Source organism: Streptomyces sp. NPDC096136 (assembly GCF_044763325.1).
Classification (GTDB): domain Bacteria; phylum Actinomycetota; class Actinomycetes; order Streptomycetales; family Streptomycetaceae; genus Streptomyces.
Genome location: NZ_JBIWFZ010000001.1, coordinates 104,662 through 218,068, shown reverse-complemented (window position 1 = coordinate 218,068; position 113,407 = coordinate 104,662). Strand labels below are relative to the sequence as shown.

The window sequence follows — 113,407 nt, the reverse complement described above, 5'->3', positions numbered from 1 at the left end:
GCAAACCACCATCCGCACCGACGTTGCCCTCTACCCCGTTCGGCCCTTTGTGGGCCGGACCCGCGGCCTGATAGCGAGCCCGCCCTGCCAGGCGTGGAGCATGGCCGGCAAACGTCTCGGCCTGGTCGACCAGCCCCTCGTCCACCAGGCCGTGGCGGACCTGGCCGTCGGGCGGGACACCCGCCCCCAACTCCTCGCAGCCTGCCAGGACCCGAGGTCGCTGCTGGCCGCCGAGCCAATGCGCTACCTCCACGCCTTGCACCAGGCCGGCCAGCCGGAATGGGTGCTGATGGAAGAGGTCCCCGACGTCGCACCGCTGTGGAAGCAGTACGCCGCAGTGCTGCGCACCTGGGGGTTCTCTGCCTGGAGCGGCATCCTGAACGCGGCCGACTTCGGCGTGCCGCAGACCCGGCGGCGGGCGATCCTCATCGCCTCCCGTACGCGCCGCGCGGTCCCACCCGAACCGACGCACGCCAGGTTCGTCGAACCGGAGTCGTTGTTCGGGCCGGGCCGGCACAAGTGGGTGTCCATGGCCGAAGCCCTCGGTTGGGGCCGGACCGACGGTCCGGTGCCCACCGTGTGCGCCGGCGGAGGTCCCGGCGGCGGACCGGAGCCCTTCCCCTCCGGATCCCGCAAGACGCTGTCCGATGCCCGCGACCGCGGCGCCTGGCAGAACCCCCCGCACCACCTGATGCCCAGCCGGAGCCCCACGCCATGCCGATGCGGTGCCAAGTCGTCTCCCTCGTCACCGCGCTGCGTGGAAGAGGGCGAGTGGGTCTTGCGCAGCAACAGCCAGATGAATGCGGCGGTCCGCGCCGTCACCGAGCCGGCCGCCACTCTGTTCTTCGGCAATCGGGCCAACGAGTGTGTCTGGACCACCCGGTCCACCATCCTCGCGGGCTCAGCTGCAGAAGGAGCACCGGCGGCGATCCGGATCACCGCCGAGGAGGCCGGGATCCTGCAATCCTTCCCGGCGTCCTACCCGTGGCAAGGCAACAAGGGCCAGCGCTTCTCCCAGATCGGCAACGCGGTACCCCCGCTGCTCGCGGCCCATTTGATCGCGCCCCACGTGGAACGCACGGTCAGGCGCAACGACTTCGTCCTGGCGGCATGATGGCCAACCACCCCCATGCTGAGGCAGAGGCAGAACTCCTCGATGACCCGGCGCCGACACCGGTGGTCCACTACGCCGAGCAGGCGCTGCTCGGCGCCCTGCTCCTGGTCCCCGAGCGGCTGAAGACCATTGGGCCCCTCGAGCCCGAGCACTTCGCCAACACCGCCCACAGCGCACTGTTCGCGGCAATGTGCACCGTGTCCCCGCCCGGCCCCGAGGTCCACCGCACCAGCCCCGTGTGGCCGAACCAGCTCCTTGCCGCCGCACAGCCCCAGGCCCGAGCGCTAACGGCGGCCTACCTTCACCTCCTGATCAGCGTCTGCCCCGTCGATGCCCACGCTCCGGCCTACGCTCAGATGGTCCGCTCCGGACACGCGCGCCGCCGCCTGCGTCAGCACGCCGGCTTCCTCGCCCAGGCCGCCCGTACCCCGGGGCCCGACCCGGCAGGGGTTGTCCTCGCCCGGGCCGACCAGCTAGCCGTCTACATCGACGAGCTGGCCACGACCTTTCCCTCCCATTCCGGTTCTATGCCCCGGACCTCACCTGCTCCCAAACCGGCAGCGGAGATCTCCACAGAGGCGGAAGACCAGGAGCGGATGCTGCTCGCCACGGCCACCGCCCACCCCGAGGAACTGCCCCGGATGCGGTGGCTGCACGAAAGCGACTTCACGGTCCCAGCGCATGCCGCCGTGTTCGCCTGCCTGACCACACTCGCCCGCCGGGGTGCACCGGTGGACCCCATCACCCTGCTGTGGGAAGCCCAACAGCGCGGCCTGCTCCACAAGGGGTTCGGCCCCGCCGAGTTCTTTGACCTCGTCTCTCACCCCGCCGGGACGCCCGAGCACTGGGGCCGGAAGATCCTCCAGCGCGCTCTCCTCAGCCAGGCTGCCTCCGTCGCGGCCCGCATCGAAGCGCTCACCGCGGACCAGGCCACGTCCGTCCACCAACTGGCGACCGGCAGCCGGCGCGCCCTCACCGCTTTCTCGTCCACCCGGGCCCGCTGGCACCAGGCCACCAGCGACTCCGTCGAGAAGACCCCCGTTCCTCATGCCACGCCATCGCGTACCCCATCCGTCCGCAGCCCGACCGCACGAGCCGGCCCCGCCTCGCTCACCCCGGCCCGTCCCGGCCGATGACCAATCACCCAACTCGACCCAGCTTCGATCGGATCCGCGGGGGCACGAGCTCGGCGACCGCCCTCCGACACCACTCGGTCGCGGCCGGGCTCCGGGTCGGCTCGAACACAGCCACTAACGAAGTCTCTGAGAACGGGGCTGAATCAGAACAGCGCCAACCTATCGCCGGCATCCCGAGCTGACTCCGGCACGTCCAGCTCGAGCTCCTCCTGCCATGCGGTCGCGTTCGCAAGAGGGGTAGGAGTTGGGGATGTCAACGATGTGACGGACCGGGCAATCGCGGCTCGCGCCGCGTTCTTCGGATGAAAGCGCTCACCCTTCACTGCTCCGGCTACGGCGTCGGGCTGGACGATACATACCGCACGATCCCCGGTTTCCGAAACCGGGGATCGTGCGGAAGATGGAGAACTCCACCGCCACGTCGAAAGGAGCCCGGCGACAACCCTCACACCAGCCCGTCGTTCACGCACGCACCACTCCAGTGTCCCAAAACGACCTCGGCGTCCAGTCGACCACCCGCTACGCCGCCGCGTAGGACAGCCGGAACAGCTCCAGCGCTCGCTCGACGTCCTCCTCGCAGCGCAGCTGAACCTCTAGGTCCCCGGTGCCGTGGTGCCCCAGCCCGGTCACGTCCCTGGTGAAGCCCGGCACGAGGTCAACCGCCGAGGGGGCGGCTTTGAGGTACACGAGGACCTTGTCCTGCCGTGGCGTCACGCAGGCGAAGTTACGGAGCCGCTGGTAGGCGTCGTACTGCTGGCGCCTGACCTTCTTGACGTCCTCCCCCAGCCCCAGAAGCAGCTCGTCCACCGCCGACGCCACGTACGCGATGGCCGCAGACGACGGCTGGGCGGGGTGCGAAGTGCCGGCAGCATCGATCCGGCGAAGACGCTTGGGCGCTTTGGCCCGGGCGGCGACCGAAGCGGCGACCGTCTCCATCGCGATGTGGTGTTCGCCGTATAGGCGATAGCGGACCAGGTCGATCGACCGGCGATGCTCACGGACCGCGTGAAGATCGTAGCGAGTGAAGTCGCCCGCGATGCAGATCAACCGAGGCGCACTCCACAGCACCTGCGAGGCCGCGGTCGCCCCGAGACGATCACCCACCAGCGTTTGGAACTCAGTCCGGTGGTCCATCAGCCACCCCATATAGAACAGGCCCTGGTTGATAACCCCCGGGTCCGTCGCGCGCTTGTACTCGACGATCACCGGGGCACCGTTCTCATCGAGCCCCAGCGAGTCGATGCGCCCGCCATGGACAGAGCCGGTGCTGTACTCGGAGGCGAGGAATCGAACCCCGAGCATCGCCTCCATCGCTCCCTCAACCAGGCCCTGCACATCAGCCTCAGCCTCAGCCAATCGCGGCGTGACCTCGGTCGCGCCGTTTCTCGTGTAGAACAGCTTCAGGCTTGCCACCCCCCTTGTCGCATGTGCCGAGAGGTAACACCTGCGGACCGAGGGGTATTTCCGCCGGTCAGGGCGGACCAAGATCCGAACCAATCCCGGACCAGACAGCGAGCGACGGCCGATCCCGTGAACAGGACCGTAGGAAGATCGAATTACGGTCCGTGACACGTCAGGAGCCTCCGGGGCTACACCCCCCGCACACGGCCGGCCCGCCCCCTGTGAGGCGGCAACGAGTTGCCGTCGTACGGCTGGTGGGATCCATCGGGGCGGGCGGGCGCAGAGCCGCCCGGATATCCTCTGCCGATGATCATTCCCAGCGCGCGCACCACGGTCTTCGACATAGACGGCACCCTCTGCTTCGACGGGCGGTCCATCGACCGTCGGATCCTCGACGCCATCGAGGCGATCGAGCGCGCCGGGCAGCACCTGGTCTTCGCGTCCGCCCGGCCGGTACGCGACCTCCTGCCCGTCCTCGACGGTGCCTTCCCGTCCGCCACGCTCATCGGGGGGAACGGGAGTCTCGTCTCCGTCGGCGGCGAAGTGCGGGCGCGGGCCGCGTTCGAAGCCGGCGTCCTCGGGGAGCTGCTGGCGGAGGCCGAAGGGTACCGGGCCGGCTACCTCGCCGACGGCCCCTGGGACTACGCCTATACCGGGCCGGCCGACCACCCCATCCTCGGCCGCGTCGACCAGGCAGGACTGGCCCGCAAGGTGCTGCTCGCCGAGCTTCCCGAGGTCGTGAAGTTCCTGGTCGTCGAGGCGACCGACATGGCGGCCGTCGCCGATGCCGGTCGTGCGCTCGGGATGACCGTCAACCACCACCTCGACGAGGCGATCATCGACTTCGCTCCGGGCACCACGACCAAGTGGGAGGCGCTGACCGACTTGGGGATCGACGAGTACAACGCCTTCGGCAACGACATCAACGATCTGGACATGCTGCGCAATGCCCGGCACGCTGTACGGGTCGGCACGCATCCGGGCCTCGACGGCGTCGCGCACGTCACCGTGGCCGCGGAGCCGGGCGCCGTCGCTGCCGAGATCTCCCGGCTGGCCACGGCGATACCCGCGGGGCTCTCGTAGGGCTGACCAGCGCTGGTGTCCGGTCCCGGCCGAGCGCTGGTTGATCGTCCGGTGATGTCGGGCGCCGGCCGCTGTTACGTTCAACGGGCAGGCTGAGGACTCTCCTCCGCTCCTGGCCGGCTCCACATCGCATCCCCGGCTCGGGCCCGTCGCCCGGACGCCGACAGGCCTTGCGGGCCTGGCAGCCGGTGTGACACGAGCAACGACTGACCGCAAGGACGCACGATGGCGACGCTGGACCGGATGGACATACGACTGCGAGCCCTGCACCTGCTGGAAGGCCAGCGCATGGCGCAGCGTCTGTTCGCCCGCGTCATCTCCGCCCGTGTGATCGCGCCGGGGCGCAGCGAGGGGGAGGTCGACGACCGGATCGCTCTGATCGCGCAGGAGGAGTTCGGCCTACGGGCGGGCCTGGTGGGGCGGCGGTTCGTGCGATCGGGGCCGAACACCGTGGTGGGCGGCCGGTGGCCGGACCGGGTGATCGGCGCGCAGGACGTGGTCGTGCTGGACTTCGAGTCGCTGCTGGCCCCGTACGAGACGGGCTTCGCCCGGACCGTTGCGCTCGGGGAGGGCCTGGCGCGCCGTCGTCTCGTGCAGGACCTGGCGGTGGTGGCCGCCGGAGCCCGGGAGGTCTTCCGCGTCAACGAGGCCGTCACCGGGCGGGAACTCCACGCGGAGGTCCTTGCCTTGGCCGCCAAGGCCGAGCGGGCCCTGGGCGCCTGGCATGCCGGACGGCTGACCGGCACCGCGCCCGCCACGCACGCGGATGCGGTACGGCAGGAGGCGTTCATCTGCCCGGAGAACGACCGGCCACTGCGCCGCACACTGGAGGAGGGCTGGAGGGCCCATTGGATCCTGGAGATCCGCCTCGTCGACGAGTTCCTCGGGCACGCCGGAGTCCACACGGAGCTGCTCGACCTCCACTGACCCCGCACCCGCAAGGTCTTCGGGCCCAGTCCTCGGGTCCGCCGAAAGCTTGCTCCGTGCGGGCCACGCCACGCTCCCACGTGGCTATCGGGTGCGCTGACGGGGCACGTGTGGGGCCGTGACAGAACACAGGAACCACCGGTACGCGGTCGCCGTCGTCCACCGCGACGGCCGCCGGCAGTGCACTCGACTGGACCGCACCGCGCTCACGGGCCTCGACGAAGCGATCGCCGCGGTACGCGGCGAGGGGACCTCGGACACGGTGTACGGGTTCCTCAACGCGGACGAGTCGTTCTTCCTGATCCTGCGCTCCACACCGGCCGGGACGGCTCTGCTGCTGTCGGACGCAGGGGCCGCGCTCCGGCACACGCTCGCCGCCCAGGCCCTGGACGCCATGAACGCCGGCCCTCCCGACCAGGACGCACCGAGCGGGGGTCCCGCCGGGGATCTGGGCATCGTCGCCGATCTGGGGCTCACTGCCGACGGCATGGCCGCCATGCTGGCCCGGTCGGGCGGCTTGCCGGACGACAGCTGCGGATGATCGCGGAGCAGTGCGGATTCGCCGACGAGTTCGACCGCGTGAAGACACAGCCGGGAAATGGCCGTCGGCCGATCCGCCGCGAAGGGCATCGGACCGGCCGACGGCGCAGTCATCGGGCGCGGGAGGAACCGCGCCTGATGAAGAGAAGTGGATCAGGCGGCGGCGAGGGAGATCTCGGTCGCCTTGATCAGGGCGACGACGGAGGAACCGGCGGCCAGGCCGAGGTCCTGCACGGCATCGGCGGTGATCGCGGCGGTCAGGCCGCCGCCGTTGACGTCGACCTTCACGGAGGCCATGGCCGGGCCCGCGGCGACGTCGACGACCGTGCCGGGGATCTGGTTGCGGATGGACACACCCTGGACGGCGGCGGTGGCGAGGGAGACCTCCGTGGCCTTCACCAGGGCCTTGACCGCGGTGCCCTCAGCCAGGCCCAGCTCCTTGGCAGCGTCGGTGGTGATCGCTGCGGTGATCTCCTGGCCGCCCTCCAGGCGGACCTTCACCGACGACATGGCCTCGCCGGCCGTGATCGAGGTGACGGTGCCGGCGATCTGGTTACGGATGGACAGGGTCATGAAAACCACGCCTCACTGAAGAAGAAATGGGGGAGGAAATATGCGGGTCCGATGTGACCTGCGTTACGACCGACATTACAGGAGCGGGAAACGTCCCAGGACGCGCCCCGTCTCATTCGCCAGCCGAATAGCCGCATCCCCCTGGCTTATTCGAGAAGGTCCACTGCCCCGACTTTTACAGGCCCCACGCTCCTCCGACCTGGGACTTCTGCCCCCTGTGCCAAACGGGCACCATGTAGCACACGTACCGAGTGAATCAGCAGATGCGGCGGATATGGATACCCTGGCATGGCAAAAACCGCGCCACCTCCCCGGCATTCTCGAAATTGCGGGGATCCCCTCATCTCGCGTCGAAAAGAGAGAATCGGCCATGCCCCTCCGTCCCACCGGCTTCCTCCGCCGCCATCGCGCCGCGACCTCCATCGCAGTCGGCTCTCTGCTCCTGCCCGCCCTCGCCGCCTGCGGCAGCGGCGACACCGGCTCCGCCTCGCCGTCGGCGTCGACTTCGGGGGAGGTACCCGCGGCGAAGCTGACCGTGCTCGCGGCGGCCTCCCTGACGGACGTGTTCAAGCAGGCGGGCGCGGCCTACGAGAAGGAGCACCCCGGGACGAAGGTGACCTTCTCCTTCGCCGGGTCGCAGGAACTGGCCGCCCAGGTCAAGCAGGGCGCCCCCGCCGACGCACTGGTGACCGCCGACACGAAGACGATGGACGGGCTGAAGGACCAGACCAACGATCCGACGGTCATCGCGAAGAACCGCCTCGTGATCGCCACCGCGCCCGGCAACCCGCACAAGATCGGCTCCCTGAAGGACCTGGCCGACACCAAGATCAAGGTGGTCCTGGCGGCTCCCGAGGTGCCGGCCGGCCGCTACAGCAAGGAGGTCCTCGACAAGCAGGGCATCAAGGTCACCCCCGTCTCGCAGGAGCCCAACGTGCGGGCTGCCCTGTCCAAGGTCGAGCTCGGCGAGGCCGATGCCGCCCTCGTCTACAAGACCGACGCCGAAGCCTCCAAGGGCAAGGTCGATGCCGTCGAGATCCCGGACGACCAAAACGCCATCGCCTCCTACCCGGCAGCCACCCTCAAGGCCACGAAGAACACCGCTGCCGCAGACGCCTTCGTGAAGTGGCTCTCCTCAGCCCAGGCCCAGCAGATCCTCCAGCAGGCCGGCTTCCAGCAGCCCTGACCGCGGCGCCCGCCGGCCCTGGGCGGGGCGACCGCACGCCCCGGGCCGCCGGGCGGTGCCCGTCCCCGCTCCGCCCCCTTTCGAAACCCGGACGTGTCGATGACCCGCCGTACCTCCCGGCCCCGCCCGCCCGTAGCGCTGGCCGTGCCCGCGATCCTCGCGGTCGCCTTCCTGATGATCCCGCTCGCTGGGATCCTCGTACGTACCGAATGGGGTGAGCTGGGCGCCCACCTGACCTCGCCCGGCTCGCTGGAGGCACTGCGCCTGTCGCTGGTCGTGTCGTTCTGGGCGTTGGGCATCTCGCTGCTGCTGGGCGTGCCCCTGGCATGGCTGCTGGCCCGCGTCAAGTTCCGGGGGAAGGCCCTCGTCAGGTCGCTGGTGCTGCTGCCGATGGTGCTGCCGCCGACCGTCGGCGGTGTCGCCCTGCTGCTCGGGTTCGGGCGCCGCGGGCTGCTGGGCCCGTTCCTGGACGAGGCGTTCGGGATCACGCTGCCGTTCCACACCTCCGGGGCGGTCGTGGCGGCCACCTTCGTCGCCATGCCCTTCCTCGTCATCAGCCTGGAGGGCGCGCTGGGCGGCCTGCGGCCCGGCTACGAGGAGACCGCCGCCTCGCTGGGAGCATCCCCGTTGCGGGTGTTCCTCACCGTCACCGTGCCCATGGTCGCCCCGGGCCTGATCGCCGGGGCCGCCCTCACCTGGGCGCGGGCCCTGGGCGAGTTCGGCGCCACGATCACCTTCGCCGGGAACCTGCCGGGCGTCACCCAGACCCTGCCGCTCCAGGTCTACCTCCTCCTCCAGGGCTCCCCCGAAGCCGCCACCTCCCTCTCCCTCCTGCTCCTGGCCATCGCCATGGCGGTCCTCATCGCGCTGCGCGGCCGGTGGACGTCCGGGCACTCCGTCCGCGTCGCCCACTACACCGCCCCGACCGAGGATCCCGTGGTCGATGCGCCGGAACCCGAGGCGGGAGTGGTGCGGGCGCCGGAAGGGCGCTGGGCGCTGCACGCCGAGGTCACCGGCTTCAACCAGCTCACCCTCGACGCCGAACCGGGCACCACGATCGCGGTGGTCGGCGAGAACGGCGCCGGCAAGACCACCCTGCTGCGCGCCCTCCTTGGCCTCACCCCGCGCGCCCACGCCGAACTCCGGCTCGGCGACGACGACGTCACGGCCATGCCGCCCCACCGCCGGGGGGTGGCATGGGTGCCGCAGGACGGCGCCCTGTTCCCCCACCTGACGGCCCTGGGCAACACCGCCTACGGGCTGCGCACGCAAGGCATCTCCCGGGCCGAAGCCCGCACCCGCGCGAAGGCCTGGCTGGACCGGCTCGGCGTCGGCCACCTCGCCGGACGCAAGCCCGCTCAGCTCTCCGGCGGCCAGGCCCAACGGGTCGCCCTGGCCCGGGCGCTGGCCGCCCAGCCCCGCCTGCTGCTCCTGGACGAACCCCTCGCCGCCCTCGACCAGACCACCCGCGCCCGCGTACGCCACACCCTGCGCGCCCACCTCGCCTCCTTCGGCGGGGTCTGCCTGATCGTCACCCACGACCCCGTCGAGGCCGTCTCCTTGGCCGACCGGGTCCTCGTACTGGCCCATGGCCGTGCCCTCCAGGACGCCCCGCCGGCGGAGGTCACCCGCAATCCGCGCTCCCCGTGGGTGGCGCGGATGCTGGGCCGCAACGCCTGGCAGGGAACCACCACGCCGGACGGCCTCAAGCTCGCCGAGGGCGGCGCCGTGACGGTCGCCGACCCTGTTCCGGAAGGCGCCGAGGCCCTGGCGATCGTCGCGCCCGAGGCCGTCTCCCTGCACCGCGAGCAGCCGACCGGCAGCCCCCGCAACGTTTGGCCCGGCACGGTCCGCGAGGTCACCGCGGCCGGCAGCCGGCTGCGCGTGCTGGTCACGTCGGCGGCTGCGGCCGACGTGGTCGCGGAGATCACCCCTCAGTCGGCTGCCGAGCTGGGCATCGCGGACGGCACTCCGGTGTGGTGCAGCGTGAAGGCCACCGAGATCACCCTCGTCACACTCTGAACCACGTCCTGCCGAAGCCTGTGCCCATCAGCGGGGGAGGCATCCGGCAGCTCAGTCGTGACGGGCGAGTTTGGCTGCGGAGACGAGCAGGATCACGGCCAGCGCCGGGATGAGCACCAGCTCCGGAAACACGCCGAGGAGCAGTCCTCCGAGCACGGCACCGGCGACCGAGCCGGCGGCCATGACCGCCGTGAAGCCGAGGTTGGTGTTGAGGACGGCGAAGCTGCCGTCGCGGCTGTAGCGGGCGAACGCAACCAGCATGGTCGGCAGGGAGACCAGCAAGGACAGGCTGCCGGCGGCCTTGATGTCCTGGCCGAACAGCAGCACGATCGTCGGGATCAGCAACTCGCCGCCGGCCACTCCCATGATCGCTGCGACGACGCCGATGCCGAACCCGGCGGCGACGCCGGCGGGAATCTGCGCCCAGGGCGGCAGCGTGAGGGTGTCCAGGGTGGTGGTGTGGGTGACCACGAGCGCGGCGGCCATGAGGAGCATCAGGGCGGCCAGCACCTTGTACAGGGTGGTGCTGCGCATGCGCACTGCCCAGGAAGCGCCGGCCCACGCGCCGAAGAGGCTGCCGGCCAGCAGGTTGACCGCGACGGGCCAGCGGGCGGCGACCTCGGCGGCCGGGACCGTGGCCAGCCGGGCGGGCAGCGCCACGAGGACCACGACCAGGCTCATCGCCTTGTTCAGGATGACGGCCGAGAGCGCAGCGAACCCGAAGAGGCCGATCAGCAGCGGCAGGCGGAATTCGGCCCCGCCCAGCCCGATCATCCCGCCCAGAACGCCGATCGCCGCTCCCGCACCGAACGCCGCAGGTGCCGAGCGCTTCGGCTGGAGGGGATGGAGGGGATGGAGGGCCTGGTCCGTGCTCATATCGGGCATCCTCGCCGGTGGGCTGCCTCCGCTGCTACGCCTGGCTCCCACCTTCGGGGCAAGCCACCGGGCGGCCACTTCCGATTCGTTCGGACCTCCGAGAACCGGCCGCCCTACTGCTCCCCCGACGCGAACACATCCTCACGGTGTGCGGACCAGCATCACGGTCAGCACCAGGCACAGCAGGGCGACGTACGCCCGGGCGTGAAGGCGGTCCGCGAGGCCCGGTGGGCTTCGGCGCAGGAGGACCACGACCGGGAGGGCTCCCACGAGAAGCAGGGCGGCGGCGCCGAGGTCGACGGGCCCGACGGCCGACACCAGGGCCCGGGTGTCCGTTCCGTGGGTACCTGCGAGGAAGACCGCGCACGCGGGGGCGCTGATGCAGGCGGTGAGGGGGTTGGCCAGGGCCGCGGCGGCATCCATCGGAAGTCCCGAACGCCGCAGCAGCGGTACGGTCATGACGCTGCCTCCGACGCCGAGGAACGAGGCGACCGCGCCGATGGGGAGCCCGAGCACGGCCGGTACCGCGAACCCCTCGCGTCCGTCGGCGTCCTCGGCGGCGGCGGAAGGGGGGCGTAGGAACCCCGGGCGGGCGAGGACGTCCAAAACCGTGACCGCCAGATAGGCCACGAACCCCCAGTGGATCAGCCCAGCCGATGCGAAGCTCGCGGCGGCGGCGCCGACGAGCCCTCCGGCCCCGAGCAGGAGCAGCAGCGGGGCGGTGCCCCGCAGCCGGCGCAGCACCGGCCGGGGCGTGGCGGCGGTGGCCACGCCCGAGCTCACGACCATGGCCAGCGACGAGGTCGCCACCGCGACGGTCGCCGCCGCCGGGCCCGCGGCGGCGTCCACCCAGACGATGACGGGGACGGTCACGAAACCTCCGCCGAAGCCGAACAGCACGGTCGTCAGTCCGGTCAGGACACCGACGACGACAAGGAGAACCACAACGCTCATGGACCCAGTCCAGTCGAGACAGCGCCGTGCCGACGATCGAATGCCGGTCCGACCCTTTCGAGTTCCAGCCATAGGCTGCCGCCATGCGCAACGTGCCCCTCGCGCGGGTCGACCACCTCCCCGCCGAGGTGCTGCCGATCGCGACCGACTACCCGCCGGACACCCTCCTGGCCTGGCACGAGCACCGCCGGGCGCAGTTCCTGTACGCCGCGACCGGCACGATGCTCGTGGAGACCGACGACGGAGCGTGGACCGTCCCGGGTGAACGGGCGGTCCTCATCCCGCCCCGGGTCCGGCACCAGGTGCGGATGCTGGACACGCAGACGTCCAGCCTCTACGTCGACCCGTCCGCCGTGCCGTGGTGGCCCACCGCCTGCCGGGTCGTGGCAGTACCGCCCCTGCTGCGAGAACTGCTGCTCGCCGCCGCCGACCTGGACGCGGACTACGCGGCGGACCGCCGCGACAGCGCGGTGATCGCGCTGATCCTGCTGGAGACGGCCGCACTGTCCGAGGTGCCGCTGCACGTCGCCCTCCCGCACGAGCAGCCGTTCGCCCGGCTGTGCCGCGGCTACCTCGCCGACCCCGACCTAGCGGTGACCAACACCGACTGGGCACGCGCCGCCGCGATGAGCGAACGCATGTTCACCCGCCGCTTTCGGGACCTGACGGGGACCAGCCCCGCGGCCTGGCGGTCCCGGGCCCGGCTGCTCGCCTCGATCCCGCTGCTGCGCCACCGGAGCGTGACCGAGGTTGCGACGGTGCTCGGATACGCCTCCCCGGCGGCCTTCTCGTACGCGTTCACCCGCGCTTTCGACGTGCCGCCCTCCTCCATGAGGCACCGCTGACGGGCAGCTCGAGGAGTCAGGCGAGGTCGAGGAGCTGCTCGTAGAAGCCGCCGTAGGCGCGGTCGCGGTCCACCAGATGAAGTTCGAGGATCCAGTGGCAGGTCCGGCCTGCACGGTCGGTACGGCGGAGCGGGGTGTGATTGTCGGGTGTGATGTAGGACTCGGCCTTGGAGCCCTCATTCGTCTCGTGTGGGAACTCGCCGACGAGGTGGCCGGCGTGCCAGATCCCGAGGGTCCAGCCCGCTTCGGCAGCCAAGCGTTCGACCTCGGCGTGGAGTTGGCGGCCGGTGATGTCCGGGTGGGCGGCGAAGAAGGCTCTGCCGGCGTCGAAGATGCGGGGCAGGTCCGCCTGAAGACGGTGCTTGTGCGGGTCGTCGCCGAAGACGTAGGTGCGGCCGAAGTCCGCCTCGTACTCCTCGAAGATCGGGCCGAAGTCGGCGAAGGCCACGTCGTCGGTGCCGATGACGCGGTCCGGCGGGTTCTCCCGGTACGGCAGGAGCGTGTTGGCGCCGGAACGGATGATCCGCTTGTGCCAGTGCTTGGTGGTTCCGAACATCTCATTGGCCAGATCTCGGATCAGGTCGCTGACCTCGCGTTCACCCCGGCCCGGTGCCACCAGCCCCAGCTCCTGAACCGCGGCGAACAGCGCGACCGCCTTCTCCTGGGCCGCCACCAGCCCGGCGGTCCGCCGAGCCTCCTGCTCGTCCGGTGCCACTGCAGTCATCAGGCCTTCCCCTCCCACGTAGCAGCGAGTGACCCCAGTTCGCAGCTCACTGAGGGGCATGCGCTCGGACTTGTGACAATCTCCCAATTCCTCCCACTCAGGCACGGCCATATTTGGGCAATAGGCCAAGCATTTGCCAGGAGATTGTCGAATATTAGCCGCAGATGCAGGATGGAGCATCAACCTGTTCCGACCGGGAGGTGTCAGGTGAGCAGCAGAGAGCGGAGCATCAATGACGTCCGCGGGTGGCTCCGTGGCCTGGAGGTCTTCTCGGGGTCGCTCCCCGAGTTCGCACCCGAGGACGCTCCGGAGGATCCGGTCCGCCTGTTCCTGTCCTGGCTGTCGGACGCGGTCGCGGACGGGCTGCGCGATCCGCACGCCATGACGCTGTCCACGGTCGACGAGGCCGGCGACCCGGACGCCCGGGTGCTGATCCTCAAGGGCGTGGACACCTCCGGATGGCAGTTCGCCGGCCACGCTTTCAGCCCCAAGGGCCACCAGCTGTCCGTCCACCCACGGGCCGCGCTCACCTTCTACTGGCCCGAGCATGGTCGGCAGGTCCGCCTCCGCGGGCCCGTCACGCCGGGATCGACGACGGACAATGCCGAGGACTTCCTCGCCCGGTCAGCCACCGCCCGCGCGGAGGCCCTGCTCGGCCGGCAGAGCCAGTACCTGGCCGACACCGCCGAACGCGACCAGGCCCTGGAGAAGGCCCTGGCCATGGTCGGGAAGGAGCCCTCGCTCGTCGACTCCGCCTGGACGCTCTACACCCTCGCGCCGACGGTGGTCGAGTTCTGGCAGGCGGCGGCGAGCCGCGTCCACTCACGTCTGCGCTACGAGCGCACCGCGACCGGCTGGGGACGGTTCCCGCTCTGGTCGTGACATCCCCACCCGGATCACATCCATCCCCTTGCCCGGGCGGCACAACCGCAGGGCGTGCGGGAGTCCACACGTCCCTGCTCACGAAGCGAGGCAACCCCCATGACGACACGCACCCAGGACGGCAGCGCGGGCGACGTCGACTACGGCACGATCGGCTCCGGCTACTCCTCATTCCGCCGCCCGGACGAGAGGATCGCCCGGTTCATCGCCCAGGCGCTGGGGGACGCGCGGACCGTGCTCAATGTCGGCGCCGGCGCCGGATCGTACGAGAGCGCGGCCCGCAGCGTGACGGCCGTCGAGCCGTCCGGAGCGATGCGGGCGCAGCGCCCGGCGCGACTCGCCGACGCCGTGGACGCGGTTGCGGAGAACCTGCCCTTCGCGGACGGGGAGTTCGATGCCTCGATGACGCTGTTCAGCGTGCACCAGTGGTCCGACGTACGGGCCGGGCTGCGCGAGATGCGGCGTGTGACCCGGGGACCTGTCGTCATCCTCACCTGTGACCCCGCGCTGGTCCGCGACTTCTGGCTCTACCGCTATGCGCCGGAGGTCCTCGAAACCGAGGCGCGGCGCTACCCGAGCGTCGAGGAACTGGCCGCCGCGCTGGGCGGCACCGGCACCGTCACGACCGTGCCGATTCCGCTGGATTGCTCCGACGGTTTCAACGAGGCCTACTACGGCCGACCCGAGATACTGCTCGACCCGGCGGCCCGCCAGGCCTGTTCGGCGTGGAGCTTCGTCGACGACCGGGTCCGCGAACACTTCGACGAGACCCTGCGGCACGACCTGCAATCCGGCGCCTGGGACGCGGAGTTCGGGCATTTGCGCAGCCATGACTCGTACGAAGGGTCGCTCGTCATCGTGCGCGCGACCCCGTAGCAACGCAAGACGAGAAAGAGAACGAACGCGATGGCGATACCCGACCGGATGGACGAGCGGCTGCGGGCCCTTGGCCTGGTGGAGGCCCAGCGGAAGGCCGAGGCCCTGTTCGCCGAGGTCGTCCGGCGCGGGCTGATCGCGGCAGGCAGCAGCGAGTACGAGGCCACCGACCGGATCGGGGACCTCGCCAGGGAGCTGCTCGGCACCCGCGTACGGTGGCCCGGGCGGATCGTCCGCTCCGGGCCGCACACGCTGCTGCCGTGCGGTGACGAGCCGCCCGCCGACCGTGTCATCGGCGCCGCCGACACCGTCACCGTGCACTTCGGTCCGCTGTTCGCGGGCCAGGGGACCGACTTCGCCCGCACCGTCGTCCTCGGCGACGACCCGGCACGGCTGAAGCTCTGCGAAGACCTGCCGAGGATCTTCGCCGCGGGCCGGGAGACGTTCCACGCGGACCGGCACATCACCGGCGGCCGGCTGTTTGGCGAACTCCAGGCCCTCGCAGGCAAGGCGGGCTGGACCCTCGGCGGATGGCACGCCGGCCACGTGATCGGTGAGACTCCGGCCGCCAACCCGATGTGCGCGCAGGCGGACGCATACATCGGGCCGGACAACGGCGAGCCGCTGCGCCGTACGACGCCGGGCGGCTGGCAGGCCCACTGGCTCCTCGAGATCCACCTGGTCGACGAGCACACCGGCTTCGGCGGCACGCACAAGGCCCTCCTCGACCTTTTCTGAGGCCGGTCGGCCGCGCACCTCACCCTTCCATGAGCGCCTGAGCCACGTACCCGCCCGGGCGGATGCCCCCGGGTACGGCGAACAGGGCGGAGGTCTCGTGGACCAGGTAGCGGGTGAGCGCGTCGCCCCGCGACAGCCGCTGCTGGACGGGGATGAAGCCGGTGCGCGGGTCGGGCTGCCAGGCCAGGAAGAGGAGTCCGGCGTCCGGGGTGCCGTCGGCGCGCAGGCCGTCGTGGTACGACCAGCTTCGCCGGACCATGGTGGCCCCGTTGTTGGAGGCGGGGGCTGCGAGCCGGATGTGGGCGTTGGTGGCGATGACGGGGACCCCGTCGGCGCGGGCTGCGTTGAGGTCGACGGGTGTGCGTTCGCTGCCGCCGGTCAGCGGGGCGCCGTCGGCGGTGCGCCGGCCGAGGGCCTGTTCGCGGTGGGTGGGCGGCAGGGTGTCCCAGTGGTCGAGGAGCATGCGGATGCGCCGGATCACCACGTACGAGCCGCCCGTGAGCCAGGCCGGGGCGTCCGGCGCCGTGACCAGGGCCTTGGCGGGGTCGGGGTTGTTGGTGCCGTCGACCTGGCCCATCAGGTTGCGCCGGCCGTCGGCGGCCGTGAACCCGGTCATGGTCCAGCGCAGCTTGGCCTCCCCGCGGGCCAGCCGCTGCAGGGCGCGCAGGACGTGGGCGGCGACGAAGGCATCGTCGGCGCCGATCTGGACCAGCAGGTCGCCGTCGCTGCGGGCGGCGTCGAGCTGGTCCTCGCCGAAGGCGGGCAGAGGGGCCAGTGCTTCGGGGCGAGCGGCGGTCAGGCCGGTGCGGTCGAAGAAGGTCGGGCCGAGTCCGAAGGTGAGGGTGAGCCGGGCCGGGGCGGTGCCGGCCAGCGCCCCGGTCTCGGCGGCCCGGGAGCCGGGCGGCTCCAGCTCGGGCGGCACGGCCTCACCCCGTACGAGGTGCTCCGCGGCGGAGGTCCAGCGCAGCAGCAGCGCCGCAGCCCGGCCCCGGTCCGCACGGGCCCCGAAGTCGAAGGCGGCCAGCCGGACGTACTGCTGGCGGGGCGTCAGGATTCCGGCCTGCTGTCGCCCGTGGAACGGGATGAGAGCGGAGGCACCAGTCCCGTCCCCGCCCCGGAGGGCCGCCGCGGTGGCGGCCCCTCCCCCCGCCGTGACCGCGAGACCGCCGGCGGTGAGCAGGGCCCGGCGGGACACCCGCCGACGGGAACCGGCGGCCGGACCGGCCTGCGCCGGCGGCTCTTCGTCAGTGGCCGGCACCGGAGGCTCCGCCGGTCCCGTCGACGGTGGCGTCCACGGTGCCCACCCACAGCTGGTTCAGCTCCGAGACGTACCGGCCGCCCTTCGTGTCCTGCGGGACCACCAGCTTCGGGCCGGCGGCGTCGTCGAAGGGCTTTCCGTCCTCGGAGACGGCGAGCAGGATCTGCGACTTGGCGAAGCCGGGGTCCAGTTCAGCCCAGGCGAAGACCGCACGGTAGTCGCCACCGCCGGTCGCCGCCACCACGCCGCGCAGCTGGCCGTTCTTCTTCGAGGCGTCGAAGCGCGGCTGCGCGTCCTTGAGCACGTCGTGCACCAGGACTCCCTGGTAGGTGTGCTTCTGCTGCCCTTTGGCGCTGGTGTACTCCACCTCGACCGATATCTGCGGGAGACCTCGCAGCGAGACCAGCGTCACGGTGTACGGCTTGTCCACCTGGCCCGCGACCCTCACCTCACCGGGTTTCAGCGCCGGCGCCGGGGCGGCCGCGTTCGAGGAGCCCGCACCGGGGGCGGGCGACGACGGAGCCGGAGAACCGGTGGCCTTCACCGGGGCGTTGCCGCCACAGCCGGCGAGCACCAGAACAGCGACGGCGGCCACAGCGGGCAGCGATGCGCGACGGACCACGACGGGACTCCTCTCTCGGGCTGGGCCGTCCCGACGCGTTTGCGGGCATGATCACCCAACCAGCTGGCAAATGCAGGGAGAAAGATATCGAACAAATCTCAAGTGCCAGCCGTTACGCGAAAGTTCTGCGGAATCTCCAATCCCGATGCGCGGCGGTGGTCCAATCCCACATCCCGACCATGCTCGCTCACCTACGCGCCGCCGTCCTCCTGGTACGAGTGGCGCTGCTCGGTCCACGGGTCGGCGATGGTGTGGTACCCGCGCTCCTCCCAGAAGCCGCGTCGGTCCTGGGTCATGTACTCGATGCCGCGCAGCCACTTCGGCCCCTTGTAGCCGTAGAGGTGCGGGACGACCAGGCGCAACGGGAAGCCGTGCTCGGCGGTGAGCGTCTCGCCGTTGTGGTGTGTTGCCAGGAGCGTCCGGTCGGAGGCGAAGTCCGCGAGGCGGAGGTTGGCGCTGTATCCGTACTCGGCCCACGCCATGACATGGGTGACGTCCGGAGCCGGCGGCGCCAGATCCAGCAGGACGGACGCCGGTACCCCGAAGAACTCGTGGCCGACGGTGGTGGTACCGGAGGCACAGTGCAGATCGGTGGCGATCGTCACCGAGGGAAGGGCCAGGACCTCGTCGAAGACCCAGGCGTACTTCTCGCCCGTCGCGGTGGCGCCGAAAACCTGCAGGTTCCAGCGGTCGGCACGGAACCTGGGGACCGGTCCGTAGTGCGAAACCGGCCAGCCCTTGACCGTGCGCTGCCCAGGAGGAAGGGGGCTGCTGCGCACTGCGCACCTCGTCTCGACTCATACACGCCTAATGGGCAGTGGCGAAGCCGAGTGGGCGATTGACCTCGCAGATGCTGTCCATTCTGGCAGATTCACCTCTTGGATGATTGACCCGAGACACTGAGGTAGCGCAGGCTTGTTTCCGTGTCCGAATCCAGTCGCCCCTCCGGGGTTGGCCTTGATTGACTGACACGCATCGGCCCGGGGCGGAAGAGCGGCTCTCCCCGCCACGGGACCGCCTGCAGGAGACCCTGTGCGCCGATCGCGGTGTTCGGCGCACAGGGGTCCTGCGACCCCCACGAGGGGGACGGCTCACATCTCACAGACGAAGATGGTCTGGCATATGCGGCCTGAATGAGCGCATCCTTGCTTGAATGCCACCTGATGTCGCCAGACCGGCTCGAATGTGAGGAGTGAGAGATGGCGGTCGTCGTCGTACAGCCCGTTCCCGCGGAGACTCCACCCGCGGTGCAGAGGGTGCTCGCCTCGGCGGGCTTGGCCACCCGCACACTCATGATCTCCGACGACGAAGATCCGTTCGCCGACCTCAGCGGGGTCGACGGCCTCCTCATCCTGGGCGGACCGCGATCCGCTCCATCGGACACCGGCCTCTTCGCCGACACCCCTCATTCAGCACTCATTCGGGACGCCCTGGCCGCCGAGGTACCCGTCCTGGCCTTCGGCGCCGGAGCCCGGTTCCTCGCGAAGGACAGGGGGCGAGCAACGCACACCGGCTCCGGAGGCACCCCCGGTGCCGAAGGGACGGTCCGGTTCACGGCGGCCGCCGGCGCCGATCCGGTCTTCGGCGGGACGGCCCGGCCCTCCCCTGGCCTCAGGCCTGCCCTCGACACCCTGGAGCTGCCCGCCGGCGCGGTCGTGCTGGCCTGCAGCGAGGGGTATCCGGAGCAGGCGTTCCGGGTCGGCGCCAGTGCGTGGGGCGTACGGTTCCTCCCGCCGGCCACCACGTGGGCGGAAGAGTCACCATCCGACCTCGCCCTCGACCCGTGGGGCGAGGAGCTCCTGGGCCGATTCGCCGCACTCGTCGTCGCCCGCGCCGAGCACACCGCCACCCGTGCCTTCTTCACGCGCCGGGCCGACGCCTGGGAGGAGCGGTTCGCCTATCAGACCCCGGCCTACGAGGCGGGGGTCAGCCGCATGCGGCTCGCCCCCGGCGGCTTGGCCCTGGACCTCGGCTGCGGTACGGGCCGGGCCATGGCCGCGCTCCGCGCCCAGGTCGGGCCCGAAGGCCGCGTCCTCGGCATCGACGTTACTCCTGCCATGCTCGCGGCCGCCGCACGCCACGGCCGTACCCGTGACGGCCAGCTCCTCGCCGCCGACTGCACGCAGCTCCCCCTGCCCCGCGCATCCGTACGCGGAATCTTCTCCGCCGGCCTCCTCGACCACCTCCCCGACCCGCACGCCGCCCTCGGCGAATGGGCTCGCGTCACCGCGCCTGAGGGCGTCCTGGTCCTGTTCCACCCCTCGGGCCGCGCAGAACGCGCCGCCCGACACGGCCGCACCCTCGACCCCGACGACCTCCTCGCCGAAGACAACCTCCGCACCGCCTTGGAGGCGACGGGCTGGCAACTGGAAGAGTACGAGGACGCCGCCGGCCACTTCCTGGCACGTGCCGTTCCCCGGGCTGCCGTACGACCACACCGCATGACGCTCTGAGAACAGCTCAGACCGCCGCCTTGCCCGGCGCCGCGTGGCGGGCCGTCTTGATCGCTGAGCCACAAGGATGACCGCAAGCGCCGGAATGAGGACCACGTCGGGAACGGCCCCCAGGAGGATCCCGCCCAGAAGGGCGCCCACGGTCGAGCCGGCCACGAGGAGCAGGGCGAAAGGAAGGGTCGCCCGCAACACGGCGAAGCTGCCGTCACGCTGTAGCGGGCGAACGCGACCAGCATGGTCGGCAGCGGCACCAGCAGGGACAGCCTTCCGGCGATCTTGATGTCGACGCCCTACAGCAGCACGAGGGTCGGAATCAACAACTCGCCACCTGCGACGCCCATGATCGCGGCCACCACTCCGATCCGGAAGCCGCCAACGCCCCCGACCGCGGTTCCCGACACGACCTGACTGCCCCGTTCCATCACTCCCCCGGTCGGCTATCCATCAGATGACCCCCAGGTCGTGGGAGATGAAGAGGTAGCTCAGGCCCATCTACTGATGGTTGTTTCCACGCCCCCGCACAACACTTTCTGCGACGACATCAACAGCTCGTACGTGCGGCGCAGTTGTTGTTGCGGGCGGTTGCCCTCGTACGGCGAACCAAGGACGGCGGCCGCAACCCGCCGAGCGCTGGATGATCGACCGGTGATGCCACGCTGCGGACGCTGTTAGGTTCGGCCACGTGGTCAGGGCTCCTCCATCGCCCCAATCGATCACCACCCCCTTTGGGACCGCTCCGGCGCGCCACGGCCGGTTTGGGTGCTGGCCCAAGCGCCGGCCGGCCCGGCAGCAAGCGGCGGGGGTACGGCTGACAGCAAGGACTCACGATGGCGACGTTGGACCGGATGGACATAGGGCTGCGCGGCCTGCACCTGCTGGGAGGCCAGCACATGGCGCAGCGCCTGTTCGCGCAGGTGGCCGGCACTGAGGTGATCAAGCCCGGGCGCAGCGAGGAGGAAGTCGACAACCGGATCGCCCTGATCGCCCGGGACGTGTTCGGCGTCCGAGCGGGCCGGGTCCCCCGTCGGTTCGTGCGGTCCGGCTCGAACACCGTGGTAGGCGGGCGATGGCCGGAACGGGTCATCGGCACGCGGGACCTGGTCGTGCTGGACTTCGAGTCGCTGTTGGCCCCGTACGAGACGGGCTTCGCCCGGACCGTGGCCCTCGGTGACGACCTCGTGCGCCGGCGCCTCGTGCACGACCTGGCCGCCTTGGCCACCGATGCCCGGCATGCCTTTCAGGCCGACGATTCCCTCACTGGTCGCGAGCTCTACGCGCAGGTCCACAGCCTGGCGGTCAAGGCCGGCCGGAGTCTGGGCGCCTGGCATTGCGGTCGGTTGACCGGCACCCCGCCCACGGCGCATGCGCGGGCGGCACGGCCGGAGGCCTACATCAGCCCGGACAACGACCGGCCCCTGCGCCGGACACTGGCGGACGGGTCCCGAGCCCACTGGATCCTTCACATCCACCTCGTCGACGAGCACCGCGGCCACACCGCCGTGCAAACGGAGCTGCTCGACCTCGTCTGACCCGGCCATTGGTCCTCGCGGACCCGCGCACGACCCACATAGGGCGACCCGACCAGGTGCGCCATGCCCGGCCGTGCGCGTCGGTGAAGACGCCGTGCCGAGCATGACGCACTGCTGCTACGTCGCCGATGGTTTGATCGGCTCGATGATCGGTGCACCGTCCACGTCGGTCATGAAGTCACGGCGGACCGGCTTCTTGTCCGTCGGCTTGGGCAGGTTCGGGCACGCGATGCCGTCGCCGTCCCGGTCGAGTCCGTTCGGGTCCAATGCGTTCGCCCGCAGCACCGCTTGCGCGTCCGCCTGGGCCTTGAACGCGCCGCAGTCGACCACGTGCCCCTTGTGCACGTACGGACCGACGTCGAACGTGCGCTCCGGGGCTTCGCTGCCCGCGCACCCGGTCAGTGTGATCGCCGCGATCACACCGACCACCGCGATGGAGGTGACACGACCCGGCCTTGGCCGGTTGTCCCGGCCCTGGTGGATGTTGCGTGACTGGTCTGGCATGGTCCTAGTCCGATCCTGTCCGGAACACCGCGACCTTTTCGTTCACGGGATCGATCGCGTACAGCTTCGCCGTCGTGTCGTTCACGGCCAGCGCGCCGTATTGGAGGGGCGTGCCGAGCGGAGCCTGCGTCAGCAGCGTGGTTCCGTCGACCACCCCGAGGCCGCCCGGCGCCTTGTCGGTCTTCTGTTGTGTGACGAAGAGCCTGTTGAATTTCTTCAGCACGGCGAGCCTGTGCGCGGCGTTCACTGCGGTTCCGCCGGCATTGGACAGTCCGCAGACCGTTACCTGCCGCGTCGCCTTCGTGCCTACGATCTGGTCGATGCGGCCCCCGGAACCACCGCACTGCGCACCACCCGATCCACCGACGGAGTAGACGTAGACCGAGGCTGCCGCGGGGCTGTAGACCGCGGTCTGGGGACCGAACGCCGGTCCCACCGGGTCGTCGATCGCCGTTGACGTACCGTCGGCCGGGTTGACGGCGATCGTCGTCGCGACGGTCTTCCACGTGCCCGGAGCCGCCGGGTCCTGCACGCACCTCCTGGCAAGGAGGTAGACGAGGTTGCGGTTCGGATCGACGACGGTCCTGCCTCGAGCGGAGTTGGCGAGGAGTCCGTCCTCGGTGCCGGTGCTGCAGGCCGCCTTCGTGGAGAAGCGCGCCACGAGCGTGACTCTGTGGGTTTGCGACGAGATGGCGAGGAGACCGGTGTCGGGGCTCACGCCCGCGCCGTTGCCCGCCTTCGTGAGGTACACCGCATGGCGCGCGGGGTCGAACGAAAAGTCCATGCCGAAGCTCGCGCCGGCAGTTCCCACCACGTCCTGTGGGAAGGGAATCGGTGTCGCCGTCGAGCTTCCGGCCGCGATCACGGCGACCCCCGAGATGCTCGGACCACCGGAGCCGACGTAGACCTCACCGTTCTCGGGAGAGACGGCCAGGCCGGCGACGGGCGTCGTGAAGCCGTCGACGCGGGTCACTCGATTGGCGTTGGCCGTGTCGATGACCGCGATGCCGTTCGCACCTCCGACGTAGACCTGCCCCGTGCCGGAGTTGACCGCGATCCGAGTCGGGCTCGACACTGCGCCGGCGACGTCGATCGGAGCACCGATCGGTTTGTCGGTCTTGCCATCGATCACGGTCACGGTGCCGGTTCCGCCGCCTCCGGCCACGACGTACACGCGATCGGCCTTCTCGTCGACCGCAAGGTCGGTCGGAGCCTTACCCACCGTGACCGGGGCCACCGCGCCATCCATTGGAGACGTGTCGTACAGCGTGAACGACGACTTCTCGCCTCGACCACACTTGTTCTCCTCGCCGACCGCCACCATGTTGTAGACCGGTTCGCTGGTCAGCAGCCCGTCGGCTTTGAGATCGTCGACCGTCCCGTAATGCCCGTGCTTCGCGCAGTAGGACTCCTCCGCTGTCCGCAGGGTGGCCGCGTCCGCGGCAACCGCGTTCTTGCGCCCCCTGTCGCCGATGCCCCTGACGGAGAACACCACGATGGCGGAGAGGACGCCCAGGATCACGATCACCACGAGCAGCTCGATGAGCGTGAAGCCGTCCTGGCGTCTGGTGCCCAGGGGGAACAGGCGATGGTCCGGTGTCATGGCAGTCGGGGCTTCTTTCGATCGATGGGTCACGTCCGGCCCAGGCGCACGCGCGGGCCCTTGCCGTGTCACGGCGTTCCCCGTCGCACGGGCTTGGCGTCCTTGGGCGCCGACAGGTCCGGGCATGCGATGCCGTTCCCGTCTGCGTCGAGGTGGTTCGGGTCGGCCGGCGCGAAGCGCAGGACGGCCTGCGCGTCCGCCTGGCTGGCGAAGTCCGGGCAGTCGTAGGCGTCATTGCCGTAGCGCAGGAAGTAGCGGGCGTCGAAGGCCCGGTCCGGCTGCGGGCAGAGCGCGCTGCGGGCGTCGCCGGGACCGCACGGCGCGGGGCGGGGAACCGGTTTGGTGTCGCGGGGTTCCGGCAATCCGCGACACGCGACGCCACCTCCGTCGTCGAGGTGGTTCGGATCGCCGGGATCGGCCCGCAGGACCGCCTGGGCGTCCGCCTGGCTGGCGAACTGGACGCACTCGAAGGCGTCGCCGTGGGTGGCGTATTCCTTCGCATCGAACACCTTGTTGTTCGGGCAGAGGGCGGAGCGCGGGGTGCCCGGCGTGCACCACTCGCGGTCGGGCTTCTTGGCTTGGGCAGCCGTTCCCGACCCACCGCGCGCAAGCACCACGACGACCAGCGCTACCGCCACCACCGCGAGGACAAGCGCACCCCGCTTGATCGCGCGCGAGCCCGACAATCTGCTCAACAGTGCCATACCACGCCTCTGCCCATCATGCCGCCGGCCCCTCCGGTACGTGCCGATGCGGGCCGGCGGCATTCACCCGCCGACCCGCATCGGGCTTGATGCGGGCATTACATCCGCAGCAAGCGCGGTTGTCAACGATTGACTACCGAGTTGACGCGTGAGCACCATCTAGGCAGGTGCGGCACCGCCATGCCGAAAACCTGGCAGATGCCCAGGAGCTCTCGGACATCACCTGATCGCACCCAAAGGGTGCCGGTGCAGCGGCCGTCGCGAACCGGATCACGAGGAGTAGCAGATGCAACAAGAGTTCAGACGCACTCAGAGCGCCCCGACCTCCGTCCGCGCCGCGATGCGCCGGGTACGGAACGTGTTCGCGGCGGGTGCGCTTGCCACGGCGCTGATCGCCGCCGCGGCGCCGGCGGCGTTCGCCACGACGGATTCGCAGGTCGGTGTCGCGAACAACATGTACCCCGCCCTGAAGGACATGAAGGGGCAGATCGCGTCGCTTGAGGGGTTCACCGCGTTCACGGCGAACACCGCCTCGCAGGTCGGCGGGTTCTGGAACAAGCCCGCGATCGACACGTCGACGATGCGGGGGATCACCTCGGGAAATCTGCGCCAGCAGCTGAAGAGCGCCGGACCCTACACGACGTGCAACCCCTCTTCCTCGAACAACTGCCAGGACGGACCGCTGCACATCGACGCGTTCCTGTCGGCGGACGCGACCAACGTGGACGCGGTCATCCCGACAGCGGACGGCGGGACGTGCACGGCGAGCGGGAGCGTGGAGTGCAACGGTGACGCCCTCACCAAGCACGCCGTGGCCATCGGGCGCCTGGCGATCTACAGCTGTAACGGCAGCTGGGCGGGATCGACCAAGGGTGACGACCCGTCCAACGCGGGAAGTCCGCCGCTGGCGTTCGGGGCGGACGCCAATGGCAGCGGCAACGGCAAGGCGCAGTCGCCTCGGTGTGACGCGTCGCCGGTCTCCGGCGGCGCGCCCACGACGATGTCGGGGGTGGTGAGCTGGCTGGGGACGAGCGGGCACCGGATCGCGGTGGCGGACCCGGCCTCCGCGCCCTTCGGTGCAGCGTCCAAGCAGGCGCTGACGCAGAACGGGTTCACCTGGACCGACAGCGGACCGGGGCAGAACGTGTTCCGGGGCAGCGCGTGCGACAGCGCCGGCACGGCCTGCAAGGTGCGCCTGGAATCAGGGATCAGCCAGGTGCGCGGCGCGGTGACGGCGAACGCCGGCGGGAACACCCAGCTGGGTCTCGTCGCGAAGTCAAACGTCGCGAACGTGAGCTGGACGTCGAGTTCGCTGAACGGCACCACGAGCAATGACCCCAACACGTGGACCGAGGTCAACCCGAGCGCGTACTCCGGCTACGGAGCCATCCAGCAGTTCGGCGTCGCCCTGACCGGCGGCAACACCGGCGCGGCGGCTGCCTGGGACGACCTGTTCAACAACCAGTGGGACTTCGACAGCACCATCCAGTCGACCCTCTCCGCCTACGGCTACTAGGCGATCCGGAACACCGGGCAACGGACCGTCGGCCGGGTACCAGCACCGCCCGCCGACGGTCCCGCCACGTGATGCGCACCGACCGCGCCTCCAAGTTGTCACTGACTGACTAGCGGAGTCGATCACCCGTCGTCATGTCGGAGCGCGCCATCCATGCCTATGCATCGGGCCCTGAGGAGGGGCCTCATCCATGAACAGATCATCCCGCCGGCGAATTCCGGCGCTCGTCTTCGCGGTGGCGACCGTCGTGATGGCCGCCACCCCGGTCTCAGCGGCCGGCGCCGACACGACCGGCTTCGGTACCGCGGCGAACCTCGACGACAACGGCCGCGGCAGCGCCGCCGTCGCGATCGGCGATCTCAATGACGACGGCAAGCCGGACCTCGTGACGGCGATCCGCACCGAGGGCCTCGGCGTCTTCCTCGGCTCGGGCGGCGGCTTCGGCGCCGTGACGAAGTACGCGGCACCGCTCACCTCGTCGAGCCTCTTCATCAATTCGGCCCTGATCCAGGACGTCAACGGCGACGGCCACAAGGATGTCGTCAGCCAGGACTCGCGCGGCAACGTCGCCCTGGTCTGGCTCGGCGACGGTTCCGGCGCTCTCGGCGCGGGGGCGGCGGTGGAACTCAACCCGACGCCCGGATGCGACACCACGGGCGACAACCCGTGTGTCGCGCGCTTCCCGGCCAGCGTCGGCGTGGGCGACTTCGACGAGGACGGCAAGCCGGACCTCGCGACGGCCAACACGAACACGAACAACGTCGCGGTGGTGCTCGGCAACGGCGACGGCACGTTCGGTGCGGCGACCCGCTTCGGGCTGGCCGGCGGCACCGGCCCGCAGGGCATCGCGGCCGCGGATCTCAACGGCGACGGCCACCTGGATCTCGTCACGTCGAACTCCTCGACCGGCACCCTTTCCGTGCTGCTGGGCGACGGCGACGGGGGCTTCGGGACGGCGTCGAGCGTCCCGGCGGGCCTGACGCTGCCGTCCAAGCTCACGCTCTCCGACGTCAATGAGGACGGCAAGCAGGACGCCGTCATCGTGGCGCCGGGCACGCCGGGGCACGTCGCCGTCCTGCTCGGCGACGGTGCCGGCGGGTTCGCCGCCGCGAGCGTCCTGTCGGCGGGATCGAACCTCACCTCCGCGTCGGTCTCCGACCTGAACGGCGACGGCCACGCCGACCTGGTCGTCTCCAGCTCCAGCTCGCACCAGGTCATCGTGCTCGAGGGCGACGGTACGGGTGCGTTCGGCAGCCCGCTCGCCTTTGGTCTGAACGGCGCTACCAACCCGCAGGCCGCGGCGGTGGCCGACCTCGACGGCGACGGGCGTCCCGATGTCGTGACGGCCAACAGCAACAGCTCGGCCACGTACGTCAAGGACGCGTCGGTGCTGCTCAACACGACGAACCGGCCGCCGACGGCGGCGAGTGAGTCGTACACCCACGTCGGCGCGGACACCCCGCTCGTCGTCGGCGCTCCCGGCGTCCTCGGCAACGACACGGATCCTGACGGCAACACGCTGACGGCGTCAGTCGTGACCGGCCCGACGCACGGCACCCTCACCCTCAACCCGGACGGCTCGTTCAGCTACCAGTCCGCGAGCGCCTACGTCGGGAGCGACAGCTTCACGTACAAGGCCTCCGACGGCGCGGACGACACCAACGTCGCCACCGTGACGATCAACGTCTCGGCCGGCTGCAACGGTCTCGCCGCAACGATCACCGGCAACGGGATCGTGAACGGGACGAGCGGCGACGACGTGATCGTGACGGGCAACGGGAACGACACCGTCAGCGGGAACGGCGGCAACGACACGATCTGCACGTTCGACGGCAACGACACCGTGTCGGGCGGCAGTGGAAACGACTACGCCGACGGTGGGGACGGCAACGACCTCATCAGCGGCGGCAGCGGCAACGACGTCGTCCGTGGCGGGGCCGGCGATGATGCACTCTCCGGTGGCTCCGGCAACGACACCGTGGTCGGTGGCGCCGACAGCGACAGTCTCTCCGGCGGTAGCGACACGGACGTCTGCGCCGGCGACGCCAACGGCGGCCCGACGCTCTCGGGCACGGATTCGATCGCGGCCGGAGGCTCCTGCGAGACCGTCGTAGAGGTGCCGTAGCCGACCGGCTGATTCCGGCGGCTGCCCATTGGGCCGACGGGCTCGGCGATTGCGAAGACGCGATCGCCGGGCCCGTCCGTCGTGGTCGTTGCCGGCCGGTGCCGGCGGCCGGACCGAGCCGTACGCAAGCCCGCAGCGGTGATGCGGATACCGAGAGGCGGACGCGTACAAGCGTGACGTCAGCCGGTCTTGATGGCCGACCGCGTCGAGTCGACGTCAACGGCGTCGAGAAACCGGCGCGCGGCGCGGACGTCTTCCAGCCGCAAGGCATAGCTCGCGCGGGCGATGTGGTCGCCCGCGGCCTCCTCCTTGGCGCGCAGCGACTCCTCGATCTCGTCCATGACGACCCGTTGACGCTCGACCAGCCGGGCCGGGCTGGTGCCGCGGCGCTGGAGCAGCAGAAGCTTGCACGTGAGCTCGGCGCGGACGTCGAACAGTTCGGTCACGGGCTCGCTGAGCCACCGGGTGACCGTCGCCTTCGCCGAGCGGGTGGCGGCGTAGATGATGCGCTGCGGTCCGCGATTGCCTTCCTCAGCACCGACCGCCGTGATCAGCTCGCGTTCGACCAGCCGCGTGATCGACCGGTAGACCATGGGTCGCGAGATGTACCAGAACTCACCGATCTCTGCGCCCTCCGCGGTCAGGGCCGCGATGGCGAAGCCGTGGCTGGATCGTTCGGCCACGAGCGCAAGTACGATCCACTCGGCGAGTGGCAGATCAGGTTGCTCCATGGTGACCAGAGTAACTGCTAGGTAACCTCGGTAAGGGGCGTCAATGGTGCTCTGTGATGTCGACCGAGCCTGGAGCCGGTGACCGGCCCGGCGCCTGACGTCCTAGCCCGGGTGTTCGTGTCAGGGGCGGCCCGTTGTCAGCGGCGCACCCGTCGCGTTCAGGTCACTCACGGTCTCGTACCAATGGACGACAGGAGCGCCGATGAGGGTCGCGGCGATGGCGCCGGCCACGAGGAACACGCCGAAGGGGAGGCGGGTGTGGCGGGTCGCCCGCCCCATGGCCATGAGAGCGGTGCCCACCAGCAACCCGGCGCCGCTGCCGGCCAGCACCGCGAAGACGACGTACGACGGACCGAGCCAGCCGAGCCCGGTGCCGAGCAGGCCGGCCAGGCGCACGTCGCCGAATCCGAGCCAGGTCGGCCGGACCCAGTGCAGGGCGAAGAAAGCAGCGAATCCGCCCACTCCGCAGGCCGCGGTCACGCCGAGCCGATGCCACTGGCCGGTGGCCGCCGCGGCTACGAGCAGACAAGCGGCGGTAAGCGCGAGGGTCGGGTAGATCAGCCGCCTGGGGAGCAGGAACTGTTCGGCGTCACAGGCAGCGAGAGCCAGCAGCCCTGCGGTGAAGACCAGGGCGGCCGGTAGCGTTTCCGACCTGCCGAAGCGCAGCGCCATGGCGACGAACAGGAGCGCGGTGAGCGCTTCGATGAGCGGGTAACGCGCGGGGATCGGAACCCGGCAGGCCCGGCAGCGTCGGCCCAGCAGGAACCAGGACACGATGGGGATGTTGTCCCGGAGCGCGATCGGCGTGGCGCATCGCGGACAGGCGGAGCGGGGCCGCGCGACCGAAAGGCCGGCGGGCACTCGCGATACGGCGACGTTGAGGAACGACCCCACCGCGAGTCCCAGCAGACCAATGACCACAAAAAGTGCAATTCGCATGGGCGCAATGGTGCCTTAGCGGGCGTAGCGGCCGCTATGGGCACGATGAGAGCGGTCCATGCCGGCGCTCCATGCGCCCGTGAATCTCGCTGCGGCCGACCTCACCAGCCGCACGCTGGTCCATGCCCACGGCGATTCCGGCGATTCCGCTACCGCGGGCCGCTGAACACGGTTCGCCAGGCGGCACTTCCGATGCCACCTGGCGAACCCGACCGTCGGGCGCCGCCGACAGCCGACGTATCGGGCCAGAACTCCCCTGTCAGGTGCAGGGGCTCGGGTTCTTCGGCGTGATCTCGTACGTGGCGTTAGGTGCGGCTGAAGTGGCGTCGTACCAGGCGGAGGCGCTGGACAGGAATCCACCGTCCACCAGCTGTTGCATGGAGCCGTACTTGCCGCTGTTGGCGAAGAGCGCCTCTTCCGCGGTCTGGATCGTGGACTTGTCGGTCTTACACGCCGAACCCTGCCCCTTGTCGTTGATGCCGCGGACGGAGAAGACGACGATGGCGGACAGGATGCCGAGGATCACGATGACCACGAGAAGCTCGATGAGCGTGAAGCCGGCTTCCGTCGTCTCGCTCTGTGCACGCATTCGCCGGCGCAACTTGCCTTGCAGGTTTGTGAACATCTCTCTCCATCTACAGCGACCGGCACAAGCACGCCGAGCACTAGTAACGACGTGAATAATCAGCGGCAGACTACTGAGCGAGCGATGGGCCCACAAGGGTCGCCTCGGCAGGCATCGGCACATCCGGAGGCTTGAATGGCCGTGGAGTGGCATGCTGTAGTCTGCCGCTGACTAATCAGTAGCTGACAGTTATGCGGATGTGCCCGCGCCGGATGATCGGCCGCTGCTCTGGGTGCGCGAAGGGGTGGGTTTCCTTGGAGAATCGCCGGTTTCTCCGGCGCCGCGCGGCGCCGACAAGCCCTGCGGTCGAGGACGTCACCCCGCCCGGCGGAATGCGGGACCCGGCGCCGTCTGCGGTCCCGGCGGGCGAACCGATCCGGGAGGCAACGGCCGACGCGGCGCACTCGTCGCCCGCGGGGCAGAAGAGTCCGCGCATCGGTGAACTGTTGGTGCAGCGCGGACTACTCACCCCGGCGCAGGTGGACGAGACGCTTCTGCAGCAGTCGGCCTCGGGCAAGCGACTCGGCGTGCTGCTGGTCGAACTCGGCATGGTCGAGGAGCGGTCGCTGATCGAGGCGCTCTCGGTCCAGTTGGAGGTCCCCGTCGCCGACCTGCGCCAGAGCGAACCCGATCCCGAGGCCGCCGCTCGTGTGCCGGAGGCGCTGGCCCGCTCCCTCGGCGTCGTCGCGGTGCGGCGGTCCGAGGGCACGCTGCTGATCGCGGCGGGCGACCCGGGAGACCCGCGCGTGCTCGACGAGGTCGGCCGGGCCGTCGCACCGGACCGGGTGCAGGTGGCGATCGCAGCTCCCTCTGACATCCGGCGCTCGATCGACAGCGCCTACCGGGCGCTGGCCGGCGTCAGCAGCCTGGTCGAGGCTTTCGAGGCGACCGAGACCGGCCGCAGCGCCGCTTCCGGGGCCAGGGTGGTGAGCGAGGACGCGCCGGTCGTTCACCTGGTCAACCTCATGCTGACCCAGGGCCTGCGCGACCGGGCGTCGGACATCCACGTCGAACCGCACGGCGACCGGGTCCGGGTCCGGTACCGCATCGATGGGGCACTGCACGACGTGCTGAGCCTTCCGGAGAACATGGGCCCGGCCGTGGTCAGCCGGATCAAGATCATGGCCAACATGAACATCGTCGACCGGCGGCGCCCACAGGACGGGCAGATCGCCACCGAGATCGACGGCAGGTCGGTCGACATCCGGGTCGCGACCACCCCCACCATCTGGGGTGAGAAGGCGGTGCTGCGGCTGCTCGACAGCAACCGCGTACTGCTCCGCCTGGCCGACCTCGGCATGCCCGCAGCGACCTACGAACGGTTCTCGTCCCTGCTGCGCTCCCCCCACGGCATGGTCGCCTGCGGCGGGCCGACCGGCAGCGGCAAGACGACGACCCTGTACGCCACGCTCGGTGAGCTGAACCAGAGCGAGCGCAACATCACCACCATCGAAGACCCGGTGGAGTACGTGTTCCCGTCGGTCAACCAGATCCAGATCAACGACCAGGCGGGCATCACGTTCGCGACCGGGCTGCGCTCGATCCTCCGGCAGGACCCCGACGTCATCCTGGTCGGCGAGATCCGGGACGCCGAGACGGCACGGATCGCGGTCGAGTCCGCCCTCACCGGCCACTTCGTACTGTCCTCCATCCACGCCGCCGACGCCTGCTCCGCGCTGCACCGGTTCACCGACATGGGCATCGAGCCGTTCCTCATCACCTCGACCGTCTCCGGCGTGGTCAGCCAGCGCCTGGTGCGGCGGATCTGCGACCAGTGCCGCGAGCCGTACCAACCGGGCGTGGACGAACTGGCCTTCTTCGCAAAGGCCGGCGGGTCGACCGACACCGAGTTCTGGCAGGGCCGGGGCTGCAACTTCTGCTCCCGGACCGGCTACCAGGAGCGGATCGGCGTCTTCGAACTGCTCGTGATGAGCGACGCGGTCAAGCGGCTGCTCGTCGAGAAGGCGTCGATCGGAAGCCTCCGCAAGGCCGCCCGCGAGCAGGGCATGGACAGCCTCCTGGACGGAGGCGTCCGTCTCGTGGAAGAGGGGACCACGACCATCGCCGAGATCATGTCCAGCGTGTACGTGGTCTAGTGCCCGGCCCGCTGCACGCGGCACCCACACCCTCACGACGCGAAACCCCGACACCAGAAACCAGGAAGGTACAGGCATGGCCAGCTTCAAGTACGTCGCGGTCGGCCCCGACGGGAAGCAGGTCACCGGCGTACTCACCGGCTCCAGTGTCGACGGCGTGACCGACAGCCTGTCCCGGCAGGGCTACGACGTGCAGTCGGTGAAGGACGCGGGCCGCAACCTGCTCCAGCTCGAACTGACCGCGGAGAAGGTGAACCTGGTCGAGCTGAGCAACTTCTCCCGCCAGATGGCCGCCTTCATCAAGGCTGGAGTGCCCATCCTGGACGCCCTGGAGATCATCCGCGCCGAGACCAAGGACAAGAAGCTGGCCAAGGTGCTCGTCGACGTCATGGACTCGCTGCGGTTCGGCGAGAGCTTCGCGGGCGCGATGGCCGTCCACACCAAGGCGCTCCCCCCGTTCTACATCTCCGTCCTCCGCTCGGCGGAGGCGACCGGTGAGCTCGACGTCGTCATGGCCCAGTTGGGCCGCTACATCGAGCGCGACGTCGAGGCCCGGCGCAATATCCGCTCCTCCCTGACGTATCCGAGCCTGGTGATGGTCCTGGCTATCGCCGTCGTCCTCGTCCTCGTCATCTTCGTGCTGCCCCGCTTCAAGCTGTTCTTCGAGTCCTTCAACGCGGAGCTGCCGCTGCCGACCCGGATCCTGCTGGGCTTCACGGACTTCGTCACAGCCTGGTATCCGGTCATCGCCGGTGTGCTCGTCGCACTCGTCGTGGCACTGATCGCCGGTTTGCGAACCGAGCGGGGACGGGCACTGCGCGACCGCTTCCTGCTGGCGATGCCGGTGCTCGGCGACGTGGTCCGCTTCATGGTCATCGAACGGTTCTGCCGCATCCTCACCTCGATGATCAAGGCCGGTGTGCCCATCCCGGAGGCGCTCAGCCTGGCCTCCTCGGGTGCCAACAACCTGGTGTACGAACGGTCCATCGGGACGGCCCAGAAGGAGATGCTTGAAGGCGGCGGCATCTCCGGGCCCATGGCCCGCACCAAGCTGTTCCCCGGGGCGGTCACCCAGATGATGCGTGTCGGGGAAGAGACCGGGACCCTCGACGACCAGCTCGACAACGTGTCGGAGTTCTACGAGAAGGAGCTGCAGCACAAGCTCAAGCGGCTGACCAGCTTGTTCGAACCGGCCGTGGTGGTCATGGTCGGGGTCGTCGTGGGATTCGTGGCCGTCGCCCTCCTCTCGGCGATCTACGGCGTCTACAACCAGGTCGACGTCCCGTGACCGGCCCGGTCCGTCGCCCGCGGCGCCGGCGCGGCGAAGAGGGCGAGACCCTGGTCGAGGTCCTCGTGGCCGTGGTGCTCATCGGCGTCGCCTTCGTGGCCATCCTCGGGGGCATGGGCACCGCGATCATCAGCTCGGCCAAGCAACAGCAGGTGACCGGCGCCGACGCGGTCATCCGCAGCGCCGCCGAGAAGGTCGTCAGTGCCCCGTACGTGTCCTGCGCCCGTGGTTACGAGACTCCGACGCCGCCGACCGGGTACACCGTGGCCGTCGAGATCGAGTACTGGGACGGGGTGGGCGCGTTCGGCCGGTCCTGCCCGACGGCCGATACCGGAGTGCAGAAGGTGACGCTCACCGTGCGCTCGACCGGCCCACGCCCTGTCAGGGACGCGACGCTCGAGGTGGTCAAGCGGGAGTCGATGCTGTCATGACGAAACGACGGCCGACCGCGGGCTCGGAGTCGGGGTTCACCCTGACCGAGATGCTGGTCACGATCGTCATCGTGGGCATCATCGCGACCCTGCTGCCCACGGCGATCATTCTCGGACTGCGGTTCACGGCCGACACCGAGAAGCGGGTGTCCGCCACCAGCGCGGTCGGCACGCTGGGCCGCTACTTCTCCGGCGATGTGCAGAGCGCGTTCCGGGTCACAACCGATCCCGCATGCGGCGTGACCGGCGTGATCGTCCACCTGAGCGGATCCGGCACCGACGTCGTCTACACCTACGACCAGCCGACCGGTGCCCTCACCCGCGTGAAGTGTACGGACGGAGACACCGTCACCACCTTGCTGGGCCGCTTCGACCACGCCGCGCCGACCCGTCCAGTGACTCTGACCTGCGGTGCCGAGAACCCGTGCACCTCGTCCATGGAGGTAACGCTGACCGTGCGGAGCGACCCCGCCGCGCCCCCGACTACCCTGACCGCCGTCCGACGATCGAGTGCCTCATGACCGGCCGCCTGGATCCACGTCGCCTGCGCGACGACGAAGAGGGCGGGACGCTGATCCTCGCACTGGCCTTCGTCGTCGTCTTCAGCCTGGTCACCGTGTCGGTCCTGTCCTTCGTCGGTACGGGACTGAAGACGGCGAGCGTGTACGTCGACCAGGGCAAGCGGAGCTACAGCGCGGACGGTGCCACGCAGCTCGCGATCAAGAACTTCTCGCAGGGCAACCCGTGCGCCCCCTACACCGCCCCGCCGATCAACGGCCGTCAGATGATCGTCCACTGCGACCCCCTCAACGCGTCTCCTATAGCCTCGCGCTCGACCCAACCGCAGGACGCGCTACGCAGCCTGGGCCAGACTCCCAGCGACGGCATCAACGTGACCACGCCCGGCCTGCGCGTGCAGGGCAGCGTCTTCTCCCACTCGAACGTCACCACCGGCGCAGGCGCCTCAATGGTGGTGTCGGGCGATGTCTCCGCCGTCGGTGACTGCTCCAGGGCCGTGTCACAGCCCCAGCTGGCCGCGAACCAGGCGCCATACACGCACGGCTGCGCCAACGACACTCCGTCGGCCCCCGCCGACAGGGTCGTGGGCGCCGACCCGGACTACACTCCGCCCGCAACGGCCGTCCCCGTCCGGCAGACGGTGCCGGCCTGCCCCGGCCCCGGTGCCTGGCTGGTGAGGTTGCAGCCGGGCTACTACGACGACGCCCGCGCCCTCACGCGCCTCACCGGTGGTGACTGCCCGGGGGTCGTCGTGTGGCTACAGCCGGGTGTCTACTACTTCGACTTCACCTTCACCGGCGGCACCGCGGTCTGGACGGTCAACGACCCGACGGTCAGCGTGGTCGGCGGCACGCAGGCGGGCTGGGATCCCGGGGCGTCCACCCGCCCGGCCATTCCCGTCCCCGGCGGTTGCGACACGACGCGGCGCGAAGGCGTCGAGGTCATGATGGGCGGCGGCAGCCAGTTCCAGGTCGACCGCGGGCACGCCGAACTGTGCGCCCCGGTGCCCCCGGACACCCAGCAGGTGGCGGTGTTCGGGGTCCAGCCGCCGAGGCCGTCACACATGCTGAAGCCGACAGCGGTGCTCACGAACACCGGCTTCACCAACCCGGCCCATGCCCTGACCAGTGGCGAACGGCCGACCCTGCCGGGATGTGCGCAGCCGACGGGCCCCGCGAGCTGCACGGCCGACGCCGCCCTCGACCCGACCAATCGCCGGTCGGCCTCGATGCAGCTCGCCGGCTTCACCCCCCAGGTGCCGCCGGGCTCGGTCATCACCAGCGCGACGCTGCATGTCAGGCACGAGGACGCCGGCAACCTGACCGGCCCCGGCGCGGTGGCAGTCACCGCCGCGGTCGGCGGGGACATCTGCCGCACCGACAACCTGCCCCGGCACGCGACGCTCGCCGAAGATCCCCCGATCGACCTCCTGGGCGCATGCGGGCTCACCGACCCGGCCCGGCTCAACGGCCTGGAGGTGACCTACGCCGCCACCCTGGACCCCGACGGCACCACCGCCACGGAACGCCTGGACGGCATCTGGATGGAGGTCGCCTACCGCACGCCGACCACGTTCAAGCCGACCGCCGTGACCGCATCGACCGGGTTCGCCGCCAAGGGCACCGCTCCCGACAACGCCTTGGAGATCGGCGAACAGCCGACAGCTCTGGTGGCCGGCGCCGATCTGACCACGGCGGCCCCGTCCGCGTCGATCACCCTGGCCGGGTTCGGCCAGCCTCCCGTGCCGCCGGGGTCGACGATCGACTCTGCCGTGCTGCGGGTGGCCCATCAGGAGACCGGCGACGCGGCGGCGCCCGGCATCAACGTGACTCCCGCGGGTGGCGGCGGCCGTTGTGCCAACCTGCCGCTCACCGCGCGGGCCGGCCTGGGCGACGACCGCATCGACCTGAAGGCGTGCGGCATCACCGACCCAGCACAGCTGACCGGTCTGGCCGCGACCTACACCGTCGGGCTGAAGGCGGACGGTACCGCAGGCGGCAGCACTCTGGACGGCATCTGGCTCGAAGTCGTGTACGACCCGCCACCGCCACGGCCGGCGATGAGCGCGGAGTCGACGACGTTCATCCGCGCGACCAACGCCCAGGCGATCGACGGCGCCAACACGGCCCACGCCACACTCGACTCGGTCACGACACCGACCGCCACCATCGACCTCGGTGGTTACGACACCCCTGCGGTGGCTTCCGGCTCCGTCCTGGACAGGGCCCTGCTGCACGTCGCGCACCGCGAGGATCCCGGAGCGACCGGAGGACAGCCGCCTGCGGCCTCGGTCACCCTGACCGGGCCCGGCGTACCCCCGTCCTGCACCGCCCCGCAGAAGCTCGCCGCGCGCCAGGGCGCCCTGGCCACCGACACCCTGGACCTGGTCGCCCTCTGCAGGCTGACCGACCCGGCCCAGCTGACCGGCCTGGTCGTGACCTACTCCGCCACCCTCGGCGACGGCAGCACCACCGCCACTGATCAGCTCGATGGCATCACCCTGGAACTGGCCTACCGCCCCCCAGTCTCGGTACGGCCCACTCAGGCGACCAGCACCGCGACGCCCACCTCAGCGGCATTCCTCAGTCCGAAGAACGCGGAGGCGATCGACACCACCAGCTCGACGGCGACGCTCGCCACGGCCACCCCGTCGGCGTCGATCCGTCTCGGCGCGTTCGCGATGCTCCCGCTGCCGGCGGGAGCGGTGATCGACAAGGTCGTGCTGCGCGTATCGCACCAGGACGACGACACCACCACGGCACCACCCTCGCCGACGGAGCCCCCCACGACCGCGCTGACCGTCTCCGGCACCGGTACCGCCTGCGACGCGAACCACGCCCTTCCTGCCCATAAGGGAACGCTCGGTGTCGACATAGTCGACCTCGGCGCCTGCGGGGTCACGAAGGCCGACCAGTTGTCCAAGCTCGCTGTCGACTACGCGGCGAGGTTGGGCGCGGGCAGTACCGGCGCCACCGTCCAGCTGGACGGCGTCGCATTGGACACCGTGTTCCGAGCCCCGTCCATCCGGCCCGTGTCAGGCTGCCTCACCGAGGGCAACCGCTGCGCGGTGCTGAAGTCGACCGATGCCGCCGACACGACCACCGCTCACACGCGCCTGGTGATCAATGGCACCGTCTACGCACCGACCGCTGCTGTGGACCTGTCGATGAGCCAGGTCAGCTCGCAGGTCGTCGCCCGCGGCATCATCGCCCGGACGATCGGCCTCGGCATCAGGCCGGCCGCCGGATACCTCCGCCCGGTCATCGGGATCCCACCGGAGCCGGTGCTGTTCACGACCTATCCGGCCGTGATCGCGAAACCGGCGTCGGTCACCGCGATCACCGGGTTCACGCCCCCTGCTCCCGGCGCGCCCGTCGACGTCACGGACGCCACCATCCCTGGCGGTGGCCAGGCCTCGGTCACGTTCCGCGGCTACGCCCAGCCAGCACCGGCCACGTCCGGACCACTCGACCACGCCGTCCTGCAGGTGGCGCACCACGAGGACGGCGACGTGACGTCAGTGGAGATGTCGGTCGACTTCCCTGGCAGCACCTGCACCGGTGCCGGCAACTCACTCGACGTGCCGGTCCGTCTCGGCTCCGGCGGCCCAGTAACCGACCAGATCGACCTGGCGCGGTGCGGCCTGACCAGGGCCTCCCAGCTTGCGAGCCTGACCGTCACCCGCACCGTCACCGCCGGGAGCGGCGGTGCGACCGAGCGCCTCGCCGGCATCCGGATCGCCCTGCTGTCCGGCCCGCTCGTCCAGGCCGCCGTGTCCTTCGACGGCCACACCAGCACCGTCAAGCAGTGGAAGGTCCTGCCATGAGCAAGCACGCCACCTTGGAGTCCTCCGTGTCCGGGCCAAGCTCCGCGATCATTGACCGCCTTCTCGACGAGCTGTGGGAGCGAGGCGGCAGCGACCTGCTGCTCACCTCCGGCTCTGCGCCGTTTCTCCGCGTCGACGGCGCCCTGCGACCGGTTGAGGGGGCCGCGCTGACCGAGCCGGAGGTCGACCGCCTCGTGACCGGGGTGCTGGGTGAGGAGCTCACGGAACGGTTCCGCCGGGAGAAGCAGGTCGATTTCGCGTTCAGCTGGGGGGAGAAGGCCCGGTTGCGCGGAAACGCATTCGTGCAGCGCGGCGCGTCGGCGCTGGCGCTGCGGATCATCCCCTTCAACGTGCCGTCGTCCGAGCAGCTCGGCCTTCCCCCGGCCGTCCTGGGGTGGGCGGGCATGCCACGCGGGTTTGTGCTGGTCACCGGGCCGACCGGGTCGGGGAAGTCGACGAGCCTGGCGGCGCTGGTCGACCACGTCAACACGCACCGGTCAGTGCACATCCTCACCATCGAGGACCCGATCGAGTACCTTCACCAGCACAAGCGCTCGGCGGTCAGCCAGCGCGAGGTCGGCACCGACACGGACTCGTTCCCCGCCGCGCTGCGTGCGGCCCTGCGCGAGGATCCCGACGTCCTGCTCCTCGGCGAGATGCGCGACCCGGAGAGCATCTCCGCGGCCCTGACCATCGCCGAGACCGGCCACCTGGTGTTCGCCACCCTGCACACCAACGACACGTCACAGACGCTGGACCGCATCGTCGACGTGTTCCCGGCCGAGCAGCAGCCACAGATCCGGCTGCAACTGGCGCACACCCTGGTCGGCATCCTCAACCAGACCCTCATCCCCCGGCTCGGCGGGGGCCGGGCGGCCGCCTTCGAGGTGCTGGTCGGAACGTCGGCGATCCGCAACCTGATCCGCGAGGGCAAGACCCGCCAGATCCGCAACATGATCTCGACCGGCCACCGGGAGGGCATGCAGACCCTGGAGACCGGCATCAACGCCCTCGTCGCGGCCGGCACCATCGCCTACGAGGAAGCTGTGCGGCACACGGCCCACCCGGAAGACATCCAACGCCCCGTCGCCCCGGTCGCCCGCATTTGACGCCCCATGGGTCCCCCCGGTGCCGCGGTGTCGGCGACACGTCCCGCTGGTAGTCGTCGAGCTATCAGGGACGATCAAGCTGTGAATCGTGGTGTCAAGCAAGCCACTTTGGCTGGATGATTGCTCTCCGCCCGCGACTCTTAGTCGCCGATGGACCAGGAGTGCATGATGGCCGGAACGAACCATCGGTTCTCGTTGTCGTTCGCCTTGATCGAATGCCGTACGTGCAACGCCCAGCGAATACGTGGTGTGCGCTGCCCTGACTGTGGCGAGTCTCCGGCGCACTGGGAGGTCGACCAGCGCACCGCCGCACGCAGTCGAGCGGTCCAAGCCGCACAACGGGCCCTCAACGACCCCGCGCACCCGGCGCCGGCTTCACCCTTCGCTCTCGACGAAGCCCAGCAGCTTCTTCTCCGTCTCGAAGGCTGGTTGCCTTCGTTTTTTGATGCGCTCAGAGCAGTGAGCAAGGGTTCGGAGGACTCAGCGGAGCTGCTTCGACGGGCGGTCACGGCAATCCTCAACGAAGGTGCTCGCGCGACTGCAGTGCCTCGGCGGCGCCCGTGGATTCCCGTCATCGATGGCCTCGTGGTGTGCATCCAGCAGATGAAAGACATGGTCCGTTCCTACCTGTGCGCCATGGCAGCGGAGACACCGCTCGCGGCACAAGAACGGGCAGCAGAAGCGCAGGTCCACTTGGATGCCGCTGGCCGCACTCTGCTGGAACTCAGCGAGACCCTGGAAGCGGCAACGCGTTTGCTGGGAGCGGCAACCGCCAAGGAACAACTGCAGGTGCTGCTCTACCAGGCGATACAGCGGCATGGCGCCAACGACATTATGCAGTTGGACAACGCAGCGGGAGGTGTTCTGGGGCGATTGACAGGTACGGAACCAGCACCTGGTCATGGAGCAGGGCTCCAATTCGCGGTCCAGGACACCGGAGTCCGCGCCTGGGGCGATGTCATCCGCTTCCGCCGCATCGTCGCCGACAGCTTTCGGGTGTTCGGCGCGGACCCCGGCCTCCTCGCGGCTCTGGCGGCGGCGCCCGACTTCCTGCCTGATGTCCAGGCAAGCCTTCTCGATCTCTTCGACTCGTCCACCCAGGCATTCCAAGCCGTGCAGACGTCGACGATCACGCGGCAGGTGGGGCGCGCCCTTCTCGACCTCACTGCAAGCCAGGTCGAAGGAACTGGTCGAGTCATTGCCACCGCGCTCCTCGTGGCAGCCGGCCACAAATCACGCCCGTACGACAAACTGCGGCAGGACAACGCCACTGACCTGATCCGGAACGCACGGGGCCATGACGCGTTGGCGCCACTGCTCGACGGGTTCGACGTGAACCTACGCACGGCCCAGGCACACCGCATGGCGCGCATTGACGACGAGGGTGTCGCATACGAGACGAGGAACGGTGCAGGGCATCAGGGCTGGGCGGAACTCGCGGACGGCATCCTGACGGCTTGCGAAAGCTCGATGGGGTGCCTCGTTGGCATGCTGCATGCGCTGGCCCTGCTCGATGTGGGATTCGGTGACACCAACGACTACCAGGCTCTCGGTATCAGCCCTGCTGAGATGACGGCTGCCTGGCTGACACTCCAGGGATGCGAGGACGTCGTCATCTCTGAACGCGACGACTCGTGGGAGATATCGCTCGCGGCAACTCCGTCCCAGCAGCTGACAGACCTCCTCACCGCACCGGCCGTCTTGATGCCGGACACGGTCGAATCACTCACCTTGCGAGCGATGAGGGAACAGACACTCCACGTCCTGTCAGGACCGACGTCCTGCCTCAAGCCTTTCGCCCAGGGCGACGTCAATGGCGATGGACACGGTATGACGAGCATCCGCATGCAGCGGTTCTGGACCCACAACGGAGTCCCCTGTATCGACGAAGCCGTGATGCGAAAGTGGTTCGCGGACCAGGTGACCCGGGCGGAACGCGAAGCCCCCAGCAACCCCATTCCACGGCTACGGGCCCTGAGGTCCCTCGCGCTAGAGCTCGGCGATGCACAACTGGCTGCGGTACTCACTGCCGCTATGCGATGCGCACGGCTTGGAGAGGAAGTCGACCGACAAACCGTCGAATGCCTGAGCCTCCTGCCTGTATGGGGCGTCGCGCCGGTTACCTACGCACCGGTGTGACGTGCGACCTGCCGCCCGATCCTGCAGCCAGGGATGACGTGCTCCGATCTACTTGCCGAGGCGAAAGCGCCGACGCGTCCGAAACCGTCATGGTGGTCTCGGCAACCGAGCGAGTTGTCGCCTATCCACAAGTCCGCCGGGTACCAGCGCAGACCTTTCAGTGACGGATCACGCGCCTCGGCCGGATCTCCGTCGAAGCCGTGGGACCTGGCGGCGTGACGGCTGCCAGTGCCGGCGTTTGCCAGCGAGCCGACTCCGCCGCGACCCTGGACGACTCCAGGCCCGATCTAACTACTCGTCAGTAAAGTCAGCAAAAGGTCAGCATGCGTCCGACCACAGTTGGTCACAGCCTGCCACAGGTGAGACTCGACCACCGGCTCCGGACGTCGCCACGCCATGCCCCACAGGTTCTCCAGCGAAGGAAGAAACGGAGGGCTGGATGCAAGCGCTGCACCCAGCCAGGCCCACCGCGAACCAGCAGGTCAGCGGACCCTTCCCCTGGGCTTCAGGTGGGTGGGAGGCAGCTCCGGGGCAGGAATCGGAGGGCCGTCGTAGCCTTTCACCTCACCGAATCGCGACCCGTTCATCCAGTCCTCGCGGGCCTCTGCGATATCATTGTGTGACCGTCCGATCCAGTTCCAGAACATGACGATCTCCTCCTCGAACGGCTCGCCGCCCAGCAGCATCAGGCCCGCGTCCGAGGACGCGCGCAGCGGGAGTTCGGTGCGACCGCAGCCCAGGTAGAGCATCGAGCCCGGGAGGAGGGGGACGCCGTCGGCGTGGGCCTCGCCGGACATGGAGAGGACCGCGTACTCGAAGTCCGGGTCGAGCGGGAGGCGGGTCTCGGTGCCGGCGGCCAGGGCGAGGTCGGCGCCGACGATGGGGGTGTACGCCGTGCCCGGGGAGGTCGCGGTGTCCAGGGTGCCGAGGATGACCGTCGCGTTCAGCCCGGGGGCCGTGACCTGCGGGAGGTCCGCGTGGTGCTGGAAGTGCGGGGCGACGTCGCGGTGGGCGTCGGGCAGGGCCACCCACAGCTGCGCGCCGTGCAGGAAGCGGGCGTGGGGGCGCGGGCTCTCCTCGGAGTGGCTGATGCCCCGGCCGGAGGTCATCAGGCCCAGCTCGCGCGGGCGGATCGTGGCGAGGCTGCCGACGCTGTCGCGGTGCAGCACCTCGCCCTCGTGCAGCCAGCTCACGGTCTGCAGGCCGGCGTGGGGGTGGGGCGCGACCTGCATGCCGGGCTCGTCGGCGATGTCGTCGGGGCCGTAGTGGTCGACGAAGCACCAGGCGCCCACCATGCGGCGGCCCAGGTTCGGCAGGAGTCGGCGGACCTCGGTGGACTCCCCCAGCCTGACCGTGCGCGGGCTGAGGAGCTCCCGTACCGGTTCGGCGACGACGAAGCCGCGGCCGCCGCAGGAGGAGAGCGCGGGCTGGCGATCGAGATTGCTCATACGGGACAAGGTAGTCCCGCGGGGTGCCGTTGCCCCGTTCCTTTCCGCGGAATGACGCGGCGTGCGGGGGCCGGCGGCCGCCTCGGCTAGCCTGGGTCCGATATGAACCGCCTGACCACGCCTTTCGGCTCCTACGAACTCACCCGCTTCCCCGCCGACCCGCGCGACCGGCTCCGCGCCTGGGACGCAGCCGACGAGTACCTGCTGCGCCACCTCGACGCCGGTACCGGCGAGCGCGGCCCGGTGGACCTGGCCGGCGCCGGGCAGATCACCGTCGTCGGCGACCGCTGGGGTGCGCTGACGACGGCCCTGGCCGCCCACCACCCGGCCCAGATCACCGACTCCGCGCTGGCCCGGGCGGCCACCGAGGCCAACCTGGACCGGGCCGGCATCGGCACGGCCAAGTCCACGGTGACCCTGCTGACCACGCGGGACGAGCCGCCCGCACGGATCGACGTCCTGCTCGTCCGGGTACCCAAGAGCCTGGCGCTGCTGGAGGACCAGCTCCTGCGCCTGGCCCCGCACCTGCACGAGGGCACGGTGGTCGTGGGCGCCGGCATGGTCAAGGAGATCCACACCTCCACGCTGGACCTCTTCGAGCGCATCGTCGGGCCGACGCGCACCTCCCTCGCGGAGAAGAAGGCCCGGCTGATCTTCTGCACCCCGGACCCCGCGCTCCTGGCCGCCGCCGGCGCCTCGCCGTGGCCGCTGACGTACACGGTGGACCAGGACGGGGGCTCGGGCGCCGGGCTGACCGTGGTCAACCACGCCGGGATCTTCTGCGCCGACCGGCTGGACGTCGGCACCCGCTTCTTCCTCCAGAGCATCCCCACCAACACCGACGGGGCCCGGGTCGTGGACCTCGGCTGCGGCAACGGGGTCGTCGGCACCGCCGTCCAGGTGGCCGACCCCGACGCCGAGGTCGTGTTCACGGACGAGTCGTACCAGGCCGTCGCCTCCGCGCGGGCCACCTACGAGGCCAACGTCCGCCCGGGCCGGCGGACGGCGGAGTTCCTCGTCGGCGACGGGGTGGCCATGCTGCCGCCCTCCTCGGTGGACCTGATCCTCAACAACCCGCCCTTCCACTCGCACCAGGCGACCACGGACGCGACGGCGCTGCGCATGTTCGCGCAGTCGCGCAAGGCGCTGCGCCCGGGCGGGGAGCTGTGGGTGGTCGCCAACCGGCACATGGGCTACCACACCCACCTGCGCCGGCTCTTCGGCAACAGCGAGGTCGTGGCGAGCGAGCCGCGGTTCGTGGTGCTGCGGGCCGTCAAGCGCGAGGCGCGGCAGCACGGCAGGTGACGCACCGGCGGCCCGCCCCGTGCCCCGGCCGCCGTCCCGCCGTGTGACGCCGTCCCGCCATGTGACCTGCCGGTACACCCGCCGGTAGGTCCTACACTCGGCCGCGTGAGCACTGGGGCGGGGACGTACGGCGGGGACGGGCGGCGGCGCTGGCGCCGGGAGGAGGTGGCCCGGGAGGCCGGGGTCAAGGTGCGCAACCTGCGCTACTACCAGGAGCGCGGGCTGCTGCCCCCGCCGCGCCGGGAGGGCCGGATCGGCTGGTACTCCGACGACCACCTGACCCGGCTGCGGCTGATCAGCGACCTGCTGGGGCGCGGCTACACGGTCAACGGCATCGGCGAGCTGCTGGCCGCCTGGGAGCAGGGCGGCGGGCTCTCCCAGCTCCTGGGCCTGGAGCGGGAGATGACCCGGGACTGGGTGCGCGAGGAGCCGGTGACGATGACCCGGGCCGAGCTGCGCGAGCTGTTCGGGCCGGGGGCGACGGCCGAGCACACCCGGCGGGCGGCCGAGCTGGGGTACGTACGGGTCGACGGGGACCGGGTGACGTATCCGAGCCGGCAGCTGCTGGAGGCAACGGTGGCGCTGGTGCGGCAGGGGATGCCGCCGGCGGAGATCCTGGACGCCGGGGAGTTCGTGCAGGACCAGGCGGCCGCGCTGGCGGACCGGTTCGTCGGCCTGTTCCGCAGGCATGTGATCGGCCCGGAGGGGCTGGGTCGACTTTCGGCCACCCAGCTGGATCACGTCCGGGAGGCGGTGGCGGCGCTGCGGCCGGTGGCCGGCGAGGTGGTGGCCACGGAGTTCGCCCGGGCGATGGGGCGGCGGGTGGAGGCGGAGGTCGCCGAACTGCTGCGTACGGAGCAGTAGGAGTCGGCCTAAAGGGTGCGCTCGCACAACCTTGCCAACCACCATTGGCACTCTTACATTCAACTCGTCGGTAACAAAGGTGCACAGCCGAGATAAGGGACGATCTCATGGCAGATTCACCGTCCTTACCCGTTTTCGATTCCGATGACGAGTCCGCCGGCAGAGTGGAGGGCCGGGTCCGCTGGCGCAAGTTCGCGCTGCTGACCGTGCCGGCCGTGGCGGTGACCGCGGGACTGGGCATCGCCCTCGCGCAGGGCGCGCTCGCCGCCTCCTTCGCGGTGTCGGGCCAGCAGTTCAAGGTGTCGGCGACGAGCCTGGAGGGCGAGGGCTTCGCCCAGTACGGCAGCGTCGACGTCAACGCCCGCCAGGAGCTGATCCCGGTGGCGGTCACCGCCATCAAGGAGGCCAAGCTGCACAGCCTCTGCCAGTCGGTGGTCACCACTCTCCCGGTCATCGGGGACATCTCCCTGAACCTGACCGCCGGTCAAAAGGCCCCGGTCGAGGCCTCCAACCTGTTCGTGGACGCCACCCAGCTCGCCGGCGACGCGGAGTTCACGAACATCGAGATCGGGCGCGACGCCTCCACCCTGGACAAGGGCCCGGCCGAGGCGCAGGGCATGCAGGACCTGTTCGCCCAGCAGGCGGACAAGGTCAGCATCAGCAGCCTCCAGCAGACGGCGTGGGCGACCAACGCGGGCACCTTCAAGCTCTCCGGGCTGAGCATGGACATCAGCAAGGGCAAGAAGGAATGCTTCTGAGCCGCTGGCGGCGGTGGCGGCGCGGCCGGCCCTTCTGGGGCGGCCTCTTCGCCGTCCTGGCCGGGGCGTGGATCTGCGTCCTTCCGCTGGCACCACTGAAGATCATGCTCCAGCAGGGCATCGCGGGGATCCCGTCCGTCCTGATGGGCATCATCATGATCGTCCTCGGTCTCACCGCCTGGCTCTCGCCCCGCCAGCGCGCCCTCGCCGGGGTCCTCACCACCCTGATCGCCACCGCCGCGCTGGTCCTGTCGAACCTCGGCGGGTTCCTGATCGGCACCCTGCTCGGCATCCTCGGCGGCGGGCTGATGTTCGCCTGGCAGCCGTACGCCGCCCCACGCGCCGGGGGCTCCGCCGCCCCCGCCCGGCCCTCCCCCGCCGGGAGCTCCCCCACTCCGCACCCCGATCCCCAAGGAGCACAGCCATGAGCCGTACGCGTACCGCGCTCGCCCTCGGCATGGCGGCCGCGGCCGCCCTGACGGTGGCCTCCGCCACCGCCACCGCCGCTCCCTTACCGGCGGCCGGGTCGACCACCGTCACTCCGGCCGGGCACGCCTTCAAGGCGGCCCTCAGCGGGAAGGCCACCCTGAAGGCCGGTTCGGTCACGGTGACCTGCTCGGTCTCCGTCTCCACCGGCTCGGTGCCCGCCGCCCCCGGCAACCAGAACCCCTCGGGGGCGGTGTCCTCGCCCATCTCCCCGCCCACGTACAGCTCCTGCACGTCCAGCATGCCGGGCGTGACGCCGACGGTGACCACGACCGGCGCCTGGTCGGTGTCCATGCAGAACGGCTCGCCGATCACGGCCACCATGACGGTGCCCACCGGCGGCCTGGTCGTGCACACCACGGGCCTGGCCACCTGTACGGTCACCGCGGCCCCCGCCGGCCCGGCGAGCGTCCCGGGCACCTGGGCCAACGGCGCCCCGTCGAGCCTGACCTTCTCGGGCGCGTCCGTCCCGGTGACGGTGTCCGGCGGCTTCGGCTGCCCGACCAGCGCGACCTCGTCCACCTTCAACGCGGTCTACCTGGTCTCCGACACCACGAACCCCGCCCAGCAGATCACCGTCACGCCCTGACGGCGGTCCGGTCCGCCGCCGCCTCCCGGTCCGGGGGGCGGCGGCGGATATTGCGTTGCCCGGGGCCGCCGGGCCGGGCGAAGCTCGGGGGATGTCACAGAGCACCGACCGGCAGACCACCGATCAGCGGGGCGCCGACGCGCGCGAGCCGTCCGTCCCCCAGGGCCCGCGCGGGGTGTCCGACCTGTTCTCCGGCGGCCGCCTCGTCGCCGTCCCGCGCAAGGCCGCGCGCCGCGAGCAGCTGCTCGCGCACCTCGCCGAGACCCTCTTCGCCCCGGATCGCGCCTACTCCGAGCCCGAGGTCAACGACGCGCTGCGGACCGTGCACGAGGACTGCTCCGCGCTGCGGCGCTACCTGATCACCTCGGGGCACCTCACCCGGACCCGGGACGGCGCCAGCTACCGGCGGTCGACGACCACCCGGTAGTGGGTCGTCAGCCGGCCGTCCCCACCGATGACGTGGAAGGCGACGGCCGGCGGCTCGTCGAGGTGCACGTGCGGGTCGCCCGTCGGCTCCTCCCAGGGCAGCCGCAGGGTGGAGACCACCCCGGGCGCGACGAGCAGGGGCCGGCCCGCGAAGGTGGTCGCCGCCGCCGTGTGCGCGTGGCCGCACAGGAAGGCGAGCAGGTGGGGGTGGCGGGCGGCCAGCGCCGCGAGCCGCTCCTCGCCGAACTGCCGGATCTCGTCCACGTACGGGGTGTGCAGCGGGACCGGCGGGTGGTGGAAGGCGACCAGGACCGGCACGTCGTGCGGGGTCCCGGCGAGGATCCCGTCGAGCCAGTCGAGGGTGGACTCCTCCAGGCGGCCGTGGTGCTCGCCGGGGACGGAGGAGTCGCACACCGCGAGGACGAAGCCCTCGCCGCGCAGCACCCGGTCGACCGGCCCGGCGGACGGCTCCTCCTCGCCCAGCAGGACGCGCCGGAAGGCGGTGCGCTCGTCGTGGTTGCCGGGGCAGACGACCAGCGGGTGCCGCGACACGAGCCCCTTGCGGGCCTGCTCGTACTCGGCCGGGGTCCCGTTGTCGGCGACGTCCCCGCTGACCAGGACCGCGTCCAGGTCGTACGGGAGGCCGTCCAGGTACTCCATGACGACGCGGGTGCGCTCGGCGGCCCGGGGGCCCCCGTCGAAGTGGACGTCACTGAGCTGCGCTATCACGATCACGGACGGTGGCTCCTTCGTCGCCGATGGGGGCACGCCCCCGGCCCGGTTCCCGACGACCGGTCAGTTGCCGTCCAGGGGGCAGGGGTTCGACCTGATCGTTCAACCTACCCGACCGGGTCGGCGGCCGGCGGGGGGCGCCCGGGGCCCCGCCCCCGGGTCCCCGGGTTGCGGAAACGCCCCGGACGGTGTTCGTTCGAAGGGGGTACCCGGGACGGGGGTGAGCCGTCATGTCCTCCACCGGCCGGTTCTTCACCGACCGCGCGGACGCGGGGCGCGCGCTGGCCGACGCACTGCGTCACCTGGCGGGAGCGGACGCCGTCGTCCTCGGGCTGCCCCGGGGCGGCGTGCCCGTGGCGTACGAGGTGGCGCGGGCGCTCGGTGCCCCGCTCGACGTGATCGTGGTCCGCAAGCTCGGCGTCCCCGGCCACCGGGAGCTGGGGTTCGGGGCCATCGGCGAGGGCGGGGTGCGGATCGTCAACGAGGACGTCGTCCGCGGCAGCCGGGCCTCCCGGGAGGACCTCGCATCCGTCGAGCGCGCCGAGGAGGCGGAGCTCGAACGTCGGGCCCGGCGCTACCGGGAGGGCCGGGCCCGGGTGCCGCTCGCCGACCGGACGGTGGTCGTCGTGGACGACGGGATCGCGACCGGGGCCACGGCCGCGGCCGCCTGCGAGATCGCCCGCGCCTCGGGGGCGGCGCGGGTGGTGCTGGCCGCCCCGGTGGCGCCGCCGGAGGCGGTCGACCGGCTGCGCGGGGCGGCCGACGAGGTGGTCTGCCTCTCCGCGCCGCCCGCGTTCCGCGCCGTCGGCGAGTGGTACCGGGACTTCTCCCAGACCCCGGACGAGGAGGTCGTGGCGGTACTGGCGCGGGCGGCGGGCGGGCCGGGCGCCGGCCCGTGACCGTGCCCGGCCGGAATCCGGGTGGGATCCGGGGCCCGTTCATGATCAGATGGCCGGGTCAGCCGACCGCCGGCCCGTCCCGGGCCGGCCACCGGGCCGTCCACCGAAGGAGTCCCGATGCCCGAGCCCGCTATCCCCTCCGCCCCGACGGCCGCCGCCGCGGCCCCGGAGCGTGCCGCATGAGCCGGGGCGTCCTGGTCACCGGCGCCTCCCGCGGCATCGGCCGGGCCGTCGCCGCCGCGTTCGCCCGCCAGGGCGACCGGGTCGCCGTCCACGCCTCCGCGCCGCACTCCGACGCCCGGGAGACCCTGGCCGCCCTGGAGGGGGAGGGCCACGCCCTGGTCACCGGCGACCTCGGGGATCCGGCGCGCGTCGAGGAGCTGGTCGCCGAGGCCGCCGACGCGCTCGGCGGGGTGGACGTGCTGGTGAACAACGCCGCCGCGATGGTCGCGCACCCGCTGCCCACGACCTCGTACGCGGACTGGCAGGAGGCCTGGCAGCGTACGGCGTCGGTGAACCTCTTCGGGGCGGTCAACGCCGGCTACTGCGTGGCCCGGCGGATGATCGACGAGGGCCGGCCGGGGCACATCGTCAACGTCGGATCGCGCGGCGCGTTCCGGGGCGAGCCCGACCATCCCGCGTACGGGGCCACCAAGGCGGCCCTGCACGCCTTCGGCCAGTCCCTGGCCGTCTCCCTGGCGCCCCACGGCATCACGGTGGCCTCGGTGGCCCCGGGCTTCGTCGCCACCGAGCGGGTCTCCGGCCGGCTCCGGGGCGAGGAGGGCGAGCGGATCCGCGCGCAGAGCCCCTTCGGCCGGGTGGCCGAGCCCGAGGAGATCGCCTCCGCCGTGCTGTACCTCGCCTCGCCCGCGGCCAGGTGGAGCTCGGGCGCGGTGCTGGACGTCAACGGCGCTTCGTACCTGCGGACCTGAGGGTCAGCCCCGGTAGGCCTCCAGCAGCCGCAGCCAGACCTCGCTGATGGTCGGGAAGGCCGGCACCGCGTGCCACAGCCGGCCGACCGGGACCTCCCCGACGACGGCGATCGTCGCCGCGTGCAGCAGCTCGGCGGCGCCGGGTCCCACGAAGGTGGCACCGAGGAGCACCTCGCGGTCGAGGTCGACGACCATCCGGGCCCGGCCCCGGTAGCCGTCGGCGTACAGGCCCGCGCCGGAGACCTTGCCGAGGTCGTGGTCGACGGCGCGCACCCGGCGCCCGGACCGCTCGGCCTCCGCCAGGGTCAGGCCGACGGACGCGGCCTCGGGGTCGGTGAAGACGGCCTGCGGGACGGCCCCGGTGTCGGCGGTGGCGGCGTACGGGCTCCAGGGGCCGGTGTCGGGGGCCGGGGCGCCGTTGCCCCGGGCCGCGCGGGCGGCGATGGCGGCCCCGGCGATCCGGGCCTGGTACTTGCCCTGGTGGGTCAGGAGCGCCCGGTGGTTGACGTCCCCGACGGCGTACAGCCAGTCGTGGCCCTCGACCCGGCAGCTCTCGTCGACGCCGATCCAGTCGCCGGGGGTCAGGCCGACCGTGTCGAGCCCGATGTCCTCGGTGCGGGGCGCGCGGCCGGTGGCCATCAGCAGCTCGTCGCCCTCCAGTAGCTCGCCGCCCTCCAGGACCACGGTGACGGGGCCCGTCGGCCCGTCCCGGACGACCGCCTCGACGGCCACCCCGGTGCGGACGACCGCGCCGGCGGCGGTCAGGGCCTCGGCGACCAGCTCCCCGGCGAAGGGCTCCATCCTCGGGAGCAGCCCGGAGCCGCGGGCCAGGACGGTCACCCGCGCGCCCAGCGCCTGCCAGGCGGTGGCCATCTCGCAGGCCACGACGGAGCCGCCGACGATCAGCAGCCGGCCGGGGACCTGCCGGGCGGAGGTGGCTTCGCGGCTGGTCCACGCCCCGGCCCCGTGCAGCCCGGGGAGGTTCGGGACGACGGGCCTGGTGCCGGTGGCGACGACCACGGCGTGCCGGGCGGAGAGGACGTGGTGCACGCCTTCGGGGCTGGTCACGGCGACCTTGCGGATGCCGTAGAGCCTGCCGTGGCCCCGGTAGAGGTGCGCGCCGATGGAGTCGAGCCAGTCGACCTGGCCGCCGTCCTTCCAGTCACCCGTCCAGTAGTCGCGGTGCGCGAACACCGCCTCGGCGTCGAGCGGCCCGGAGGCGGCCGCGGCCAGGCCGGGCACCCGGCGGGCGTCGGCGCGGGCCAGCGCGGGGCGCAGCAGGGCCTTGCTGGGGACGCAGGCCCAGTACGAGCACTCCCCGCCCACGAGTTCGCTCTCCACCAGGGCCGTGCTCAGCCCGGCGGCACGGGTCCGGTCGACGATGTTCTCGCCTGCCGGGCCCCCGCCGAGCACCACGACGTCGTACTCCACCGCTTCGGTCATGGCGCCCAGTCTCCCCGCGGGACGGGGGCCGCGTCCGGCAACCTCAGCCCTCCGGCGTGCCGGGGGCCTCTCCGGGCGCCGCCTTCTGCTGCGCGGCGATCTTCTCGCGGACCTCGTCCATGTCCAGGGCGCGGGCCTGCCCGATGAGATCGGTGAGCGCGGCCTCCGGCAGGGCGCCGGGCTGGGCGAAGATGGCCACCTGGTCCCGGACGATCATCAGTGTGGGGATCGAGGTGATCTGGAAGGCCGCCGCCAGCTCCTGCTGGGCCTCGGTGTCCACCTTGGCGAACACCAGGTCCGGGTTGGCCTCCGAGGCCTTCTCGTAGACCGGGGCGAACTGGAGGCAGGGGCGGCACCAGCCCGCCCAGAAGTCGATCAGCACGAACGGGTTCTCGCTGACCGTCCGGTCGAAGTTCTCCTTGGTGAGCTCGACTGTAGCCACGGTTTCCTGACCTCCTGATCGCTGCGTCGCCGCGTGTCCTGCGCGTGTCGCCTGTCCTGTGCGTGTCCTGCGCGCGTTGTGCGCGCGTTGTGCGCGTGTCCTGCTTGAACGAACGGCCGCCCCATGGCATTCCGCCCCGCGCCGGACGTCCCTAGAACGGGTGACCGGGCGGGGTCCGGCGGACCGTGGTCCAGCGCAGTTCGGTGAAGGCGTCGAGGTTGGCCTCGCCGCCGAAGCGGGCGCCCGTGCCGGAGACCCCGACGCCGCCGAAGGGGGCCACCGCCTCGTCGTTGACGGTCTGGTCGTTGACGTGCGCGATCCCGGTCGGTATGCGCCCGGCCAGCTCCAGGCCGCGGGCCGCGTCGCGGGTGACGATGCCCAGGGAGAGCCCGTACGGGCCGGCGGCGGCCAGCTCGACGGCCTCGTCCTCAGTCGCGAAGGAGCGGACGGGCGCCACCGGGCCGAAGACCTCCTCGGTGTAGGCGGGGGTGTCGTCGGAGACCGCCGCGAGTACGGTCGGCCGGTAGAACAGCCCCTCGTGGGTGCCCCCGGCGACCAGCTTGGCGCCCCGCTCCACGCTCTCCTCGACCAGGCCGTGGACGCGTTCCAGCTGCGCCCCGTCGAGCAGCGGGCCCAGGTGGACGCGCTCGCGGTACGGGTCCCCGACGGCGAGCGCCTCGGCGCGGGCGGCGAGCCGCTCCACGTACTCGTCGTAGAGCGAGGCGTGGACGAGGTGGCGCCCCGCGGTCATGCAGATCTGGCCCTGGTGGAAGAAGGAGCCCCAGGAGGCCTGCGCGACGGCGGCCTCGACGTCGGCGTCGGCGAGCACGACGAGCGCCGAGTTCCCGCCCAGCTCCAGGTGGGCGCGCTTGAGGTGGCGCCCCGCCAGTTCGCCGACGGCCCGGCCGGCGGTGGTGGACCCGGTGAAGGAGACGACGCGGACGAGGGGGTCGGCCACCACCGCGGCGCCCGTCCCGGCGCCGCCGGGCAGGACCTGGAGCAGCCCGGCCGGGAGTCCGGCGGCGGCGAACACGGCGGCCGGCGCCAGGCCTCCGCAGACGGCGGTCCGGCGGTCCGGCTTGAGGAGGACCGCGTTGCCGAGGGCGAGGGCGGGCGCGACGGAGCGGATGGAGAGGATCAGCGGGGCGTTGAAGGGCGCCACCACCCCGACCACCCCCGCCGGGACGCGGCGGGTGTACGAGAGCCGGGGCGCCTCGCTGGGCAGGACCTGCCCGGCCGGGCGGGAGGCCAGCGCGGCGGCCTCGTAGCACTCCTGGGCGGCGACGTGCAGCTCGAAGTCGGCCTTGCCGGGGATGGAGCCCGACTCCCGGACCAGCCAGTCCCGCAGTTCGTCGGCGTGCGCCGCGAAGAGGTCCCCGGCCCGGCGCAGTACGGCCGCCCGCTCCGGGTGGGTGGCCCGCGCCCAGTCGCGCTGCGCGGCCCGCGCCCGTACGGCCGCCTCCGACACGTCGGCGGGGGCGGCCAGGTCGAGCGTGGCGAGGGTACGGCCGGTCGCGGGTTCGACGACCGGGGCCGTACCGCCGGTGAGGGTGGGTCCGTCCTGCCAGAGTGTCGGGTCGAGCAGCGGCATGGCGCGGGGCCTCCGGAGGGGTGGGCGGGGCGGGGGGCGGCGGTGGCAGGCGCCATCGTGCCAGACCCCGGTCTCCGGATTCTGTTCAGTTATTGGGCAGTTGACCCGCGGCCCTGTCCGGAAACGATCGCCGTCCGGTCGGCGCGCGCTCCGGCGGGGCGGCCGGTCAGCGTTCCAGGACCAGGGCGATCCCCTGGCCGACGCCGATGCACAGCGCCGCCATGCCGGTACCGGAGCCCGCCGCCGCCAGCTGGTGCGCGACGGAGCCCGCGAGCCGCGCCCCCGAGGCGCCCAGGGGGTGCCCGATCGCGATGGCGCCGCCGCGCGGGTTGACCACGGCGGGGTCCAGCTCCGGCCAGGCCGCCAGACAGCCCAGCGCCTGCGCCGCGAACGCCTCGTTGAGCTCGAAGGCGGCCAGGTCGGAGAGGTCGCGGCCGGCCTTGGCGAGGGCCCGTTGGACGGCGTCGACCGGGCCGAGGCCGAAGAGCTGCGGCTCGATGCCGGTGACGGCGGAGGCGCTGATCCGGGCGAGCGGTTCGCGGCCGGTGGCGGCCAGGCCCGCCTCGTCGGTGAGGAGGAGGGCGGCGGCGCCGTCGTTGAGGGGGGAGGCGTTGCCGGCCGTGACGGTGCCGGAACCGTCCGTCCGGAAGGCCGGCTTGAGCCGGGCCAGCGCCTCGGGGGTGGAGCCCTCGCGGATGCACTCGTCCCGCAGCAGGTCCACGCCGGGGTACGGGACGACCTCGTCGTCGTACAGGCCGGCCGTCCACGCCGCGGCGGCCTTGCGGTGGCTGTCGAGGGCGAAGGCGTCCTGGGCCTCGCGGGTGATGCCGTGCTTCTCGGCGATGAGCTCGGCGCCCTCGCCGAGCGAGCCGGTCCACTCCGCGGGCATGCGGGGGTTGGTCATCCGCCAGCCGAGGGTGGTCGACCACATCTGCTGGTGCCCGGCGGGGTGCGCGCGCTCGGGCTTCTGCACCACCCAGGGGGCGCGGGTCATCGACTCGACGCCGCCGGCGATGGCCACGGAGGCGTCGCCGAGGGCGATGGCGCGGGCCGCCTGGATCACGGCTTCGAGGCCGGAGCCGCAGAGGCGGTTGACGGTGGCGCCGGGGACGCTGACCGGCAGCCCGGCCAGGAGCACCGCCATGCGGGCCACGTCGCGGTTGTCCTCGCCCGCGCCGTTGGCGTCTCCGAAGACCACGTCGTCGATGCGGGCCGGGTCGAGGTCGGGGGTCCGGTCGACGAGGGCGCGGACGACGTGCGCCGCGAGGTCGTCGGGGCGGACTCCGGCGAGGGCGCCGCCGAACTTGCCGATCGGGGTGCGGACGGCGTCGACGACGTAGACGTCGCGGACGGTGCGGATGCTCATGGGGGCTCTCCTGGGCGACTCCGTACGGTCGGCGGCGCGCCGGCGCCGATGTGGGCACCGGGCCGCACCACCGGGCACGCCCGGTGGGGCGCGCCCGCAGTCTCCGCCGCGGCGTCACCGCGTGTCAACGGGGTGCCGCGCCACCTCCGCCCTGTCCGGACGGGATCGGGGCGGCCGCGTGCGGCCCCGGCGGCGCGTGCTCGGGGAGCGGGGGAAGGGCGGGGCGGGGGGCGGCCCCGCGCAGCGGGACCCCGGGGCGGTCAGGTCGAGTCGCGGGGAACGGCGGCCGCGCCCATCAGGTCGTGCCGTTCCGCGAGGGCCGACGGCACCCGCACGGCCCGGTCCACCAGCCCCGCCAGCCGCTCCCCGCTCGGCATCTCGATCCGCACCGAGCTCAGCCGCGGCCGCACCAGCCGCGCGATCAGCAGGTCGTCGGCCCCCATCACGGCGACGTCCTGCGGCACCCTCAGCCCCGCGTCCAGCAGCGCCCGCAGCAGCAGCACCGCGTACTCGTCGTTGTACGCGAACACCGCGTCCAGCCCCAGCTCGCCCCACCGTGCGGCCAGCGCCGCCGCCGACTCCTCGGTGTAGGCCAGGCCCAGCGGCACCACCTGCGCGTGCGGCGTCGAGCGGGCCCCCGCCAGCCTCGGCCCGGAGAACAGGTCCAGGCCCGGCTCCTCCGGTACGACCACCCCGATGCGGCGGCGGCCCCGTGCGACCAGGTGGGCGGCGGCCCGGGCGCCGACCTCGGCCTGGTCCATCAGCAGCGCGTGGGCCCCCGCCACCCGCTGTGGCCCGAGGGTGACCACGGCGCGCGCACCGGCCCGCCTGAGGGTGTCGACGTGGTGCGGGGAGAGGGCGACCTCGCCGAGGGAGATCACGGCGACGGGCCGCAGCTCGGCCCACGCGCGGACGGCCTCGTCGCCGCCGAGCCCGAGGCTGCCGTACTGCACGACGGTGTAGTCCAGGCGGCGCAGGGCCCGTTGGAGATCGTCGAGGAAGGCGCTGTACAGGGGGCCGGCCGGGACGTGCGAGGTGGGCAGCAGCACGATGCGGGTGTGTCCGGCGCGCAGGCTGCGGGCGGCGGCGTGCGGGACGTAGCCCAGTTCCTCGGCGGCCGCACGGACCTTGCGGCGCGTCGGCTCGCTGATCCGTACGGCCTCCGCGTTGTTGAGGACGTACGAGACCGTGGCGCGCGAGACGCCCGCGAGCCGGGCCACGTCGGCGCTCGTCGGCGGGGGCGTGGGGGTCGTGGGGGTCGTCGGGGCCGGAGGGTTCGTCGAGTCAGACATGGCCGTCGCATCCTTCCAGACCGGCCGGGCCGGGGCTGCGGCGGTTGGCCTGAAACGGGCCCGCTTCAGACGGGGCCGGCCGGCCCGGCGTTGAGGCGGGCCGCCTGCCGGGTGAGGTGGGCGCGTTCGGCCAGGGTCGGGGCCCGGTGGGCGGCCTCCGCGTAGAGCCGGGCGGCGCCGGCCCGGTCCCCGTCGCGCTCGTGCAGCCAGGCGGCGACGGCGGTGTGGCGGGGCAGTTCGGGGTCGAGCCCGGCCAGCGCGGCGAGGCCGGCGCGCGGTCCGTCGGCCTCCCCCACGGCCACGGCCCGGTTGAGGCGGGCGACGGGGCTGTCGGTGAGGCGGACGAGCTCGTCGTACCACTCGACGATCTGCGGCCAGTCGGTCTCCGCGGCCGTGGGCGCGTCGGCGTGCAGGGCGGCGACGGCGGCCTGGGCCTGGTACTCGCCGAGCCGGTCGCGGGCCAGCGCGCCGTGCAGGATCCCGATGCCCTCGGCGATGGCCGCCGTGTCCCAGCGGCCGCGGTCCTGTTCGGCGAGCGGGATCAGGCTGCCGTCGGGGGCGGTCCGGGCGGCGCGGCGGGCGTGGTGGAGGAGCATCAGCGCGAGCAGTCCGGCCGGTTCGGGGTGGTCGACGACGGCGGCGAGCCGGCGGGTGAGGCGGATGGCCTCGGCGGCGAGGTCGACGTCCCCCGAGTACCCCTCGTTGAAGACGAGGTACAGGACGCGCAGGACGGTGCCGACGTCGCCAGGCCGGTCGAGCCGGACGCCGGAGACGGTCCGTTTGGCGCGGCTGATGCGCTGGGCCATGGTCGCCTCGGGCACGAGGTAGGCACGGGCGATCTGGCGGGTGGTGAGGCCGCCGACGGCCCGCAGCGTGAGGGCGACGGCCGAGGACGGGGAGAGCGCGGGGTGCGCGCACAGGAAGTAGAGGCCGAGGGTGTCGTCGGTGTCGGACGCCGGGCCGGGCTCCGGTTCGCGGTCGACGAGGTCCTCGCGGCGCCGGCGGGCCGCGTCCGCGCGGGTCGCGTCGAGGAAGCGGCGCCAGGCGGCGGTGACGAGCCAGCCGCGCGGGTCGCGGGGCGGGTCGGCGGGCCAGGCGCGGACGGCGTCGAGGAGGGCCTCCTGCAGGGCGTCCTCGGCCGTCGCGAAGTCGGCGCCGCGCCGGACGAGGACGCCGAGGACGGCCGGGGTGAGCTCCCGCAGCAGGGCCTCGTCGACGGGGTGCGGCGGGACCCCGCCCCGGACGGCGGGGTCCGGGGCGGGGCGGGGGCGGGGGGCGGTCATCGGGGGCCGGTCACTCCGTGATCGTGGGCGGCTCGGACATGAAGGGGCGCAGCTCCAGCCACTCGTGGATCGGCCGGCCGCCCGCGCCGGGGGCCGCCGAGAGCTCGGCCGCGAGTTCCAGGGCCCGGTCGTGGGTGTCCACGTCGATCACCATCCAGCCGGCGATCAGGTCCTTGGTCTCGGCGAACGGGCCGTCGGTGACGGGCGGGCGCCCCTCGCCGTCGTAGCGGACCCAGGTGCCCTCCGGGGCGAGGGCCTGGGCGTCGACGAACTCGCCGGTCTCCTCCAGCTTCGCGGCGAAGTCGCGCATGTACTGGATGTGTGCGGAGACCTCCTGCGGGGTCCAGCGGTCCATGGGGACGTCGTTGTTCGGGGCCGGGGCGCCGCGGTAGTGCTTGAGCAGCAGGTACTTGGCCATGACGGTTCTCCTCGATGCGGTCCGACGCGTCCATTCTGGCCGCGCTCACCCCGGGGACGGAGCCGGCGCCGCGTTCTCGACACGCCCGCCGAAGATTTTTTCCGGATCGGGGAGGACACCCCGGGCGTACGCGGGCGGGGCCGGGCCTGGTCTTGGCGGACCCTTTCCCCTTACCGTCGGTATTACCGGTCGGTATGACCGGGCGACAGGGGGAGGCCGCCGGTGGGGGACGTCGTGTCGGGGCTCGGGGAGATGGCGGTCGCGCTGGCCGAAGGGCACGTGACGGCACGGCAGTTGACGGAGCGCTCGCTCGCGCGGATCGCGGCCTCGCAGTCCTCCCTCAACGCCTTCCGGATCGTCCGCGCCGAGGCCGCGCTGGCCGAGGCCGAGGCCGCCGACCGGCGGCTGGCCCGCGGGGAGCGGCTGCCGCTGCTGGGCGTCCCCGTCGCCGTCAAGGACGACATGGACGTGGCCGGGGAACCGACGGCGTTCGGCTGCGCGGGGGACTTCCCGCCGAAGCGGGCCGACGGCGAGGCGGTGCGCCGGCTGCGTGCGGCGGGGGCGGTCGTCGTGGGCAAGACGCAGACGCCCGAGCTGGGCCAGTGGCCCTTCACCGAGGGGCCCGCCTTCGGCGCGACCCGCAATCCGTGGGACACGGCGTACACCCCGGGCGGCTCCTCGGGCGGTTCGGCGGCGGCCGTGGCGGCGGGGCTGGTGCCGGCGGCGCTCGGGTCCGACGGGGCGGGGTCGGTGCGGATCCCCGCGGCCTGGACGCACCTGGTCGGGGTGAAGCCGCAGCGGGGGCGGATCTCGACGTGGCCGGAGCCGGAGGCCTTCCACGGCCTCACGGTCAACGGCGTACTGGCCCGTACGGTCGCGGACGCGGCGCTGCTGCTGGACGCGGCGAGCGGTCCGGCCCCGGGGGACCTGCACCGCCCCGCGCCGGTGTCGGCGGTCGAGGCGGCCGGGCGGCCGCCGGGCCGGATGCGGATCGCACTGTCCTTCGGGACGGCCTTCACCGCCACGGCGGGCGCGTCCCCGGACCCCGTGGTGCGCTCGGCCGTGGAGCGGCTGGCCGGGCGGCTGGAGGAGCTGGGGCACGAGGTGGTGCCGGAGGACCCCCGCTACGGCCCCATCGGCCTCACCTTCGCCCCGCGCGCCACCGCCGGTGTACGGCAGCTGGCGGAGCGGGCGCCCGACCCCCGCCTGCTGGACCCGCGCACGCACGGGGCGGTGCGCGCGGGACGGCTGCTCGGCGGGGCGGCGCTGCGGGTCTCGCGGTGGGCCGAGGCGGCGCTGCGCCGCCGGGTCGGGGAGCTGTTCGGCCGCTTCGACGCGGTGCTCACGCCGACGACGGCCACGGGGCCCCTGCGGATCGGGGCCCTGGCGGGGCTGGGGGCGCTGGCCACGGACCGGGCGATGATCGCGGCCTGCCCGTACGCCTGGACGTGGAACGTCCTGGGCTGGCCGGGCATCAGCGTCCCGGCGGGCTTCGCCCCGGACGGGCTGCCGGTCGGCGCCCAGCTGCTGGGCCCGGCGGACTCGGAGCCGCGGCTGCTGTCGCTGGCGGCGCAACTGGAGGCGGCGGAGGGCTGGGCGGCGCACTGGCCTCCGGCGGCGACCGGCGCGAACCGGCCCACCGGGCCGGTATTTGACCGCAGTTGACACGGTCTTGACCGTCCGCATACCCGATCCGCCTATGCTCACGGCGACTTGATCCACAGCATGGCGACAGGGGGTGCACGCGGTGAGCGTGCAGGACGACAACAAGCGGGCGGTACTGGGCTTCTTCACCGCCGTCAACGAGCGGCGCACCGAGGACCTGCCCGCGTACATGGCGCAGGACGTGGTCGACCACAACCAGATCATCCACGGCGAGCCCGACGAGCCGGGCGCTGCCTTCGAGGGCCTGCGCCAGCAGCTGGCGGCCTTCGATCCGCTGGCCATCCGGGTGGAGGAGCTGGTGGTGGAGGACGACCGCGTCGTCGCCCGCGTGATCCAGTCCGGTACGCACGGCGGGACCCACCCGCGCATGCCGGAGCCGACCGGCCGGTCCTTCGAGAACGAGGCCATCTGGTGGTTCACCCTGGACGGGGGCAAGATCGCCCAGATCCGCGGGGTCAGCGACCGGCTCGGCCTGTTCCTCCAGCTGGGCTGGGACTGGCCCACGGTGGACTGACCCGCCCCGGGTTCCACCGGGAGGGCCCCGGCCGTACGCGGCCGGGGCCCTTCCGCGTCCACGGCGGTCCGCGGGGCCGCCCGGGCGTACTCCCGGACCCCGCACCCGCTGTGTAATGTCACACGGCATGATGCTCTTACGCCGCGCGGCGCTCGCCGCCGCCCTCCTCGGGGTCACCACCCTCCTGCCGGCCACCGCCGCCCGCGCGGACACCCCGCCCGGCTGCCCCGCCGCCCCCGGCGCACCGGCACCCGCCTCACCCGACGCCGAGCAGGGCCGCCTGTCCGACCCCCGGGCCGCCGCCTTCCCGGAGCACGCCGGGCTCGACGGCTTCGTCCGCCGCTTCCCCGCCGCGCTGTGCGGCGTACGCGACGCCGCCGGGGCGCAGCGGCTGGTCGGGGCGTGGGGCGAGGCCCTGTGGCAGGCCGCCGCGGACCGGGCGCAGGGGCGCAGGCCGGGCGGTGACCTGCCCGACCGCGACGACCGGCCGCTGTACTGGACCCGGCTCGCGATGACCGTCCGGCTCGACGCCTGGCGGCCCGGGTTCGCGGTGGACCGGGCGGCGCTGAAGTCCCGGTTCGAGGACGCCTCGCGCGGCCTGACCGGCAACGGGTTCCGCGGCACCCGGGGCGTACGGCGGATCTTCGTGAGCGGGTTCGACCCCTTCGGCCTGGACACCGAGCCGCGCCGGGCCAACCCCTCCGGCTCGGCCGCCCTCCAGCTCAACGGACGCCGCGTCACCCTGACCGACGGCACCACCGCCGAGATCCGGGCCGTCGTCCTGCCGGTCCGCTACGCCGACTTCGACGCCGGGATCGTCGAACGGGCCTACGGGCCCCGGCTGGCGGCGGGCCCGCGCTCCGCCGACATGATCACCAGCATCAGCCAGGGCTACCCCGGCCTCTTCACCCTGGAGGCCTGGGCGGGTCGCAACCGCTCCGCCGACCCGTACCCGGACAACGTCCGGGCCCTGTCGGGCGGCACCCGCGAGAACCCGGCCACCGCGCCGGGACTCGGCCCCGGGGCGGAGTTCCTGCGCACCAGCCTGCCCACGGACGCCATGACCGCGGTCCAGGCGCCCTACCCCGTACGGCTCAACACCACCGTGACCGAGATACCGGCCGGGGCGGCGGCGCCGGTGGACCGCGAGGACGGTCCGACGCCCGGCTCCCGCGCCGTCGCGGGCGGGGGCGGCGGCTACCTCTCCAACGAGGTCGCCTACCGCTCCAACCGGCTCCGGCTGGAACTGCGCCCCGGGCTGCCCGGCGGCCACCTCCACACCCCCGTCCTGACCGGCCTGCCCGCCGAGGCGGACCGGCTGACGGGGCCGGAGTTCGAGCGGAACGAGGCGGCGATCACGGCGCAGGTGCTGGAGGTCCTCAGGTCCTCCGGCGGCCCCGCTAGCGCAGGGCGCCGAACGCCTTGGTGAAGGCCAGCGGCTGCTGGAGGACCGAGCTGCACGTGGCGTCCGCGTGGTCCAGGGTGCCCGCGGGGCACTGCTTGTCGCGGGCGGCGGACCACATGGCCAGCCGGCCGATGCCCTTCGCCGAGGCGAACTCGACGAGCTGCGTCGCGTCGGAGACCGAGAAGACCTCCGACGCGACGTCGTTGACGCCGATCATCGGGGTGACGGCCACGGCCTTCCAGGCCGCCTGGTCGGACAGTCCGAGGACTCCCTTCAACTGGGCCTGGGTCGCCGTCGCGGCCTGGACGGCGTACTGCCCCATGTCCCCGGCGTACGCCGGGCCGTAGTCCATCGCCATGATGTTGACCGAGTCGATCCGCACGCCGTTCTCACGGGCGTCGGCGAGCAGGGCCACGCCCGGCTGGGTGAGGCCCTCGGGCATCACGGGCAGGGTGAACGCCACGTCCAGGCCCGGGTGGGACTTCTGCAGCCGGGCTATGGCCTGGGCCCGGCGGGCGTTGGCGGCGGTGTCGGGCAGGGCCGCGCCCTCGATGTCGAAGTCGACCTTGGTGAGCCGGTACTGGTCCACGACCTTGCCGTACGCCGCCGCGAGCTCGTCGGCTCCCGCGCAGTTGAGCGCCAGCTCGCGGCCGGCGGCCCCGCCGAACGACACCCGGACGTCCCCGCCCTTGGCGCGCAGCGCCCCGATCTGCCCGGCCACCTTGTCGCCCGCCAGGTCGGTGACCCCGCCCCACATCGGGGTGCAGCCGGCACCTGCGGTGACGAAGGCGAGGTGGAACTCCTTGACGCCGGTGCGGGTCGCGGTGTCGAGCAGGTCGTAGGCCGGGTAGAGGGAGGTGTCCACGTACGGGGCGAAGCGCGCGCCGCCGCCGGGCGCGGGCGCCGGCGCGGTCGCGGTGGGCTTGCCGGTGGGGGCGGCCGTCGGGGACGCAGAGGCGGTCGCCGTCGCCGTGGGGGCCGCCGAGGCGGTCGGGGCCGCGGTCGGGAGGGTGGTGGGCCGGCCGCTGGGCTGCGGGGTGGCGCTCTGGTCGACGGAGCACTTGACCCCGTTGATCAGGCACCCCTTCGGGCTGCCGGGACCGCCGGCCCCGCTCGCGACGAACCCGACGGTGACGGAGGCCCCGGGCGCGAGCTCCCCGTTCCAGGCCGCGGGCTTCACGGTGACGCGCTGCCCGTCGACGGTGTGGGTGCCGTTCCACAGGGAGTCGATCCTGGTGCCGGCGGGCAGCTCGAACTGGAGGGTCCAGTCGGCCTGGGCCCGGTCGGTGCCGTTGGTGATGACGTACTGGCCGGTGTAACCGCCGCTCCAGGAGCTGGAGGTGGTGTACACGGCGCCGACGGCGGTGGCCTGCGCGGTTCCGGTGAACGCGAGGGCCGCGCCACCGATCACCGCCGCCACCACGATCGCGCCCGCCGCCTTCGCCTTGCCGCTGGCCTTGCGACGGTGACCGGTCGTGCTGCCCATGGCGTGCCTGCCTCTGTTACTGGGGAGTTGGTATGCGGCAGCACGCTAGCCGCCCCGAAACAGACAATCCCCCCTTCCGGGACACCATCAACGAACCTTAGGTTCCGCTTAAGGCGGGCATAGGGAAGGGCTCAGACGGCTCGTGCCGAACGACCCGGCTACTTCGAGGCCTGTGAGGCGCGGTGCTTCCATCTCGCCACCACCGGATCGGTGTTGGCGATATGTTTGCCTCACTGGCGAGGTACGGGGGAGCCGATGAGTGCACGATCAGAGCGTTCCGACGCCCGGCTGGGATGGCGCCTTGGCAAGGCGGGAACGACCGTCCGGCTGGTCGCGGCGACCCTTGTCGGCGCGCTGGCGGGGCTTGCTGTCTTCAACCTCACCGAGGTGACCGGCCGCATCCTGTTCGTGGTCACCGGCGGCGTCGCGGGGGCGCTGACCGTCCTCGTCCTGCACTGGTACCAGCGCACCGCTCGCCTCACCGAGGTGAAGGTGACCATCCCGCAGCTGAGCGAACTCACCTTCGCCGTCAACAACGACGCCCGCCAGGTCGCCTGGCAGATGTTCGTGGAGACCGTGACGCGGGTGTCCACCCAGCCGCTGGCCAGCGACCAGGGAGTGCTCCGGGAGGCACTGACCTCCCTGTACGGACTCTTCGCCACGACACGCGAGACCCTGAAGACCTCCCGCCCTTCGGCTCCCGTGCCGGGCGGGCAGACGGTCGAGTACCTCGCCATCACCATGCTCAACCGCGAGCTGAGGCCCTTCCTCTCACAGTGGCATCCCCGACTGAGGGAATTCGAACTGGCCCACCCCGAGCGCCCCGACTCCTCGTGGGAGCAGAGCACCGCCTGCCGCACCGAGCTGCAGCGGGTGCAGAGCGAACTCCACTCGTACGCAGTGGGCTTCGCCCGCCTGGCCGGCGTGCGGGATGCGGAGTCGTTGATCCGGCCCGTCCCCGGACCGCGGCCCCCCGCAGACCCGCCGGGAGGCGTCGCCGGGTCGGCGACCGGCCCGGCCCGCGAGGCGCGCTGAGCATCGCGAGGGGGGAGGCGCTGCGGTGAGCCGACGTCGGGACGCAGCAATCGAATACGACGCTTTCATCTCGTACAGCCATGCCTGGGACAAGGACCTGGCGAAAGCCTTCCAGAGCCGATTACAGACCTTCGACCGCCCGTGGTACCGGCCCAGAAGCCTGAAGCTCTTCCGTGACGAGACCAACCTCGCGGCAAGTCCCCACCTGTGGGCGGAGATCGAGCGGGGGCTGACCCGGTCGCGGTGGCTCGTACTCATGGCCAGTCCGGCCGCTGCGGCCTCTCCCTGGGTCCGTGCCGAGATCCGCTGGTGGCTCACCCACCGCTCGGTGGACACCCTGCTCATCGCCTGGACCGAGGGCACGCTCGTCTGGGACCCGGGGCGCAGGGCCTTCGACTGGTCACGGTCCGACGCCCTCCCGCACGAGGAGCTGGCGCACGCGTTCACCGACGAGCCGCGCTGGGTGGACCTGCGCTGGCTCCGGCATCGGGGCGGCGCTACGGCGGCCGACCCGAGGCTGATCGAATGCGCCGCGGAGTTCGTCGCTCCCCTGACCGGGAAGTCGAAGGACGAGCTGATCGGCGACCACGTGCGCCAGCACCGCCGGACCATCCGTACGGTCCGGGCCACGATCGCGGTCCTCACCGCGTTGCTGCTCACGGCGGTAGCCGGCGGGATCGCCGCCTACGAGCAGCGCAACGAGGCCCTGACCCAGACGCTGGTGGCACAGTCCCGGCAGCTCGCGGCGGAAGCCCGCTCGATCCAGGACACCCAGCCCGACCTGGCGCGCCAACTGCTTGTGCAGGCCTACCGGCTCGCACCGACCGCCGAGGCAACCGGGGCGCTGGTCGAAAGCGGAACCCTGCCCCGTGTCATCCATGCCCACGGCTACGCCCGCTCAGCCGCGTACAGCAGTCAAGGGCTTCTGGCGGTGGCGGACGACGACGTCCGGTTGCTCGAACCGGCCACCGGAGGTCCTCCCACGCCTCTGGACGCACCGCAGAAGAAGCCGACCGCGGTCGCCTTCAGCGCAGACGGACATCTACTGGCGGTGGGGACGGGCCAGGGCGAGGTGCGGCTCCTCGACGTGACCTCAAGCCGTCGGCCCAGATCCGTGGCAGTGACCTCCGCGGTGGCCAGTCCCGTCACGAGCCTCGTCTTCGCCGCGGACGGACGGCTGTTCGTCATGGCGGACAAGGGAGGTACCATCCTCGACGCGAAGGACCCGTCCCATCCGGTTCCGCTCGGGCCCCTGCCCGGCACCACTGTCGCCGCGAGCCCTGCGGGCAACCTGATCGCCACCCAACAGGAGGAGGGAGCGCTGAGCCTGTGGGTGGTGTCGGCCACCGCGCAACTGCGCTTGACGGCCACCCTCACCTCCCCTCCCGTCCAGCTGGTGTTTCCCCAGCCCCAGCACGTGATGTTCAGCGCGAACGGTCAAGTCCTCGCCCTGGGCAGCCAGGACAACCGGGTACGTCTGTGGGATGTCGCGGACCCCGCGCATCCGGTCGTCCGGCCGGACATACAGGTGACAAGCACGCTCGGAGTCGTATCGGTCGCGTTCTCACCCGACGGGACGACGCTGGCCACGGCCGGCCACTCGGGGGTGGTCTGGCTTTGGGACATCTCCGACCCCACCCGCCCCCGCTCCGGCGCCCGTCTCAGCGGACACACGTCTGAAGTGGGCGCCCTCGCCTTCGGTCCGGACGGGCGGACCCTGGCTTCAGTCAGTTCCGACGGAACCCGGCCGTCCGACGGCCTCCCGCCGACCAATCAGACGGTGCGTCTGTGGCCCTTGTCGGGCCATGAGCGGAGCTCGTCCCTCGCCGACCTGCCGCTGGCGGGAGGGTACCCGCCTGCCTTCAGCCCCGACAGCAGCCTGTTGGCCTCCGGCATGCCCACGGAGGTGTGGCGGCTGAACGCCCGCAACGGGCCCCGCCACGAGTCCACCTTGGAGACGTACAGAGTCGGCGGCCAGGCCGTGGCCTTCGGTCCGGACGGGCACACAGTGGTCTCCGGCATCCCGGCCATCACCTGGGACACGACCGACCCCGCACACCCGAACCTCCTGACCCCGGGGGTTTCGCGGTCCGACGGGGCAGAGTCCATCGCCTTCAACCCCTCGCTCCCGCTGGTGGCCATGAGCTCGCTCGGCGGCCCAGTGCAACTGTGGGACATCACGGACCGGGCTCGACCGGCCCTGCTGGCGACGCTCGACAATGCCCCCCTGGATCACCATGCCCTCGCGTTCAGCGCAGACGGCGTGCTCCTCGCGGCTCTGGGCCACAGCGGCTCCGTCCGGCTCTGGCGCGTTCGGGAGCACGCCCAGCCCACGGCCGAAGGAATGATCGAGCCCACCGGAACAGCAGCAAGGTCCTTGGCCTTCAGCCCCCACGGCCGCACCCTGCTCGTCGGGGACGACCGCGGCTCGCTCACCTCGTGGAACCTCGACCGCCCTGGCCGGCCGAGGCGCATGGGCACCTCCGACCGTCACACCGGAGCGGTGGAAGGGCTGGCCTACCACCCCGACGGCACACTCGCGGCCAGCGCGGGTGAGGACGGCCTCATCCGGCTCTGGGCGGTCGGCGATCCGGCACGGCTCGTCGAGGTCACCTCGCTCAGCGACGGAAACAGCCTGCCTGCGGCCGTGTCGCTCGCCTTCAGCCCGGACGGACGGCTCCTGGCCGGCAGCGGAACCCGGGGCGTGCAGTTGTGGACGGTGGACCCGGGCGCCATCCTGCGACGTTTGTGCGCGGAGTCCATCCCCATCACACGCGACCAGTGGGCGCAGTACCTGCCCGGCCGCGACTACGACCCTCCCTGCGCCTGAGCGCCGGGGGACGGAGGGCACACCATGACCCACGGCCGAGGACGCACTGCCCGGCTCCTCTCACTCATCGCATTGCCGGTACTGCTCCTCGTGATCGGCGCTTGCGATACCCCGAGCCCAGGGGCCCGGATCGTGCCCGCCGCTCAGTCACCCGACATCCGCCCACCCGGCACCCAGGACCCACCGACGCCCCTGCCGGGCGCTTCCCCGGCGGCCGGCGGAACCATCGGCCCGGCCCCCGAGGACCTTCACACGGTCGACTGGGCGCACACGCCCATCCCCGGCGACGTCTGCGCCGTCCCGGGGCTCGTGCGGTTCGACGACAAGGGGGAGGCCTGGGGCACGTCCCGGACGTGGGGGCCGGTGCTGGTCAATCTCGAACGGGACGTCGCGTACGGCGACATCGACGGCGACGGCCGGGACGAAGCCGGCGTCACCATCGGCTGCCACAACGGAGGCGGTACCGCTGCCGGCCGACTGGCCTGGGGCGGGGTCGTCTTCGGCCGCAGAGGAAGCGACCTCACCGTCATCGGCACGCTCACACCCCGACAGCAGCTGCCGGAGGCGATGCCCACCCAGGTCGCCAGGATCCAGATCGCCCTGCACCAGGTCGTCGTGTACGAGAACTGGTTCCGCGACGGGGACTCGACCTGCTGCCCCAGCGGGGGCGCCACCACTGTCTGGGCCCACGAGGGCAACCGGCTCACCCCGGGAGCCCCCCGGATCACATCCTGAGGCCGAGCCCGGCCCCGAGGACGGGACCCCGCGCCTTCCGTGGGAACCTACCTGTGGCGCCGCTCACACATGCCAAGAGACCTTGCCGGGGAGCCGCATGGAACCAATGTACGACGCATTCATCTCCTACAGTCAGCAGCGTGACGAACCGCTGGCCGACGGGCTCCAGGAGGGCCTGGAGAAGATTTTGCGCAAGGGGTGGCTACGGCGTCGGACGCTGAAGGTGTTCCGGGACCGCACCTCCCTCGCCGCAAGCAGTGACTTACCGGGGAACATCCGCGCCGCACTCGGTCGGTCCCGCTACCTCGTACTCGTCGGCTCGCCCGAGGCCGCCGCCTCCCCCTGGGTCCGCCAGGAGCTGTCCCTGTGGCGGGCCGACCGCTCCATGGACCATCTCCTGCTGGCCTACACCGCGGGGGAGATCGCCTGGGATCGTGCGCGGGGGGACTTCGACTGGGCGCGGACCACCGCGATCCCCAGGGAGCTGAGCGGAGCGTTCGCCGCCGAGCCCCTCTGGGTGGACCTTCGGCCCTTCCGGGACTCCGCCGATCTCTCGTACGCGCCGGGACTCCCCTTCCGCGACAAGGTCGTGACCCTCGCCGCGCCGATCCACAACGTCCCCAAGGACGTGCTGGACAGCCGGGGGCGTCAGGAGGAGCAGAAGGCCAGGCGCCGGCTCCGTGCGGCCTGGGCCGTCTTCCTCGTGCTCCTCTTAGGGCTGGGGACCACCTGGACCGTCGCCTGGCGGAAGTCCGGAGAGGCATCGGCCCGCGCGCGGACGGCCGCGTCCCGCTCGCTCGCCGCCCGGGCGTTGGAAGTCGCTCCCAGTGACCCGCGCAAGGCCGCCCAGTTCGCGCTGTACGCCTACGCCGTCGAGCCCACCGGTCAGGCGGCTCAGGCCCTGGGCCGGGCGATCGCCGCGAACGACAGCGCCACGCAGCACCTTCAGCGGGGGAACGAAAGCGTGGCTCGTTTCCAGGGCGCCGGGCACTCCCCGGCCACCAAGGTGGCGATGAGCCGCGATGGTACGGTCCTGGCCTACTATTCGGGCCTCGATCCCGCCGTCATGAGCGATTCCAAGTACGCCGTCCACCTCTACGACATCCGGTCCCGAACACGGCTGCCCGACCTGGTCGGCAAGGCATGGCCGCAAGACGGCGGCGGCTTCGCGTTCAGCTGGGACGGGCGCCTGCTGGCGGTGGAAACCCCTTTCAACGAGATCGAGTTGTGGGACGTCCCCCAAAGCAAGCTGCTGCGCAGGATCACCGCCAGCAACGGCCAGGAGCTGGCCGGTGGATACATGAACCTCCGCTCCTTCGCCCTTTCGGGTGATGGCACGAGAGTCGCCGCAGCGTTCTTCACGCCCACCGGTGAGTCCTCGGCCGCCTATCACCTGGCGGTCTGGGACACGGCCACAGGCAGGCAGATCCTCGAAGAGGGTGCTGCCGAGGACAGCGTGAAGCTGGCCTTCGACGGTACGCACCGACTCGTGGCCCTGGACTCGTCGGTGGGGACCGTACGCTTCCTCGCCCCCGGCTCCGGGACCTGGAGCGCTCCCCGTACCCTCGACAGCTACCCCCGGCTCGACCGGGACGCCCGCTTCGGCGTGACCCTCTCACCGGACGGCTCCCGGGTCTCCGTCACCACGAGCGGCGGGACGCACACGGACCTCTGGGACGTGGGCGGCGGAAGGCGGCTGACCCCCGCGGAGGCGGCCACGGCCGATGGGCGGCCCGGATTCACGGCCGACGGCCAGTCGGTCATCGCGCAGGACGCTGCGAACCGCAGGCGGGTCCTCGGCTCCTTCACCTACCCCGTGGTGTCCCTCGCAGGATCGGGTGACGGCACGCGGGTGGCGGCCGCATCGAACGACGGCGCCGTCTCCCTGTTCTCGACCACCAGCTTCCAGGCAGGTACGACGCTCCCCAACGAACAGCGGATCAAGTCCACCGAGCTCACTCCGGACCGGCGGCTCGCCGTCCGGCCCACAGCGGAGGGCTCGGAGCTGTGGAGCGTGGACGGTGACGGCATCAAACGGCTCGGACGGATCGGACAGCGCGGGGCGGACGGGCGGAGCCGGACCATCTCCTCCTCCGACCGGGCGCGCGTGGTGACCGTCGACGGGGAGGGATCCCTCAGTCTGTGGGACCCACGAGACGGGCGCCGGACGGGCGCTCCCTGGCGCCCTCAGAGCCCTACGGAGCCGGTGGCATTCCTCCCCGACCACGTCAGGTTCCTCGGGATCACGGAGCACGCGCTCCAGGTCATCGACCCGCGCACCTGGCAGGTAGTGCAGTCCCTGCCCCTCGGGACGGGGCCGGACGCGTCGCGGGCCACCAGTGGGGACGGCACGGCGGTCGCCCTGGTGGACCGGGACGAGCTGAAAGTGTGGCGCTGGACGGACGGGAAGGGGCTGCAGCAGGTGTACCAGGGGGAGATCCCGGGCGGATCCGACTTCCGGATGTCGGTGGCACTCAGCCGGCACGGCGAGAAGGCCGTGGTGCTCAACGGCGACCACCGCCTCATCGTCTTCGACGTCGCCTCGAAGCAGGTCGTCCAGGGAGCCGCAGTGGCCCCGGAGGGTCAGGACGGCGTCGCCTTCAGTACCGACAACACCCTGCTCGTCCACGCGTACGGCGCGGGAAGCGAATCGGGCCTGCAGTTCTGGGACGCCGGCACGGGCGAGGCACGCGGGAGCTGGGCGATGGCAGGACACGGTGAAGGTGGTGTGACCACCTTCAACGGCACGGACGGCTCCGTGCTGACCATGGGGGCGGACGGCTCACTCGTACGACGCACCGTGGACCTCGCCGCTTGGCGCACGACCTTGTGCTCGCTGGCCCCCGAACCCCTCCCGCCGGCCGAGTACGACCGCTACCTGAAGGGTATGAATGTCTCTCCCCCCTGCCGGGCGGCAACTGCCCGCCCCTGATCTGGGGTGACCGGCCGCCTGTGGCACGGGGAGCACCATGGCAGACGGCCGGGGCAGCCGCTCAGCCCGGTCTGGCGGGACGATTGCGTGCAGAGGCCGGCGAGCGGCTTCCTCAGCGCCGTGCCCGGGCACGCTACGGGGCCTCACAGCCTAGTAATCTCCGCGAAGTGACGGCACTTTCACATCACGGCAGCGGTTACGCCGAGCAGCCCGGGCGGGACGGCTTCGCGGCCACCGTCGAGGCCGATCCGGTCGCGATCGGGCCCGTCCGCACCGAGTACGCGCCCGATCCGGACGGGGATCCCGACCCCGGCGAGATCGTGTGGACCTGGGTCCCCTTCGAGGAGAACGACGGGCGGGGCAAGGACCGCCCGGTGCTGGTGGTCGCGCGGGAGGCGGGCGGGGCGACCCTGCTCGCCGTGCAGCTGTCCAGCAAGCGGCACGACGCCGACCGGGAGTGGGTCCCGATCGGCGCCGGCCCGTGGGACTCCGCGGGGCGGGAGTCGTGGGTGGACCTGGACCGGGTGCTGCGGGTCCACGAGGCGGGGATGCGGCGCGAGGCGTGCGCGCTGGACCGGGGCCGCTTCGGGCTGGTGGCGGACCGGCTGCGCGAGCGGTACGGCTGGCAGTAGCCGGACGGGCCCGGCCCCGCCCCCTCAGGTCCGGGCGAAGGCCCTGGCGAAGGCTTCGCGGGGGGCGGGGTCGCGGTCCAGGACGGCGAAGACGACCCGGTCGAAGGTTCCGGCGAAGCGGCCCGTCAGCCCGCGCCGGAAGGCCTGCGCCACCTCCGCCGGGTCGTTGCGGAACACCCCGCACCCCCAGGCCCCCAGGACCAGCTGCCGGTAGCCGTGCAGCGCGGCCACCTCCAGGACCCGCCCGGCCCGCCGGGCCAGGGCCGCCGGGATCTCGGGGGCGCGCTCCGGCTCCTGGCGGCGGATCGTGCCCGCGTTCGGGGCGGGGGAGGTGAGGAACCCGACCCGCAAGGGGGTCTCCAGCAGCTCGCCCCGGTCGTCGCGGAACACCGGAACCCCGGGCGAGTGGATCACCCGGTCGGTGTAGAAGGTGCTCTTCCCCGCGCGGTGGACCCCGTAGTACTCCGGGGCCTCCAGCAGGGTCTCGTAGAGCGCCGACGCCCGGCAGAGCGCCTCCTCCTGCGCCTTCGCCCCGCGGACGTACCCGCCCCCGGGGTTGCGCGCCGAGGCGAAGTTCAGCACCGCGACCGCGCCCCGGCCGCAGTCCCCCGCCAGGCGACGCGCCGCGACCGTGCTGCTCTCCCCCGTGACCTCGAAAGCCGTCGGGCGGCTCCCCCTGACGGACTCCCCGTCTGGAATGACCTGGTTTGGCCCATATATTCTGGTTCCGGCCTTGGCTTCCGCCAGGTCGGCGGCGAGGGAGACCTGCCGCCCCGACCGCGTCCGGTATCCGCCGGCCGCCACGATCAGCGCGTTCTCCCGCGCGATCTCGCGCAATCTGCTGCTCACGCCGCAATCCTCCGGTGCGGGCCCGGCAGCGGCAAAGGAATTACCGCCCCGAGGACGGGTAGGGCACGGATGACGTCACGGCCGACTACAGGAGACGAGGTTCCGGTCATGCCCGAGAACTCACCCGCTCCATACGTCCACGATCCGGCGGACACCGCCCCCACCCCCCTCGACGAGACCGCCGCCGAGGACCTGATCCACGGCATCTGCTTCAAGACCGGCCCGCCCCGGACCCTCGGGGCCGAGCTCGAATGGCTGGTCCTGGACGCGGAGCGGCCCTGGCTGCCGCTCCCTCCCGACCGCCTCACCGCGGCCCACGCCGCCGCCCGGGACCTGCCCCTGCGCTCCCGGGTCACCGTCGAGCCCGGCGGCCAGCTGGAGCTCAGCTCCGCCCCCGCGGACTCCCTCACCGCCTGCGTCGACGGCCTCCGGGCCGACCTCACCGCCGTACGGGGCGCCCTGCGCGAGCGGGGCCTGGTCCTCCACGGCCTCGGCGAGGACCCCCGCAGGCCCCTGCGCCGCCTGCTGGCCAGCCCGCGCTACGACGCGATGGAGGCCTACTTCGACCGCACCGGCCCCGCGGGCCGGGCCATGATGCGCGCCTCCGCCTCCGTACAGGTCTGCGTGGACGCGGGCCACGAGGAGCCGGGCCCGCTCGGGCACGGCCGGCGCTGGCGGCTCGCCCACCTGCTGGGCGCCGTGCTCGTGGCCTCCTTCGCCAACTCCCCCGGGCGCGAGGGCCCGTACGAGGGCTGGCGGTGCGCGCGGCAGGGGATCTGGAGCGACATCGACGCGCGCCGCGCCCTCGCCCCGCCGCTGGACGCCGAGCCCCGCTCCGCCTGGGTCCGGCACGCGCTGGACACCGAGGTGATGTGCGTGCGGTGCCCCGACGACGGGCCCTGGGCGGTGCCGCGCGGACTGACCTTCCGCGACTGGCTGCGCACGGGCGGCAACGGGGCGGGCCCGACCCGGCGGCCCACCGCCGAGGACCTGGAGTACCACCTCACCACCCTCTTCCCGCCCGTGCGGCCGCGCGGCCACCTGGAGCTGCGGATGATCGACGCGCAGCCCGGCGAGGACGGCTGGATCGTCCCGGTGGCCGTGGTGCACGCGCTGTTCGACGACCCGGAGGCCGCCGAGACGGCCTACCGGGTGGTGAAGGCGCTGGCCGACGCCCACGGGACCGGCTCCGCGCCGCGCAACCCCCTGTGGCGGGCCGCGGCACGCGGCGCCCTGGCCGATCCGGACCTGCGGGCGGCGGCCACGGCCTGCTTCGCGGCGGCCGGGGAGGCGCTGCCCCGGCTCGGGGCGGAGCCGTACGTCCAGGAGGCGGTCGCCGCCTTCGCCGACCGCTACGTACGGCGCGGCCGCTGCCCGGCGGACGACGTGGACGACGCCCTGGTCGCCGGGCGCACCCGGGCCGCCCCGGGTACCGGCCCGGCGGCCGTCGAGCACACCGGCCCCGCGGCGCACCGCCGACGGCCGCCCGTCGCGAAGGGACCGCGCCCGTGACCACCGAGACCCCTGCCGAGATCCGCCCCGCGCAGCTGCGCGAGCACGCCGCGGCGGCCCTGGCCGCCGCCCGGGCGCGTACCGCCGCGCTGACCGACGTCGTCGACGACCGGGACCTGACCGCGCAGCACTCGCCCCTGATGTCCCCGCTGGTCTGGGACCTGGCGCACATCGGGAACCAGGAGGAGCTGTGGCTGCTGCGCAACGTGGCCGGCCGGGAGTTCCTGCGGCCCGAGATCAACTCCCTGTACGACGCCTTCCAGCACCCCCGGGCCGAACGGCCGAAGCTGCCCCTGCTCGGGCCGCAGGAGGCCCGCCGGTACGCGGCCGAGGTCCGCGGGCGGGTGTTCGACCTGCTGGACCGCACCCCGCTGGAGGGGACGGCCCTGCTCGACCGGGGGTTCGCCTTCGGGATGATCGCCCAGCACGAACAGCAGCACGACGAGACCATGCTGATCACCCACCAGCTGAGGGCGGGCGCGCCCGTCCTGACGGCGCCCGACCCGGACCCGCCGCAGGGGCCGCCCCCGGCCGCGGCCGAAGTCCTGGTTCCCGGCGGCCCGTTCACCATGGGGACCTCGGCCGAACCGTGGGCGCTGGACAACGAACGGCCCGCGCACGTCCGGGAGGTGGAGCCCTTCTGGATCGACACGGCGCCGGTGACCAACGCCGCCTACCGGGCCTTCATCGCGGACGGCGGGTACACGGATCCCCGGTGGTGGGCCGCCGAGGGCTGGGAGCAGATCCGCGCCCATGACATCGGCGCCCCGCTGTTCTGGCGGCGCGAGGCCGGCCAGTGGCTGCGCCGCCGGTTCGGGGTGACCGAGCCGGTGCCCGATGAAGAACCGGTTCTGCACGTCAGCTGGTACGAGGCGGACGCCTACGCCCGCTGGGCGGGGCGCCGGCTGCCGACCGAGGCGGAGTGGGAGAAGGCGGCACGCCACGACCCGGCCACGGGCCGTTCCCGCCGCTACCCCTGGGGCGACGACGGACCCCGCCCCGAGCACGCCAACCTGGGCCAGCGCCACCTGCGCCCGGCCCCCGCGGGCGGCTACCCGGCGGGCGCCTCGCCGCTGGGGGTGCGCCAGCTCATCGGCGACGTGTGGGAGTGGACGGCCTCGGACTTCCTGCCGTACCCGGGGTTCCGCGCCTTCCCGTACCGGGAGTACTCGCAGGTGTTCTTCGGCCCGGAGCACAAGGTGCTGCGCGGCGGCTCGTTCGCCGTGGACCCGGTGGCCTGCCGGGGCACCTTCCGCAACTGGGACCTCCCCGTGCGCCGGCAGATCTTCGCCGGCTTCCGCACCGCGAGGGACGTCTGATGTGCCGCCACCTCGCCTACCTGGGCCCGGAGATACCCCTGGGCCGGCTGCTGAGCGATCCGGAGCACTCGCTCGTGCGGCAGTCCTGGGCACCGCGCCGGCAGCGGTACGGCACCGTCAACGCGGACGGCTTCGGCGTGGGCTGGTACGCGGACGGGGACCCGGTCCCGGCCCGCTACCGGCGCGCCGGACCCGTCTGGGGCGACGAGGGCTTCGCCGACCTGTGCCGCGTGGTGCGCAGCGGGGCCGTGCTGGCCGCCGTCCGCGACGCCACCCTCGCGGGGCCGGACGGGGAGGCCGCGGCGGCGCCGTTCGCGTCGGGGCCCTGGCTGTTCAGCCACAACGGCGCGGTCCGGGGCTGGCCCGACGCGGCCGCCCCGCTCGCCGCGGCCCTGCCGGCCCGGGAACTGCTGGAGCTGGCCGCACGCACCGACGCGGCCCTGGTGTGGGCGCTGGTCCTGCACCGGCTGCGGCAGGGGGACGACCCGGGCACGGCCCTGGCGGAGGCGGTCCGCGAACTGGCCGCCGCCGCACCCGGCTCCCGGCTCAACCTGCTGCTCACCGACGGCGCCTCGATCGCCGCCACCGCCTGGGGCGATTCCCTCTGGTACCTGCCCGAGCACCCGTCGGGGCGCGTGGTGGTGGCATCGGAGCCCTACGACGACGACACCGGCTGGCGCGAGGTGCCCGACCGGACCCTGCTGACCGCCACCCGGACGCGGGTCGCCCTGATCCCCCTCAAGGAGAGCACCCCGTGAGCGAATTCCAGTTGACCCGGACCCTCGACGAGCACGCCGCCGACAGGGCGCTCAGGAAGGACGTCCTGCGCGGGATGACCCGCGTCCCCAAGGAACTGCCGCCGAAGTGGTTCTACGACGCCCGGGGCAGTGAGCTCTTCGAGGAGATCACCCGGCTGCCCGAGTACTACCCGACGCGCGCCGAGCGGGAGATCCTGCTGGAGCGGGCCCGGGAGATCGCGGCGGTGAGCGGCGCCCGCACGCTGGTGGAGCTGGGCTCCGGCTCCTCGGAGAAGACCCGGCACCTGATCGAGGCGCTGCCGGCGCTGGAGACGTACATCCCGGTGGACGTGAGCGAGAGCGCCCTGACGGGGGCGGCCGAGGCCCTGCTGGAGGCGCACCCGGGGCTGGGGGTGCACGCGCTGCTGGCCGACTTCACCGCACCGCTGCACCTTCCCGAGTCCCCCGGGCCGCGGCTGGTGGTGTTCCTGGGCGGCACGATCGGGAACCTGCTGCCGGCGGAGCGGGCCGTGTTCCTGGCGTCCGTACGGGCGATGCTCTCGCCCGGGGACGCGCTGCTGATGGGCACGGACCTGGTGAAGGACGAGGCCGTGCTGGTGGCGGCGTACGACGACGCACAGGGGGTGACGGCGGAGTTCGACAAGAACGTGCTGGCCGTGATCGACCGCGAGCTGGGCGCGGACTTCCACACCGCCGACTTCGACCATGTGGCGGTGTGGAACCGGGAGCACGAGTGGATCGAGATGCGGCTGCGGGCCCGGTCGGCGGTGACGGTGAAGATCCGGGCGCTGGACCTGGTGGTGCCGTTCGAGGAGGGTGAGGAGATCCTCACGGAGATCTCGGCGAAGTTCCGTCAGGAGGGCGTGCGCAAGGAACTCGCGGAGGCCGGGTTGGAGCTGTCCCACTGGTGGACGGACGCCGCGGGCCGCTTCGCCCTGTCGTTCTCGGTGGCGGACGGCTCGGTGGACTCGGTCGCCGTGGACTGAGCCGGCGCGTGCGGGGCCGGTGTGTGTGGTGGGCGCTGCTGGGCGGGTATGCCGGCCAGCAGCGCCCGCTGCGGTTCCCGGGTCCCCAGTACGGCCCGCTGCGCCGCCGCGGCGAGCGCGCGCCGGTCGGCGTGGCGGCCGTCCGGGATCCGGGACAGCAGCCGCACCTCGGCGCGCACCCCGCGGGCCCGGGCGATCCGCCACAGGGAGGCGGTCAGCGTGTCGTCCCCGACGAAGGCGGGCGCCCCGGCGCGTCCCCCGTCCGCCAGCCGGTAGGCGATCCGCACGGGCTGTACGGGTACCCGCGCGTCCAGTGCGGCCTGGAAGGCGGCCCGCCGGAAGGGCCCCTGGCCGCGCCCGCACCAGGTGCAGCCCTCGGGGAAGACGGTGATCCGGTCCCCCGCCCGCAGGGCCCGGGCGATGCTCCCCACGGTCCGGGGCAGGGCCCGGATCCGGTCGCGCTCGATGAACAGGGTCCCCGCCTGGGCGGCGAGCCGGCCGAGCACCGGCCAGGTGCCGATCTCGCTCTTGGCCAGCATCCGGCTGGGCAGGGCGGCGGCGACGAGCGGGATGTCGACCCAAGAGATGTGGTTGGCGACGACCAGGCCGCCCCCGTCGGGCCCCGGGGTGCCGCGCACGGTGATCCGTATCCCCAGGGAGCGCAGCAGCGCCGTGGACCAGGCCCGGATCAGCGCGCGCCGGGGCCGGGCCGGGAGCAGCCGCACCGGCGGGGCGGCCGGGACGGCCAGGAGGACCAGCACGAGGGCGCCGGCGAGCCGGAGCACCGCCTGCGGGACGCTCGCGGCCGGCCCCGGGTGGCCGGCGCAGTCCTGCGGGGTGCAGGGCGCGGTGGGCAGCAGCCAGTTGCTCATGCCGACGGGGCGAGCGAGAGGAAGTGGTTGAGGTAGCGCGGGTTGGTCCGGCGCAGGGAGAGCAGGACGTAGAGGTCGGCGCAGCCGAACTCGGCGTCGAGGGCGGGCTCCCCGCAGACCCAGGCGCCCAGGCGGATGTAGCCGCGCAGCAGGGGCGGCAGCTCCAGGCGGGTGGCGGGGAGGGTGACGCCCTCCGGGCTCCACGGCAGGTGCGGGGTGACGCGGTACTCCTGCGGGGCGAGGTTGCGGGCCAGGACGGTCTCGCGGGTGGCCGCGGCCAGCACCCCGCCGTCGGCGAGCGGTATCGAGCAGCAGCCGGCGAGCCAGTTGTGGCCGGTGCGCTCCATGTAGCGGGCGAGGCCGGCCCAGATCAGGGCGATGACGGCGCCGTTGCGGTGGTCGGGGTGGACGCAGGAGCGGCCGACCTCGACCAGGTCGGGGCGGATCGGGGCGAGGGCGGAGAGGTCGAACTCGCCCTCGGAGTAGAGGCGTCCGGCGACGGCGGCGCGCTCGGGGGGCAGCAGCCGGTAGGTGCCGACGACCTGGCCGGTCTCCTCGTCGAGCACCAGGAGGTGGTCGCAGTAGGCGTCGAAGGCGTCGGAGTCCAGGCCCGGCTCGGGGCCGTCCAGGCGGGCGCCGAGCTCTCCGGCGAAGACCTGGTGGCGCAGCCGCTGGGCGGCGCGCACCTCGTCCTCGTCGCGGGCGAGGCGGACGGTGTACCGGGGGGCGGCGGAGGGTGCGGCGGGGGCCGGGGTGGGGACGACCGGGGCCGCGGGTGCGAGGGGGGACGGGGACAGGGGTGCGATGGTCATGGCTGCTCCTGATCCGGGCACGGGGAGCCGGGCCGCGGGTGGCGGACCCGGCTCCTTTACTTCTTCCGTGACCGGCTGGATTCGACATGACCGCGCAGCGGCCCCCGGATGTGCGGAGGCTGAACTCGACGGACCGGAGCGGGCCGGGCGCCCAGCTCAGCGGCTCGGAGGACCGACGGATCATCGGATCGACGGACCGACGGACCGACGGACCGACGGACCGACGGATCGACGGACCGGCCGACCTGCCGACCTGCCGACCTGCCGACCTGCCGACCGGGCTCAGCGGTCGGAGCTGAGGACCTGGCTCATGGCCTCCGAGGCCGTCTTGGCCGCCTGCCGCGGGTCCTGGCCGGTGAGCACGGCCGTCATGTACGGCTTGATCGGGTTCTTGGCCTCGACCTCGGCCCACCGCGCCGACTTCGGCGTGGCGCGGCCCTGGGCGGCTCCGGCGGCCATCGCGACGGCGCCCTCGTTGCCCTCGACCACGCGGGCGAGGGTGGTCTTGTTGGGGACGTAGCTCATCGTGCGGGCCAGCTCCGTCTGCCACTTCTCGCTGACCAGGGCGGTGATCAGGTCGACGGCACCGGCGCGGTTCGCGGTCTTCGCCGGGATCACCAGGTCGGAGCCCCCGGTGAGGACGGAGCCGGCCTTCTCGGAGGTCTTGCCCGGTATGGGGAAGAAGCCGAGCTTGCCCTTCAGCGCGGGGTTGGCCGCCTCGATCTGGGCCGCCTGCCCGGGCGGGGCGATGATCTGGGCGACCTGGCCGCGGGCGAAGACCTCGGACTGCGGGGGCGTCTCCTCATCGGCGTTCCTGGGCCCTTTGCCGAGGGCCTGGAGCTGCTTGTAGAAGTCCATCCCGGCCAGGGCCTTCTCGTCGTCGAGGGCGCCGACCCACTGGCCGCCCGTCTCGACGGCGAGCTCCCCGCCCTCGTCCCAGACGAACCCGGCGAGCACGTACCAGTTCTGGCCGGGGAGGTAGATGCCCTGCTGGTCGCCCTTGTCGAGCTTCTGGGTGGCCGAGATCCACTCCTGGCGGTTGCGCGGCGGGGCCTTGATCCCGGCGTTCGCGAAGAGGTCCTTGTTGTAGATCACCACCCGGTTGGCGGCGTACCACGGGACTCCGTACTGGGCCCCGTTCACGCTGCCCGGGTCGGCGAGGCCCTTGAGCCAGTCCTTGCTGCCCCAGCTGCGCAGGCCCTCCAGGGTGAGTTCGGAGAGGCCGCCGGTCTCGACGTACTGGGCCACCTGGGTGTTGCCGACCTCGATGACGTCGGCGTGCTCCCCGCCCTTGCCGGCGAGGACGGCGTTGACCTTGTCGCCGATGCCCTTCCACTCCTGGATCCTCACGTCCAGGTCGATGCCGGGGTGCTGCTTCTCGAAGTCGGCGGTGAACTTCCCGACGAACTCCTGCGACGCACTGCCCTTCATCAGCCACAGCGTCACCTTCTCGGAGCCGCCGTCCGATCCGGCCAGACCGCCGCAGCCGGCGGTCAGGGCGGTCGCGGCCGCGAGGGCCGTGCACACGGCGAGGAAGCGCTTCTTCACGAGGGTCACCTTCTGGACTGGATCTCAGATGGCTTGAAATTGGCATAGACCAATGGGCGGGTCAAGGGGCTCGGCAGCGGGATTGTCCGCGCAAAGTTCGCGGAGGCGGACTTACTGGGGCACCGTGGAACAAGGCACAAGCGACGACTGGCGGGAGACCCCCATGTCCAACCACACGTACCGGGTGACCGAGATCGTCGGCACCTCGCACGAGGGCATCGATCAAGCCATCCGGAACGGGATCACCCGCGCCGGGCAGACCCTGCGCAATCTGGACTGGTTCGAGGTCACGCAGGTGCGCGGACACATCGAGGACGGGCAGATCGCGCACTACCAGGTCGGGCTGAAGGTGGGCTTCCGCCTCGACGGCGAGGACTGACGGCACGCGGCGGGCGCCGCGGGCAGGGCGGGCGCCGCGGGCAGGGCGGGCGCCGCGGGCAGGGCGGGCAGGGCGGGCAGGGCGGGCAGGGCGGGCAGGGCGGGCAGGGCGGGGCCGGACGCCCGGCCCCGCCTCTCCCCGCCCCGACCTGCCTCTCCCCGCCCCGACCTGCCCCGACCTGCCCTGCCCGGGCCGAAGGGCACGGCCTAGGCTGGCGGCCATGACCGAGAGCACCGCACCGCGCCGTCCGCTGGCCGTCTTCGACATCGACAACACCCTGGCCGACACCGGCCACCGCCAGCACTTCCTGGAGGGCCGCCCCCGCGACTGGGACGGCTTCTTCGGCGCGGCCCCGGCCGATCCGCCGCTCGCGCGCGGGGTGGCCCTGGCGGTGGAGAGCGCGGCCGACTGCGAGGTGGTCTACCTGACCGGCCGGCCCGAGCGCTGCCGGGCGGACACCACCGACTGGCTGGCCCGGCACGGGCTGCCCGAGGGCCGGGTGTGGATGCGCGGCGACCGCGACCGGCGGCCGGCCCGGCAGACGAAGCTGGAGGTGCTCCAGCGGATCGCGCGCAGCCGCGAGGTGCGGGTGCTGGTCGACGACGACCAGCTCGTCTGCCAGGCCGCCCGCGCCGCGGGCTTCACGGTGCTCCTCGCGGACTGGGCGGCGCCGTCGCCGGAGCTCAAGAGCGCCCAGGAGAGCGAGGGCGGCAGCCGCACCTGAGGGCGGGCGACCCCGACCCGGGAATCCCCGCCGGCGCCAGGCGTTGAAGACGGGTGTGATCCAGAAAATCTCCGTCCTCGACCGGTCCCGCGTCCGCGAGGGGCACCCCGCCGCCGAGGCCCTGCGCGACAGCGTGGAGCTCGCCCGCACGGCGGAGGAGCTGGGCTACCACCGCTTCTGGGTGTCGGAGCACCACAGCGTGCCCGGGGTCGCCGGCTCCGCCCCCACCGTCCTCGCGGCGGCCGTCGCGGCCGCCACCCGGCGGATCCGGGTCGGCACGGGCGGCGTGATGCTGCCCAACCACCAGCCGCTGGTGGTCGCCGAGCAGTTCGGGGTGCTGGAGGCGCTGTTCCCCGGCCGGATCGACATGGGCCTCGGCCGCTCGGTCGGCTTCACGGGCGGCATCCGGCGCGCGCTGGGCCGCGACACCGGCGACGCCGACCGGTTCGAGGAGCAGCTGGCCGAGCTGCTGGGCTGGATCGACGGCACCCAGCGCGCCCATCCCGAGGTGCACGCCCGCCCGGCGGAGGGGCTGCGGATCCCGCCCTTCGTCCTGGCCACCGGCTCGGGCGCCTCGATCGCCGCCCGGGCCGGGCTGCCCGTGGTGGTGGGGGACCTGCGGGCCCGCGCCCGGGTGGCCGAGGCCGTCGCGGCGTACCGCAGGGAGTTCCGACCGTCGGCGTGGGGTGGCGAGCCGTACGTGGTGGTCTCGGGGACGGTGGCGGTCGCGGAGACCGAGGAGGCCGCACGGCGGATCCTGCTCCCGGAGGCCTGGTCCCTCGCCCACTCCCGCACCCGCGGCAGCTTCCCGCCCCTGCGGCCGGCCGAGGAGGTCGAGGGGCTGGAGCTCGGGCCCAGGGAGCGGGAGCTGTACGAGGGCGCCCTCACCGGGCACATCGCCGGGACGGAGGAGCAGGTCGCGGCCGAGCTGGCCGGCCTCGCGGAGGCCACCGGAGCGGACGAGCTGCTGGTCACCACCTCCACGTACGACCGGACGGCCCTGCTGGACTCCTTCCGCAGGCTGTCACGGATCGCCGGGCTCACCCGGGGACTTCCGGACCAGGCGGGGCCGCCGTCCTCCGTACGCCACTAAACTGGGGCGAATGCACCAGCCTTCCACCGATGCCCCGGCCGTCCCCCGGGACGCCCCCGATGCCTGCGTACGCGTCCGCGGCGCCCGGGAGCACAACCTGCGCGGGGTGGACGTGGACATCCCGCGCGACACCCTGACCGTCTTCACCGGGGTCTCCGGCTCCGGGAAGAGCTCCCTGGCCTTCGGCACGCTCTACGCCGAGGCCCAGCGGCGGTACTTCGAGTCCGTGGCCCCCTACGCCCGGCGGCTGATCCACCAGATCGGCGCCCCGAAGGTGGACTCGGTGACCGGGCTGCCGCCCGCCGTCTCCCTGGAGCAGCGCCGCTCCTCCCCGGGCTCGCGCTCCTCGGTGGGGACGGTGACCCTGCTCTCCAACTCCCTGCGGATGCTGTTCTCCCGGGCCGGCGACTACCCGCCGGGGGCCGGGCGGCTGGACTCCGACTGCTTCTCCCCCAACACGGCCTCCGGCGCCTGCCCGTCCTGCCACGGCCTGGGGCGGATCCACCGCACCAGCGAGGAACTCCTCGTCCCGGAGCAGAGCCTGACGATCCGCCAGGGCGCCATCGCCGCCTGGCCCGGCGCCTGGCAGGGCAAGAACCTCAGGGACATCCTGGAGGTGCTCGGCCACGACGTGGACCGGCCCTGGCGGGAGCTGCCGGCAGCGGACCGGGAGTGGATCCTGTTCACCGAGGAGCAGCCGGTGGTGACCGTGCACCCGGTGCGGGAGGCGGACCGGATCCAACGGCCCTACCAGGGCACGTACATGAGCGCCCACCGCTATGTGATGCGGACCTTCTCGGACACCAAGAGCGCCACCCTGCGGGCGCGCGCCGAGAAGTTCCTGACCGACGCCCCCTGCCCGGCGTGCGAGGGGCGGCGGCTGCGGCCCGAGGCCCTGGCGGTCACCTTCGCGGGCCGGACGATCGCGGAGCTGGCGGCGCTGCCGCTGGGCGAGCTGGACGGCGTACTGGACGCTGCGGCGCCGGCCACGGAGGCGGCGCGGGTGCTGGCGGCGGACCTGCGGGCGAGGATCGCGCCGGTCACGGAGCTGGGCCTGGGCTACCTGAGCCTGGACCGGACCGCGCCCAGCCTGTCGGCGGGGGAACTCCAGCGGCTGCGGCTGGCGACCCAGCTGCGGTCGGGGCTGTTCGGCGTGGTGTACGTGCTGGACGAGCCGTCGGCGGGGCTGCACCCGGCCGACACCGAGGCGCTGCTGGGCGTGCTGGAGCGGCTCAAGGCGGCCGGGAACACCGTCTTCGTGGTGGAGCACCACCTGGACGTGGTGCGGCGCGCCGACTGGCTGGTGGACGTCGGCCCGCTGGCCGGGGAACACGGTGGGCGGGTGCTCTACAGCGGACCGCCCGGGGGTCTGGCCGGGGTCGCGGAGTCGGCGACCGCGCGGCACCTGTTCCCGCCGTCCCCGTCCGAGGCCTCCACCGGAGGCCGGCCGGTGCGCAGGGCCACGGGTTCCGTCCGGCTGACCGGTGTGGAGCGGCACAACCTCCGTGACGTGACGGTCGAGTTCCCGCTCGGGGTCTTCACCGCCGTCACCGGGGTGTCGGGGTCCGGGAAGTCCACCCTGGTGGGGCAGGTGCTCGCGCAGGAGGTGGGCGGGCGGCTGGCCGACCCGGACTTCCCGGTGCGCCGGCTGGTGGAGGTGGACCAGAAGCCGATCGGCCGGACGCCGCGCTCCAACCTGGCCACGTACACGGGGCTGTTCGACGTCGTGCGCAAGCTGTTCACGGCGGCGCCCCAGGCGCGCGAGCGCGGCTGGAAGGCGGGCCGGTTCTCCTTCAACGTGCCGGGCGGCCGCTGCGAGACCTGTCAGGGCGAGGGCTTCGTCTCGGTGGAGCTGCTGTTCCTGCCCAGTACGTACGCGCCGTGCCCGGAGTGCGCCGGCGCCCGGTACAACGCCGAGACCCTGGAGGTCCGTTACGAGGGGCTGGACATCGCGCAGGTGCTGGGGCTGACGGTGGAGGCGGCGGCCGTCTTCTTCGCCGAGGTTCCGGCGGCGGCGCGCAGCCTGCGGGCGCTGGAGGAGATCGGTCTGGGCTACCTGCGGCTGGGGCAGCCGGCCACCGAGCTGTCGGGCGGCGAGGCGCAGCGGATCAAGCTGGCGACGGAGCTCCAGCGGCTGCGCCGCGACCACACCCTGTACCTGCTGGACGAGCCGACGACGGGCCTGCATCCGGCCGATGTGCGGGTGCTGCTGCGGCAGTTGCACGGGCTGGTGGACGCGGGGCACTCGGTGGTGGTCGTGGAGCACGACATGGAGGTGGTGGCGGGAGCCGACTGGGTGGTCGACCTGGGTCCGGGCGGCGGCGCGGAGGGCGGCAGGGTCACGGCCTGCGGCCCGCCGGCCGAGGTGGCCGCGTCCACGGCCGGCCGCACGGCCCCCTACCTAGCCCGGGCGCTGGGGCGGTAGGGCTACGCGTCCCCGGGCAGGAGGCGCTGCGGCAGTTCGCGGAAGGTCCAGGTCCCGCGGCTGCGGGTGAGGGTCCAGACGAGGTCGCTGCGGTCGGGCCAGGACGCGGGGAGGCCCGGGGTCCGGTGGGCGCCGAGGGCCCGGACCAGGCGGGGGATCCCGGCGGGCTCCCAGCACAGCAGTACGGGCGCCGGCGCGGCCAGGGCGGCCCGGGCCAGGTCCGCCTCGCCGCCGAGCGCGAACCGGTCCTGTACGGGGACCCGCAGGGCGGTGGCGAGGGGCGCGAGGGTCTGGCGGCACCGGGCGGGGGCGGACTGCGGTCCCCCGGTCGCGAACAGCGCGGCGGGCCGGGGCAGCGGGGCGCCGTGGGCCGGGCCGAAGAGGCGGAGCAGCTCCTCGGCGCGGCGGCGGCCCCGCCGGGCGAGGAAGCCGGCGTCCTCGTTGCCCTCGTCGTCCTCGCCGGCGGCTCCGGCGAAGGGCTTCTCCGCGTGCGGGATCACCATGACGAGGGCGTCCTTGACGGGCTGCGGCCGCGGTCCGGGCGCGGGTGCGCGGTGTTCCCGCCCGGCGCACCCGGCCACCGCCAGGGGCGCCAGGGCCGCCAGGGCGGCGAGCACGGTGCGGCGGTGCGGTGCGGGGCCGGCGGGGGCTGCTGGCATGGGCCCACTGTGCCCGGCCGGGGGGACCCTCCGGGCGTACGGCGCGGCGCGGCGCCCCTCGGTGCGCCCGGTCGGCGGAGCGGGTCGGCCGATCGCACGCACGCGGGGGGCGCGGGGGGGGCCGCTTGCGGAGCGCCGCCCGGGGAGGGGAGGCGCCGCGTGCGGAGCGGGGTCACCGCTTGCGGAGCGCCCGCAGCCATTCCTTGTTCATCGCGGCGATCGACGGCAGCGGAATGCCCTTCGGGCAGGCGGTGGCGCATTCGCCGGTCAGGGTGCAGCCGCCGAAGCCCTCGTCGTCCATCTGCGCCACCATGTCCAGCACCCGCGTCTCGCGCTCGGGCGCGCCCTGCGGGAGCACGTTCAGGTGGTTGACCTTGGCGGAGGTGAACAGCATCGCGGAGCCGTTGGGGCAGGCCGCCACGCAGGCGCCGCAGCCTATGCACTCGGCGTGCTCGAAGGCCGAGTCGGCGGCGGGCTTGGGCACGGCGGTGGCGTGCGCCTCGGGCGCGGAGCCGGTCGGGGCCGTGATGTAGCCGCCGGCCTGGATGATCCGGTCGAAGGCGCTGCGGTCCACGACGAGGTCCTTGACCACGGGGAAGGCCGAGGCCCGCCAGGGTTCGACGTCGATGGTGTCGCCGTCGGCGAAGGACCGCATGTGGAGCTGGCAGGTGGTGGTGCGCTCGGGGCCGTGGGCGTCGCCGTTGATGACCAGGCTGCAGGCGCCGCAGATGCCCTCGCGGCAGTCGTGGTCGAAGGCGACGGGGTCCTCGCCGCGCAGGATGAGGTCCTCGTTGAGGGTGTCGAGCATCTCCAGGAAGGACATGTCCTTCGAGATGCCGTCGACCTCGTAGGAGGCCATGGCGCCGGGGGCGCCGGCGCTTCGCTGGCGCCAGACGCGCAGGGTGAGCTTCATGCGTAGCTCCGCTGGGTGGGGTGGACGTACTCGAAGACGAGGTCTTCCTTGTGCAGGACGGGTGCGGCGCCGGTGCCGCGGTACTCCCAGGCGGCCGCGTAGGCGAACTCCTCGTCGCGGCGGGCCGCTTCGCCGTCCGGGGTCTGGGACTCCTCGCGGAAGTGGCCGCCGCAGGACTCGGCGCGGTGGAGGGCGTCGAGGCACATCAGCTCGGCGAGTTCGAGGTAGTCGACGATGCGGTTGGCCTTCTCCAGCGACTGGTTGAACTCCTCCCCGCTGCCGGGAACCTTGATGCGCCGCCAGAACTCCTCGCGGATCTCCGGGATGCGGGCGAGCGCCTTGCGCAGGCCCTCCGCGGTGCGGGACATGCCGCAGTACTCCCACATGAGTTCGCCGATCTCGCGGTGGAAGGAGTCGGGGGTGCGGTCCCCGTCCACGGCCAGCAGCTTGGCGAGGCAGTCGCGGGTCTCGCGGACGGCCGCCGCCGCCTCGGGGTGGCCGTCGTCGACCGCCTCCCGGTGCGGGTGGCGGGCGAGGTAGTCGTTGATGGTGGAGGGGAGGACGAAGTAGCCGTCGCCGAGTCCCTGCATCAGCGCGGAGGCGCCGAGGCGGTTGGCGCCGTGGTCGGAGAAGTTGGCCTCGCCGATCGCGAACAGGCCGGGGACGGTGGTCTGGAGGTCGTAGTCGACCCACAGTCCGCCCATCGTGTAGTGGACGGCCGGGTAGATCCGCATGGGGACCTCGTACGGGTCCTCCGCCGTGATCCGCTCGTACATCTCGAAGAGGTTGCCGTACTTCTCGGCGACCTCGTCCCGGCCCATGCGGCGGATGGCGTCGGCGAAGTCGAGGTAGACGCCCTGGCCGCCGGGGCCGACGCCGCGGCCCTCGTCGCAGACGTTCTTCGCGGCGCGGGAGGCGATGTCGCGGGGGACGAGGTTGCCGAAGGAGGGGTAGATCCGCTCCAGGTAGTAGTCGCGCTCGTCCTCGGGGATCTCGGCGGCGGGGCGGGTGTCGCCCTTGGCCTTGGGCACCCAGATGCGGCCGTCGTTGCGCAGGGACTCGCTCATCAGGGTGAGCTTGGACTGGTGGTCGCCGGTGCGCGGGATGCAGGTGGGGTGGATCTGGGTGAAGCAGGGGTTGGCGAAGTACGCGCCGCGCCGGTGCGCCCGCCAGACGGCGGTCGCGTTGGAGTTCATGGCGTTGGTGGAGAGGTAGAAGACGTTGCCGTAACCGCCGCTGGCCAGGACCACGGCGTCGGCGTAGTGGGTGTCGATGCGGCCGGTGACCAGGTCGCGGGCGACGATGCCGCGGGCGACGCCGTCGACGGTGATCAGGTCGAGCATCTCGGTGCGGGCGTGCAGTTCGACGTTGCCGGCGGCCATCTGCCGGGACAGCGCCTGGTAGGCGCCGAGGAGCAGCTGCTGGCCGGTCTGGCCGCGGGCGTAGAAGGTGCGGGAGACCTGGACGCCGCCGAAGGAGCGGGTGTCGAGGAGGCCGCCGTACTCGCGGGCGAAGGGGACGCCTTGGGCCACGCACTGGTCGATGATCTCGACGGATATCTGGGCCAGGCGGTGGACGTTCGACTCGCGGGCGCGGAAGTCGCCGCCCTTGACGGTGTCGTAGAAGAGCCGGTGTACGGAGTCCCCGTCGTTGCGGTAGTTCTTGGCGGCGTTGATGCCGCCCTGGGCGGCGATGGAATGGGCGCGGCGCGGGGAGTCGCTGTAGCAGAACTGGACCACGTGGTAGCCCTGCTCGGCGAGGGTCGCGCCGGCGGCACCGCCCGCCAGGCCGGTGCCGACGACGATCACGGTGTGCTTGCGGCGGTTGGCCGGGTTGACCAGCTTCGCCTCGAAGCGGCGGCGGTCCCAGCGCTCGGCGATGGGGCCGGCGGGGGCCTTGGCGTCGGCGACGGGGTCGCCGGTGGTGTAGGCGGCGTACTCGGTGCTCATGGTCAGCTCACCACTCCGGTCATGACGGCGACGGGGACGGACACGAAGCCCGCGAAGAGGACGAGGGCCAGGGCGTCGGCCAGGAACTTCAGGGCCCGCTCGCGCCGGGCGCTGCCCGCGCCGAGGGTCTGGGCGGCGCTCCAGAAGCCGTGGCGGACGTGGAGGCCGAGGGCGGCCATGGCCACGATGTAGATCGTGTTGCCGTACCAGGTGGAGAAGGTCGCGAGGACGTTCTCGTAGGGGTGGCCGGCCCAGGCGCGCTCGTTGACGGTGAGGGTGGTGAGGTCGAGGAGGTGCCAGACGATGAAGAGGGCGAGGATGATCCCGCCCCAGCGCATGGTGCGGGTGGCGTAGCTCGCGCGGCGCCGCTTGTGGGCGTACTTGACCGGGCGCGCCTTGAGGTCGCGGCGGCTGAGCTGGTAGGCGCAGACGGCGTGGGCGACGACGGCGGCGACCAGGACCACGCGGACGATCCACAGGGCCCACTCGTAGTGCAGGAACGGTTCGCCGAGGGTGCGCAGGGCGTGGGCGTAGCCGTTGAACTCGTCGGGGCCGAAGAAGATCTTGAGGTTGCCGAACATGTGCGCGACGAGGTAGCCGAGCATGACCAGGCCGGAGACGGCCATCACGGACTTCTTGCCGACGGTGGAGTCCCAGAGCGTGCGCGGGGTGGACGGCCGTCGATCCGTCCGCGTTGCCAGAGCCATGCGTAGACCGTAGGGACGAAGGTCCCGAAAGGTCCAAGACATGGTGGAGCTGATCACGATAGGCAATCACTATGAAAGGCCGCCTCGGAGGCTAGCCTGGGGGGCATGCAGTTCCAGCAGCTGGTGTACTTCGTCGCCGTCGCCGAGACCCGGCACTTCACCCGGGCCGCCGAGCGGGAGCACGTGGCCCAGCCCTCGCTGTCGCAGCAGATCAAGGCGCTCGAACGGGAGCTCGGCGCCGAGCTGTTCAACCGGGCGCGGGGGAACATCGCGCTGACCGACGCGGGCGAGGCGCTGCTGCCCCTGGCCCGGCGGATCCTGGCGGACGCGGACACGGCGCGGCTGGAGGTGCAGGAGCTGCTCCAGCTGCGGCGCGGCCGGGTGCGGCTGGGGGCGACGCCGAGCGTGTGCACGGGGCTGCTGCCGGAGGTGCTGCGCGCCTTCCACACGGCGCATCCGGGCATCGAGCTGCTGATCGAGGAGGGCGGCTCGCTGGACCTGGTACGGGAACTCGCGCGCGGGGTCCTGGACCTGGCACTGATCGTGCTGCCGCTGCCGCCGTCGGCTCCCCCGCTGACCACGGTGGAGCTGCTGACGGAGGACCTGGTCGTCGTCTCGTCCCGCGAACTGCCGCCGCCGGGCGGTGGCGGGGAGCTGGCCATCGCCGACCTGCGCGAGGAGCCCATGGTCATGTTCCGGCACGGCTACGACCTGCGGGACCTGACGGTGGGGGCCTGCCGGGCCGCGGGGTTCGAGCCGGTGTTCACCGTGGAGGGCGGCGAGATGGACGCCGTCCTCGGCTTCGTACGGGCGGGGCTGGGCGTCGCGGTGGTCCCGGCGATGGTCGTGGAACACGGCGGCCCGGGCCTGCGCGCCACCCCCCTCGCGGGCTCCCCGCTCCGCCGCACGATCGCCCTGGCCCACCGCACGGACGTCGCCCCGCCCCGCGCGGCCCGCGAACTGAAACGCATCCTGACCACCTGACCCGCCCCGAACCCCGGCCGGCCACCCCCGAGCCCCGGCACCCCGCCCCCAGGCCTGGACCGAGCCCGCCTGGGCCCGGGCACCACCGCCCCCAGGCCTGGACCGAGCCCGCATGGGCCCGGGCACCACCGGCCCCGGGGCGGGCCGAGCCCGTCCCCGCCCCGGCACCACCGGCCCCAGACCCGGGACTGGACCTGGGCATCGTCGCGACCGGGGTAGGGCCCGGGGAGGCCGGGGCGCTGTCCGGCCGTGGGGCGGCACGGAGCACGTTCCCGTTTTCGGGACCCCGTACGAGTCAGCGGCCGGTGGCGGGTGCGGCCGCCGCGCGGGTGCGCAGGCGGCGTTTGTCGGGCTTGCCGCGGTCCGTGAGCGGGATGTCCGCCTCCCAGAAGACCGCCGTCGGGCGGTGCGCCGGGGCGAGCTCGCGTTCCACCAGGTCGCACGCTTCGGCGGCCGCCGTGTCGCTGGGGGTGTGGCCGGCGGCCGGTACGAGGAAGGCGCAGACCTCCTCGCCTGTCGCTGCACCGGGCCGGCCCACCACGACGGCCTCGGCGACGGCCGGGTGCCGGGCGAGCGCCGCCTCGACCGGCAGGCTGTAGATGTTGACCCCGTCGACGATCACCACGTCCTTGCTCCGGTCGTCCAGGTACAGGTACCCGCCGCCGTCGACATGGCCGAGGTCCCCGGTGCGCAGCCATCCGTCCCGCAGCACCTCGGCGGTCAGCTCCGGCTGGTTCCAGTAGCCGGTCATCATCGCCGCCGACCGGACCCACAGCTCGCCGGTACGCCCCGCGGGCAGCACCGCGTCCCGCCCGTCGCGCACCTGGACCTCCACCCCCGCGGCCGGGCGCCCCGCGGACGCCAGCAGCTCGGGCCGGCCGGCCACCGCCTCGTCGTGGTCGGCCGGGGTGAGGCGGGCGATCACGGCTGCCTCGTTCATCCCGTAGCCCTGCCGCCAGCGCCCGCCCCAGCGGGTCACCGCCTCGCGGAGCCGCTCGGGAAGGATCGGCGAGGCGCCGTACGAGACGGCTTCCAGCCCGGGAATGCCCCCGGCGGTCGCGGGGTCGTCCAGCAGCCGGTACACCATCGGGGCCGTCAGGTACGTGGACACCCGCCCGAGCCGTCGGCAGGCCGCCGCGAACTCCCCCGGTGCGAAGGGGTCGAGGATCTCCACCCTGCCGCCGGCCCGCAGCTGCTCCAGGCACCTCCCGCCGGCCCGCTGGGCGAGGCTGGTGACCGACAGGTGCACCGTCTCGGTCCAGGCGGCCCCGCGCCGGCCGTCCCGCGCGGCCATCGCCCCGAACGTGGACGCCACCCCCTTGGGCCGACCGGTGGTCCCGCCGGTGTACGTCACCCGGGCCACGTCCTCCTCCCGCGCCCGCACCCTGACTTCGGCCGGCTCCCGCGCGGCCGCCCTCGCCATCAGCTCGTCGAGGGCCAGCAGCGGCACCCCCGTCGCCGGTACCGGAACGTCGTGCACCACCAGGTCCGGCAGGCAGTCCCGCAGGATGAACTCCAGGCCGTGCACCGCCGGGCCGGTCACCACCTGCGTCAGCCGGACCCCCAGCAGATGCGCGGCGATCCGCACCAGCAGGGCCTCCGGCAGGTTGCCGCCCGTCACACAGGCCAGCCCCGCTCCCCGCCCGACCCCCGCCTCCGTAAGCGCCCCGGCCAGCCGGTGGACGGCGTCCAGCACCTCGGAGAACCGCAGGACCCGGGGTCCGGCCCCGATCGCAGGCCGCTCCCCGTACCGCTCCAACGCCCCGACCAGCTCGGTCACATACCGCGCGGCCATCCGCACACCACCTCTCCGGCCCGCTGCCCGGCGGGCTCCCGCCGGGCACCCTGCAGGACCCGGCGGCCCGACCGCTCAGGCCCGGGATATCAGGGGGTCCAGGGTCCGGTCGAGACCGTCGGCCAGCATGCCGAAGGCCCGGTCGGCGTCGGCGACGGCCGCCGGGTAGGCCTCGTCCGCCGTACTGCCCGCGTCGATGCGACGCCAGTTCTCCCGACCCAGCCCCTGACGGACCGCCACCAGGTGTGTCGCTGCGAGGCGGGCGGACAGCGGCTCGACCTGCTCCCCCTCCAGGACGGCGGCGAGCAGTTCCACCTCGCGGGACGTGTAGTGGGCGATCCGGCCCTCCAGGCTCGCCGTGGAGTACAGCAGGCCCTGGAAGGCGAGCACGTTCGGATGGTCGCAGAGCCCGGTGATGGGGTCGCGCTCCGCGAGGGCGGCCAGGAAGTGGTCGTGGAGCGCGCCCACCGGGCTCCGGCCCGCCGGCCGCTCCCGCACGATCCGCGCCGCCTCGTCCTGGTGGTCGGCGAAGCGGTCGAGGACCAGGTCCTCCTTGCTCGGGAAGTACCGGAACAGGGTGGGCTTGGAGACTTCGGCCGCCGCGGCCACATCGGCCACGGACACGGCGTCGAAGCCCCGTTCCAGGAACAGTTCCAGCGCCGTGGCCGCCAACTGGCGACGCGTACGCAGTTTCTTGCTCTCGCGCAGACCCGTCGTGTTCTCCATGGCACCACCCTAGAACCAAATCGCAACCAAGTCAATTTCTTAACCCGGTTGCATTTTTCGTCGGGGCGCGCTTTCCTTGGTTCAGCGACGACGAGACGACAAGAGAGGACCCCTCCGATGGCTGACACGACGACCCGCGCGACGACCGACGTCCTGATCGTGGGCTCCGGCCCCACCGGACTCACCCTGGCCTGCGCCCTGACCCTGCGCGGCGCCTCCGTCCGCGTCCTCGACGGGCGTACAGGCCCGCACCGCGAATCCCGGGGCAAGGGACTCACCCCGGACAGCCAGGAAGTCCTCGGCCGACTCGGGGTCGCGGACCGGATGGCCGCCACCGGCTCCCGGGGCGTGGTCCTGCGCAAGTACTTCGACGGCGCCCACGTCAAAGACACCCCGGTCGACGGGGGCGGCCTGCTGATCGGCCAGTGGCAGGTCGAGGAGATCCTCCGGGAGCGGCTCGCCGGCCTCGGCGTCCGCGTCGAGTACGGGGCCCGGGTGACCGGCCTCGCCCAGGACCCGGCCGGGGTCACCGTCCGCCTGGCCGACGGCGGTTCGGCCCGCGCCGCTTACGCCGCCGGGTGCGACGGCGGCCGCAGCACCACCCGCGAGCTCCTCGGCATCCCCTTCGAGGGGTACACCGAGGAGAAGCCGACGATGGTCGTCGGGGACGTGCGGGCCCCCGGGCTCAGTCGCGCGTACTGGCACCAGTGGTTCACCACCGAGGGCGGCGGGATCATGCTCTGCCCGATGCCGGGCACGGACACCTTCCAGCTCCAGGCCTCCCCGGAGACCGGTGAGGACGGAGAGCCCCTGCCGCCGACCCCGGACGGCTTCCAGCGACTCTTCGACCGGCACGCCGGGATGGCGGGCATACGGCTGACGGAGGCCACCTGGCTCTCCAGTTGGCGGGTCAACGTCCGCCGGGCCGCCCGGATGCGCGAAGGCCGGGTCCTCCTCGCCGGGGACGCCGCCCATGTCCACCCCATCGCCGGAGGACTCGGCATGAACACGGGCATCCAGGACGCGGCGGCCCTCGCCCGCACCCTGGCCGCCGCCCTCACGGACCCGGAGGCGGCCGGCACCCTCGACGGATACGAGGCCGAGCGCCTGCCGGTGGCCGAGCGGCTGCTGGCCGACACCTCCGAACGCCACCGGCGGGTGCTCGCCGCGGTCCGCGAGCCCGGCCGGGGAACGGAGGCGGGGATGAACTGACGGCCGCCCGCAGGGCAGGCAATCCCTCCCCCACGGCGACCCCGCCCGACTCGCCCGCACGGCGAACCCGCCGGGGCCGGCCGTCGCGCCACGGCGGCCGCCCCTGAGCCGGCCCGACACACCGGGCCAGAGGCTCCGGGCCGGGCGGGCCAGGGCTGGCACTCCGAGCCCGCTCCGGGCCAGACGCTCCAGGGCGGTGCGGCGGGCCGGGGCGGCCGGGGCGCACGCCCGGGGCCCGGGGCCCGCCTAGCTCATCGGGTGGGGACCGCGTCGCAGAGCGAGAGGGTGTGGATGCGGTCCGGGGACCCCGGGCGGGCGTAGTACCAGCCCTGGGCCGTGTCGCAGCCGAGGGCGCGGAGCTGGGCCGCCTGGGCTCCGGTCTCCACCCCCTCGACCGTCACCGCGAGCTCCAGGCTGTGGGCCAGGGCGACGATCCCCTCCACGATCTTGACGTCGACGGGGTCGGCCGGCTCCTGCTGCATGCCCTGGGTGAAGGAGCGGTCCAGCTTCAGGACGCTGACCGGCAGCCTGCGCAGGTTGGCCAGGTTCGAGTAGCCGGTGCCGAAGTCGTCGAGGGCGATGTCCACGCCGAGCGCGGCGAGTCGGCGCAGCGGTTCGAGGAGTTCGTCGTCGGCGCCGATGAGGGCGGACTCGGTGACCTCCAGGCACAGCGCGCCGGGGGCCAGGCCGGAGGACTCCAGGACGCGCAGGGTGTCGGCGACCAGCCCGGGGTGGGTCAGCTGGGTGGGCGAGAGGTTGACGTTGACGCGCAGGGGCGCACCGCCGTGCTGGCGCTGCCAGTTGCGGGCCTGGCGGACGGACTCCTCCAGGACCCAGCGGCCGAGGGGGACGATCAGGCCGGTCCGCTCGGCCAGCGGGATGAAGCGGTCCGGGCCGAGCACCCCGTACTGGGGGTGCGACCAGCGCACCAGCGCCTCCGCGCCGCGCACGCTTCCGTCGTGCAGGTGCACCAGGGGCTGGTACTCGATGAAGAACTCGCCGCGTTCCAGCGCCGCCGGCAGGGCGTTGGTCAGGCCGTGGCGGGTGATGGCCCGGGCGTCGGCCTCGGCGTCGGCGAACTCGAAGCGGTTGCCGCCGGCCGCCTTGGCCCGGTACATGGTGATGTCGGCGCTGCGCAGCACCTCCGCCGGGGTGCGCTCGCCCGAGGCGCCCTCGACGATGCCGATGCTGCCGCGCACGGACAGCTCCCGGCCCTCCAGCCGGATGGGCGTGGACAGCGCGGTGAGGATGCGGACGGCGAGGTCGGTGACCTTCTCCTCGGTCTGGGCTCCGGGGCCGGTGGTGAGGGCCACGAACTCGTCGCCGCCCAGCCGGGCGACGACCTCGCCCGGCCCGGTGGCGCAGCTCTGCAGGCGGTCGGCGACCTCCACGAGGAGGCGGTCGCCGGCGGAGTGGCCGAGGCTGTCGTTGACGGTCTTGAACCCGTCGAGGTCGAGGTAGCACAGGCCGAAGCGGCTGCCGGGGGCGGCGTTCAGGGCCTTCTCCAGCCGTTCGAAGAACAGCGTGCGGTTGGGGAGCCCGGTCAGCGCGTCGTGCGTGGCCTCGTAGCGCAGGCGCAGGTTCAGCAGCCGGCGTTCGGTGGTGTCCTCCATCAGGGCCAGCTGGTACTGCGGGGCGCCGTCGGCGTCGCGCAGCAGGGACACCGTCAGGTTGGTCCAGAGCACGGTGCCGTCGTGCCGGTAGTAGGGCTTCTCCACGCGGTAGTGCTCGCGTTCGCCGCGTACGAGTTCCCCGTACATCTTCCAGACGTGCGGGGTGTCGTCGGGGTGGCCCCACTCGCTGACGTTGCGGCTGCGGACGTGTCCTTCCAGGCCGCCGAACATCTTGAGGAGGGTGTCATTGACCTCCAGGATGTTGCCGTCGAGGTCGGCGATGCCGATGCCGACGGCCGCGCCCTCGAAGACGGCACGGAAGCGCTCCTCGCTGGCGTGCAGGGCCTGCTGGGCGTCGATGCGGGCGGTCAGGGCGGAGCGGGCGATGGCCTCCTGCTCCCTGAGGGTCCGCTCGCGCAGCGCGCGGGCGAATCCGGCGGCGATGCCGTGCTGGAGGCGGGCGCAGCGGGAGCGGTACTCCTCGGTGCTCTCGCTGCCGTCGGCGGCGGTGCCGTCCGGGCCGCAGTACAGGACGAGGTAGGACTCGACGACGCCGAGGGTGCCTGCGAGGGCCTCGGGGTCGGTGCAGTGGACGGCGACGAGTTCGGCGCCCACGGCCTGGGCGACGCCCGCGTCGAAGGGGCGGGCGTGCAGGGCCTGGGCGAGGGTCCGGGCGAGCGGGACGAGGTGCTGTTCGAACTCGGGACGGGTCAGGGAGGTGGCCGTGACCGGGAAGATGGCCCTCCCCCAGATGGTGGCGAAGCGCGCGATCCGGTCCTCGAGCCCGATGAGCGGCTCGTGCAGCGGTGCCCGGCCGGCGTGCGGGACGGGCGCAGCCGCGCCGGCCGCGGGCGCCTGCGCGGACGCGGACCCGGCGCCCCCCGCCGGGTGGGCCTGGCCGGGGGTCGCGGGCGGGGGCGTCGGAGCGGGGAGTCTCACGCCTTGCGTCCCACGCCGCCGAAGCCCGAGAAGGCGTACGGATCCTCCGGGGTCTCGCCCTCCGCGAGCGGCCCGGTGCGCTCGGGGTGCCAGTCGGGCATGGAGACGAGCCCCGGCTCCAGCAGCTCGAAGCCGTCGAAGAAGCCGGCGATCTCCTCGTGGCCGCGCATGACCAGCGGGTTGCGGATGTCGCGGTAGACGCCGACGGTCCCGGCGGCGACCTCCTCGCTGAGCGGGATGCCCTCGTAGGAGGCGTGGGTGAGGATCAGCACGCTGCCCGGGGCCAGGGCGTCGCGCAGCTCCGCGACGGCGGCGTACGGCTCGTCGGCGTCCTCCAGGAAGTGCAGGACGGCGACCAGCATCAGGGCGACGGGCCGCTCCAGGTCCAGCAGCCGGCGGACCTCGGGGGCGGCCAGGATGTCCTGGGGCTTGCGCAGATCGGCGGCGACCACACCGGTCCGGTCGTCGCCGGCCAGGACGGCCCGGCTGTGCGCGACGGCGACCGGGTCGTGGTCGACGTAGACGACGCGGGCCTCGGGGGTGGCGGCGCGGGCGATCTCGTGGACGTTGCCGAAGGTGGGGATGCCGGAGCCGATGTCGAGGAACTGGGTGATGCCCTCGGCGACGGCGTGGCGGACGGTGCGGCGCATGAAGGCCCGGTTGGCCTGCATGATCTTGGGGAGGCCCGGCATGAATTCCATGGCCCGGCGGGCGGCCTGCCGGTCGACCTCGAAATTGTGGGAGCCGCCCAGGTAGTAATCGTAGATACGGGACACGCTCGGCACCGATATGTCGATGCCTGGCGGGGCCCAGGCGGGGCGTTCCATCGGGGTCTCCAAGCCGTTGTCGTGTCGTGTTCGTACCTGGTCCGCCCGGGGGTCGGACTCCTGTCCGAGCCGAATGTACTGATCATTGCCCAACAGGGCGAGCAAAAGCGGAAATTGCCGGTCCGTTCTTGGTCACACACCAAAGGTGACCGGGACCGCCGCCGACGCCGCGGAAACCGACAAATGCCTTTTGAGAATTGACCGGCGTTCAATCACAAGCGATCAGAATCTGTCTCAAACCTCACCGGTCCAGGATCCGCCCGTTCGGGCGAACCGGTCCCGGGTCCCGCGTGCGCGGGCGCGCGCGACCCCATGCTCGCCGGGTGAACAGAGCCTTAGCCAGACGCCTGCTGGCGGCCCCGGTCCTGCTGTGGGCGACCCTGTCGACCACTCCGGCCGTGGCCGATAGCTGCGCCTACGCGTCGATCGCCGCCGGGGACGGATCGATCTCCGTCGAGGTGTACGCGTACGCCGGCAGCGGCGGGAGCGCGGTCTCCGCGGGTGGCGGACATCACGACGGCGGACCCGGAAAGGGCCGCGGCCACGACAAGGGACGCGGCCACGGGCACGAGCACCACTGCCCGCCGCCCCCTCCCCCGCCGTGTCCGCCGAAGCCCACCCCCACGCCCACCCCGACCCCCACCCCGACCCCGCCCAAGCCGACGCCGCCGCCGCCGCCCAAGCCCACCCCGCCACCCCCTCCTCCGCCACCGGCCCCGGAGCCGCCGAAGCCCGCGCCTCCCGCGCCCCGGCCGCCCGCACCGCAGCCGCCCGCACCCCGGGTCCAGGCGGCGCCCGCACCTCCTCCGCCACGGCCCGCGCCCCCTCCGCCGCCCGCCCCCGCACCGAAGCCGCCCGCACCGAAGGCCAAGGTGCCGCGGCCCGCATACCACACCGCCGCGCGCAAACCGCTCGAACACCACATCTCACCGGTCACGTTCACCCTCATGACCGCCGCCCCCGCCGTGCTCGCGATCGTCGCGCTGCGCCCGCGCTAGTCCGCGCCCGCCGCCCACCCCCGTGCCGCCCGCCGCCCGCCGCCCACCGCGCGGCGGCCCGCCGGTGTCCACCGATCGCCACCGCCCACCGATTGGGAGTCGTCTTGTCGGAATGGCTCGTCCTGTCCCTCGCGATGGCCGCGGCCTGCGCCGTGGTGCTGTCCATCGCCTTCTTCAACCACCGCAGGATCACCGAGGACGACGATCCGAACGAGACCCCGGACGTCATCGAGTACATGACGATGATGATCGGGGTGATCTACGCGATCGTCCTGGGCCTCGCGATCGCCGGCGTCTGGGAGGGCCGCGGGGCCGCCCAGGAGTACGTGCGCCAGGAGTCCCAGGCCCTGCACGAGATCAGCGTCCGCTCCGAGGTCTACCCGGCCGAGGTGCGAAAGAGGATCCGCTCCGACGTCGACGCGTACGTGACCTACGTGGTCGACACGGAGTGGGCGCACATGTCCAAGGAGAACGAGCTCACCGACCGGAGCGCGGAGCTGCTGGAGAAGATCCGCCGCGACGTGACCGACTACGAGCCGCAGACCGACCACGAGGGACAGGCCTACCAGCCCCTGGTCGACCAGGTCGCGCTGGTGGACGACGCCCGCAACGCGCGGGGCGAGAGCGCCGGGGCCACCATGCCCGGGGTGGTGTGGTTCGGACTGATCGCCGGGGCCCTGGTGACCGTCGGGCTGATCTTCACCCTGCAGATCCGCCGCTCCTTCCGCGAGCTGCTGCTCGCCGGCCTGTTCAGTGCGCTGATCGCCTTCCTGCTGTTCCTGATCTGGGACTTCGACGCACCCTTCGGACGAGGGGTCGCGGCCACCGCCGAACCCTTCCTCTCCCAGTTCCCGCACCTCGGCCTGAAGAGCTGAGCGGACGGGGCACGGCCGGGCCGCCCGCCAAACCGCGGGAGGGGGTCCCCTCCCCGGTTCGGCCTACGGCCGTGCCCCATTCGCCCGTCCCTGATCGCGGGTCACCCGGCCGGGACCTAGCGTGGCGGACATCGAGGCGCACGACCCCACCCGTGCGGAAACGCTGCGCGACTGCGCCTCGGAGATCCGGAGGAACGCGACCATGGGTGCGATACGCAGCTCCGCCACCACCCTGCTGAGCGCCGGCGCCGCGGGCCTCGCCCTCGCGCTCGGCGCCTTCGGCGCGCCCGTCGCCCTCGCGGCCGAGGCGGCGCCCGCCACCTCCTTCGCCTTCGCCGTCACCCCCTCGACGGTCGCACCGGGCGGCACGGTCACCCTCTCCGTCAGCAACTGCGCCGCCGCCTTCGCCACCGCCTCGTCCGGGGTCTTCGACACCGTGACCATCGAACGGGGCAAGACCGTCAAGGTCCGGGTCGACCGCGACGCCCGGCCGGGAGCCCTCTACTCGGTCACCTTCACCTGCAACGGGGAGAACGGCTCCGCCGACCTCACCATCTCCGGCGGGACGACGCGGCCCAGCACCAGCTCCACCTCCGGCCCCCGGCGCACCCCCTCCCCGACCGCCACGACCGGCACGGGCCTGAGGCCGCCGCCCTTCACCACACCGCCGACGCGCACCCCCGCGCCCGCGCGCACCACACCGCCGGCCCGCACCACCCAGCCCGCCCGCCCCATCCAGCCCGCCCGGACCACACCGCCGGCCCGCGCGGCCACACCGCCGGCCCGCGCGACCGCCGCCCCCCGCGCGACCACCGCCACGCTCGGCGTCCGCGGCGGGCTCGGCGGCAGCATCGCCGGGGCCGATCCGGTCGAACTCGCCGCGGGCGCCGTCCTCTTCGCCGCCGCCGCGGGCGGCACCACGTACGCCCTGCGCCGGCGCCGCGCGACCCGCGGCCACTGACCCCGCCCGGGCCCCCGCGGACGCGGCCGGGCCCGGGGGGGGGCGGCGCCGTGCACCACGGAGCGCGTCAGCTGCGGGCGGCGGCGGCCGGACGGCGGCGGCGCACCACGTGCACGCCCGCGCCGAGCGCCGCGGCACCGACCAGGCCCGCCCCGATGGCCGTCTCGGCGGTGGACGGGCCGAAGGAGCCGCCGAGGCCGCCCTGGGCTCCGTTGCCCGCCAGGATCGTGAAGCGGTGCGTGGCGACGAGGCTGTTGTCGTGGCACTTGACCGACAGGGTGTGGTGGCCGGGAGAGGCGTGGTTGAAGATCCGGACGGTCGCGAAGCCGATGGAGCCGGCCGACAGGTTGGTCTGCGGAAAGTTGCCGTGGGACCAGACCGTGCCGCCGTGGCCGCAGCCGGCCGCGCTGACCTGCATCGAGGCGCCCTGGTGGACGGAGTACGGGTTGACCGTGACGTTGCTCGGCCCGTTGCCGCCGCCGTTCGGGTTGTTCGCGGCGGCGAACGGGGCACTGAGCCCGAGCGCGGCGCAGGCGGCCGCGGTCACGGTGAGAGCGCGGAAAGCACGCATGGTGGAACCTCCAGCGGGAGAGCGCCCCGGAGCGGTGGCCCGGGCAGATCGACGAGAACGCCTCCCATCACGAACCCTCCCGGCGGGGCGCAACCAGCGCATTTCCGCCCTTGGGCCGCCCGGTTGAGCGACACGCCGAAGCACGCCCGGCGCATCTGACGGATCCGCAGGTCACGAGCCGTCAGGCATTTATGTGATGATTACCTGGATGGCCGCACCCCGTCCGGCGGCACCACCCGTTCGCCCCTCCCCGATCGCCGTCCCGCCCTTCCGCCCTTAGCGTGCGGGAAGAAGGGCGTACAGGGGAGGGACTGGAACGCGGGTCGGGACCCCCGCGTCGGGAAGGGAGAGCCATGCTCGAGGACGAGACCGGGCAGCGGCCGAGGAGACGTTCCCCTTGGGGCGTGCTCGCACTGGCACTGCTCAGCGGCCTCGCCATGATGCGGAACGGGGCGAACGTGGAGGACGGGCCGCCGCAGCCGACCGCCGCCGCGGCCGTGGCCGCACGGGCCGACCGGCAGCCGGCCGACGCGCCCGCGCCGCCCGCGGACATGGAGGTGCTGGACCACTCGTCGGTGCAGCGCATCCGGATTCCGACGATCAACGTGGACGCGCCGGTGATGACGGTCGGCCTGGACGCGCAGGGCTGGATCGACGCCCCGCCGCCGCAGGACCGCAACCTGGCGGGCTGGTACCTCAACGGCATCTCGCCGGGCCAGCAGGGGTCGGCGGTGATCGTGGGCCACGTGGACAACGCGCAGGGCCCGGCGGTCTTCTACGGCCTGGGCTCGCTCAAGCCGGGCAACCACATCGAGGTGGAGCGCTACGACGGCCGGACGGCCGTCTTCGAGGTGTACGGGGTGGAGGTGTTCGCGAAGGACGCCTTCCCCGGGGCGCGGGTGTACGGGGACACCGGGCACCCGGAGCTGCGGGTCATCACCTGCGGCGGCGGCTACTCGAAGGCCAAGGGCTACGACGGCAACGTGGTCGTCTTCGCGCGGATGGTGGAAGCCCGCTGAACAAACGTTTCACCTGGTCCGTCCGGCGGGCCGCCGCCCTCCCGCGCGGCGGCCCGCCGGCGGCCCCCGGCCCGCGCGCGGGCCCCGGCCTCAGCGCGGCGGCAGGACCGGGAGGGTCATCCGGTAGCCGCGGGCCAGCAGCTGGGGCAGGTACGTCTCCAGCGCCCGGACGCTCTGCGACCGGTTGCCGCCGGCGTCGTGGTTCAGCACGATCACGCCCGGGGCGGCCCCGTCCAGGACCCGGGAGACGATGCTGGTGGTGCCCGGCTCCGTCCAGTCGAGGCTGTCCACCGTCCAGGCCAGCGGCTCCATCCCCAGGTCGGCCCCGATCTCGAAGGCGGCCCGGTTCCACGCCCCGTAGGGGGCCCGGAACCACAGCGGGGGCTGTCCCACGGCCTGTTCGACGACCTCGCTGGTGCGCCCGATCTCCGACTCCAGCGCGGACCGGCCGAGCTTGGGGATCAGCGGGTGGGTCCAGGTGTGGTTGCCGATGACGTGCCCCTCGGCGGCCATCCGGCGCAGGAGGTCGCGGTTGTCGGTGGCCATCTCCCCGCAGACGAAGAACATCGCGCGGACCCCGTACCGGGCGAGGGTGTCCAGGATGGACGGGGTGTAGCGCGGGTCGGGGCCGTCGTCGAAGGTGAGCACCATGGCCCTGGGGCCCGCGGCCGCCCCCTGGGGCAGCTCCAGGATGGGCCGGGTACGGACGGCGGGCTTCACGGCGGGCGGCTTCGCGGGGGCCTCGGCCGTCATCGGCTTGAGCCGGTAGGGCGCGTCGGGCAGCCCCTCCGGGCGCAGGCCCGGTGCCCCGGCGGCCCCGGCGCCCGGTCCGGCGGCCGGCGCGGGGGTGCCGGTGGCGGGTCCGCCGGGCGCAGCGGCCGGTGGGCCGTCCTCGCCCCTGCCGAGCAGACCGGAGGAGGCGGCGGCGATTCCGAGGAAGACGGCGGTGCGCAGGAGCACGCGCCGCCCTACTGTCGGCTCGTCATTTGTCATTATTACTACGTATCAACGACATCGCCGAAGATGTCGAGGGGCGCGGACGCGCCCCGTTCCCGTCACCCGCTCGGACCAGCAGCCCGCCGGGCCGCCCGGTCAGCTCTGGCGCACGAGCGGGAACGGCAGCGTCTCGCGGATCGTCAGACCCGTGAGGAACATGACCAGCCGGTCGACCCCGATGCCCAGCCCTCCGGTGGGCGGCATGGCGTACTCCAGGGCGTCGAGGAAGTCGTTGTCGAGTTCCATCGCCTCCGGGTCGCCGCCGACCGCCAGCAGGGACTGGGCGGTGAGCCGCCGGCGCTGTTCCACGGGGTCGGTGAGCTCGGAATAGGCGGTGCCCAGTTCGGTGCCGAAGGCGACGAGGTCCCAGCGTTCGGCGAGCCGGGGGTCCCTGCGGTGCTGCCGGGTGAGCGGGGAGACGTCGGTGGGGAAGTCCTTGTAGAAGGTGGGGAGTTTGGTCCGCTCCTCCACGAGGCGCTCGTACATCTCCAGGACCACGTCGCCCCGGGTGTCCTCCGGTCCGTGCGGGACGCCGGCCCGGTCGCACAGGACGCGCAGCCGGTGTTCCTCGGTGTCGGCGTCGACCTCCTCGCCGAGGGCTTCGCCGATGGCCCCGTACATGGTCTTGACCGGCCAGGGCCCGGAGATGTCGTGCACGACGAGCTTGCCGTCGGGGCCCGCCTTGTGGGCAATGGGCGAGCCGAAGGCGGCGGTGGCGGCGCCCTGGATCAGCTCGCGGGTGAGGTCGAGCATCACGTCGTAGTCGGCGAAGGCCTGGTAGGCCTCCAGCATCGTGAACTCGGGGTTGTGCTTGTAGGAGACGCCCTCGTTGCGGAAGGTGCGGCCCATCTCGAAGACCTTCTCCATGCCGCCGACGCACAGCCGCTTGAGGTAGAGCTCGGGTGCGATGCGCAGGTACAGGTCGAGGTCGTAGGCGTTGATGTGGGTGCGGAAGGGGCGGGCGTTGGCGCCGCCGTGGATCTGCTGGAGCATCGGGGTCTCGACCTCCAGGTAGCCGCGGTCCAGGAGTCCCTGGCGCAGCGCCTGCACGGCGCTGGAGCGGGCCCGTACGACGTCGCGCGCGTCGGGGCTGGCGACCAGGTCGAGGTAGCGGCGGCGGACCCGGGCCTCCGGGTCGGCCAGGCCCTTGCGCTTGTCGGGGAGGGGGCGCAGGCACTTGCCGGTGAGCTGCCAGGAGTCGACGAGGACGGACAGCTCCCCGCTGCGGCTGGCGGCGGCGGTCCCGGCGGCGACCACGTGGTCGCCGAAGTCGACCTGGGAGGTGAAGGAGTCCAGTACGGCCGGCCCGGACTCGTCGCGGGTGAACATCAGCTGGACGTCGCCGGTCCAGTCGCGCAGGACGGCGAAGACCGCTCCGCCGAGGTCGCGCACGACCATCACCCGGCCGGCGAGGACGACCGGTTCGCCGGTGCGGGCGCCGGCGGGGAGCCGGCCGGGGTGGTCGGCCTTGAGCCGGGCGGCGGTGTGGGTGCGCTGCCGGATCCCGACGGGGTAGGGGTCGGTGCCGGCCGCGCGGATCCGCTCCAGCTTGGCGTGGCGGACCCGGACCTGCTCGGGCAGCCGCTCGGCGGGCGCGCGCTCCCCCTCCTGCACGAACTCCAGGCCGAGGGAGTCGATGGAGGGCAGCCCGGCGGTGTCGGCGGGGGCGGTGAGGCCGCGGGGCTGGTGGCCCTTGCCCCACAGTTTGCGCAGGCTGGGCACGGAGACGAAGCCCTCGGCGATGCCGGAGGCGAGGCTGACCCGGGCGAGCGAGCCGGCGTCCTGGTAGCAGAGGAAGCGGGGGTACCACTCGGGCCCGTACTTGACGTTGGAGCGGTAGAGGGCCTCCAGCTGCCACCAGCGGGAGAAGAACAGCAGCAGCCTGCGCCAGAGCTTGAGCACCGGCCCGGCGCCGATCCGCCCGCCCTCCTCGAAGGCGGAGCGGAAGACGGCGAAGTTGAGGGAGATCCGGCGCACGCCGAGGCCGGGGGCGGCCGCGCAGAGCTCGGCCACCATGAACTCCATGACGCCGTTGGGGGCGGCGCGGTCGCGGCGCATCAGGTCGAGGGAGATGCCGTCCTTGCCCCAGGGGACGAAGGAGAGCAGGGCGATCAGCTCGCCCTGGGCGTCGAAGGCCTCCACGAGCAGGCAGTCCCCGTCCGCGGGGTCGCCGAGCCGGTCCAGGGCCATGGAGAAGCCGCGTTCGGTCTCGGTGTCGCGCCAGTGGTCGGCCCGGTCGACGATCTTCTGCATCTCCTCGTCGGTCAGGGCCGAGTGGCGGCGGATCAGGGTGGTGGCGCCGGCGCGCCTGACCCGGTTGACGGCCTGCCGGGTGACGCGCATGTCGCGGCCGTCGAGGTCGAAGTGGGCGACGTGCAGGATGGCCTCGTCGCCGAGCTGGAGGGCGCTGAGCCCGGAGCGGGCGTAGGCGGTCGCGCCGTCCTCGGAGGCGCCCATGACGGCGGGCTGCCAGCCGTAGCGGCGGGCCACGGCGAGCCAGGCGTCGATGGCGGGGGTCCAGGCGCCGGGGTCGCCGACCGGGTCGCCGCTGGCGAGGCAGACGCCGGCCTCGACGCGGTAGGTGACGCCGGCCTTGCCGTTGGGGGCGAAGACGACGGCCTTGTCGCGCCGGGTGGCGAAGTAGCCGAGGGAGTCGGCGCGGCCGTAGGCGCCGAGCAGGGCGCGGATGCGGGGTTCCTCGTCCCCGTGCAGGGCGGCGGTCAGGCGCTGGGAGCGGAAGAGGGTCGCGGCGGCGTTCAGCAGGGCGAGGGCGCCGAAGAGGCCGAGGAGGAAGTAGAGGAAGCGGGGCGGGCGGCCGTCGAACTGCCGGGCGGAGAAGAGTCCGCCGAAGACCTGTTTGGCGGCCCAGTCCAGCCATTGTTCCTTGGGCAGGGTGCCGGGGAACAGCGCCACGAGGGCCCAGCCGAGGAGGACGGCGGCGAGCAGCCCTAGGCCCAGGACGAGCAGGGCGCGCCAGACGGCGCCGGGGCGGGAGGCGGCGTAGAACTCCTTGCGGGCGGCGATGAGCACGATGAGGGCGGCGACCGCGAGGGCCATGGACAGGCCGCCGACCCAGAGGTCCCCGCCCGCGATGATCAGGACGTCGACGAGGATCAGCAGGGCCAGATAGGTGACGACGATCCACCAGGCGATCTTCTTGCGGATGCCGAGGGCGGCGGCGAGCAGGAAGAGGAAGACGGCGTACGCGAGGTTCTCGCTGACCGGTACGACGAAGTCGTCGAGGAAGTGCACCACGGGCCGCAGCAGTCCCCGCAGCACCGGGGAGAGCGCCAGCAGCGCGCACAGCAGGCCGAGCGTTCCGAAGAACGCCCCGAAGGCGTCCGGGACCCGGTTGAGGAACCTGCCGCGGGCACCGCGGGTCTGCTCCAGCGTGGCACTCATGCCATGCACTGTAGGGAGGGCCGCGCCGCGGCGCGCGCCGAACGGGATAGCCTCGGCAGCGTGACGGAGCACGCAGGTACGGCATTCGAACGGGGCACGGACGGGCCGAAGGTCATCCTCGCGGGGGTGGACGGCTCGGAGTCCTCCCTGCGGGCGGCGGCCTACGCGGCGGGCCTGGCCCGGCGGCAGAACGCGCTGCTGGCGCTGGTGTACGTGCAGCCGGTGCTGGCGGCGGGTGCCTCCCTGGGCGCGCCGGTGGCGGAGGCGACGGGGGAGGTGGCGGAGGAGATCGTGGCCGAGATCCGCGCCTCGGCGGAGCGGCTCAGGGGGGTCTTCGAGGTGCGGTGGGAGTTCCACACCTTCCGCGGCGACCCGTTCGCCGGGCTGGTGGACGCCGCGGACGAGCTGAAGGCGGACGCGGTGGTGGTCGGCGCCTCGGAGCGGGCCGGCCACCGCCTCGTCGGCTCGGTGGCGGTGCGGCTGGTGAAGGCGGGCCGCTGGCCCGTCACGGTGGTCCCGTAGGGGCGGCCGGCGTCACCGGGCGCGCGTGAGGCCGTCCTGCGCGGCGTCGCGGCTGAGGACGGCCTCGGTGACGGCGTCCTGGGCGCTCTCGTACTCGGCGTTGCCGGGGTCCTGGGCGAGGGCGGCGGGGAGGTTGACGATCCGGCCGGTGGAGAGGTCCATCATCTGCGGGACGAACTCGGCCCGGGTGACCCGCCAGCGCTGTCCGGGTGCGGCGGGCGGGGCGAAGGTGAAACGGCCGATGGAGCCGTAGTTGCCGCGCATGTCGCGGTCGCCGGTGTGGTTGAACATCTCGCCGGCGACCTGGTCGCCCATCCCGTAGACGATCCAGGTCCCGTTGACCTTCTCGTAGGCCTGCGGGATGTGGGCGTGGGTGCCCAGGATCATGTCGATGTCGGGGCGGCCGGCGGTCTGCGAGGCGGTGAGGGCCTTGCCGAGCGAGAGCTGGGTCTCGTCGGGTTCGGTCTGCCACTCGGTGCCCCAGTGGAGGCTGACGAGGACCACGTCCGCGCCCGCCTTCCGGGCGGCCCGCGCGTCCGCGACGATCTTGTCCTGGCGCATCAGGGCGACCGCCCACGGCTGGCCGTCGGGCATCGGGTAGCCGTTGGTGTCGTAGGTGTAGGCGAGGTGGGCGACCTTGGCGGAGCCGGCCGCGTAGAGGGTGGTCCGGGCGGCCTCCGCGGCCGTGCGGGCGGAGCCGGCGTGGCCGAGGCCGACCTTGTCGAAGCGGTCGAGGGTGCGCTTCAGGCCTTCGGCGCCGTCGTCCAGGGTGTGGTTGGAGGCGGTGGAGCAGCCGTCGTACCCGGCGTCCTTGAGGGCGTCGGCCACCGTGGGCGGGGAGACGAAGGCGGGGTAGCCGCTGAAGGGGCCGTCGTCGTCCCCGTAGATGGTCTCCATGTGGCACAGGGCCAGGTCGGCCGCCGAGACGAGCGGTTTGACCGCGGAGAACATCGGCCGGAAGTCGTACCCCTCGCCGCCCGCGTCGGCCGCCGCCCGCTGGATGATCGAGGTGTGCGGGAGGACGTCGCCGCTGGCGACCAGGGTGAAGCCGCGGGCGGGGGCGGCGGGCGGGGCGGATCGGGCCGCCGCCGCGGGCGCGCCGGCGGCGCTGGATCCGAGCCGGGCGGGGGCGGGGTGGCCGCTGCCGGAGCAGCCGGCGGCCGCGGCGGACAGCAGGGCGGCCGACAGCAGGGCCAGTCCCCTGCGGGTGCGCTTGGTCATCTGACCCGGCTCTCCTTGAGTGGATTATCGGATTATCTGTAATCCCTACGAATCCATAAGAGAGGGCGCCGCAAGTCAAGGAACGGCGCCGTCCGCCCGCCCCCGCCTCACTCCGACGGCCCCGGCCGTTCGGCGCGCCGTTCAACCGTTCGTCGTCCGGCGCGGCCGCCCACCGGACCACGCGGGTGCTTGGGCGCAACGCCGGCGCCGGACGGTTCCCGGGCGGCCCGGCGCAGGTGAGGGTGGGTGCAGACGGACCGTGAAGACGCCCGCGGACCCCTCCCCGAAGCCCCGTCGCCCGCCCCGCGGATCCGGAAGGAGCCACTGACGTGCCGCCCTCCCCCACTCTCCAGCGCACGGAACCCGCTGCGCTCGCCGCACTCCAGCGCGAGCACGGGCGGGCCCTGTTCGGCTTCCTGCTCGGCCTCACCGCCGGCGACGCGCAGCGCGCCGAGGACCTCGTACAGGAGACCCTCGTCCGGGTCTGGCAGCACCCCGAGGTGCTGGCGACCGGGCACGAGTCCATGCGGCCCTGGCTGTTCACCGTGGCCCGGCGGCTGGCGATCGACGCCCGGCGGGCCCGGCTGTCACGGCCCCAGGAGGTCGAACCCGACGGCCTGGAGCAGGCGCCCGCGCCGGAGGACGCGGTGGCCGGGTCGGTCACGGCGATCGACGTGCGCCGGGCGGTCGGCAGCCTGGGGCAGGAGCACCGCGAGGTGCTGATGCAGGTCTACTTCCAGGACCGCTCGGTCGCCGAGGCCGCGGCGGAGCTGGGCATTCCGGCCGGCACGGTCAAATCCCGCACGCACTACGCCCTGCGCGCCCTGCGCAAGGGGCTCCAGGGGTACGGGCTGGGAGCCTGAACCGGGGCGGGAGACGGGGAACGCCCCGGCCCCGCCGGAGGAACACTCAAGGAACGCCCTCCACGCGCACGAACCGGACACAATCCACGCCGAAATCGGCATCAGTCCGTTCAAGTTGAGTAAACATCCCCCGCCCCGCGAGCCCTCCGGTGAAGGCTCGGGGATGACGGTGGCAGGCTCAACGCGCGGGAGAGGTGGAACGGTGCAGCCCGAGGGTTCGAACGGCACCAGTGACGGCGGACTGGCAGTGCCCATGGCCTGGCTCTACGCGGAGTACATCGCGGACGAGCTGCTGCGCACGGGCAGGCTGATCCCGGTCAGCACCCTGGAGTTCCGTGCCGGGCGGGACACGCTCGCGCTGACGATCTACCTCTCGGACGCGGCCGGCGAGCTCTCCGGGATCCGCGTCGTCTCGCAGCTCGACGAATGGCTGTCCCTGACGGCGTACGGGCACCCCTGGCGCGACTGGGTCGAGACCCGGTTCCTCACCCTGGGCGAGGAGGCCCGCGAGCGGGGCCGCGACGAGGACCCCGACCTGGAGCTGGCCCGGGCGGCCTGGCGCTGGCTGGACCACACCGAGCTGTTCGCCACCAACCTCGACCCGGACCGGCCCGAACAGTCCGGCCCCCCGCCCGGCCTGGACGAGAACGCCCGCGTCTGGACCCCGGCCTGGCAACTGGGACTCCCGCTGGGCCACCTGGCGATGCACCTGTTCTGACGCCCCGCCAGGGCCCGTCCGCCGGATCACGACCGGGGCCGCCGTGTCCGGCCCCGGGCCGCCAGGCAGGCCCTGGCTAGACCATGTCCGCGGGGTCGGTCACCAGCCCCGTGAAGTCCGCCTCGTTGCGCTCGGCCCGCGCCACGTACCGGCGGGCTATCAGCCACATCGCGGGGTACGCCACAAGTCCGAGCGCCACCCACACCGCCGGGCCCGCGACCGCCCGGGGCAGCAGGAAGCCCAGCGGGAGGAGCCCGAGCAGCAGGAACAGCAGCGCCACCGCGGCCAGCCCAGCGCGCAGCTGGCTGCGCATCAGGGCGCGTACGTAGGTGGCGCCGAGGGTGGTCTGCTCGGAGATCTCCGAGCGGGCGGGGGCGTGCGCGGGCGGCCTGCGCCGCGCGGCGCGCGGGACTCCGGTGACGACCTCCCGCCGGGGCGGTGGCTGCTGCTGCTCGGCCATGGTGCCGGAGTCTACGCAGCGGCCCCCTACTTGAGGAGGCGGGAGAGCCTGCGGTCGGCGAGCGGCTTGCCGCCGGTCTGGCAGGTGGGGCAGTACTGGAGCGAGGAGTCGGCGAACGACACCGAGCGGACGGTGTCCCCGCACACCGGGCACGGCTCCCCGTCCCGGCCGTGCACGCGCAGCCCGCTCTTCTTCTCCGCCTTCAGCCGGCCGGCGGCCAGGCCGCGGGCCCGTTCTACGGCGGTCCGCAGGGTCTCGCGCACGGCCTCGTAGAGGTGGGTGACCTGCTCGTCGTCGAAGGAGGCGGCCGGTTTGAAGGGCGAGACGCGGGCGGCGTGCAGGATCTCGTCGCTGTAGGCGTTGCCGATGCCGGCGATCACGCTCTGGTCGCGCAGCAGCCCCTTGATCTGGCGCCGCTCCCCGTCGAGGAGGGCGGCGAAGGCGTCCCGGTCGAAGTCCGCGGCGAGCGGGTCGGGGCCGAGGCGGGCGATGCCGGGGACCTCACGGGGGTCGCGCACGACGTACACGGCGAGGCGTTTTTGCGTGCCCGCCTCCGTGAGGTCGAAGCCGGCGCCGCCGTCGAGCACGAGGCGCAGCGCGAGCGGTCCCTTGCCGGGGCGCGGGGGCTGCGCGGGGAAGGCGTCCTGCCAGCGCAGCCAGCCGGCGCGGGCGAGGTGGGTGACGAGGTGGAGCTCGCCGACGCGGAGGTCGAGGAACTTGCCGTGGCGGGCGACGGGGCCGGTCGCCCGCCCCTCCAGGGCGGTCAGCGGCGGGTCGTAGGTCTTGAGCACGCTGACGGCGAGCGGGAGGGCGCGCGCGACCACCTGCCCGGCGAGCTGTGTTTCGAGGAACTCCCTCAGCGCCTCGACCTCCGGCAACTCCGGCATCCTCCCAGCCTGACGCGCACCTCCGGACGGCGCGAGTCGGGCGGGACGGGCGGGACGGGCGGGACGGGCGGGACGGGCGGGACGGGCGGGACGGGGTCACGAGACCACGAACTCGCACCACACGCACTTGCCGCCGCCCCTCGGCTCCACCCCCCACACGTCCGCCAGCCGGTCCACCAGCATCAGCCCCCTCCCCGACACCCCCGCCTCCCCCGCCTCCCGCCGGCGCGGGAGGGCGCTGGAGCGGTCCTCCACCTCCACCCTGAGGCGCCGCTGCGGCCCGCTCAGGGCGCGCAGCGTCACGATCGCCGGGCCGTCCGTGTGCATCAGGGCGTTCACGATCAGCTCGTCCGCGACCAGCTCGATCTCGTCGGCCCGGCTCCGCGCGCCCCACGCCCGCACCGCCGTTCCGATCATGTGCCGGGCCGCGACGAGGGCCTCGGGGTCCCCGGGGGCGACGTGCTGCTGGAGCCGGCCGCCGCCGGCCTCGCCCGCCTCGTCGCCCTCGCGGTGCAGCAGCAGGAGGGCCATGTCGTCGTCCCCGCCCCGCTCGTCGGCCACCTCGCACAGCCGGTCGGCGAGCAGCTGGAGGTCGTCCGGTCCCTCGCGGACCAGGCCCGTCAGCACGCGGACGCCGTCGTCCAGGTCGGCTCCCGGCTGTTCCACCAGCCCGTCGGTGCACAGCAGAAGCGTTTCCCCGGGGTCCAGTTCCACCGTCGTCACCGGGTACTCCAGCCGCCCGAACTCCGCCGACAGCCCGAGCGGCATCCCGCCCTCCACCGGCAGGCGCCGGCACTCCCCGTCCCGGGTCCGCAGCAGTGGGTCGATATGGCCGGCGCGGACCACCTGGAGCACGCCCGTGGACAGGTCGGCCTCGACATAGGTGCAGGTCGCGAAGCGGTCGGTGTCCAGTTCGTGCAGGAAGACCGAGGCCCGGGCCATCACCGTGCCCGGGGAGTGCCCCTCCGCGGCGTAGGCGCGCAGGACGATGCGCAGCTGTCCCATCACGGCCGCGGCGTGCGTGTCGTGGCCCTGGACGTCCCCGATGACGGCCCCGACGCGGCCGCCCGGCAGCGGGATGACGTCGTACCAGTCGCCGCCGATGTCCTGCCCCATCCGCGCGGACCGGTAGCGGACCGCGATCTCGGCCCCGGGCACGGCGGGTATCCGGCGGGGCAGCATGGCCTGCTGGAGGCCTTCGGCGAGGTCGTGCTCCTGCTCCAGCAGCATCGCCCGCTGGAGGCTCTGCGCGATGCTGCTGCCCAGGGCGACCAGGAGGTTGCGTTCCTCCTGGGTGAAGCCGTCCTTGTCCTCGTAGAGCAGCCCGATGGCGCCGATCGGCCGGGCCTGGGCGATCAGCGGCAGGTAGGCGGCGGCCGAGATGCGCATGTACGAGATCCTCGACCAGAGCGCCGGATAGCCTTCGGCGAACTCCTCGGCCGACTCCAGGAACCGGGGCTGGAGCGAGCGGACGACCTCGCTCATCGGGTACTGCTCGTCGACGCGCGTGTAGCGCGTGCCGGGGACGAAGCTGCCCTCCGGGCCTTCCGCCACCAGGTGGATCCGGCCCGCCTCGACCAGGCCCATCACCATGCCCATCGAGCCGAGCCGCTCCAGCCCGTGGGCGTCGCCGATGACGTCGATGACGTCCTTGACGGTACGGGCGTGGGCGAGCGCGGCGGTGGTGGACTCGACGACGGAGGTCTGGCGGCGGCGCTCCTCGTCCAGGCCGAGGCGTTCGGCGGAGTGGCTCAGCTCCTCGGTGGCGTCGCGGACGATGCCGATGATCCGGTACGGGCGGCCGTCGGGGTCGCGCATGACGCGGCCCTGGGTGTGCGTCCAGCGCATCCGCCCGTCACGGCAGCGGATGCGGAAGTACGCCCCGTAGCTGTCCGAGCCGCTCTTCAGGGCGCTGGAGACCATCGCGTCGAGGCGGGTGGCCTCGGCGGCCGGGACGCGCCGGCCCAGCGACTCCGGCCGCCCGTCGTACTCCTCGGGGGGCGTGTCGAAGACGTCGAGGGCCGCCGTGTCCAGGTGCATGAGCCCGGTGACCAGGTCCCAGTCGAAACTGCCCATCCGGTTCAGTGACAGGGACCGGTCCGGGTGTGCGGGCCAGTCCTCCGGCAGCGATACGGTGCTCGGCACCGATCCACCATGACACAGCCCGGGGTCAGGCGCTCTCCAGATAGGGGGCCTGGTCGGCGCCCTGATCGGAGCCCGGCTGCCGGTCGGGGGAGGCGTACGGGTCGGCGGGCGCGGTGGGGCCGGTGGTGGGTACGTCCTCCGGGTCCGGGGTCAGACCCGGATCGGCGGGGAGGAGCGAGCCGGGGGCGTCCGAGAAGGGGTCGGAGGGCGTGGCGGGCGGCATCCCGGGGGTCGTGGCGCCGCCCGGGAGGTTCCCGGGCGGGGTGGAGGGCGGCGTCCGCGGGGAGGTGGGCCGTCCGGGCGTGGTGGCGCCGCCGGCGGTGTCGGAGGGGCAGGGGGCGGGGCCGGTGGCGGACGGCGGTCCCTGGGGGCCGGCCTCCGCCGGAAGGCCGGGGGCTCCGGGGACCGGCAGCTGCTCGTCCAGGGGCCCTGCCTGTCCCGCGGCCGGCGCTCCGGGCGGGCCGGCGGGCGGTGCGTCCAGCGGGGCGGTCGCGGCGGGCGCGCCCATGGGGACCTGCCCGGGAGGGGCCGGCGGCGCGGTCTCCGGCAGGTTCGGCCCTCCGGCGGCCGGGGATCCGCCCTGCCCGGGCACGTCGAGCGGAGGGTCCGTCTCCGCCAGGCTCCGCCCACCGGCGGCCGGGGATCCGCCCTGCCCGGGCACGTCGAGCGGAGGGTCCGTCTCCGCCAGGCTCCGCCCACCGGCGGCCGGGGATCCGCCCTGCCCGGGCACGTCGAGCGGAGGGTCCGTCTCCGCCAGGCTCCGCCC

Annotated in this window: 96 protein-coding genes and 3 pseudogenes (1 of these 99 cut by a window edge); 55 read left to right on the top strand and 44 right to left on the bottom strand. The window is 72.8% G+C overall.

The genetic code is table 11. The annotated features are described in order from the left end of the window. Both ACIRBY_RS00935 and ACIRBY_RS00930 read left to right on the top strand, forming a co-directional pair. On the top strand, nt 1-1,114 hold the 3' portion of the coding sequence (locus ACIRBY_RS00935; RefSeq protein WP_403894093.1) for a DNA cytosine methyltransferase. It extends 128 nt beyond the left edge of the window; the window shows 1,114 of its 1,242 coding nt (coding positions 129-1,242); the start codon falls outside the window, past its left edge; its stop codon occupies nt 1,112-1,114. Beyond that, nucleotides 1,111-2,250 carry a DnaB-like helicase N-terminal domain-containing protein gene (locus ACIRBY_RS00930; RefSeq protein WP_403894090.1) on the top strand — a complete coding sequence of 380 codons (1,140 nt, stop codon included), beginning with the start codon at nt 1,111-1,113 and terminating at the stop codon, nt 2,248-2,250. The genes ACIRBY_RS00935 and ACIRBY_RS00930 overlap by 4 nt, the downstream gene beginning before the upstream one ends. A gap of 519 nt (nt 2,251-2,769) precedes the next feature. Here the strand turns inward: ACIRBY_RS00930 and ACIRBY_RS00925 are convergent. Then, nucleotides 2,770-3,663, bottom strand: a complete 894-nt coding sequence (locus ACIRBY_RS00925) for a transporter (RefSeq protein WP_403894088.1) — start codon at nt 3,661-3,663, stop codon at nt 2,770-2,772. 294 nt (nt 3,664-3,957) lie between these two features. Between ACIRBY_RS00925 and ACIRBY_RS00920 the strand changes: the two genes are divergently transcribed. The 3 genes from ACIRBY_RS00920 to ACIRBY_RS00910 all read left to right on the top strand — a co-directional run bounded on the left by ACIRBY_RS00920 (nt 3,958) and on the right by ACIRBY_RS00910 (nt 6,202). Further along, nucleotides 3,958-4,734, top strand: coding sequence for an HAD hydrolase family protein (locus tag ACIRBY_RS00920; RefSeq protein ID WP_403894085.1), 777 nt, complete (start codon nt 3,958-3,960; stop codon nt 4,732-4,734). A 225-nt stretch (nt 4,735-4,959) separates the two neighbouring features. Beyond that, nucleotides 4,960-5,661, top strand: a complete 702-nt coding sequence (locus ACIRBY_RS00915) for a M24 family metallopeptidase (protein ID WP_403894082.1) — start codon at nt 4,960-4,962, stop codon at nt 5,659-5,661. 118 nt (nt 5,662-5,779) lie between these two features. Further along, entirely contained in the window at nt 5,780-6,202 is a 423-nt protein-coding gene (locus tag ACIRBY_RS00910; RefSeq protein ID WP_403894080.1) for a tRNA adenosine deaminase-associated protein, read from the top strand. Between the two features lie 152 nt (nt 6,203-6,354). Here ACIRBY_RS00910 and ACIRBY_RS00905 read toward each other — a convergent pair whose 3' ends face one another. Continuing rightward, entirely contained in the window at nt 6,355-6,774 is a 420-nt protein-coding gene (locus tag ACIRBY_RS00905; protein ID WP_403894078.1) for a molybdopterin-binding protein, read from the bottom strand. A gap of 370 nt (nt 6,775-7,144) precedes the next feature. Between ACIRBY_RS00905 and modA the strand changes: the two genes are divergently transcribed. After that, nucleotides 7,145-7,960, top strand: a complete 816-nt coding sequence (modA, locus tag ACIRBY_RS00900) for a molybdate ABC transporter substrate-binding protein (protein WP_403894075.1) — start codon at nt 7,145-7,147, stop codon at nt 7,958-7,960. Nucleotides 7,961-8,059: 99 nt separating this feature from the next. Next, nucleotides 8,060-9,982, top strand: a complete 1,923-nt coding sequence (locus tag ACIRBY_RS00895) for an ABC transporter permease (RefSeq protein WP_403894072.1) — start codon at nt 8,060-8,062, stop codon at nt 9,980-9,982. A gap of 51 nt (nt 9,983-10,033) precedes the next feature. Here ACIRBY_RS00895 and ACIRBY_RS00890 read toward each other — a convergent pair whose 3' ends face one another. Next, nucleotides 10,034-10,858: a sulfite exporter TauE/SafE family protein gene (locus ACIRBY_RS00890; protein WP_403894070.1), complete on the bottom strand. Its 825-nt coding sequence runs from the start codon at nt 10,856-10,858 to the stop codon at nt 10,034-10,036. Between the two features lie 141 nt (nt 10,859-10,999). Beyond that, the gene (locus ACIRBY_RS00885; RefSeq protein ID WP_403894067.1) at nt 11,000-11,812 is read right to left on the bottom strand and encodes a TSUP family transporter; all 813 of its coding nucleotides are present in this window, start codon (nt 11,810-11,812) and stop codon (nt 11,000-11,002) included. Between the two features lie 83 nt (nt 11,813-11,895). On the opposite strand from ACIRBY_RS00885, the gene ACIRBY_RS00880 reads away from it, so the two are divergent. Next, entirely contained in the window at nt 11,896-12,657 is a 762-nt protein-coding gene (locus ACIRBY_RS00880) for an AraC family transcriptional regulator (protein WP_403894064.1), read from the top strand. 16 nt (nt 12,658-12,673) lie between these two features. Here ACIRBY_RS00880 and ACIRBY_RS00875 read toward each other — a convergent pair whose 3' ends face one another. After that, nucleotides 12,674-13,381, bottom strand: a complete 708-nt coding sequence (locus ACIRBY_RS00875) for a M24 family metallopeptidase (protein ID WP_403894061.1) — start codon at nt 13,379-13,381, stop codon at nt 12,674-12,676. A gap of 207 nt (nt 13,382-13,588) precedes the next feature. Between ACIRBY_RS00875 and ACIRBY_RS00870 the strand changes: the two genes are divergently transcribed. From ACIRBY_RS00870 to ACIRBY_RS00860, 3 genes are all read left to right on the top strand, one after another. After that, nucleotides 13,589-14,263 (top strand): pyridoxal 5'-phosphate synthase, encoded by a 675-nt coding sequence (locus ACIRBY_RS00870; protein ID WP_403894059.1) that lies wholly within the window; start codon nt 13,589-13,591, stop codon nt 14,261-14,263. Between the two features lie 99 nt (nt 14,264-14,362). Beyond that, nucleotides 14,363-15,139, top strand: coding sequence for a class I SAM-dependent methyltransferase (locus ACIRBY_RS00865; RefSeq protein ID WP_403894056.1), 777 nt, complete (start codon nt 14,363-14,365; stop codon nt 15,137-15,139). Between the two features lie 30 nt (nt 15,140-15,169). Beyond that, entirely contained in the window at nt 15,170-15,877 is a 708-nt protein-coding gene (locus ACIRBY_RS00860; protein WP_403894053.1) for a M24 family metallopeptidase, read from the top strand. A gap of 19 nt (nt 15,878-15,896) precedes the next feature. Here the strand turns inward: ACIRBY_RS00860 and ACIRBY_RS00855 are convergent, their stop codons facing one another. The 3 genes from ACIRBY_RS00855 to ACIRBY_RS00845 all read right to left on the bottom strand — a co-directional run bounded on the left by ACIRBY_RS00855 (nt 15,897) and on the right by ACIRBY_RS00845 (nt 18,536). Further along, the gene (locus ACIRBY_RS00855; RefSeq protein WP_403894050.1) at nt 15,897-17,135 is read right to left on the bottom strand and encodes a Dyp-type peroxidase; all 1,239 of its coding nucleotides are present in this window, start codon (nt 17,133-17,135) and stop codon (nt 15,897-15,899) included. Continuing rightward, nucleotides 17,122-17,757 (bottom strand): molybdopterin-dependent oxidoreductase, encoded by a 636-nt coding sequence (locus ACIRBY_RS00850; RefSeq protein ID WP_403894047.1) that lies wholly within the window; start codon nt 17,755-17,757, stop codon nt 17,122-17,124. Before ACIRBY_RS00850 ends, ACIRBY_RS00855 begins: the two co-directional genes overlap by 14 nt. Nucleotides 17,758-17,948: 191 nt before the next feature. Beyond that, complete coding sequence (locus ACIRBY_RS00845; protein WP_403894045.1) at nt 17,949-18,536, bottom strand: molybdopterin-dependent oxidoreductase; 588 nt, start codon at nt 18,534-18,536, stop codon at nt 17,949-17,951. A gap of 420 nt (nt 18,537-18,956) precedes the next feature. Between ACIRBY_RS00845 and ACIRBY_RS00840 the strand changes: the two genes are divergently transcribed. Then, a complete protein-coding gene (locus tag ACIRBY_RS00840) occupies nt 18,957-20,210 on the top strand; it encodes a methyltransferase domain-containing protein (protein WP_403894042.1) in 1,254 nt (417 codons plus the stop codon). 827 nt (nt 20,211-21,037) lie between these two features. Then, nucleotides 21,038-21,739 carry a M24 family metallopeptidase gene (locus ACIRBY_RS00835; protein ID WP_403894039.1) on the top strand — a complete coding sequence of 234 codons (702 nt, stop codon included), beginning with the start codon at nt 21,038-21,040 and terminating at the stop codon, nt 21,737-21,739. 117 nt (nt 21,740-21,856) lie between these two features. Here the strand turns inward: ACIRBY_RS00835 and ACIRBY_RS00830 are convergent, their stop codons facing one another. The 3 genes from ACIRBY_RS00830 to ACIRBY_RS00820 form a co-directional block, all read right to left on the bottom strand. Further along, a complete protein-coding gene (locus ACIRBY_RS00830) occupies nt 21,857-22,243 on the bottom strand; it encodes an excalibur calcium-binding domain-containing protein (protein ID WP_403894036.1) in 387 nt (128 codons plus the stop codon). A gap of 4 nt (nt 22,244-22,247) precedes the next feature. Further along, nucleotides 22,248-23,846 (bottom strand): prepilin-type N-terminal cleavage/methylation domain-containing protein, encoded by a 1,599-nt coding sequence (locus ACIRBY_RS00825; protein WP_403894033.1) that lies wholly within the window; start codon nt 23,844-23,846, stop codon nt 22,248-22,250. A gap of 68 nt (nt 23,847-23,914) precedes the next feature. Continuing rightward, entirely contained in the window at nt 23,915-24,550 is a 636-nt protein-coding gene (locus ACIRBY_RS00820) for a hypothetical protein (protein WP_403894030.1), read from the bottom strand. A gap of 358 nt (nt 24,551-24,908) precedes the next feature. Here ACIRBY_RS00820 and ACIRBY_RS00815 point away from each other — a divergent pair, with 358 nt between their 5' ends. After that, on the top strand, nt 24,909-26,066 hold the full coding sequence (locus ACIRBY_RS00815) for a hypothetical protein (RefSeq protein ID WP_403894028.1): 1,158 nt from the start codon (nt 24,909-24,911) through the stop codon (nt 26,064-26,066). Between the two features lie 190 nt (nt 26,067-26,256). Beyond that, nucleotides 26,257-28,191: an FG-GAP-like repeat-containing protein gene (locus ACIRBY_RS00810; RefSeq protein WP_403894026.1), complete on the top strand. Its 1,935-nt coding sequence runs from the start codon at nt 26,257-26,259 to the stop codon at nt 28,189-28,191. A 179-nt stretch (nt 28,192-28,370) separates the two neighbouring features. Here ACIRBY_RS00810 and ACIRBY_RS00805 read toward each other — a convergent pair whose 3' ends face one another. The 3 genes from ACIRBY_RS00805 to ACIRBY_RS00795 all read right to left on the bottom strand — a co-directional run bounded on the left by ACIRBY_RS00805 (nt 28,371) and on the right by ACIRBY_RS00795 (nt 30,450). Continuing rightward, on the bottom strand, nt 28,371-28,922 hold the full coding sequence (locus tag ACIRBY_RS00805) for a PadR family transcriptional regulator (RefSeq protein ID WP_403894023.1): 552 nt from the start codon (nt 28,920-28,922) through the stop codon (nt 28,371-28,373). 120 nt (nt 28,923-29,042) lie between these two features. Further along, nucleotides 29,043-29,861: a prepilin peptidase gene (locus tag ACIRBY_RS00800; RefSeq protein WP_403894021.1), complete on the bottom strand. Its 819-nt coding sequence runs from the start codon at nt 29,859-29,861 to the stop codon at nt 29,043-29,045. 259 nt (nt 29,862-30,120) lie between these two features. Beyond that, nucleotides 30,121-30,450 (bottom strand): type IV pilin protein, encoded by a 330-nt coding sequence (locus tag ACIRBY_RS00795; RefSeq protein WP_403894019.1) that lies wholly within the window; start codon nt 30,448-30,450, stop codon nt 30,121-30,123. Between the two features lie 515 nt (nt 30,451-30,965). Here ACIRBY_RS00795 and ACIRBY_RS00790 point away from each other — a divergent pair. From ACIRBY_RS00790 to ACIRBY_RS00760, 7 genes are all read left to right on the top strand, one after another. After that, nucleotides 30,966-32,582: a GspE/PulE family protein gene (locus ACIRBY_RS00790; protein WP_403894016.1), complete on the top strand. Its 1,617-nt coding sequence runs from the start codon at nt 30,966-30,968 to the stop codon at nt 32,580-32,582. A gap of 76 nt (nt 32,583-32,658) precedes the next feature. Continuing rightward, complete coding sequence (locus ACIRBY_RS00785; RefSeq protein ID WP_403894014.1) at nt 32,659-33,870, top strand: type II secretion system F family protein; 1,212 nt, start codon at nt 32,659-32,661, stop codon at nt 33,868-33,870. Further along, nucleotides 33,867-34,301, top strand: coding sequence for a prepilin-type N-terminal cleavage/methylation domain-containing protein (locus tag ACIRBY_RS00780; RefSeq protein ID WP_403894011.1), 435 nt, complete (start codon nt 33,867-33,869; stop codon nt 34,299-34,301). The genes ACIRBY_RS00785 and ACIRBY_RS00780 overlap by 4 nt, the downstream gene beginning before the upstream one ends. Next, nucleotides 34,298-34,822 (top strand): type II secretion system protein, encoded by a 525-nt coding sequence (locus ACIRBY_RS00775; protein WP_403894008.1) that lies wholly within the window; start codon nt 34,298-34,300, stop codon nt 34,820-34,822. Before ACIRBY_RS00780 ends, ACIRBY_RS00775 begins: the two co-directional genes overlap by 4 nt. Beyond that, nucleotides 34,819-38,646 carry a hypothetical protein gene (locus ACIRBY_RS00770; protein WP_403894005.1) on the top strand — a complete coding sequence of 1,276 codons (3,828 nt, stop codon included), beginning with the start codon at nt 34,819-34,821 and terminating at the stop codon, nt 38,644-38,646. The genes ACIRBY_RS00775 and ACIRBY_RS00770 overlap by 4 nt, the downstream gene beginning before the upstream one ends. Then, nucleotides 38,643-39,755, top strand: coding sequence for a type IV pilus twitching motility protein PilT (locus ACIRBY_RS00765; RefSeq protein ID WP_403894002.1), 1,113 nt, complete (start codon nt 38,643-38,645; stop codon nt 39,753-39,755). Before ACIRBY_RS00770 ends, ACIRBY_RS00765 begins: the two co-directional genes overlap by 4 nt. Nucleotides 39,756-39,923: 168 nt before the next feature. Further along, nucleotides 39,924-41,894 (top strand): hypothetical protein, encoded by a 1,971-nt coding sequence (locus ACIRBY_RS00760; RefSeq protein WP_403894000.1) that lies wholly within the window; start codon nt 39,924-39,926, stop codon nt 41,892-41,894. A 482-nt stretch (nt 41,895-42,376) separates the two neighbouring features. On the opposite strand, the gene ACIRBY_RS00755 is transcribed toward ACIRBY_RS00760, so the two are convergent. Continuing rightward, entirely contained in the window at nt 42,377-43,342 is a 966-nt protein-coding gene (locus ACIRBY_RS00755; protein WP_403893997.1) for a pirin family protein, read from the bottom strand. Between the two features lie 111 nt (nt 43,343-43,453). On the opposite strand from ACIRBY_RS00755, the gene ACIRBY_RS00750 reads away from it, so the two are divergent. The 6 genes from ACIRBY_RS00750 (at nt 43,454) to ACIRBY_RS00725 (ending at nt 47,771) form a co-directional block, all read left to right on the top strand. Then, nucleotides 43,454-44,647, top strand: a complete 1,194-nt coding sequence (locus tag ACIRBY_RS00750; RefSeq protein WP_403895214.1) for a methyltransferase — start codon at nt 43,454-43,456, stop codon at nt 44,645-44,647. A gap of 105 nt (nt 44,648-44,752) precedes the next feature. Further along, on the top strand, nt 44,753-45,511 hold the full coding sequence (locus ACIRBY_RS00745; protein ID WP_403893995.1) for a MerR family transcriptional regulator: 759 nt from the start codon (nt 44,753-44,755) through the stop codon (nt 45,509-45,511). 107 nt (nt 45,512-45,618) lie between these two features. Beyond that, nucleotides 45,619-46,269 carry a DUF6230 family protein gene (locus tag ACIRBY_RS00740; RefSeq protein ID WP_403893992.1) on the top strand — a complete coding sequence of 217 codons (651 nt, stop codon included), beginning with the start codon at nt 45,619-45,621 and terminating at the stop codon, nt 46,267-46,269. After that, nucleotides 46,260-46,697: a DUF6114 domain-containing protein gene (locus tag ACIRBY_RS00735; protein WP_366449054.1), complete on the top strand. Its 438-nt coding sequence runs from the start codon at nt 46,260-46,262 to the stop codon at nt 46,695-46,697. Before ACIRBY_RS00740 ends, ACIRBY_RS00735 begins: the two co-directional genes overlap by 10 nt. Next, the gene (locus tag ACIRBY_RS00730; protein ID WP_403893988.1) at nt 46,694-47,344 is read left to right on the top strand and encodes a hypothetical protein; all 651 of its coding nucleotides are present in this window, start codon (nt 46,694-46,696) and stop codon (nt 47,342-47,344) included. The genes ACIRBY_RS00735 and ACIRBY_RS00730 overlap by 4 nt, the downstream gene beginning before the upstream one ends. Before the next feature lie 91 nt (nt 47,345-47,435). After that, nucleotides 47,436-47,771: a DUF2087 domain-containing protein gene (locus ACIRBY_RS00725; protein WP_403893985.1), complete on the top strand. Its 336-nt coding sequence runs from the start codon at nt 47,436-47,438 to the stop codon at nt 47,769-47,771. Here ACIRBY_RS00725 and ACIRBY_RS00720 read toward each other — a convergent pair. Next, nucleotides 47,744-48,505 carry a metallophosphoesterase gene (locus ACIRBY_RS00720; protein ID WP_403893982.1) on the bottom strand — a complete coding sequence of 254 codons (762 nt, stop codon included), beginning with the start codon at nt 48,503-48,505 and terminating at the stop codon, nt 47,744-47,746. The genes ACIRBY_RS00725 and ACIRBY_RS00720 overlap by 28 nt on opposite strands. Nucleotides 48,506-48,732: 227 nt before the next feature. Here ACIRBY_RS00720 and ACIRBY_RS00715 point away from each other — a divergent pair. Further along, nucleotides 48,733-49,386, top strand: a pseudogene (locus ACIRBY_RS00715) (phosphoribosyltransferase); the annotation flags it as partial. Between the two features lie 194 nt (nt 49,387-49,580). Beyond that, nucleotides 49,581-50,333 carry an SDR family NAD(P)-dependent oxidoreductase gene (locus ACIRBY_RS00710; RefSeq protein ID WP_403893979.1) on the top strand — a complete coding sequence of 251 codons (753 nt, stop codon included), beginning with the start codon at nt 49,581-49,583 and terminating at the stop codon, nt 50,331-50,333. 3 nt (nt 50,334-50,336) lie between these two features. On the opposite strand, the gene ACIRBY_RS00705 is transcribed toward ACIRBY_RS00710, so the two are convergent. The 7 genes from ACIRBY_RS00705 to ACIRBY_RS00675 all read right to left on the bottom strand — a co-directional run bounded on the left by ACIRBY_RS00705 (nt 50,337) and on the right by ACIRBY_RS00675 (nt 58,168). Beyond that, nucleotides 50,337-51,776: a dihydrolipoyl dehydrogenase family protein gene (locus tag ACIRBY_RS00705; RefSeq protein WP_403893976.1), complete on the bottom strand. Its 1,440-nt coding sequence runs from the start codon at nt 51,774-51,776 to the stop codon at nt 50,337-50,339. 43 nt (nt 51,777-51,819) lie between these two features. After that, on the bottom strand, nt 51,820-52,218 hold the full coding sequence (locus ACIRBY_RS00700; protein ID WP_403893974.1) for a thioredoxin family protein: 399 nt from the start codon (nt 52,216-52,218) through the stop codon (nt 51,820-51,822). A gap of 151 nt (nt 52,219-52,369) precedes the next feature. Further along, entirely contained in the window at nt 52,370-53,809 is a 1,440-nt protein-coding gene (locus ACIRBY_RS00695; RefSeq protein ID WP_403893971.1) for an aldehyde dehydrogenase family protein, read from the bottom strand. A gap of 166 nt (nt 53,810-53,975) precedes the next feature. Next, nucleotides 53,976-55,175, bottom strand: coding sequence for a thiolase family protein (locus ACIRBY_RS00690; RefSeq protein WP_403893968.1), 1,200 nt, complete (start codon nt 55,173-55,175; stop codon nt 53,976-53,978). Between the two features lie 260 nt (nt 55,176-55,435). Next, entirely contained in the window at nt 55,436-56,467 is a 1,032-nt protein-coding gene (locus tag ACIRBY_RS00685; RefSeq protein ID WP_403893966.1) for a LacI family DNA-binding transcriptional regulator, read from the bottom strand. A 65-nt stretch (nt 56,468-56,532) separates the two neighbouring features. Beyond that, entirely contained in the window at nt 56,533-57,750 is a 1,218-nt protein-coding gene (locus tag ACIRBY_RS00680; RefSeq protein ID WP_403893963.1) for an RNA polymerase sigma factor, read from the bottom strand. Nucleotides 57,751-57,760: 10 nt separating this feature from the next. Then, nucleotides 57,761-58,168, bottom strand: coding sequence for a YciI family protein (locus ACIRBY_RS00675; RefSeq protein WP_403893960.1), 408 nt, complete (start codon nt 58,166-58,168; stop codon nt 57,761-57,763). Nucleotides 58,169-58,390: 222 nt separating this feature from the next. On the opposite strand from ACIRBY_RS00675, the gene ACIRBY_RS00670 reads away from it, so the two are divergent. The 3 genes from ACIRBY_RS00670 to ACIRBY_RS00660 all read left to right on the top strand — a co-directional run bounded on the left by ACIRBY_RS00670 (nt 58,391) and on the right by ACIRBY_RS00660 (nt 61,776). Beyond that, on the top strand, nt 58,391-59,833 hold the full coding sequence (locus ACIRBY_RS00670) for an amidase (RefSeq protein ID WP_403893958.1): 1,443 nt from the start codon (nt 58,391-58,393) through the stop codon (nt 59,831-59,833). A gap of 82 nt (nt 59,834-59,915) precedes the next feature. Further along, nucleotides 59,916-60,347: an ester cyclase gene (locus ACIRBY_RS00665; RefSeq protein ID WP_403893956.1), complete on the top strand. Its 432-nt coding sequence runs from the start codon at nt 59,916-59,918 to the stop codon at nt 60,345-60,347. Between the two features lie 127 nt (nt 60,348-60,474). Continuing rightward, nucleotides 60,475-61,776, top strand: a complete 1,302-nt coding sequence (locus tag ACIRBY_RS00660) for a pyroglutamyl peptidase (protein ID WP_403893953.1) — start codon at nt 60,475-60,477, stop codon at nt 61,774-61,776. On the opposite strand, the gene ACIRBY_RS00655 is transcribed toward ACIRBY_RS00660, so the two are convergent. Continuing rightward, nucleotides 61,748-63,238, bottom strand: a complete 1,491-nt coding sequence (locus ACIRBY_RS00655) for a cellulose binding domain-containing protein (RefSeq protein WP_403893951.1) — start codon at nt 63,236-63,238, stop codon at nt 61,748-61,750. The two genes, ACIRBY_RS00660 and ACIRBY_RS00655, sit on opposite strands and share 29 nt — an antisense overlap. A 255-nt stretch (nt 63,239-63,493) precedes the next feature. Between ACIRBY_RS00655 and ACIRBY_RS00650 the strand changes: the two genes are divergently transcribed. The 5 genes from ACIRBY_RS00650 to ACIRBY_RS00630 all read left to right on the top strand — a co-directional run bounded on the left by ACIRBY_RS00650 (nt 63,494) and on the right by ACIRBY_RS00630 (nt 71,402). After that, the gene (locus tag ACIRBY_RS00650; RefSeq protein WP_403893948.1) at nt 63,494-64,273 is read left to right on the top strand and encodes a hypothetical protein; all 780 of its coding nucleotides are present in this window, start codon (nt 63,494-63,496) and stop codon (nt 64,271-64,273) included. A gap of 25 nt (nt 64,274-64,298) precedes the next feature. Next, entirely contained in the window at nt 64,299-67,103 is a 2,805-nt protein-coding gene (locus ACIRBY_RS00645; protein WP_403893945.1) for a TIR domain-containing protein, read from the top strand. 132 nt (nt 67,104-67,235) lie between these two features. Continuing rightward, nucleotides 67,236-67,838 (top strand): hypothetical protein, encoded by a 603-nt coding sequence (locus tag ACIRBY_RS00640; RefSeq protein WP_403893942.1) that lies wholly within the window; start codon nt 67,236-67,238, stop codon nt 67,836-67,838. A 106-nt stretch (nt 67,839-67,944) separates the two neighbouring features. Further along, nucleotides 67,945-70,770: a toll/interleukin-1 receptor domain-containing protein gene (locus tag ACIRBY_RS00635; RefSeq protein WP_403893939.1), complete on the top strand. Its 2,826-nt coding sequence runs from the start codon at nt 67,945-67,947 to the stop codon at nt 70,768-70,770. Between the two features lie 167 nt (nt 70,771-70,937). Beyond that, nucleotides 70,938-71,402: a type II toxin-antitoxin system PemK/MazF family toxin gene (locus tag ACIRBY_RS00630; protein WP_403893936.1), complete on the top strand. Its 465-nt coding sequence runs from the start codon at nt 70,938-70,940 to the stop codon at nt 71,400-71,402. A 24-nt stretch (nt 71,403-71,426) separates the two neighbouring features. Here the strand turns inward: ACIRBY_RS00630 and ACIRBY_RS00625 are convergent, their stop codons facing one another. Next, nucleotides 71,427-72,251 carry a TIGR02452 family protein gene (locus ACIRBY_RS00625; protein ID WP_403893933.1) on the bottom strand — a complete coding sequence of 275 codons (825 nt, stop codon included), beginning with the start codon at nt 72,249-72,251 and terminating at the stop codon, nt 71,427-71,429. Between the two features lie 108 nt (nt 72,252-72,359). Here ACIRBY_RS00625 and egtA point away from each other — a divergent pair, with 108 nt between their 5' ends. The 4 genes from egtA to egtD are packed head-to-tail and all read left to right on the top strand — an operon-like array spanning nt 72,360 to nt 76,826. Continuing rightward, nucleotides 72,360-73,763 carry an ergothioneine biosynthesis glutamate--cysteine ligase EgtA gene (egtA, locus tag ACIRBY_RS00620; protein WP_403893931.1) on the top strand — a complete coding sequence of 468 codons (1,404 nt, stop codon included), beginning with the start codon at nt 72,360-72,362 and terminating at the stop codon, nt 73,761-73,763. Next, on the top strand, nt 73,760-75,082 hold the full coding sequence (gene egtB / locus ACIRBY_RS00615) for an ergothioneine biosynthesis protein EgtB (RefSeq protein WP_403893929.1): 1,323 nt from the start codon (nt 73,760-73,762) through the stop codon (nt 75,080-75,082). Before egtA ends, egtB begins: the two co-directional genes overlap by 4 nt. Next, a complete protein-coding gene (egtC, locus tag ACIRBY_RS00610) occupies nt 75,082-75,840 on the top strand; it encodes an ergothioneine biosynthesis protein EgtC (protein WP_403893927.1) in 759 nt (252 codons plus the stop codon). The genes egtB and egtC overlap by 1 nt, the downstream gene beginning before the upstream one ends. Beyond that, on the top strand, nt 75,837-76,826 hold the full coding sequence (egtD, locus tag ACIRBY_RS00605; RefSeq protein ID WP_403893926.1) for an L-histidine N(alpha)-methyltransferase: 990 nt from the start codon (nt 75,837-75,839) through the stop codon (nt 76,824-76,826). Before egtC ends, egtD begins: the two co-directional genes overlap by 4 nt. Before the next feature lie 338 nt (nt 76,827-77,164). Here the strand turns inward: egtD and ACIRBY_RS00600 are convergent. The 3 genes and pseudogenes from ACIRBY_RS00600 to ACIRBY_RS00590 all read right to left on the bottom strand — a co-directional run. Then, a pseudogene (locus ACIRBY_RS00600) lies at nt 77,165-77,698 on the bottom strand (lysophospholipid acyltransferase family protein); the annotation flags it as partial. Continuing rightward, nucleotides 77,695-78,510: a GNAT family N-acetyltransferase gene (locus ACIRBY_RS00595; RefSeq protein WP_403893924.1), complete on the bottom strand. Its 816-nt coding sequence runs from the start codon at nt 78,508-78,510 to the stop codon at nt 77,695-77,697. The gene ACIRBY_RS00595 and the pseudogene ACIRBY_RS00600, both read right to left, overlap by 4 nt. A 282-nt stretch (nt 78,511-78,792) precedes the next feature. Continuing rightward, nucleotides 78,793-80,058, bottom strand: coding sequence for an extracellular solute-binding protein (locus tag ACIRBY_RS00590; protein ID WP_403895211.1), 1,266 nt, complete (start codon nt 80,056-80,058; stop codon nt 78,793-78,795). A 163-nt stretch (nt 80,059-80,221) separates the two neighbouring features. Between ACIRBY_RS00590 and ACIRBY_RS00585 the strand changes: the two genes are divergently transcribed. From ACIRBY_RS00585 to ACIRBY_RS00570, 4 genes are all read left to right on the top strand, one after another. Further along, a complete protein-coding gene (locus tag ACIRBY_RS00585) occupies nt 80,222-80,437 on the top strand; it encodes a dodecin (protein WP_403893922.1) in 216 nt (71 codons plus the stop codon). A 220-nt stretch (nt 80,438-80,657) separates the two neighbouring features. Continuing rightward, nucleotides 80,658-81,161: a hypothetical protein gene (locus ACIRBY_RS00580; protein WP_403893920.1), complete on the top strand. Its 504-nt coding sequence runs from the start codon at nt 80,658-80,660 to the stop codon at nt 81,159-81,161. Nucleotides 81,162-81,216: 55 nt separating this feature from the next. Continuing rightward, nucleotides 81,217-82,254, top strand: coding sequence for an MsnO8 family LLM class oxidoreductase (locus ACIRBY_RS00575; RefSeq protein WP_403893918.1), 1,038 nt, complete (start codon nt 81,217-81,219; stop codon nt 82,252-82,254). Nucleotides 82,255-82,264: 10 nt separating this feature from the next. Beyond that, on the top strand, nt 82,265-84,679 hold the full coding sequence (locus tag ACIRBY_RS00570) for an ABC transporter (RefSeq protein ID WP_403893916.1): 2,415 nt from the start codon (nt 82,265-82,267) through the stop codon (nt 84,677-84,679). 2 nt (nt 84,680-84,681) lie between these two features. Here the strand turns inward: ACIRBY_RS00570 and ACIRBY_RS00565 are convergent, their stop codons facing one another. The 4 genes from ACIRBY_RS00565 to ACIRBY_RS00550 form a co-directional block, all read right to left on the bottom strand. After that, nucleotides 84,682-85,338, bottom strand: coding sequence for a hypothetical protein (locus ACIRBY_RS00565; protein ID WP_403893914.1), 657 nt, complete (start codon nt 85,336-85,338; stop codon nt 84,682-84,684). 172 nt (nt 85,339-85,510) lie between these two features. Then, nucleotides 85,511-86,251 carry a succinate dehydrogenase/fumarate reductase iron-sulfur subunit gene (locus tag ACIRBY_RS00560; RefSeq protein ID WP_403893912.1) on the bottom strand — a complete coding sequence of 247 codons (741 nt, stop codon included), beginning with the start codon at nt 86,249-86,251 and terminating at the stop codon, nt 85,511-85,513. Continuing rightward, nucleotides 86,248-88,200 (bottom strand): fumarate reductase/succinate dehydrogenase flavoprotein subunit, encoded by a 1,953-nt coding sequence (locus ACIRBY_RS00555; RefSeq protein WP_403893910.1) that lies wholly within the window; start codon nt 88,198-88,200, stop codon nt 86,248-86,250. Before ACIRBY_RS00555 ends, ACIRBY_RS00560 begins: the two co-directional genes overlap by 4 nt. 2 nt (nt 88,201-88,202) lie before the next feature. Beyond that, nucleotides 88,203-88,907 carry a succinate dehydrogenase cytochrome b subunit gene (locus tag ACIRBY_RS00550; protein ID WP_403893908.1) on the bottom strand — a complete coding sequence of 235 codons (705 nt, stop codon included), beginning with the start codon at nt 88,905-88,907 and terminating at the stop codon, nt 88,203-88,205. Nucleotides 88,908-89,012: 105 nt separating this feature from the next. Between ACIRBY_RS00550 and ACIRBY_RS00545 the strand changes: the two genes are divergently transcribed. Next, nucleotides 89,013-89,891 (top strand): LysR family transcriptional regulator, encoded by an 879-nt coding sequence (locus ACIRBY_RS00545; protein ID WP_403893906.1) that lies wholly within the window; start codon nt 89,013-89,015, stop codon nt 89,889-89,891. 295 nt (nt 89,892-90,186) lie between these two features. Here the strand turns inward: ACIRBY_RS00545 and ACIRBY_RS00540 are convergent, their stop codons facing one another. Both ACIRBY_RS00540 and ACIRBY_RS00535 read right to left on the bottom strand, forming a co-directional pair. Beyond that, nucleotides 90,187-91,686 carry a class I adenylate-forming enzyme family protein gene (locus ACIRBY_RS00540; RefSeq protein ID WP_403893904.1) on the bottom strand — a complete coding sequence of 500 codons (1,500 nt, stop codon included), beginning with the start codon at nt 91,684-91,686 and terminating at the stop codon, nt 90,187-90,189. 75 nt (nt 91,687-91,761) lie between these two features. Continuing rightward, a complete protein-coding gene (locus tag ACIRBY_RS00535) occupies nt 91,762-92,412 on the bottom strand; it encodes a TetR/AcrR family transcriptional regulator (RefSeq protein WP_403893902.1) in 651 nt (216 codons plus the stop codon). 117 nt (nt 92,413-92,529) lie between these two features. On the opposite strand from ACIRBY_RS00535, the gene ACIRBY_RS00530 reads away from it, so the two are divergent. Further along, complete coding sequence (locus ACIRBY_RS00530) at nt 92,530-93,624, top strand: FAD-dependent monooxygenase (RefSeq protein WP_403893900.1); 1,095 nt, start codon at nt 92,530-92,532, stop codon at nt 93,622-93,624. Nucleotides 93,625-93,875: 251 nt separating this feature from the next. Here the strand turns inward: ACIRBY_RS00530 and ACIRBY_RS00525 are convergent, their stop codons facing one another. Together ACIRBY_RS00525 and ACIRBY_RS00520 are read right to left on the bottom strand one after the other, a co-directional pair. Further along, the gene (locus ACIRBY_RS00525; protein WP_403895208.1) at nt 93,876-96,041 is read right to left on the bottom strand and encodes a putative bifunctional diguanylate cyclase/phosphodiesterase; all 2,166 of its coding nucleotides are present in this window, start codon (nt 96,039-96,041) and stop codon (nt 93,876-93,878) included. A gap of 131 nt (nt 96,042-96,172) precedes the next feature. Next, the gene (locus ACIRBY_RS00520) at nt 96,173-97,003 is read right to left on the bottom strand and encodes an SAM-dependent methyltransferase (protein WP_403893898.1); all 831 of its coding nucleotides are present in this window, start codon (nt 97,001-97,003) and stop codon (nt 96,173-96,175) included. An 872-nt stretch (nt 97,004-97,875) separates the two neighbouring features. Here ACIRBY_RS00520 and ACIRBY_RS00515 point away from each other — a divergent pair. From ACIRBY_RS00515 to ACIRBY_RS00505, 3 genes are all read left to right on the top strand, one after another. Continuing rightward, nucleotides 97,876-98,001 (top strand): hypothetical protein, encoded by a 126-nt coding sequence (locus ACIRBY_RS00515; RefSeq protein ID WP_403893896.1) that lies wholly within the window; start codon nt 97,876-97,878, stop codon nt 97,999-98,001. 104 nt (nt 98,002-98,105) lie between these two features. After that, nucleotides 98,106-98,876: a hypothetical protein gene (locus tag ACIRBY_RS00510; protein ID WP_403893894.1), complete on the top strand. Its 771-nt coding sequence runs from the start codon at nt 98,106-98,108 to the stop codon at nt 98,874-98,876. Between the two features lie 121 nt (nt 98,877-98,997). Next, the gene (locus tag ACIRBY_RS00505) at nt 98,998-99,837 is read left to right on the top strand and encodes a hypothetical protein (RefSeq protein WP_403893892.1); all 840 of its coding nucleotides are present in this window, start codon (nt 98,998-99,000) and stop codon (nt 99,835-99,837) included. Nucleotides 99,838-99,904: 67 nt separating this feature from the next. Here ACIRBY_RS00505 and ACIRBY_RS00500 read toward each other — a convergent pair whose 3' ends face one another. Next, a complete protein-coding gene (locus ACIRBY_RS00500; protein ID WP_403893890.1) occupies nt 99,905-100,408 on the bottom strand; it encodes a hypothetical protein in 504 nt (167 codons plus the stop codon). Nucleotides 100,409-100,761: 353 nt separating this feature from the next. On the opposite strand from ACIRBY_RS00500, the gene ACIRBY_RS00495 reads away from it, so the two are divergent. After that, on the top strand, nt 100,762-101,427 hold the full coding sequence (locus tag ACIRBY_RS00495) for a class F sortase (protein WP_403893888.1): 666 nt from the start codon (nt 100,762-100,764) through the stop codon (nt 101,425-101,427). Nucleotides 101,428-101,517: 90 nt separating this feature from the next. Here ACIRBY_RS00495 and ACIRBY_RS00490 read toward each other — a convergent pair whose 3' ends face one another. Continuing rightward, nucleotides 101,518-102,420 (bottom strand): polysaccharide deacetylase family protein, encoded by a 903-nt coding sequence (locus ACIRBY_RS00490; protein ID WP_403893886.1) that lies wholly within the window; start codon nt 102,418-102,420, stop codon nt 101,518-101,520. A gap of 99 nt (nt 102,421-102,519) precedes the next feature. Next, nucleotides 102,520-105,825: a bifunctional lysylphosphatidylglycerol synthetase/lysine--tRNA ligase LysX gene (gene lysX, locus ACIRBY_RS00485; RefSeq protein WP_403893884.1), complete on the bottom strand. Its 3,306-nt coding sequence runs from the start codon at nt 105,823-105,825 to the stop codon at nt 102,520-102,522. Between the two features lie 60 nt (nt 105,826-105,885). On the opposite strand from lysX, the gene ACIRBY_RS00480 reads away from it, so the two are divergent. Further along, nucleotides 105,886-106,347, top strand: a complete 462-nt coding sequence (locus ACIRBY_RS00480) for a universal stress protein (RefSeq protein ID WP_403893882.1) — start codon at nt 105,886-105,888, stop codon at nt 106,345-106,347. 12 nt (nt 106,348-106,359) lie between these two features. Here ACIRBY_RS00480 and ACIRBY_RS00475 read toward each other — a convergent pair whose 3' ends face one another. Continuing rightward, nucleotides 106,360-107,568, bottom strand: coding sequence for a CapA family protein (locus ACIRBY_RS00475; protein WP_403893880.1), 1,209 nt, complete (start codon nt 107,566-107,568; stop codon nt 106,360-106,362). A gap of 329 nt (nt 107,569-107,897) precedes the next feature. On the opposite strand from ACIRBY_RS00475, the gene ACIRBY_RS00470 reads away from it, so the two are divergent. Further along, nucleotides 107,898-108,431: a sigma-70 family RNA polymerase sigma factor gene (locus ACIRBY_RS00470; RefSeq protein WP_403893878.1), complete on the top strand. Its 534-nt coding sequence runs from the start codon at nt 107,898-107,900 to the stop codon at nt 108,429-108,431. 253 nt (nt 108,432-108,684) lie between these two features. After that, nucleotides 108,685-109,149 carry a hypothetical protein gene (locus ACIRBY_RS00465; protein WP_403895205.1) on the top strand — a complete coding sequence of 155 codons (465 nt, stop codon included), beginning with the start codon at nt 108,685-108,687 and terminating at the stop codon, nt 109,147-109,149. Between the two features lie 76 nt (nt 109,150-109,225). Here ACIRBY_RS00465 and ACIRBY_RS00460 read toward each other — a convergent pair whose 3' ends face one another. The 4 genes and pseudogenes from ACIRBY_RS00460 to ACIRBY_RS00445 form a co-directional block, all read right to left on the bottom strand. Next, nucleotides 109,226-109,609 (bottom strand): hypothetical protein, encoded by a 384-nt coding sequence (locus ACIRBY_RS00460; protein ID WP_403893876.1) that lies wholly within the window; start codon nt 109,607-109,609, stop codon nt 109,226-109,228. Between the two features lie 26 nt (nt 109,610-109,635). Then, nucleotides 109,636-110,496 carry an Fpg/Nei family DNA glycosylase gene (locus ACIRBY_RS00455; protein ID WP_403893874.1) on the bottom strand — a complete coding sequence of 287 codons (861 nt, stop codon included), beginning with the start codon at nt 110,494-110,496 and terminating at the stop codon, nt 109,636-109,638. A 96-nt stretch (nt 110,497-110,592) separates the two neighbouring features. After that, nucleotides 110,593-112,572 carry a SpoIIE family protein phosphatase gene (locus tag ACIRBY_RS00450; protein ID WP_403895202.1) on the bottom strand — a complete coding sequence of 660 codons (1,980 nt, stop codon included), beginning with the start codon at nt 112,570-112,572 and terminating at the stop codon, nt 110,593-110,595. Between the two features lie 94 nt (nt 112,573-112,666). Then, nucleotides 112,667-113,407, bottom strand: a pseudogene (locus ACIRBY_RS00445) (hypothetical protein); the annotation flags it as partial.

What these genes read in the sequence shown, in the direction of transcription:
- ACIRBY_RS00800 (WP_403894021.1), bottom strand. Translation starts at nt 29,861, where the DNA reads ATGCGAATTGCACTTTTTGTGGTCATTGGTCTGCTGGGACTCGCGGTG.
- ACIRBY_RS00585 (WP_403893922.1), top strand. Translation starts at nt 80,222, where the DNA reads ATGTCCAACCACACGTACCGGGTGACCGAGATCGTCGGCACCTCGCAC.
- ACIRBY_RS00650 (WP_403893948.1), top strand. Translation starts at nt 63,494, where the DNA reads ATGAGTGCACGATCAGAGCGTTCCGACGCCCGGCTGGGATGGCGCCTT.
- ACIRBY_RS00535 (WP_403893902.1), bottom strand. Translation starts at nt 92,412, where the DNA reads ATGGAGAACACGACGGGTCTGCGCGAGAGCAAGAAACTGCGTACGCGT.
- ACIRBY_RS00865 (WP_403894056.1), top strand. Translation starts at nt 14,363, where the DNA reads ATGACGACACGCACCCAGGACGGCAGCGCGGGCGACGTCGACTACGGC.
- ACIRBY_RS00530 (WP_403893900.1), top strand. Translation starts at nt 92,530, where the DNA reads ATGGCTGACACGACGACCCGCGCGACGACCGACGTCCTGATCGTGGGC.
- ACIRBY_RS00875 (WP_403894061.1), bottom strand. Translation starts at nt 13,381, where the DNA reads ATGACTGCAGTGGCACCGGACGAGCAGGAGGCTCGGCGGACCGCCGGG.
- ACIRBY_RS00500 (WP_403893890.1), bottom strand. Translation starts at nt 100,408, where the DNA reads ATGCGTGCTTTCCGCGCTCTCACCGTGACCGCGGCCGCCTGCGCCGCG.
- ACIRBY_RS00810 (WP_403894026.1), top strand. Translation starts at nt 26,257, where the DNA reads ATGAACAGATCATCCCGCCGGCGAATTCCGGCGCTCGTCTTCGCGGTG.
- ACIRBY_RS00890 (WP_403894070.1), bottom strand. Translation starts at nt 10,858, where the DNA reads ATGAGCACGGACCAGGCCCTCCATCCCCTCCATCCCCTCCAGCCGAAG.
- ACIRBY_RS00540 (WP_403893904.1), bottom strand. Translation starts at nt 91,686, where the DNA reads ATGGCCGCGCGGTATGTGACCGAGCTGGTCGGGGCGTTGGAGCGGTAC.
- ACIRBY_RS00725 (WP_403893985.1), top strand. Translation starts at nt 47,436, where the DNA reads ATGTCACAGAGCACCGACCGGCAGACCACCGATCAGCGGGGCGCCGAC.
- ACIRBY_RS00770 (WP_403894005.1), top strand. Translation starts at nt 34,819, where the DNA reads ATGACCGGCCGCCTGGATCCACGTCGCCTGCGCGACGACGAAGAGGGC.
- ACIRBY_RS00755 (WP_403893997.1), bottom strand. Translation starts at nt 43,342, where the DNA reads ATGAGCAATCTCGATCGCCAGCCCGCGCTCTCCTCCTGCGGCGGCCGC.
- egtC (WP_403893927.1), top strand. Translation starts at nt 75,082, where the DNA reads ATGTGCCGCCACCTCGCCTACCTGGGCCCGGAGATACCCCTGGGCCGG.
- ACIRBY_RS00465 (WP_403895205.1), top strand. Translation starts at nt 108,685, where the DNA reads ATGGCCTGGCTCTACGCGGAGTACATCGCGGACGAGCTGCTGCGCACG.
- lysX (WP_403893884.1), bottom strand. Translation starts at nt 105,825, where the DNA reads ATGAGTGCCACGCTGGAGCAGACCCGCGGTGCCCGCGGCAGGTTCCTC.
- ACIRBY_RS00580 (WP_403893920.1), top strand. Translation starts at nt 80,658, where the DNA reads ATGACCGAGAGCACCGCACCGCGCCGTCCGCTGGCCGTCTTCGACATC.
- ACIRBY_RS00795 (WP_403894019.1), bottom strand. Translation starts at nt 30,450, where the DNA reads ATGCGTGCACAGAGCGAGACGACGGAAGCCGGCTTCACGCTCATCGAG.
- ACIRBY_RS00740 (WP_403893992.1), top strand. Translation starts at nt 45,619, where the DNA reads ATGGCAGATTCACCGTCCTTACCCGTTTTCGATTCCGATGACGAGTCC.
- ACIRBY_RS00495 (WP_403893888.1), top strand. Translation starts at nt 100,762, where the DNA reads ATGCTCGAGGACGAGACCGGGCAGCGGCCGAGGAGACGTTCCCCTTGG.
- ACIRBY_RS00635 (WP_403893939.1), top strand. Translation starts at nt 67,945, where the DNA reads ATGTACGACGCATTCATCTCCTACAGTCAGCAGCGTGACGAACCGCTG.
- ACIRBY_RS00520 (WP_403893898.1), bottom strand. Translation starts at nt 97,003, where the DNA reads ATGGAACGCCCCGCCTGGGCCCCGCCAGGCATCGACATATCGGTGCCG.
- ACIRBY_RS00475 (WP_403893880.1), bottom strand. Translation starts at nt 107,568, where the DNA reads ATGACCAAGCGCACCCGCAGGGGACTGGCCCTGCTGTCGGCCGCCCTG.
- ACIRBY_RS00490 (WP_403893886.1), bottom strand. Translation starts at nt 102,420, where the DNA reads ATGACAAATGACGAGCCGACAGTAGGGCGGCGCGTGCTCCTGCGCACC.
- ACIRBY_RS00595 (WP_403893924.1), bottom strand. Translation starts at nt 78,510, where the DNA reads ATGACCATCGCACCCCTGTCCCCGTCCCCCCTCGCACCCGCGGCCCCG.
- ACIRBY_RS00885 (WP_403894067.1), bottom strand. Translation starts at nt 11,812, where the DNA reads ATGAGCGTTGTGGTTCTCCTTGTCGTCGTCGGTGTCCTGACCGGACTG.
- ACIRBY_RS00675 (WP_403893960.1), bottom strand. Translation starts at nt 58,168, where the DNA reads ATGGCCAAGTACCTGCTGCTCAAGCACTACCGCGGCGCCCCGGCCCCG.
- modA (WP_403894075.1), top strand. Translation starts at nt 7,145, where the DNA reads ATGCCCCTCCGTCCCACCGGCTTCCTCCGCCGCCATCGCGCCGCGACC.
- ACIRBY_RS00690 (WP_403893968.1), bottom strand. Translation starts at nt 55,175, where the DNA reads ATGAGCATCCGCACCGTCCGCGACGTCTACGTCGTCGACGCCGTCCGC.
- ACIRBY_RS00915 (WP_403894082.1), top strand. Translation starts at nt 4,960, where the DNA reads ATGGCGACGCTGGACCGGATGGACATACGACTGCGAGCCCTGCACCTG.
- egtA (WP_403893931.1), top strand. Translation starts at nt 72,360, where the DNA reads ATGCCCGAGAACTCACCCGCTCCATACGTCCACGATCCGGCGGACACC.
- ACIRBY_RS00450 (WP_403895202.1), bottom strand. Translation starts at nt 112,572, where the DNA reads ATGGGCAGTTTCGACTGGGACCTGGTCACCGGGCTCATGCACCTGGAC.
- ACIRBY_RS00560 (WP_403893912.1), bottom strand. Translation starts at nt 86,251, where the DNA reads ATGAAGCTCACCCTGCGCGTCTGGCGCCAGCGAAGCGCCGGCGCCCCC.
- ACIRBY_RS00565 (WP_403893914.1), bottom strand. Translation starts at nt 85,338, where the DNA reads ATGCCAGCAGCCCCCGCCGGCCCCGCACCGCACCGCCGCACCGTGCTC.
- ACIRBY_RS00570 (WP_403893916.1), top strand. Translation starts at nt 82,265, where the DNA reads ATGCACCAGCCTTCCACCGATGCCCCGGCCGTCCCCCGGGACGCCCCC.
- ACIRBY_RS00835 (WP_403894039.1), top strand. Translation starts at nt 21,038, where the DNA reads ATGGCGACGTTGGACCGGATGGACATAGGGCTGCGCGGCCTGCACCTG.
- ACIRBY_RS00555 (WP_403893910.1), bottom strand. Translation starts at nt 88,200, where the DNA reads ATGAGCACCGAGTACGCCGCCTACACCACCGGCGACCCCGTCGCCGAC.
- ACIRBY_RS00760 (WP_403894000.1), top strand. Translation starts at nt 39,924, where the DNA reads ATGGCCGGAACGAACCATCGGTTCTCGTTGTCGTTCGCCTTGATCGAA.
- ACIRBY_RS00455 (WP_403893874.1), bottom strand. Translation starts at nt 110,496, where the DNA reads ATGCCGGAGTTGCCGGAGGTCGAGGCGCTGAGGGAGTTCCTCGAAACA.
- ACIRBY_RS00930 (WP_403894090.1), top strand. Translation starts at nt 1,111, where the DNA reads ATGATGGCCAACCACCCCCATGCTGAGGCAGAGGCAGAACTCCTCGAT.
- ACIRBY_RS00775 (WP_403894008.1), top strand. Translation starts at nt 34,298, where the DNA reads ATGACGAAACGACGGCCGACCGCGGGCTCGGAGTCGGGGTTCACCCTG.
- ACIRBY_RS00660 (WP_403893953.1), top strand. Translation starts at nt 60,475, where the DNA reads ATGATGCTCTTACGCCGCGCGGCGCTCGCCGCCGCCCTCCTCGGGGTC.
- ACIRBY_RS00895 (WP_403894072.1), top strand. Translation starts at nt 8,060, where the DNA reads ATGACCCGCCGTACCTCCCGGCCCCGCCCGCCCGTAGCGCTGGCCGTG.
- ACIRBY_RS00460 (WP_403893876.1), bottom strand. Translation starts at nt 109,609, where the DNA reads ATGGCCGAGCAGCAGCAGCCACCGCCCCGGCGGGAGGTCGTCACCGGA.
- ACIRBY_RS00880 (WP_403894064.1), top strand. Translation starts at nt 11,896, where the DNA reads ATGCGCAACGTGCCCCTCGCGCGGGTCGACCACCTCCCCGCCGAGGTG.
- ACIRBY_RS00550 (WP_403893908.1), bottom strand. Translation starts at nt 88,907, where the DNA reads ATGGCTCTGGCAACGCGGACGGATCGACGGCCGTCCACCCCGCGCACG.
- ACIRBY_RS00830 (WP_403894036.1), bottom strand. Translation starts at nt 22,243, where the DNA reads ATGCCAGACCAGTCACGCAACATCCACCAGGGCCGGGACAACCGGCCA.
- ACIRBY_RS00820 (WP_403894030.1), bottom strand. Translation starts at nt 24,550, where the DNA reads ATGGCACTGTTGAGCAGATTGTCGGGCTCGCGCGCGATCAAGCGGGGT.
- ACIRBY_RS00695 (WP_403893971.1), bottom strand. Translation starts at nt 53,809, where the DNA reads ATGCCGCTGCTCGACCCGACACTCTGGCAGGACGGACCCACCCTCACC.
- ACIRBY_RS00735 (WP_366449054.1), top strand. Translation starts at nt 46,260, where the DNA reads ATGCTTCTGAGCCGCTGGCGGCGGTGGCGGCGCGGCCGGCCCTTCTGG.
- ACIRBY_RS00705 (WP_403893976.1), bottom strand. Translation starts at nt 51,776, where the DNA reads ATGACCGAAGCGGTGGAGTACGACGTCGTGGTGCTCGGCGGGGGCCCG.
- ACIRBY_RS00860 (WP_403894053.1), top strand. Translation starts at nt 15,170, where the DNA reads ATGGCGATACCCGACCGGATGGACGAGCGGCTGCGGGCCCTTGGCCTG.
- ACIRBY_RS00710 (WP_403893979.1), top strand. Translation starts at nt 49,581, where the DNA reads ATGAGCCGGGGCGTCCTGGTCACCGGCGCCTCCCGCGGCATCGGCCGG.
- ACIRBY_RS00840 (WP_403894042.1), top strand. Translation starts at nt 18,957, where the DNA reads ATGGCGGTCGTCGTCGTACAGCCCGTTCCCGCGGAGACTCCACCCGCG.
- ACIRBY_RS00785 (WP_403894014.1), top strand. Translation starts at nt 32,659, where the DNA reads ATGGCCAGCTTCAAGTACGTCGCGGTCGGCCCCGACGGGAAGCAGGTC.
- ACIRBY_RS00905 (WP_403894078.1), bottom strand. Translation starts at nt 6,774, where the DNA reads ATGACCCTGTCCATCCGTAACCAGATCGCCGGCACCGTCACCTCGATC.
- ACIRBY_RS00825 (WP_403894033.1), bottom strand. Translation starts at nt 23,846, where the DNA reads ATGACACCGGACCATCGCCTGTTCCCCCTGGGCACCAGACGCCAGGAC.
- ACIRBY_RS00655 (WP_403893951.1), bottom strand. Translation starts at nt 63,238, where the DNA reads ATGGGCAGCACGACCGGTCACCGTCGCAAGGCCAGCGGCAAGGCGAAG.
- ACIRBY_RS00685 (WP_403893966.1), bottom strand. Translation starts at nt 56,467, where the DNA reads ATGTCTGACTCGACGAACCCTCCGGCCCCGACGACCCCCACGACCCCC.
- ACIRBY_RS00680 (WP_403893963.1), bottom strand. Translation starts at nt 57,750, where the DNA reads ATGACCGCCCCCCGCCCCCGCCCCGCCCCGGACCCCGCCGTCCGGGGC.
- ACIRBY_RS00765 (WP_403894002.1), top strand. Translation starts at nt 38,643, where the DNA reads ATGAGCAAGCACGCCACCTTGGAGTCCTCCGTGTCCGGGCCAAGCTCC.
- ACIRBY_RS00920 (WP_403894085.1), top strand. Translation starts at nt 3,958, where the DNA reads ATGATCATTCCCAGCGCGCGCACCACGGTCTTCGACATAGACGGCACC.
- ACIRBY_RS00545 (WP_403893906.1), top strand. Translation starts at nt 89,013, where the DNA reads ATGCAGTTCCAGCAGCTGGTGTACTTCGTCGCCGTCGCCGAGACCCGG.
- ACIRBY_RS00805 (WP_403894023.1), bottom strand. Translation starts at nt 28,922, where the DNA reads ATGGAGCAACCTGATCTGCCACTCGCCGAGTGGATCGTACTTGCGCTC.
- ACIRBY_RS00730 (WP_403893988.1), top strand. Translation starts at nt 46,694, where the DNA reads ATGAGCCGTACGCGTACCGCGCTCGCCCTCGGCATGGCGGCCGCGGCC.